This is a genomic window from Paenibacillus sp. JNUCC-31, assembly GCF_014844075.1.
Lineage (GTDB): Bacteria > Bacillota > Bacilli > Paenibacillales > Paenibacillaceae > Paenibacillus.
The window spans coordinates 749,728-865,070 of sequence record NZ_CP062165.1; the positions used below are offsets into that span (position 1 = coordinate 749,728).

At 46.2% G+C, this 115,343-nt stretch carries 106 protein-coding genes and 1 pseudogene (2 of these 107 only partly in view); 21 read left to right on the forward strand and 86 right to left on the reverse strand.

Going from position 1 to position 115,343, the window contains the following annotated elements; genetic code table 11:
• A protein-coding gene (locus JNUCC31_RS03175; protein WP_192268481.1) for an NUDIX domain-containing protein crosses the window boundary here: on the reverse strand, positions 1-569 show its 5' portion. 16 nt of this gene lie to the left of the window's left edge; 569 of the gene's 585 nt are visible here — the first part of the coding sequence; it begins with the start codon at positions 567-569; the stop codon falls past the left edge of the window.
• Positions 570-687: 118 nt separating this feature from the next.
• Here JNUCC31_RS03175 and JNUCC31_RS03180 point away from each other — a divergent pair, with 118 nt between their 5' ends.
• Positions 688-822 (forward strand): Z-ring formation inhibitor MciZ, encoded by a 135-nt coding sequence (locus JNUCC31_RS03180; RefSeq protein WP_192268483.1) that lies wholly within the window; start codon positions 688-690, stop codon positions 820-822.
• 134 nt (positions 823-956) lie between these two features.
• On the opposite strand, the gene JNUCC31_RS03185 is transcribed toward JNUCC31_RS03180, so the two are convergent.
• On the reverse strand, positions 957-2,090 hold the full coding sequence (locus tag JNUCC31_RS03185; RefSeq protein WP_192268485.1) for a M20/M25/M40 family metallo-hydrolase: 1,134 nt from the start codon (positions 2,088-2,090) through the stop codon (positions 957-959).
• An 82-nt stretch (positions 2,091-2,172) separates the two neighbouring features.
• Between JNUCC31_RS03185 and prli42 the strand changes: the two genes are divergently transcribed.
• Positions 2,173-2,274, forward strand: a complete 102-nt coding sequence (prli42, locus tag JNUCC31_RS03190; protein ID WP_090810668.1) for a stressosome-associated protein Prli42 — start codon at positions 2,173-2,175, stop codon at positions 2,272-2,274.
• A 27-nt stretch (positions 2,275-2,301) separates the two neighbouring features.
• Here the strand turns inward: prli42 and lipB are convergent, their stop codons facing one another.
• The 5 genes from lipB to lpdA all read right to left on the reverse strand — a co-directional run bounded on the left by lipB (position 2,302) and on the right by lpdA (position 8,260).
• Positions 2,302-3,009 carry a lipoyl(octanoyl) transferase LipB gene (gene lipB / locus JNUCC31_RS03195; protein ID WP_192268487.1) on the reverse strand — a complete coding sequence of 236 codons (708 nt, stop codon included), beginning with the start codon at positions 3,007-3,009 and terminating at the stop codon, positions 2,302-2,304.
• Positions 3,010-3,175: 166 nt separating this feature from the next.
• Entirely contained in the window at positions 3,176-4,630 is a 1,455-nt protein-coding gene (locus JNUCC31_RS03200) for a dihydrolipoamide acetyltransferase family protein (protein WP_192268489.1), read from the reverse strand.
• 48 nt (positions 4,631-4,678) lie between these two features.
• The gene (locus tag JNUCC31_RS03205) at positions 4,679-5,665 is read right to left on the reverse strand and encodes an alpha-ketoacid dehydrogenase subunit beta (protein ID WP_192268491.1); all 987 of its coding nucleotides are present in this window, start codon (positions 5,663-5,665) and stop codon (positions 4,679-4,681) included.
• Between the two features lie 2 nt (positions 5,666-5,667).
• Entirely contained in the window at positions 5,668-6,696 is a 1,029-nt protein-coding gene (locus tag JNUCC31_RS03210; protein ID WP_192268493.1) for a thiamine pyrophosphate-dependent dehydrogenase E1 component subunit alpha, read from the reverse strand.
• Positions 6,697-6,835: 139 nt separating this feature from the next.
• On the reverse strand, positions 6,836-8,260 hold the full coding sequence (lpdA, locus tag JNUCC31_RS03215; protein WP_192268495.1) for a dihydrolipoyl dehydrogenase: 1,425 nt from the start codon (positions 8,258-8,260) through the stop codon (positions 6,836-6,838).
• A gap of 242 nt (positions 8,261-8,502) precedes the next feature.
• Here lpdA and JNUCC31_RS03220 point away from each other — a divergent pair, with 242 nt between their 5' ends.
• On the forward strand, positions 8,503-8,820 hold the full coding sequence (locus JNUCC31_RS03220) for a DUF2627 domain-containing protein (RefSeq protein WP_192268497.1): 318 nt from the start codon (positions 8,503-8,505) through the stop codon (positions 8,818-8,820).
• Positions 8,821-9,009: 189 nt separating this feature from the next.
• Here JNUCC31_RS03220 and JNUCC31_RS03225 read toward each other — a convergent pair whose 3' ends face one another.
• Entirely contained in the window at positions 9,010-9,222 is a 213-nt protein-coding gene (locus JNUCC31_RS03225; protein ID WP_192268500.1) for a hypothetical protein, read from the reverse strand.
• A gap of 177 nt (positions 9,223-9,399) precedes the next feature.
• Here JNUCC31_RS03225 and JNUCC31_RS03230 point away from each other — a divergent pair, with 177 nt between their 5' ends.
• Positions 9,400-9,993, forward strand: a complete 594-nt coding sequence (locus tag JNUCC31_RS03230) for a thymidine kinase (protein WP_024630974.1) — start codon at positions 9,400-9,402, stop codon at positions 9,991-9,993.
• A 227-nt stretch (positions 9,994-10,220) separates the two neighbouring features.
• Here the strand turns inward: JNUCC31_RS03230 and JNUCC31_RS03235 are convergent, their stop codons facing one another.
• From JNUCC31_RS03235 to JNUCC31_RS03255, 5 genes are all read right to left on the reverse strand, one after another.
• The gene (locus JNUCC31_RS03235) at positions 10,221-10,697 is read right to left on the reverse strand and encodes a hypothetical protein (protein ID WP_017687614.1); all 477 of its coding nucleotides are present in this window, start codon (positions 10,695-10,697) and stop codon (positions 10,221-10,223) included.
• A gap of 542 nt (positions 10,698-11,239) precedes the next feature.
• On the reverse strand, positions 11,240-11,884 hold the full coding sequence (locus tag JNUCC31_RS03240) for a C40 family peptidase (RefSeq protein WP_192268502.1): 645 nt from the start codon (positions 11,882-11,884) through the stop codon (positions 11,240-11,242).
• 211 nt (positions 11,885-12,095) lie between these two features.
• Entirely contained in the window at positions 12,096-13,133 is a 1,038-nt protein-coding gene (locus tag JNUCC31_RS03245; RefSeq protein WP_192268504.1) for an NAD(P)/FAD-dependent oxidoreductase, read from the reverse strand.
• A 159-nt stretch (positions 13,134-13,292) separates the two neighbouring features.
• Complete coding sequence (locus tag JNUCC31_RS03250; protein ID WP_192268506.1) at positions 13,293-15,269, reverse strand: helix-turn-helix domain-containing protein; 1,977 nt, start codon at positions 15,267-15,269, stop codon at positions 13,293-13,295.
• 197 nt (positions 15,270-15,466) lie between these two features.
• Positions 15,467-17,425 (reverse strand): AraC family transcriptional regulator, encoded by a 1,959-nt coding sequence (locus JNUCC31_RS03255; protein WP_192268508.1) that lies wholly within the window; start codon positions 17,423-17,425, stop codon positions 15,467-15,469.
• A 194-nt stretch (positions 17,426-17,619) separates the two neighbouring features.
• Here JNUCC31_RS03255 and JNUCC31_RS03260 point away from each other — a divergent pair, with 194 nt between their 5' ends.
• Positions 17,620-18,429, forward strand: coding sequence for a hypothetical protein (locus JNUCC31_RS03260; RefSeq protein ID WP_192268511.1), 810 nt, complete (start codon positions 17,620-17,622; stop codon positions 18,427-18,429).
• A gap of 104 nt (positions 18,430-18,533) precedes the next feature.
• Here JNUCC31_RS03260 and JNUCC31_RS03265 read toward each other — a convergent pair whose 3' ends face one another.
• The 26 genes from JNUCC31_RS03265 to spoIIIAA all read right to left on the reverse strand — a co-directional run bounded on the left by JNUCC31_RS03265 (position 18,534) and on the right by spoIIIAA (position 41,837).
• Positions 18,534-19,346, reverse strand: a complete 813-nt coding sequence (locus JNUCC31_RS03265) for a GGDEF domain-containing protein (RefSeq protein WP_228469475.1) — start codon at positions 19,344-19,346, stop codon at positions 18,534-18,536.
• A 503-nt stretch (positions 19,347-19,849) separates the two neighbouring features.
• Positions 19,850-20,665, reverse strand: a complete 816-nt coding sequence (spo0A, locus tag JNUCC31_RS03270; RefSeq protein ID WP_192268513.1) for a sporulation transcription factor Spo0A — start codon at positions 20,663-20,665, stop codon at positions 19,850-19,852.
• A gap of 193 nt (positions 20,666-20,858) precedes the next feature.
• On the reverse strand, positions 20,859-22,190 hold the full coding sequence (gene spoIVB / locus JNUCC31_RS03275) for a SpoIVB peptidase (RefSeq protein ID WP_192268515.1): 1,332 nt from the start codon (positions 22,188-22,190) through the stop codon (positions 20,859-20,861).
• A gap of 120 nt (positions 22,191-22,310) precedes the next feature.
• Positions 22,311-24,029 (reverse strand): DNA repair protein RecN, encoded by a 1,719-nt coding sequence (gene recN, locus JNUCC31_RS03280; protein WP_192268517.1) that lies wholly within the window; start codon positions 24,027-24,029, stop codon positions 22,311-22,313.
• Positions 24,030-24,086: 57 nt separating this feature from the next.
• A complete protein-coding gene (gene ahrC / locus JNUCC31_RS03285; protein WP_062324373.1) occupies positions 24,087-24,536 on the reverse strand; it encodes a transcriptional regulator AhrC/ArgR in 450 nt (149 codons plus the stop codon).
• A 120-nt stretch (positions 24,537-24,656) separates the two neighbouring features.
• Positions 24,657-25,145 (reverse strand): hypothetical protein, encoded by a 489-nt coding sequence (locus JNUCC31_RS03290; protein ID WP_228469476.1) that lies wholly within the window; start codon positions 25,143-25,145, stop codon positions 24,657-24,659.
• Positions 25,146-25,226: 81 nt separating this feature from the next.
• Positions 25,227-26,072 carry a TlyA family RNA methyltransferase gene (locus JNUCC31_RS03295; protein ID WP_192268519.1) on the reverse strand — a complete coding sequence of 282 codons (846 nt, stop codon included), beginning with the start codon at positions 26,070-26,072 and terminating at the stop codon, positions 25,227-25,229.
• Positions 26,073-26,121: 49 nt separating this feature from the next.
• Positions 26,122-28,029 (reverse strand): 1-deoxy-D-xylulose-5-phosphate synthase, encoded by a 1,908-nt coding sequence (gene dxs, locus JNUCC31_RS03300; RefSeq protein WP_192268521.1) that lies wholly within the window; start codon positions 28,027-28,029, stop codon positions 26,122-26,124.
• 288 nt (positions 28,030-28,317) lie between these two features.
• Positions 28,318-29,223, reverse strand: coding sequence for a polyprenyl synthetase family protein (locus JNUCC31_RS03305; RefSeq protein WP_416234363.1), 906 nt, complete (start codon positions 29,221-29,223; stop codon positions 28,318-28,320).
• A complete protein-coding gene (gene xseB / locus JNUCC31_RS03310; protein WP_062324368.1) occupies positions 29,216-29,473 on the reverse strand; it encodes an exodeoxyribonuclease VII small subunit in 258 nt (85 codons plus the stop codon). Before xseB ends, JNUCC31_RS03305 begins: the two co-directional genes overlap by 8 nt.
• The gene (gene xseA / locus JNUCC31_RS03315) at positions 29,463-30,827 is read right to left on the reverse strand and encodes an exodeoxyribonuclease VII large subunit (protein ID WP_192268523.1); all 1,365 of its coding nucleotides are present in this window, start codon (positions 30,825-30,827) and stop codon (positions 29,463-29,465) included. Before xseA ends, xseB begins: the two co-directional genes overlap by 11 nt.
• A 10-nt stretch (positions 30,828-30,837) precedes the next feature.
• Positions 30,838-31,695 (reverse strand): bifunctional methylenetetrahydrofolate dehydrogenase/methenyltetrahydrofolate cyclohydrolase FolD, encoded by an 858-nt coding sequence (gene folD, locus JNUCC31_RS03320; RefSeq protein WP_192268525.1) that lies wholly within the window; start codon positions 31,693-31,695, stop codon positions 30,838-30,840.
• A 45-nt stretch (positions 31,696-31,740) separates the two neighbouring features.
• The gene (gene nusB / locus JNUCC31_RS03325; protein WP_192268527.1) at positions 31,741-32,193 is read right to left on the reverse strand and encodes a transcription antitermination factor NusB; all 453 of its coding nucleotides are present in this window, start codon (positions 32,191-32,193) and stop codon (positions 31,741-31,743) included.
• A gap of 197 nt (positions 32,194-32,390) precedes the next feature.
• Complete coding sequence (locus JNUCC31_RS03330) at positions 32,391-32,624, reverse strand: DUF2273 domain-containing protein (RefSeq protein ID WP_192268529.1); 234 nt, start codon at positions 32,622-32,624, stop codon at positions 32,391-32,393.
• Positions 32,625-32,638: 14 nt separating this feature from the next.
• Positions 32,639-33,178 carry an alkaline shock response membrane anchor protein AmaP gene (gene amaP / locus JNUCC31_RS03335; RefSeq protein ID WP_192268531.1) on the reverse strand — a complete coding sequence of 180 codons (540 nt, stop codon included), beginning with the start codon at positions 33,176-33,178 and terminating at the stop codon, positions 32,639-32,641.
• Between the two features lie 147 nt (positions 33,179-33,325).
• On the reverse strand, positions 33,326-33,736 hold the full coding sequence (locus JNUCC31_RS03340; protein WP_192268533.1) for an Asp23/Gls24 family envelope stress response protein: 411 nt from the start codon (positions 33,734-33,736) through the stop codon (positions 33,326-33,328).
• Between the two features lie 224 nt (positions 33,737-33,960).
• Complete coding sequence (accC, locus tag JNUCC31_RS03345) at positions 33,961-35,304, reverse strand: acetyl-CoA carboxylase biotin carboxylase subunit (RefSeq protein ID WP_099858204.1); 1,344 nt, start codon at positions 35,302-35,304, stop codon at positions 33,961-33,963.
• A 55-nt stretch (positions 35,305-35,359) separates the two neighbouring features.
• Positions 35,360-35,824: an acetyl-CoA carboxylase biotin carboxyl carrier protein gene (gene accB, locus JNUCC31_RS03350; RefSeq protein WP_063565765.1), complete on the reverse strand. Its 465-nt coding sequence runs from the start codon at positions 35,822-35,824 to the stop codon at positions 35,360-35,362.
• A 139-nt stretch (positions 35,825-35,963) separates the two neighbouring features.
• Complete coding sequence (locus JNUCC31_RS03355; protein WP_192268536.1) at positions 35,964-36,803, reverse strand: SpoIIIAH-like family protein; 840 nt, start codon at positions 36,801-36,803, stop codon at positions 35,964-35,966.
• A gap of 84 nt (positions 36,804-36,887) precedes the next feature.
• Entirely contained in the window at positions 36,888-37,526 is a 639-nt protein-coding gene (gene spoIIIAG, locus JNUCC31_RS03360; RefSeq protein WP_192268538.1) for a stage III sporulation protein AG, read from the reverse strand.
• Between the two features lie 15 nt (positions 37,527-37,541).
• Positions 37,542-38,420 (reverse strand): stage III sporulation protein AF, encoded by an 879-nt coding sequence (spoIIIAF, locus tag JNUCC31_RS03365; RefSeq protein WP_192268541.1) that lies wholly within the window; start codon positions 38,418-38,420, stop codon positions 37,542-37,544.
• A gap of 31 nt (positions 38,421-38,451) precedes the next feature.
• Positions 38,452-39,594 (reverse strand): stage III sporulation protein AE, encoded by a 1,143-nt coding sequence (gene spoIIIAE, locus JNUCC31_RS03370; RefSeq protein ID WP_416234421.1) that lies wholly within the window; start codon positions 39,592-39,594, stop codon positions 38,452-38,454.
• A gap of 72 nt (positions 39,595-39,666) precedes the next feature.
• Complete coding sequence (gene spoIIIAD / locus JNUCC31_RS03375) at positions 39,667-40,056, reverse strand: stage III sporulation protein AD (RefSeq protein WP_192268544.1); 390 nt, start codon at positions 40,054-40,056, stop codon at positions 39,667-39,669.
• 32 nt (positions 40,057-40,088) lie between these two features.
• Positions 40,089-40,292 (reverse strand): stage III sporulation protein AC, encoded by a 204-nt coding sequence (spoIIIAC, locus tag JNUCC31_RS03380; protein WP_017687585.1) that lies wholly within the window; start codon positions 40,290-40,292, stop codon positions 40,089-40,091.
• 29 nt (positions 40,293-40,321) lie between these two features.
• On the reverse strand, positions 40,322-40,840 hold the full coding sequence (gene spoIIIAB / locus JNUCC31_RS03385; RefSeq protein WP_192268545.1) for a stage III sporulation protein SpoIIIAB: 519 nt from the start codon (positions 40,838-40,840) through the stop codon (positions 40,322-40,324).
• A complete protein-coding gene (gene spoIIIAA, locus JNUCC31_RS03390) occupies positions 40,833-41,837 on the reverse strand; it encodes a stage III sporulation protein AA (RefSeq protein ID WP_192268546.1) in 1,005 nt (334 codons plus the stop codon). The genes spoIIIAB and spoIIIAA overlap by 8 nt, the downstream gene beginning before the upstream one ends.
• Positions 41,838-42,111: 274 nt before the next feature.
• Here spoIIIAA and JNUCC31_RS03395 point away from each other — a divergent pair, with 274 nt between their 5' ends.
• Positions 42,112-42,861: a 2-phosphosulfolactate phosphatase gene (locus tag JNUCC31_RS03395; RefSeq protein ID WP_192268547.1), complete on the forward strand. Its 750-nt coding sequence runs from the start codon at positions 42,112-42,114 to the stop codon at positions 42,859-42,861.
• Positions 42,862-42,943: 82 nt separating this feature from the next.
• On the opposite strand, the gene JNUCC31_RS03400 is transcribed toward JNUCC31_RS03395, so the two are convergent.
• From JNUCC31_RS03400 to JNUCC31_RS03420, 5 genes are all read right to left on the reverse strand, one after another.
• Complete coding sequence (locus JNUCC31_RS03400) at positions 42,944-44,197, reverse strand: aspartate kinase (protein WP_192268548.1); 1,254 nt, start codon at positions 44,195-44,197, stop codon at positions 42,944-42,946.
• Between the two features lie 191 nt (positions 44,198-44,388).
• Complete coding sequence (gene efp, locus JNUCC31_RS03405) at positions 44,389-44,946, reverse strand: elongation factor P (protein ID WP_024631007.1); 558 nt, start codon at positions 44,944-44,946, stop codon at positions 44,389-44,391.
• A 314-nt stretch (positions 44,947-45,260) separates the two neighbouring features.
• Complete coding sequence (locus JNUCC31_RS03410; protein ID WP_192268549.1) at positions 45,261-46,334, reverse strand: M24 family metallopeptidase; 1,074 nt, start codon at positions 46,332-46,334, stop codon at positions 45,261-45,263.
• A 39-nt stretch (positions 46,335-46,373) separates the two neighbouring features.
• The gene (aroQ, locus tag JNUCC31_RS03415; RefSeq protein ID WP_192268551.1) at positions 46,374-46,817 is read right to left on the reverse strand and encodes a type II 3-dehydroquinate dehydratase; all 444 of its coding nucleotides are present in this window, start codon (positions 46,815-46,817) and stop codon (positions 46,374-46,376) included.
• 76 nt (positions 46,818-46,893) lie between these two features.
• Entirely contained in the window at positions 46,894-47,472 is a 579-nt protein-coding gene (locus JNUCC31_RS03420; protein WP_192268553.1) for a YqhR family membrane protein, read from the reverse strand.
• A 215-nt stretch (positions 47,473-47,687) separates the two neighbouring features.
• Between JNUCC31_RS03420 and JNUCC31_RS03425 the strand changes: the two genes are divergently transcribed.
• A complete protein-coding gene (locus tag JNUCC31_RS03425) occupies positions 47,688-48,680 on the forward strand; it encodes a DUF1385 domain-containing protein (protein WP_192268555.1) in 993 nt (330 codons plus the stop codon).
• A gap of 5 nt (positions 48,681-48,685) precedes the next feature.
• Positions 48,686-49,018 (forward strand): hypothetical protein, encoded by a 333-nt coding sequence (locus JNUCC31_RS03430; protein WP_192268557.1) that lies wholly within the window; start codon positions 48,686-48,688, stop codon positions 49,016-49,018.
• Between the two features lie 74 nt (positions 49,019-49,092).
• Here the strand turns inward: JNUCC31_RS03430 and JNUCC31_RS03435 are convergent, their stop codons facing one another.
• The 3 genes from JNUCC31_RS03435 to mntR all read right to left on the reverse strand — a co-directional run bounded on the left by JNUCC31_RS03435 (position 49,093) and on the right by mntR (position 52,414).
• Entirely contained in the window at positions 49,093-50,094 is a 1,002-nt protein-coding gene (locus tag JNUCC31_RS03435; protein ID WP_192268559.1) for a patatin-like phospholipase family protein, read from the reverse strand.
• Positions 50,095-50,177: 83 nt separating this feature from the next.
• On the reverse strand, positions 50,178-51,776 hold the full coding sequence (locus JNUCC31_RS03440; RefSeq protein WP_192268560.1) for a family 10 glycosylhydrolase: 1,599 nt from the start codon (positions 51,774-51,776) through the stop codon (positions 50,178-50,180).
• Between the two features lie 209 nt (positions 51,777-51,985).
• A complete protein-coding gene (gene mntR, locus JNUCC31_RS03445) occupies positions 51,986-52,414 on the reverse strand; it encodes a transcriptional regulator MntR (protein ID WP_062324348.1) in 429 nt (142 codons plus the stop codon).
• A 205-nt stretch (positions 52,415-52,619) separates the two neighbouring features.
• Here mntR and splB point away from each other — a divergent pair, with 205 nt between their 5' ends.
• Positions 52,620-53,717, forward strand: coding sequence for a spore photoproduct lyase (gene splB, locus JNUCC31_RS03450; protein WP_192268562.1), 1,098 nt, complete (start codon positions 52,620-52,622; stop codon positions 53,715-53,717).
• A gap of 128 nt (positions 53,718-53,845) precedes the next feature.
• On the opposite strand, the gene JNUCC31_RS03455 is transcribed toward splB, so the two are convergent.
• From JNUCC31_RS03455 to adhE, 17 genes are all read right to left on the reverse strand, one after another.
• Positions 53,846-54,559: a cytochrome c biogenesis CcdA family protein gene (locus JNUCC31_RS03455; RefSeq protein WP_062324346.1), complete on the reverse strand. Its 714-nt coding sequence runs from the start codon at positions 54,557-54,559 to the stop codon at positions 53,846-53,848.
• Between the two features lie 46 nt (positions 54,560-54,605).
• Positions 54,606-55,409 carry a metal ABC transporter permease gene (locus tag JNUCC31_RS03460; RefSeq protein ID WP_192268564.1) on the reverse strand — a complete coding sequence of 268 codons (804 nt, stop codon included), beginning with the start codon at positions 55,407-55,409 and terminating at the stop codon, positions 54,606-54,608.
• Positions 55,410-55,459: 50 nt separating this feature from the next.
• Positions 55,460-56,236: a metal ABC transporter ATP-binding protein gene (locus JNUCC31_RS03465; RefSeq protein ID WP_228469477.1), complete on the reverse strand. Its 777-nt coding sequence runs from the start codon at positions 56,234-56,236 to the stop codon at positions 55,460-55,462.
• Positions 56,237-56,272: 36 nt separating this feature from the next.
• Positions 56,273-57,262: a metal ABC transporter solute-binding protein, Zn/Mn family gene (locus JNUCC31_RS03470; RefSeq protein ID WP_228469685.1), complete on the reverse strand. Its 990-nt coding sequence runs from the start codon at positions 57,260-57,262 to the stop codon at positions 56,273-56,275.
• 306 nt (positions 57,263-57,568) lie between these two features.
• Positions 57,569-59,599, reverse strand: coding sequence for a methionine--tRNA ligase (metG, locus tag JNUCC31_RS03475; RefSeq protein ID WP_192268570.1), 2,031 nt, complete (start codon positions 59,597-59,599; stop codon positions 57,569-57,571).
• Between the two features lie 608 nt (positions 59,600-60,207).
• A complete protein-coding gene (yidD, locus tag JNUCC31_RS03480) occupies positions 60,208-60,459 on the reverse strand; it encodes a membrane protein insertion efficiency factor YidD (protein WP_024631022.1) in 252 nt (83 codons plus the stop codon).
• Positions 60,460-60,461: 2 nt separating this feature from the next.
• On the reverse strand, positions 60,462-60,926 hold the full coding sequence (locus JNUCC31_RS03485; protein WP_192268572.1) for a Fur family transcriptional regulator: 465 nt from the start codon (positions 60,924-60,926) through the stop codon (positions 60,462-60,464).
• A gap of 386 nt (positions 60,927-61,312) precedes the next feature.
• Positions 61,313-63,586 carry a stalk domain-containing protein gene (locus JNUCC31_RS03490; protein ID WP_192268574.1) on the reverse strand — a complete coding sequence of 758 codons (2,274 nt, stop codon included), beginning with the start codon at positions 63,584-63,586 and terminating at the stop codon, positions 61,313-61,315.
• A gap of 280 nt (positions 63,587-63,866) precedes the next feature.
• Entirely contained in the window at positions 63,867-65,531 is a 1,665-nt protein-coding gene (gene nagZ / locus JNUCC31_RS03495; protein ID WP_192272705.1) for a beta-N-acetylhexosaminidase, read from the reverse strand.
• Positions 65,532-65,551: 20 nt separating this feature from the next.
• A complete protein-coding gene (locus tag JNUCC31_RS03500) occupies positions 65,552-67,189 on the reverse strand; it encodes a response regulator transcription factor (RefSeq protein ID WP_192268576.1) in 1,638 nt (545 codons plus the stop codon).
• Entirely contained in the window at positions 67,186-69,027 is a 1,842-nt protein-coding gene (locus JNUCC31_RS03505) for a cache domain-containing sensor histidine kinase (RefSeq protein ID WP_192268578.1), read from the reverse strand. Before JNUCC31_RS03505 ends, JNUCC31_RS03500 begins: the two co-directional genes overlap by 4 nt.
• Before the next feature lie 31 nt (positions 69,028-69,058).
• Positions 69,059-69,889: a carbohydrate ABC transporter permease gene (locus JNUCC31_RS03510; protein ID WP_192268580.1), complete on the reverse strand. Its 831-nt coding sequence runs from the start codon at positions 69,887-69,889 to the stop codon at positions 69,059-69,061.
• Positions 69,889-70,773, reverse strand: coding sequence for a carbohydrate ABC transporter permease (locus JNUCC31_RS03515; protein ID WP_192268582.1), 885 nt, complete (start codon positions 70,771-70,773; stop codon positions 69,889-69,891). The genes JNUCC31_RS03510 and JNUCC31_RS03515 overlap by 1 nt, the downstream gene beginning before the upstream one ends.
• Before the next feature lie 166 nt (positions 70,774-70,939).
• Positions 70,940-72,304, reverse strand: a complete 1,365-nt coding sequence (locus tag JNUCC31_RS03520; RefSeq protein WP_192268584.1) for an extracellular solute-binding protein — start codon at positions 72,302-72,304, stop codon at positions 70,940-70,942.
• 262 nt (positions 72,305-72,566) lie between these two features.
• The gene (pflA, locus tag JNUCC31_RS03525; RefSeq protein ID WP_192268586.1) at positions 72,567-73,316 is read right to left on the reverse strand and encodes a pyruvate formate-lyase-activating protein; all 750 of its coding nucleotides are present in this window, start codon (positions 73,314-73,316) and stop codon (positions 72,567-72,569) included.
• A gap of 91 nt (positions 73,317-73,407) precedes the next feature.
• Positions 73,408-75,666: a formate C-acetyltransferase gene (gene pflB / locus JNUCC31_RS03530; protein WP_192268588.1), complete on the reverse strand. Its 2,259-nt coding sequence runs from the start codon at positions 75,664-75,666 to the stop codon at positions 73,408-73,410.
• A gap of 487 nt (positions 75,667-76,153) precedes the next feature.
• Positions 76,154-78,766 carry a bifunctional acetaldehyde-CoA/alcohol dehydrogenase gene (gene adhE, locus JNUCC31_RS03535; protein WP_192268590.1) on the reverse strand — a complete coding sequence of 871 codons (2,613 nt, stop codon included), beginning with the start codon at positions 78,764-78,766 and terminating at the stop codon, positions 76,154-76,156.
• 427 nt (positions 78,767-79,193) lie between these two features.
• On the opposite strand from adhE, the gene JNUCC31_RS03540 reads away from it, so the two are divergent.
• Entirely contained in the window at positions 79,194-79,910 is a 717-nt protein-coding gene (locus JNUCC31_RS03540) for a Crp/Fnr family transcriptional regulator (RefSeq protein ID WP_062324333.1), read from the forward strand.
• A gap of 87 nt (positions 79,911-79,997) precedes the next feature.
• Here JNUCC31_RS03540 and JNUCC31_RS03545 read toward each other — a convergent pair whose 3' ends face one another.
• From JNUCC31_RS03545 to JNUCC31_RS03575, 7 genes are all read right to left on the reverse strand, one after another.
• Positions 79,998-80,711, reverse strand: a complete 714-nt coding sequence (locus JNUCC31_RS03545) for a hypothetical protein (protein WP_192268592.1) — start codon at positions 80,709-80,711, stop codon at positions 79,998-80,000.
• Positions 80,712-80,906: 195 nt separating this feature from the next.
• Positions 80,907-81,638, reverse strand: a complete 732-nt coding sequence (locus JNUCC31_RS03550; RefSeq protein ID WP_192268594.1) for a hypothetical protein — start codon at positions 81,636-81,638, stop codon at positions 80,907-80,909.
• A gap of 168 nt (positions 81,639-81,806) precedes the next feature.
• Positions 81,807-82,103, reverse strand: a complete 297-nt coding sequence (locus JNUCC31_RS03555; protein ID WP_148565210.1) for a winged helix-turn-helix transcriptional regulator — start codon at positions 82,101-82,103, stop codon at positions 81,807-81,809.
• Positions 82,104-82,423: 320 nt separating this feature from the next.
• Positions 82,424-83,152, reverse strand: a complete 729-nt coding sequence (locus JNUCC31_RS03560; RefSeq protein ID WP_192268596.1) for a ThuA domain-containing protein — start codon at positions 83,150-83,152, stop codon at positions 82,424-82,426.
• 24 nt (positions 83,153-83,176) lie between these two features.
• Positions 83,177-84,145 (reverse strand): sugar phosphate isomerase/epimerase family protein, encoded by a 969-nt coding sequence (locus JNUCC31_RS03565; RefSeq protein ID WP_192268598.1) that lies wholly within the window; start codon positions 84,143-84,145, stop codon positions 83,177-83,179.
• Between the two features lie 176 nt (positions 84,146-84,321).
• Positions 84,322-85,404: a Gfo/Idh/MocA family protein gene (locus JNUCC31_RS03570; protein ID WP_192268600.1), complete on the reverse strand. Its 1,083-nt coding sequence runs from the start codon at positions 85,402-85,404 to the stop codon at positions 84,322-84,324.
• Between the two features lie 165 nt (positions 85,405-85,569).
• Positions 85,570-86,682, reverse strand: coding sequence for a Gfo/Idh/MocA family protein (locus tag JNUCC31_RS03575; RefSeq protein WP_192268602.1), 1,113 nt, complete (start codon positions 86,680-86,682; stop codon positions 85,570-85,572).
• Between the two features lie 201 nt (positions 86,683-86,883).
• Between JNUCC31_RS03575 and JNUCC31_RS03580 the strand changes: the two genes are divergently transcribed.
• Entirely contained in the window at positions 86,884-87,702 is an 819-nt protein-coding gene (locus JNUCC31_RS03580; protein WP_192268604.1) for an AraC family transcriptional regulator, read from the forward strand.
• Positions 87,703-87,738: 36 nt separating this feature from the next.
• On the opposite strand, the gene JNUCC31_RS03585 is transcribed toward JNUCC31_RS03580, so the two are convergent.
• Complete coding sequence (locus tag JNUCC31_RS03585; protein ID WP_192268605.1) at positions 87,739-88,053, reverse strand: hypothetical protein; 315 nt, start codon at positions 88,051-88,053, stop codon at positions 87,739-87,741.
• Positions 88,054-88,090: 37 nt separating this feature from the next.
• A complete protein-coding gene (locus JNUCC31_RS03590) occupies positions 88,091-89,029 on the reverse strand; it encodes a Gfo/Idh/MocA family protein (RefSeq protein ID WP_192268607.1) in 939 nt (312 codons plus the stop codon).
• A 198-nt stretch (positions 89,030-89,227) separates the two neighbouring features.
• Here JNUCC31_RS03590 and JNUCC31_RS03595 point away from each other — a divergent pair, with 198 nt between their 5' ends.
• Together JNUCC31_RS03595 and msrA are read left to right on the forward strand one after the other, a co-directional pair.
• A complete protein-coding gene (locus JNUCC31_RS03595; protein ID WP_192268609.1) occupies positions 89,228-89,839 on the forward strand; it encodes a TVP38/TMEM64 family protein in 612 nt (203 codons plus the stop codon).
• A 204-nt stretch (positions 89,840-90,043) separates the two neighbouring features.
• Positions 90,044-91,006 carry a peptide-methionine (S)-S-oxide reductase MsrA gene (gene msrA / locus JNUCC31_RS03600; RefSeq protein ID WP_192268611.1) on the forward strand — a complete coding sequence of 321 codons (963 nt, stop codon included), beginning with the start codon at positions 90,044-90,046 and terminating at the stop codon, positions 91,004-91,006.
• A 267-nt stretch (positions 91,007-91,273) separates the two neighbouring features.
• Here msrA and JNUCC31_RS03605 read toward each other — a convergent pair whose 3' ends face one another.
• Positions 91,274-92,074, reverse strand: coding sequence for a lipid II flippase Amj family protein (locus JNUCC31_RS03605; RefSeq protein ID WP_192268613.1), 801 nt, complete (start codon positions 92,072-92,074; stop codon positions 91,274-91,276).
• A 225-nt stretch (positions 92,075-92,299) separates the two neighbouring features.
• Here JNUCC31_RS03605 and JNUCC31_RS03610 point away from each other — a divergent pair, with 225 nt between their 5' ends.
• The gene (locus tag JNUCC31_RS03610; protein ID WP_192268615.1) at positions 92,300-92,773 is read left to right on the forward strand and encodes a DUF2188 domain-containing protein; all 474 of its coding nucleotides are present in this window, start codon (positions 92,300-92,302) and stop codon (positions 92,771-92,773) included.
• Between the two features lie 201 nt (positions 92,774-92,974).
• Here JNUCC31_RS03610 and JNUCC31_RS03615 read toward each other — a convergent pair whose 3' ends face one another.
• Positions 92,975-93,697 carry a YitT family protein gene (locus JNUCC31_RS03615; protein ID WP_192268617.1) on the reverse strand — a complete coding sequence of 241 codons (723 nt, stop codon included), beginning with the start codon at positions 93,695-93,697 and terminating at the stop codon, positions 92,975-92,977.
• Positions 93,698-94,654: 957 nt separating this feature from the next.
• Here JNUCC31_RS03615 and JNUCC31_RS03620 point away from each other — a divergent pair.
• Both JNUCC31_RS03620 and JNUCC31_RS03625 read left to right on the forward strand, forming a co-directional pair.
• Complete coding sequence (locus JNUCC31_RS03620) at positions 94,655-95,692, forward strand: nucleotide-binding protein (RefSeq protein WP_192268619.1); 1,038 nt, start codon at positions 94,655-94,657, stop codon at positions 95,690-95,692.
• A complete protein-coding gene (locus JNUCC31_RS03625) occupies positions 95,689-95,922 on the forward strand; it encodes a hypothetical protein (protein WP_064636670.1) in 234 nt (77 codons plus the stop codon). The genes JNUCC31_RS03620 and JNUCC31_RS03625 overlap by 4 nt, the downstream gene beginning before the upstream one ends.
• 499 nt (positions 95,923-96,421) lie before the next feature.
• Here JNUCC31_RS03625 and JNUCC31_RS03630 read toward each other — a convergent pair whose 3' ends face one another.
• Positions 96,422-100,006, reverse strand: coding sequence for an S-layer homology domain-containing protein (locus tag JNUCC31_RS03630; RefSeq protein ID WP_192268621.1), 3,585 nt, complete (start codon positions 100,004-100,006; stop codon positions 96,422-96,424).
• 449 nt (positions 100,007-100,455) lie between these two features.
• Here JNUCC31_RS03630 and JNUCC31_RS03635 point away from each other — a divergent pair, with 449 nt between their 5' ends.
• Both JNUCC31_RS03635 and cysK read left to right on the forward strand, forming a co-directional pair.
• Entirely contained in the window at positions 100,456-100,842 is a 387-nt protein-coding gene (locus JNUCC31_RS03635) for a YhjD family protein (protein ID WP_192268623.1), read from the forward strand.
• A gap of 272 nt (positions 100,843-101,114) precedes the next feature.
• A complete protein-coding gene (gene cysK, locus JNUCC31_RS03640) occupies positions 101,115-102,071 on the forward strand; it encodes a cysteine synthase A (protein ID WP_192268625.1) in 957 nt (318 codons plus the stop codon).
• Between the two features lie 607 nt (positions 102,072-102,678).
• Here the strand turns inward: cysK and JNUCC31_RS03645 are convergent.
• Positions 102,679-104,643, reverse strand: coding sequence for an ATP-dependent DNA helicase (locus JNUCC31_RS03645; protein WP_228469482.1), 1,965 nt, complete (start codon positions 104,641-104,643; stop codon positions 102,679-102,681).
• 256 nt (positions 104,644-104,899) lie between these two features.
• On the opposite strand from JNUCC31_RS03645, the gene JNUCC31_RS03650 reads away from it, so the two are divergent.
• Together JNUCC31_RS03650 and JNUCC31_RS03655 are read left to right on the forward strand one after the other, a co-directional pair.
• Positions 104,900-106,492, forward strand: a complete 1,593-nt coding sequence (locus tag JNUCC31_RS03650; protein ID WP_192268627.1) for a catalase — start codon at positions 104,900-104,902, stop codon at positions 106,490-106,492.
• A gap of 553 nt (positions 106,493-107,045) precedes the next feature.
• Positions 107,046-108,407, forward strand: coding sequence for a right-handed parallel beta-helix repeat-containing protein (locus tag JNUCC31_RS03655; protein ID WP_192268629.1), 1,362 nt, complete (start codon positions 107,046-107,048; stop codon positions 108,405-108,407).
• Between the two features lie 134 nt (positions 108,408-108,541).
• Here JNUCC31_RS03655 and JNUCC31_RS03660 read toward each other — a convergent pair whose 3' ends face one another.
• The 9 genes and pseudogenes from JNUCC31_RS03660 to JNUCC31_RS03690 form a co-directional block, all read right to left on the reverse strand.
• Positions 108,542-108,823: a DUF6809 family protein gene (locus JNUCC31_RS03660; RefSeq protein ID WP_192268631.1), complete on the reverse strand. Its 282-nt coding sequence runs from the start codon at positions 108,821-108,823 to the stop codon at positions 108,542-108,544.
• 456 nt (positions 108,824-109,279) lie between these two features.
• Positions 109,280-109,918 carry an ATP-grasp domain-containing protein gene (locus JNUCC31_RS03665; protein WP_228469483.1) on the reverse strand — a complete coding sequence of 213 codons (639 nt, stop codon included), beginning with the start codon at positions 109,916-109,918 and terminating at the stop codon, positions 109,280-109,282.
• Positions 109,919-110,224: 306 nt separating this feature from the next.
• A complete protein-coding gene (locus JNUCC31_RS33080; protein WP_228469485.1) occupies positions 110,225-110,554 on the reverse strand; it encodes a hypothetical protein in 330 nt (109 codons plus the stop codon).
• 59 nt (positions 110,555-110,613) lie between these two features.
• Complete coding sequence (locus JNUCC31_RS03670; protein WP_192268634.1) at positions 110,614-111,873, reverse strand: P-loop NTPase fold protein; 1,260 nt, start codon at positions 111,871-111,873, stop codon at positions 110,614-110,616.
• A 378-nt stretch (positions 111,874-112,251) separates the two neighbouring features.
• Positions 112,252-112,437: pseudogene (locus JNUCC31_RS33085) on the reverse strand (terminase B); the annotation flags it as partial.
• Positions 112,412-112,618: a ParB N-terminal domain-containing protein gene (locus JNUCC31_RS03675; protein WP_228469486.1), complete on the reverse strand. Its 207-nt coding sequence runs from the start codon at positions 112,616-112,618 to the stop codon at positions 112,412-112,414. The gene JNUCC31_RS03675 and the pseudogene JNUCC31_RS33085, both read right to left, overlap by 26 nt.
• Positions 112,619-112,652: 34 nt before the next feature.
• A complete protein-coding gene (locus tag JNUCC31_RS03680; protein WP_192268636.1) occupies positions 112,653-113,456 on the reverse strand; it encodes a hypothetical protein in 804 nt (267 codons plus the stop codon).
• A gap of 271 nt (positions 113,457-113,727) precedes the next feature.
• Positions 113,728-114,027: a hypothetical protein gene (locus JNUCC31_RS03685; protein WP_192268638.1), complete on the reverse strand. Its 300-nt coding sequence runs from the start codon at positions 114,025-114,027 to the stop codon at positions 113,728-113,730.
• Between the two features lie 530 nt (positions 114,028-114,557).
• Complete coding sequence (locus tag JNUCC31_RS03690) at positions 114,558-114,857, reverse strand: hypothetical protein (protein ID WP_192268640.1); 300 nt, start codon at positions 114,855-114,857, stop codon at positions 114,558-114,560.
• Between the two features lie 344 nt (positions 114,858-115,201).
• Here JNUCC31_RS03690 and JNUCC31_RS03695 point away from each other — a divergent pair, with 344 nt between their 5' ends.
• Positions 115,202-115,343: the 5' end (the start) of a YukJ family protein gene (locus tag JNUCC31_RS03695; RefSeq protein WP_192268642.1), read on the forward strand. Its footprint extends 632 nt past the window's final position; 142 of the gene's 774 nt are visible here — the first part of the coding sequence; the start codon lies at positions 115,202-115,204; the stop codon falls past the right edge of the window.

Consider the following 115,343-nt stretch of genomic DNA (forward strand, 5'->3'; position numbering starts at 1 on the left):
GTTTTGTATAGGTCCCACGCATATACAGCCATCATCGTTTTGGCATCACTAATCCGGTTCTCATCCATCAGCTGGTATGCTTCTTCGATCGTAATTTCGGATACTTCCAGAAATTCATCTTCATCCAGAGCCATATCCCCGGCTTCCAGCTCCTCGGCGATGTACAAATGGATGATCTCATCCGCAAAACCTGGCGATGTGTAAAACGAACGCAGATGCTGCAGTGATTTGGCTACATAACCAGTCTCTTCGCGCAATTCACGTGCCGCTGCCACTTCAGGCTCTTCTCCTGGGTCCAGTTTACCTGCTGGAATCTCCACTTCGGTACGTCCCATAGCCTGACGATATTGATCAACAACCAGCATGCGATCTCCATTCAGGGCTAGGACCGCTACCGCTCCAGGATGACGGATAATCTCACGGGTAGCGGTCTGCCCATTGGGGAGCTTAACCGTGTCGACTTGAAGTGAAATAACTTTACCTTCAAAAATGGGCTGTGTGGATATCGTCTCTTCATCCAGTTTCGGATTAGCCGGGTGTATATGATTGGTTGAATTCGTTGGTTTCATGTATTCTTCAACTCCGCTTCCTAGAAATTGGTTCGTATACGTATAAACCTCAGTTTTTTGGCATATGGTGAGTCTATAGCGATTTTCAAACAAATATAGTGAATCAGGGGGACAACCAATGAACACTTATTTAACACCGCAATCCGTGCACGTGGTCGGACAAGCCAGACAAGTCCAGCTCATCCTCAAACAATGGATACGCGAGTGGGGTCCGGATGCCAAATTAAGCGACATGCTTGCTGGACGCAAATGATGCTGTTCATGGTGTAGTTATTCATACCCATGAAATATAATTTTTTTGCCAAAAAGTCCGAACACGGTGTGTACCGGATTCGGACTTTTCAGTTGTAGGCAGAGACCTTACACCTATTTTACGAAAAACACTCTTTACTTCTGGCTCGCAGCCGTTTCCTGAATAATCGCCACGACCACTTCGGACAGCTTCACAATATCTTCAGCGCGAATGCGTTCTTTTGTAGTATGAATATCTTCATAACCTACTGCCAGATTGACCGTAGGAATGTTGAAACCATTGAAGATGTTGGCATCACTGCCGCCACCGGATGCAAACGTGCTGGTCTCCAGCCCCAGGCTGCGAATGGCACGTTGTGCAAGCTGAACAACCTCATGCTCATCATGGAAGCCAAATGCAGGATACAGGATTTCACTTCTGAATTCAGCTGTTGCACCATATTTGCGGCATGTTGTTTCCAATGCTTCACGCATTTGTGCAATTTGCAATTCCACTTTTTCCTGCACAATGCTGCGAGCCTCCGCTTCAATCTGCACAAAATCGCAAACAACGTTCAGCGCTGATCCGCCCTGAAATTTGCCGATGTTCGCTGTAGTCTCTTCATCTATCCGTCCCAGCTTCATTGCCGCAATCGCTTTGGCAGCCACCTGAATGGCGCTGATGCCATCTTCCGGATTCACGCCCGCATGAGCGGATTTCCCATAGATCTTCATTTCAATTTCTGCTCTGGCCGGTGCTGCCACACAAATTGTACCCACAGCTCCGTTGGAATCCAGTGCATAACCGAACTCAGCTTCAATATCCTTCGGATTCATGGCACGTGCTCCGACCAGGCCTGATTCTTCACCTACAGTGATCACGAACTGAATTTTACCATGCGGCATGTTGTTCTCCTGGATGACCCGAATGGCTTCAAACAAAGCGGCAATCCCCGCCTTATCATCTGCACCCAGAATTGTCGTACCATCACTGCGAATCCAACCGTCTTCACCGAGCTGAGGTTTAATCCCCTGTCCCGGTGTTACAGTATCCATATGGCATGTAAAAAAAATCGGTGCGGCCGCTTCATTCCCCTCGGCTTCCCAGGTAATAACTAGATTCCCTGCACCATGTCCGGTTTTTTCCGTCGTATCATCCTCATATACGTTGAGGCCCAGCTGAGTAAATTGTTCTTTTAATACTTCTGATATATTCTGCTCATGGGTTGTCTCACTATCCATTTGCACCAGTTCCATAAACTGATCAATGACACGCTGCTGTTTTATCATAGGACTTTCCTACCTTTCGTCGATACGGTACAATACAATTACTATGGTCTGTTTATTCATTTGTTGAAAGGAGTTTCTCATCATGCAAAAAAAGAAATGGTTCCGCATCATTATCTATCTCATGCTGCTCGCCATGATTGGGTCCACCCTTTTCATCGCGCTCGAACCTTTATTGTTCGGATAGAACCCTGAAGCCTTTGGACTGTCTTAATCACAGACGGTGAAAGGCTTCTTTTTCTGTAATCCAGGTAATCTCATACGGGAAGATCCGGTTAAAGTATGGAACGATCTCCTGCGCAACCTGTTCCACAGTGTACGACTTGCCTGTGATATCCTCCAACGAAGTGACACCATACTGCTCAATACCACAAGGAATAATCCCCTGAAAACCTGCGTGCTGAATGCCGGAAGTGATATTAAAAGCAAATCCGTGACTCGTCACGAAACCGCGACGATGTTTACACCGATTGAACTTTACGCCGATAGCGGCAATTTTCAGATCACCGATCCATACTCCCGTGTAAGCCTCTTTGCGTCCCGCTTCAATCCCCTGATCAGCCAGGTAATCAATAATCATCTGTTCCAGCCTGCGTAAATAGCCATGCAGATCCAAAGCTTCATCCCGCCCGAGCACGAGTAACGGGTAACCTACCAGTTGGCCTGGGCCATGATAAGTAATATCCCCGCCGCGGTCAATTTGAAACAAGGAGATGCCTTGCTCCCGCAGTTCCTCCTGACTAAGAAGCAGGTGCTCCGGGTGATTCTGTGAACCGATCGTATACGTAGGCGGATGCTGGAGCAGCAGCATCTGTTCCGCTCCTTCTCCCTCGTCGAGTTGCTGCACAATCGCTTTCTGGCGGTTCCAAGCTTCTTCATAATCAAGCATCGGTATGTAGGCAACATCCAGCGGCTTGCTCATGATTCCTCCACCCTTCTGGTTCAATGTTCATTGTATTGTAAGAAAGCCTTTAATTGAAAAAAGCGGGAAAAGTGCACGGCCGGAGGCTCATACACTTTCCCGTCATCCATCTATTTAGCAAATTGCATCATTTAAACAGATTATCAAAATGTTGCAATCGCTCTACTTAATACACTTTGGTATCCATTGTGTAACCTTCGAGGTTTTCTTTTACACGTTGCAGGAAACGTCCGCAGATGACTCCATCCAGAATACGATGATCCAAGGAAAGACAAAGGTTCGCCATGGAACGGACAGCAATCATGTCATTGATGACCACAGGTTTCTTGACAATGGACTCAAATGTAAGAATCGCCGCCTGCGGGTAGTTAATAATAGGTTGCGACAGAATCGAACCAAATGATCCCGTATTGTTGACCGTGAATGTACCTCCCTGCATATGGTCCAGCTTCAAAGTACCTTCACGTGTTTTACGTGCCAGATCATCAATCTCGCGAGCCAGTCCAGCGATATTGCGCTGATCCGCATGTTTGATAACAGGTGTCAGCACAGAGTCTTCTGTACCCACCGCCATGGACAGGTTGATATCCCGTTTGACAATAATTTTGTCGACAGCCCAAACAGAGTTCATGATTGGATAGTCTTTAATTGCGTTGACGACACCCTTCATCATGAAGGACAGATACGTCAGGTTGATGCCTTCCTTACGCTTGAACTCATCCTTGAGTTTGTTGCGCAGCATCACCAGATTGGTCACGTCCACTTCAATCATCGTCCACGCGTGCGGGATTTCCGATACGCTTTGACGCATATTACGAGCAATCGCATTTCGAACTGGGGTAACGTCGATGAAATACTCCGATCTTCCCTGTCCGCCGCCCTCGACTTCGATTTGTGGGATTTTCGGACTTTCGGTCAGATGTATGCCGGAATGTCTTACAGGAACGCCTGCGTCGGCTGCAGGGACTGTCTCTCCCGCTGATACACTCAAGTCTCCACTCACCCGATTCAATCCGCTAAAAGGAGAACCTGAAGGCACTCCCGAAGAGGCATGCTGTCCAGCTGCAGCAGAAGACTGAACAGACGCTGCACCCGTGTTTCCACCCTGGGCAACGAAAGCCAGCACATCCTTACGAGTAATCCGCCCACCTGCTCCAGAACCCTGAATATTCTGCAAGTTCAGACCGTGTTCGGCTGCCAGTGATTGCACTGCAGGGGAATACCGGTTGCGCATTGGCTGATTGGGATCATGAACTCCCGTACTCGCTGCACCTGATGCAGGTGTGTAACTCGTACGCTGTTGTACATGGCCTTGAGCCTCATTCTGCTGCTGCGTGGTTGGTGTTACTTGCTCTGCCGCTTCCTCATCAGAAGCTGCCACCTGCATGCGGCAAATGGCTTCACCTACAGCAATGGTTGTGCCCTCTTCCACCAAAAGATCGCCCATAATTCCATCTACAGTGGATGGAATCTCAGCATTGACTTTATCGGTTATCACTTCACAGATCGGCTCGTACTGTTCCACACGGTCGCCCGGTTTTTTTAACCATTTGGCTATGGTAGCCGAGACCAGTGATTCCGCCAGCTGCGGCATGATGACCTCGATCCATTTCATACTCATTGGTTATATCACTCCAAACTTTGCTTTTAAACGATCTCAATAAACAAATTAATACTCAGCGAGGGTACGCATCGCTTCTTTGGCTTTATCCTTGCTCAACATATAAAATTTCTCCAATGTTGGGCTAATCGGCATTGCCGGTACATCCGGTCCGCAGAGACGCTGAATCGGCGCATCCAGATCGAACAGACATTCTTCGCTGATAATGGCCGCAACTTCGGCGCCTACACCACCGGTTTTGTTATCTTCATGCACGATCAGCACTTTGCCTGTCAGACGAGCAGAAGCAATAATTGCCTCGCGATCAAGCGGCTGCAACGTGCGCAGATCCAGAACATGGGCAGTGATGCCTTCTTCACGCTCCAGCTCCTCGGCAGCCTGCATGACAAAATGAAGTGGCTGACTATAACCGATAACCGTAATATCTGCCCCTTCACGAAGCACGTTGGCTTTACCGATTGGAACGATGTAATCATCCTCTGGCACATCTTCCTTGATCAGCTTGTAACATTTTTTGTTCTCAAAAAAGAGAACCGGGTCCGGGTCGCGAATGGCTGCTTTGAGTAACCCTTTGGCATCGTATGCCGAGTAAGGAGCTATAATTTTCAAACCTGGTGTTCCGAAAAAGATTGATTCCGGACATTGGGAATGATACAGTCCGCCAAATATACCGCCGCCAATCGGTGCACGAATCACAATCGGGCAGCTCCAGTCATTATTGGAACGATAGCGAATTTTGGCCGCTTCACTAATAATCTGATTCGTAGCAGGCAGCATGAAGTCCGAATATTGCATCTCGGCAATTGGTTTCATGCCATACATCGCAGCACCAATGGCTACGCCTGCAATAGCTGATTCAGACAAAGGTGTGTCCATGACACGCATTTCCCCGAACTGATCCTGTAACCCTTTGGTTGTGGTGAACACGCCGCCTTTGACTCCGACATCTTCACCAAGGATAAAGACATTTTCATCCCGTTCCATCTCTTCTTTCATTGCGAGACGGATTGCATCAATATATTCCATAACCGCCATGATTACCGTCCCCCTTCTTCGCTGTCCGCATACACGTGCGTCAGAGTGTCCTCAGGTTTCGGATATGGCGCGTTGTCTGCATATTCAGTTGCTTCTTTCATTTCCAGCGCAAGCTGGGAAGCCAGATCCGCATCCCGGGCTTCGTCCCAGATGCCGCAATCGATCAGATAGTTCTTCATGCGAAGGACGCCGTCCTTCTTCCAGTTCTCTTCAACCTCTTCCTTGGTCCGGTACGCCAGATCATTGTCGGAAGTGGAGTGAGGAGACAAACGATACATCATCGCTTCAATCAGCGTAGGTCCTTCACCAGCAATTGCACGGCGGCGAGCTTCTTTGACTGCACCGTATACTTCCAGCGCATCGTTTCCATCTACACGAAATCCGGGGAACCCGTACCCAAGTGCACGATCCGATATTTTACCACTAAGCTGCTTGTGGACTGGAACCGAGATGGCATACTGATTGTTCTCACACATAATGATCACAGGGAGTTTGTGAACACCTGCGAAATTGGCACCTTCGTGAAAATCACCCTGATTGCTTGAACCTTCACCAAAAGTTACAAAAGAAACGAATTCTTTCTTCTTCATTTTGGCAGCCAGTGCAAATCCTACAGCGTGCGGAACCTGTGTTGTAACCGGGCTGGACCCTGTCACAATCCGCAGCTTTTTGTGACCGAAGTGACCCGGCATTTGCCGTCCGCCACTATTCGGATCTTCTGCCTTCGCAAAAGCAGACAGCATCAGCTCGCGTGGAGTCATGCCGACCGCCAGGACAAAACCATAGTCCCGGTAATACGGTAAATAATAATCGTGATCCCGGTCCAGACCAAAAGCAGCACCTACTTGCGCCGCTTCTTGTCCTACACCAGATACGTGAAAGTTAATTTTGCCGGCCCGCTGTAACAGCAAGCAACGCTCGTCAAACTTGCGTGCGAGCAGCATGTATTTATACATATCCAATACTTCACCATCGCTAAGTCCCAGCTGTTCATGCCGATGGACCGCGTCTGCAGTACCTTGTGAACTCATATGAGGTACCTCCTTTTAATCAGAGCCTGTGCCCGTCTTACAACCCGATCTTATAACCTGGTACTAAGACTTGGCTTAACCTTATTATAATCCCTTTTGCCCAAAAAAGGAAAGGACCATTCTCATAAGCCTGTCCGGCCTACATTCCAATCGCTTTTCCGTCTACAGCCAACATGGCTTCACCCATGATTTCTGATAGGGAAGGGTGAGGATGGATCGTCTGTCCCACTTCCCAAGGTGTAGCATCCAGCGTCTGAGCCAGGGAGGCCTCAGCGATCAGTTCCGTCACATGGGTACCGATCATATGTACACCCAATATATCATTCGTCTTGGCATCGGCGATTACCTTCACGAATCCATCCCGGCTTCCATGAACCAACGATTTTCCAATGGCCTGGAACGGAAACTTGCCTGTTTTCACTTCATAACCGCGCTCTTTGGCTTCACGCTCCGTGAATCCGATACTCGCTGCTTCCGGACGTGTATAGACACAGCGAGGGATGCGATGCGATTCGACAGCATGTACCGTTTCACCCGCCAGATGATTCACAGCCAGAATGCCTTCATGACTCGCCGCATGTGCAAGCTGTAATCCGCCGATGACATCGCCAATGGCATAAATATGACCCTCACCCGTTTGCAAATATTGATTCACAGCGATAAAGCCGCGTTCGAGCTTGATATCCGTATTTTCGAGTCCGATATTTTCCACATTGGCCTGACGACCAACAGATACCAGCATTTTGTCCGCTTTCAGGGTTTCTTGCTTCTCGTCTCCCAGCTTGACGTCAATCTGAATGCCGCCTTTTTCCACACGATAGGTCTCTGTCAAAACACTGGCGCCTGTCAGGAAGCGAACTCCACGTTTGCCAAGCAATCTCTGCATCTCCTTCGCTACATCTTCATCCTCGGCTGGCAATACATGAGCGGCAGCTTCAACAACTGTAATATCGACGCCAAAATCATTCAGCATGGAGGCCCATTCGAGGCCAATTACGCCACCACCAACAATGATCAGGGATGCCGGAAGTTCGTCCATTCGCAGAGCCTCATCACTACTCATGATGTATCGGCCGTCTGGCTCAAGACCTGGTAATACCCGCGGGCGAGATCCGGTAGCAATAATGAGGTTGGTTGGCACAACCGTATCCATCTCGCCATCTTCGAACTCGACAGCTACTGCACCGCTCTGAGGGGAGAAAATGGAGGGGCCAATCACGCGCCCTTTGGCGTGTACCACCTGAATTTTATTTTTTTTCATTAAATACTGCACGCCCTGATGAAGCTGCTCCACAATCGCATCCTTGCGCGCCTGAACCTTCGGAAATACAAGTGTTGCTCCAGCTGTCTCAATCCCATACATTTCACTCTCTTGTATCTCTGCGTATACTTCCGCACTTCTCAGCAATGCCTTGCTTGGAATACAGCCGCGATGCAGACAGGTGCCTCCCAGCTTATCCTTCTCGATAATAACAACCTGTTTTCCTAACTGTGCAGCACGGATGGCAGCAACGTACCCTCCGGTTCCGCCTCCAAGAATGGCAACATCACATGTAATTGGCATCTCTTATGTTCTCCTCTATCCCTATAATTTCAATATATTGCAAATGATAATCCCGATGTTTCTCTTTTTGAAATAACCGTTCCTCTACACTCTATTGTACTCCCCTTGCACAGCCAACTCAAAGTTTGTCTCATAAAAACGCATGGACAGCTTCTGGAAACCAAGCTATGATGGAATCAGGCATGACTTGTAAGCGCAACCTTTATTTGACGTCGACTTCAGGCAGAAGGAGTTAATGGTAGATGAATACTAGACTTGTCTTTGCACGATTTGTGGCGATTGTTGTTCTGGTCATTCCCGGGTTAATGGCAATGAAGGGTTTTCTGATGATGAAAGATGCCCTTTTCCTGTATTATGCCGAGCATGGGAACGAGCAGATCTCACCAGGCTTTCAGTGGCTCTCCTTTGGCGGAGGCCTTGTCCTGTTTGCCGCAGGCATGAGTTTTTTGGGAGGCTGGATTCTGTTCCGTGATCGCAAGCGTAACTATGTAGGGCCGCGTTTTCGCTCCAAGAGCACTCCCTCAGCCGAAAAGGCAGACTCGCCCGGTACGACTTCCTGAGTCCGGGCTTTTTGTCGTTTATTCGGAACCTCGCCCGCTACCATCATCCGAACCTTATATCTGCCTTTATATACCGTGTACGATCAGGTACAATGCTTACTTGTTTCAACACGTATTTGCAAAAATTCAGATTTAGCTTTTATTCTCCCATAAATTAGAGACAGAAGATAACCCGGAGTAGTCTCCGGGTTATTCGTATAGTGCATCCCGCAGCTTGGTAGACATGCGTGACTCTTTAGAAGAAGACTTCAGAATCGTTCGACGCAAGCTCAGATTACCGGCTTGCAGCCGCTCAGCTTCAGCAAACAAATCTGCAATCAAGGCCTGTGCAGCCTCATCAAGAACGGCCTGTCCTTTCAAACGTTCATATCGCTCCTGCAATTCGGATAATGTCTCACTCATCGTTAACACCTCTTTTCAATCAGCTCCCGGTTAGTCAACTGCCGTAACCAACAGCATAACCATCCATATAGTAACACAAAGCTGCTTAGATTAGTTCTGGCTCTTACCAAAGATTTTGTGGTACTCTGTAATGGTCGCTTTTTTGTTGAATCCCGTATGTGAGAGGAGTAGCAGCACGTGCAAACAGGACGTATTACCGTAATTACAGGACCTATGTTTAGTGAAAAATCCGGTGAACTCATTCGCCGTTGTCAGAAATTAATTCAATTCGGCCGTAAAAAGGTCGTTGCCTACAAACCTGCTGAAGATGATCGGTTTGCCCAGGACGAAATCGTTAGCCGTATCGGCTACCGCCTGCCTGCCCATTCCATTCCACGGCAATTGACCCCGGAATCTGTAGAGATGATCCTGACTCAGACCAAGGATGCTGATGTTGTTGCATTTGATGAAGTACAATTTTTCAGCAGTGCCATTATGGAGCTGGTCTCCGAGCTTGCCTATTGTGGGAAACATGTTATTGTGGATGGACTGAATATGGATTACCGTGGCAAGGAATTCGGATATGTAGGCGGTTTACTCGCCATGGCAGATGACATTGAGAAACTCTCGGCATTCTGCGCCGTATGCGGAAGCCCGGATGCGGCATTCACCCAGCGCATCGTTAATGGTGAGCCGGTTACCCTCGGCCCGGTTGTTATGATTGGCGATTCAGAAGCTTACGAGCCGCGCTGTCGCTGCTGTTTCATTCCTCCTCACAAAGTTGAATGCTGAGATGGCTGCCCATATTCAATGTATAGGTTCTGATCGGCGGTATCTGCTGCTACAGATTTCCTGAGATTTTTTTATAAAAAAGCCCTTAAGGGGCTTTTTTGCTATATATTTAGTTTAACATCAACATACCTAAAATCCACTCTACCCTAACTAGGTTGGGGTTTTAATCTATCTGTACGTACAAAAAAGCACCGCTTTCCAGCGATGCTTCCATAGGTCACTTCCCGTTAATCACGGGAAACAAAATATTTGTTGGTCATGTAGTATGCGTCACCACGCGACGTTTCTACCATTCCTTTTTTGGCATCCAAAAATACAATTTCCTTGCACTTGGTGCAGTACCATTTGGTGCGCTTATATGGAGATTCCGTAACATACGCCGTGCCACATTTACAATCAATCTTCATTAATAACTCGGTTGATTTATAGGCGCTGGACAACCGTTCCAGGTTATCCTGCTGCTGTGTAGGCATAATGGTCTGCTGATAATCCGATAAATGATTCTGAACTTTGAAGTCTGCTACCAAACCTGCATTCAATCCAAAAAACTCCTTGCCGATCTCGGTCACGAAGCGCTTCTCATTTCTGTAGCAATCCAGCCACTCAATAATCTGCTTATTAGACAGTGGAACCGTACCCTTGATACCGCTGTTTAAGGTGTAGGTCATGATGTATAAAGTATCGTCTTGTCTACCTGAGTACATTAGAATCCTCCTTCGAATACATTTGCTAATGTACTACAAAAACGCTCATAAATCAAAGCAATGTTATTTCCTGAGCGTATCTCTTCCTTCATTAAATGGGCAGCATTCCTCGTTGCTCCGCCAATGTTTTACAAGAACTGCATACACCTGTAACATTTCCCTGGGAAGTCGCATAAAAAACGATGGACTTTACTTTTTTACTACAGAGTGAACAATAGTGCCTCCTTTCCTTCATCGGAGTGTAATCGGATAGGTTTATTACGTTTGAGTTTGATTTGAACCTGCGCACAAAGTTAAGCCATTTCATTTCTTTCTCTCTCTTCCTTGTTTGCCTTCTGAGGGGGAAATCGCTTATGCTCGGGCAAAAATTGATCCTGCATTGGTTATGTATACGATTCCAAGTTGTGCATGCTTATCTCATAATCTATTCGACGTTTGGAGCCTTTTTCCTGTTTTTAATCTCTACACATACAAAAAAAACCGACAGAACCTGCTCCAAACTCTTGTAAAAGAAAGGAGCATAATGCGTCGGTTAGCCTGCTTTATTTATAAAACGCCCCAAGAACTTCCAACTCGGGTGAACGCTCAATTCGAAACGGATAGATGTATCCCTGATTCAGCTTGGTAAACTTGCGACTCCACAGGTCAAGTCCAGATGTAAATTGATACGCCTGATATACAAATTTGGAACAATAGTTCCGTTCAATGCTGTGTAGATTCGTCTGCAAACGATACCACTTCACTTGCTTATAATGCTCCTGTACCCACTCTGCTGCCTTAACACCAGCCAGATTCAAGCGGGAACGAAATATAATGAATCGATCCCCTTCATAAAAGCGGGTGATATACCAATCCAAGGAATCGGCAAACACCGGTCCGTAAGGATGTACGTGATACACTTTGCCGTCCAGTCCAATGATTCCCATATGCCCCGCGTAATAAGTTGATTCCGAGCTCGGTGTATAAACAATATCTCCTGGCTCCAGCTTCATCTGGCCCAAAGCTGTAACGGGCAAGTCCTGGTACAGCCTCTTGGCTGCTGAACGCGCACGGCGCCCTTCCACCAACCATCGGTGCAGCTTTCCTGCCAGTGCAAGATAGATTGCGGATAACTTGATTCGTTTTTTCTCAGTACCTTTGAACCACTGTCGGGTAAATGTGGATATACGTTGTAAAGCTTTTCTCATATTCTGCACTCCACTCTGATCTGTTTGACGTTTCTCGATGCTTTTTCTCTTATTAAGGCTCATTATAGTCATTCGATGATGTATGTTCAATTTGGCTCCTGTTTTATATTGTGCATATATGCCTACTTCATACCATGTTTATGCAAAAAAAGAGGCTTCGGATTTACCCGAAACCTCTGCCAAAGTATGCAATCAATACATTTTTGTTATTCTACTCTTCCACAACACCAAGTGCCTTATTTTTTTCTTTGAAACGACTGTTATGAGAAGATACATAAGCAACTTTTTCCGCCTCAGGGTCCATATATAATTTCGCACTATTGACCGCCAGCGCTGCATCCGTAAATGTACCCGCAATAAGATACAATTTACTTCCATAATCGACAAAGTCTCCTGCGGCGAAAACGCCTGGGATATTCGTTTGCAGCTTCTCTGTTGTGCTGACATGCCATTCTCCAAGATCAAGTCCCCAATCCCGGATCGGTCCAAAATCACTCTTCATCCCGTGGTTAACGATAATTGCATCCACATCCAGCAGTTCACTTTCGCCCGTCTCAACATGGGATATCGTCACTTGTTCGATCATTTCGCCACTTTGACTATGCAACGTGTCCACGGCATATGGTGTACGAATATCGACCGAAGATTCTCTCATGCGCAGTACATTGCGCTCCAGTCCACCAAAGCGGTCACGACGATGAACCACCGTTACTTGCTCTGCCAGTGCCTCAAGTTCATTGGCCCAATCCACAGCGGAATCTCCTCCACCTGAGATTAATACTCGCTTGCCCCGGAATGGTTCCAACTCTTGTACTGTATAGTGGAGATTGGTGACCTCATAACGGTCAGCTCCTTCAAGCTCCAGCTTGGCCATTTTATATATACCATACCCGATCGCCAATATGACGGTACGTGTCCAGTGTTGTTCTCCTGTAGCCGATGTCAGCAGAATCGTGCCATCCGGTTGACGCTCGAAGCCTTCGATTTGCTGTTCAAACACAATCGTTGGTTCAAACGTTCTCGCCTGTTCTTCCAACTGTTTAATCAGGTTCTCACATAGAATCGGGGTGACACCGCCGACGTCCCAGATCATTTTCTCTGGATAAAAGAGCATGCGACCGCCCAATTTGTCCCGCGCCTCAATCAACTTGGTCTTCATATCACGCATCCCGCTGTAAAATGCAGAATACATCCCGGCGGGTCCGCCGCCGATAATTGTTACATCATATAATTCCAAATGCTGATCCATTTCTTTACCTCCATCAGTTCGATCCAAAGCACTTTAACTATTTGATATCGATTCTCATTATCACTATTTTTCTAGTCTAATGGGAAACTTATCAAATTACAATGGCTAAAATTCAAACAATTCTTATACAAAACTTCTATCAGATATATCCCGAACGAACTATTTCACTCTGGAAGCTGCTAATAAATGTTCGACAACGAAATCGATTTGTTTGCTGACTGAATAGATATCGGAATAATAGAAGAATTCAAAATCAATCTCGATTAGACGGCCTTCCTTTACAGCCGGTATGCTGCTCCATATTGGATCATCCGTAAGGTTATCAGCCCCTTCATACACCGAACGAAACACGTAGTCTCCGATATATTCAGGCAGTACTTCCATGGATAAGTTGGAGCCTCCCGCTTCCGAAACCACATCTATTTTTTTCTGCACTACTTCAGGTGCTTTCATGCCCAAGTACTCATATAGTGCCTGAGATCCCCGGCCATATTGCTTGCTCTCTACAACGACCATACTTTTCAAACCGCCCTCCACAATGGAAACCGTTTTGTTCAATATGCCTGCATCTGCTAGTGTTTTCTTGCTCTCTTCAACTTTGTTGTTGAGATTAGTGATTAACGTTTCGGCTTCCTGTTCTTTGCCAAAAATACTCGCTATACTCTGAAGTCTTTCTTCTGTTGTCATTTTCTCGTACGGAATATATACCGTAGGTGCGATATCCTTTAACAACGTATACGTCTCTTCTGAAGGCGCAATAATCAAATCCGGATCAAGGTTTATGACAGCTTCAGGATTCGGTTCAAACCAGGCACCCAATGAATTTACACCTTCAAGCTCACCCTTATATGCAGCCCCGGCAAATACTTCTGAGGTAGCGACTGGCTTAATTCCAAGTGCCACGACATCACCTTGGAGATACAACACAACAACCCGTTTGGGATTAGCTGGAACAACAACATCGCCCTTTACCGTTGAGACGGTTCGTGTTTCATTGTCTTTGTTCATCTGGCTTTCCGTGTCTGAAGACACAGTCGTACTACTGTTATTGGAACTGGCACCCGTTCCTTCGCCAGCTACTGGTGTTGTTGCCGAACCTGAAGAACAGGCCGCGAGGAGCATCGTTATGCTTAATAATGCAACCATGATCATGCTGGAACTTGTTTTTCTTCTTTTCATTGGTGTAGACCCTCCGTCTTTATATTGATAATGATTCTCATAATCAATATATCCTCGCTTCCATCTCCAGCCAATGGACGATTCGGAGATTTGCAATGGACGATCTTCTGCCAGGCTCTGATCTCTCACGCTTTGTTGATAGAGGGTCGGAGACAAGCCCACATGTTTTTTAAAGATGCGACTGAAATAATATACATCCGAATAACCCACTTCTGCTGCAATTTCGCGCAAGGTTGCATCCGATCGAGCAAGCAGATTTCGAGCCTCAGCCAGTCTGGTTTGAATGAGATAATCAATCGGACTGTATCCCGTCTTACGTTTGAATTGCATGGATAAATGACGAGAGCTGTAGTTGAATTGTTCGGCCAAAAAATCCAGAGTCACTTGTTCCCTATAATGATTCTGTATGTAACGGAGTGTTTGTTGCACTGGGTCTTGTACCACTGTACTGACCTCCTGCTCTGCTAATTGAAACATGAGTTCATGAATAAATTGGTAAAACAAACTCTTCACTTGAAGCAGTTCCAGACTTCCTGCCTGATCCCAGGCTTTCTCCAGCTCACCCAGAGGACGTAATAAAGCAAGGGGATCACTTGGTGTAAACCCATATTGTAAAGAGTACGGAGCTGCCAGGGGTGCCGGCCTCAACGTCTTACGATGAATTGGGAATGCAAGGAATGCCCTGTAGAACAGCAAAACATATTCAAATTTTTCGTTTTCGCTAACGCGGATATTTATCGACGATCCTTTAGCACCGTGAAGAATGTAAAATCGCTGAGCTTCATAAGCTTCTTCATCCATTTTCAGCTGAGCTGCACCACGTATGATGTATATATAACCGTTTGCAGGCAGCACATAGGTATCCAGGATCTCCCCTGCCTCCATGACGATCCTGCGTATATCCAGAATTTTGACAGCCGCACGATTCCAGCATTGCATCTGTTCATTTAATTGCATTGATTACTCTCCAATCCCAGTCTCACCGGTACAAAGACCTTGAACAGGTCATCATACTACAAACGCTATCCTCACTGATGCGTTACAGAGAGGGCATATTATCCTTCATTATAAATGATAATAATTTTCATTATCAACTGAAATTTGGACTTGGATTAGATTTCACCACATTTATATATTCGCTTCGATCGGTTCGATTACTTCTTATCTGATATCTTTGTAAACCACGCTGCGAGTTCCTCCGTCTGATCCAACGTTGCAATCGGGTCAAAGTACCATGAACGATCCGGACTCCAGATAAACACATGATCATTCTTGACGGCATCAAGTGAACTCCAGACTGGCTTGGTCTTCAATTCCTCTACAGTCAGGTTGTCTGCCGTAAGAATAATGTAGTCACCAGCAAAATCAGGAATGGATTCGGACGAGACTTCCACAAGCTGATCCTTCATTAATATCTCTTTTTTATCTGTGGGAGGATTCAAACCAAGTGCAGTATAAACAGCCTGTCCTCCGCGTCCAAAATTATCACCAAAGGCCAATGGTCCTTTATCATAAAACTGCATCACTGATACTTTTGCATCCGAATCGATTGCTTCACTGACACTCTTCTTGGCGTCCGCTATTCGTGCATCGTAATTGGTAGTCCACGCTTCAGCCTCTTTTTCTTTATTCAGTGCTTTACCGAAATAAGTGATTTCTTCATGAGTATTTTTCAATTCCCCATAAGGAACAACAAGTGTCGGGGCAATCTTGCTAAAAGAGTCGAACAAATCCGGATTACCTGTAATAATCAAATCCGGTTGAAGTTCCAATACCTTTTCGAGAGAGATGGTTTCGTATTCACCAATATTCTCTACACCTTCGAGTGACTCAATAAAATAAGGATTCTTCAGATTCATTTCCGGTGTACCTACGGGCTTTATTCCTAAAGCAATCAGGCTTCCCAAATATAAATCAACCACAATTCGCTTGGGTTCAGCCGGGACCGTAATATCTCCCTTAACCGTCGAGATGATCCGAGGCTCGGAATTGTTCGATTGGCTATCAGCCATTACTGTGCTGGTGGCACTCGAAGTCCCTTTGCTTCCGGCTGTTTCTCCCCCAGAATGACTAGTTGCCCCTGGCGAGCAAGCACTAAGCAGTAGAGTGAGACTTAATAAAATACTAAGCAGCATTCCCGTTCTTGTCTGTCTATTCATGTACAATAACCCTCCGTGTTTATATTGATAATGATTATCATCATCGTTATAAACATACCTTCCAGCTCTCCCACTGGAAATATCATTTCGCGCCAAGGTCGATGTCAGATCAGGCCATTTTAGGGGGCCGGATGTTTTCTTCTTGAACTGAAGCGGTGAAACGCCTGTATATTTTTTGAACATACGTCCCAGATAATATCCGTCCGGATAACCGATGCCTGCTGCAATCTCATCCAATGTAGCATCGGTATGTAGCAGCATCTCCTTGGCCTTGAACATACGAAACTGAATCAAATAGTCGATTGGACTATACCCAGTCGCCTCTTTGAACTTGCGGGAAAGACTTCTCGGACTGCTTCCGATCTTCTCTGCCAAAACATGCAACGTTAATGGCTCAGCATAAAAGGATTCCACAATTTCGATAACTTTGCTGACTTGATCCGTAACGGAATAACGAGTTGCAGCATGAGGAATTTGTGCTGATACTTTCTCTACAAAAGGATAAAAAAGGCTTTTTGCCTGAAAATGATGTATGGGGTTCTTTTGATTCCATAAAGTGTGCATCTGTTTCACTTGCTCATAAAGCACAACTGGTGACTTGGGGACAAACCCATAGGTTATCTGAAATGGATTCATGTGCTCCATCATGTTGCCCAAATCGGTTCTTCCACCCCTTGGCAAGCTTGCTTTATACATAAGGTAAAACAGGTTCAATCCGGATTGTCCAGCTTCAATATGCAGCACGCTCCCCTTTCCACCATGGAGAACATAAAAACGACTTACTTCATGCTTCTGTTCGTTTATGGTCACATAGGCTTTACCCTGGATGGTGAATACAAATGTACTCGCAGGAAATTTATAAGTTAGCTCCTCAGTTGGACCTAACTCCATATAACGTATATCCGCAATGCTCACCGCAGCATAGTTCCAGAGTATGTAATAATTATTCCACATTTCATTAACTCAACCCCGTCTAAACAGATTCACTAACAGTCCTTCACTCATTGATAACCATTATCAATTATGATCAGCATGTAAGCAACACACAAGTGAAAGTAAACTAATTAGCAAACATATCTTCATTTGCTTCTCGTAACATCCGATATATGTAAGTAAATCCACGATATAACGAAGAAGGGGAAAAGACCATGAATTCAATTTCACCTGCCTCCAAAAGCAGCTTCACCTCCGGGAGCCAAGTCTCCAGCGGAGATAAGGAAATTCAGGGACTTATGAAACAAAAAATCAGGCTTAATGAAGAACTGCAATCTGTCAAATCCAATGATCAGTTGGACTCCAAAATTAAGGCGGAACGAGTTAAATCTATAACGAGCTTCATCCAACAGGTCGATAATCAAATTTCTCAAATCAAAAGTGAGGAGATTCAAGAAAAAAATAATTTGAAACAGTCTGAGCAACCCAAACAACAACAGCCTCACCCCTCTAAGCTCACTGACGAAAATCAAGCTCCGGCAATGGATCATCTAATCAAACATAGCCAGACTTATGATCAGTTAGGCAAACTGGTTGGTTTGAGTGATCGCATGCACGGGTCTATTCAAACATTAGAAGGAGAAACCCGCTTCGACCGGATCGTTCTCGATAATGACACAGGAAACGACATGGGCAAGTCGATGATGCTGGAGAACGCAGAACAAACTGTTTTTCAAATGAAGCGCGAGATGGTCCAAGAGATTGATTCTCAAATCCGTAAGGTTGATCAGTCTATCGGGGAAAAACTAAAAGAAATCAACCAACCGATACCAACAGAAGCTACCTATTCTACCCCACCATCTCATACAGATGAAGATCAGGAAGTAAATAAAGAAAACAAGGCTGAAAACAAATCAAAGATTTCCAACGGTACGCAGAATGATAAAGATCCAGGAAAAATTCAAGAGACGCAATCAAATGCATCCCCTGCCCCTTCCTATACATCTCTCGATATTCGGATTTAATAGATTACATAATGGATAACTATTCTCCAATAAAAAACCGTTATTTACAGGTTTCTTCTACCTAATACATAACGGTTTTTTCCGTATGATGATCTTCCTGTCCTTTATGGTTTTTCGGCTTCCTCATTCCCACAAATAATGCTGCCATTTACCGATTTACATACTTTTTTAATCCGGGTTGCCTCACTCACAATTTGATCAATGTTTTCATATTGTTGTCTACGGTTCGTGACCACTGCGATCGACACCGATACAAGCGGTATGGGTCGGTGCAGTCCAGAACGCCCTTCGCCCAAAACATATTGATTATCCAAGTCATCCTGATTGTAGAACATTCGCTTGATCTTCTCAAAACCTGTTATCACTTCTTCACTGACGTCCCTAAAGTTATGATGATTTAATATCGCAATAAAATCATCTCCACCAATATGGCCAAGAAAAGCCTCTGGAAAAACAAAAAGCTTTCGGAGCAGGTTAGCAGTGGCTTGAATAAGCTGATCCCCCATTTTGAACCCATAGCTATCATTGTAGGATTTAAAGTAATCCAAATCTATGTATAGAACACTAAAATAATCTAGCTGTAGTAACTGATACAATCGTTCTTCTATAATTCGGTTTCCTGGAAGACCTGTCAAGGGATTCATGAAAATCGCCATCTCGGCTCTAACATCCGCAACAGCAAGCAGTAGACGCCGGATACTAACTGCTCCATACAAAACGCCTTCAGCTGTTATAAGCACTAGATCGTATAACTCTTCTTCAGATCGATTCATAGCCAGTACGCTTACATCCGTAATCTGTTCCGCGTATTCGACGACCAGTGCCCGGGCATTCATAACGAGTTCTACAGGGCGTCCCATATACAAATTATAGCCGTACTGTGTACCAATCTGCTGGAAGAAGCGAGCTCGCATCATTAATGACACACCCTGTTCGCCCTTAACTGCCACACCTTCCAGATTGGGATTTGACTTAAAAAGATTAAAGACGATATCACATTTTGTTTCGGGCGCTACTACAGGAATCGTATCGGCTATCTCACCTATTTGCGTAAAAATACCATTCGCCTCCTCTATACACATCTAAATCTTTAATTACCCTTGGGAACAGATAAGGGAGACGGTTTTAATACTGTGTCAGGCCTTCCAAGTGCGTAACCTCGACCGTATTCGATACCTTCACATTTCATCCTTTATCCTACAATGTAGATCTTGTTAGTGGTCACATCGTACCACTTTCTTGAGGAGAAAGCGTTAACTGCAAGTAAAAGTTTGTAAAAATCTCATTAATGGATGCATATTAATGCAAAAAAAACACCACGTTTTCATTGGTCTTGGAAGACTCAATAAAAACGTGGTGTTCGCTTATGTGTAAATAAGTTCAAATTAATGGTTTCGGATGACTACTATTCCTGATCCTTTCAGGACACCTTATGCTCAATTCTCAGCTTGTCAGCAACCATCGCGATGAATTCGCTATTGGTTGGTTTCGACTTGCTGATGTTGATCGTGTAGCCAAACAGGTGGCTGATGCTGTCGATGTTACCGCGTGTCCAAGCCACTTCAATCGCATGACGGATGGCGCGTTCGACGCGGGACGGCGTTGTTTTGAATTTTTCGGCAATAGCCGGATACAAAGTTTTGGTGATGGCACCCAAAATTTCGATATTGTTATACACCATTGTAATGGCCTCGCGCAAGTATTGATATCCTTTAATATGCGCAGGAACGCCGATTTCATGTATGATGGACGTGATGCTAGCATCCAAATTTTTGTGTTTACCCATCGGCACCACGTTGGACTTGTTCAAAAACATGGATGAACCGCCACCACCACCTGTGGAGATCGTGGTTTGCGTGCCAACCAATTGACGTACACGATTCGCGAGCACTTCCATGTCAAACGGTTTCAGGATGTAATAAGAAGCTCCGAGTTGCACGGCGCGCTGCGTGATATTCTCTTGTCCGAACGCCGTAAGCATAATGACTTTGGGCTGTGGAGACAAATTCAGGTTGCGCAGACGCTCCAACACACCCAGTCCATCCAGGTGAGGCATAATAATATCCAGAATCAACACATCCGGTACATCGCGAGTTTGCTCCAGCAACTGCAGCACTTCTTCACCATTGTAAGCAATTCCAGTTACTTCCATATCTTCCTGTTCAGATATATATTCGGCAAGCAAATTCGTAAATTCACGATTATCATCGGCCAGCAATACCTCAATTTTTTGCAAAACGGTATCCTCCTTTAATTTAAACATCGTTTCGTACATTTCCTTACAGGTTAAATTTTCGACACAGGAGAGGAAATTCCTTCTGTCGAAAATTATTTTTCTTTATTTTTTTTTCGCGTTGCTATATAATAAATATTTTATTTCATGATCTGATAATTTACGTTGCTGTTCGACAAAAAAACCTTAAGGCGGGTTATCCCGCTTTAAGGTTTTTGGCATTATCCTTTTTCATCATCACTCCGGCATCCTGTAACATCCACTCAATAAAACAGCCATAACCTGATTTCGGATCATTAACAAATACATGAGTAACGGCACCGATTAGTTTGCCATTTTGTACGATGGGACTGCCACTCATGCCTTGTACAATACCTCCGGTCTTATCCAGCAGCTTCGGATCCGTAATACGAAGAACCAAGCCTTTTGTTGCCGGTTCAGATTGATCGGCGACATGGACGATATCAATAGAGAAGCGTTCCACTTGTTGACCCTCAACGACAGTAAGAATTTCAGCAGGTCCTTCTTTTACCTCATGCGAGAACGCTACGGGAATCCCTTTAGAATACAGACTATGTTCAGGATTATCGGACATTTTACCAAAGATGCCAAAAGCCGTATTGCGTTCAATATTGCCTAATATTTTGCTTTCCTTTAAGAAATGTGCTCGCTTCTCACCTGGGTCACCGGATTCACTTTTGGAGATGGACGTGACATTAGACTGAACGATTTGACCACTACCCACAACGATGGAGGTCTGAGTATTCATATCTGTAATCACATGTCCCAGTGCGCCGTATACGCCCTGATCTGGAGCATAGAAGGTTAATGTCCCCACACCTGCAGCAGAGTCACGAATGTACAATCCAAGCCTCCAGGCTTGATCTTCTGCATCATAAGCTGGAGTCAACCGAGTTTTCACTGTTTCTTTACCACGTTTTAAGACTACATCGATTCCTTTTTTGCTCTTGCCAGCAAGCTCTACAACTTCTGCTACACCCGCAACCCCATTCAGACGTTTCCCATCCATGTGGGTAATCAGATCACCGAGCTTGATGCCTGCTGATTCTCCAGGAGATACGCGCTCGTCCTGTCCAGAACGCACCAGATGGTGTCCAACAACCAAAATACCTGCAGATTTAACTTTGACGCCAATGGTTTGACCCCCGGGAACCACACGCAAGTCCGGAATCACGTTTACATTCACCGTTTTTACCGGAATCTTGCCCCACAACTTCAACGTTAACTTGGCGTGTCCCGTTTGTTGGGGATGAAGATGCAAAGGTTGTTGCCTGGTTACGTGCACCGCATTCTCCTGACCATCGAAACCAACAATGTCGGGGCGGTCCACAACAGCACTTGAAGCGGCCGGTACAGCAAGACGAACATCAGCCTGTCTGCCTGCAAACACCTGTAATTCATCAGGCAATGAGGCATAACTTTGCACAGGCTGGATCGCCTGGCTGATCACACATAGAAAGAAGGCAAATAAAAGACCTAGCAATTTCTTCCTGAGGGGGGAATTCAATGGCTGTCACACTCCCTTTGCTTCTTTCGCTTGACGAAAGGTGGTCGCCAATTGCGTACCTATAAGATAACCTCGCCCCCAGGCTTTTATTACTGTCAATCATTACGCCAGCCGCTCGTTTCACCCTTTTTTGGCTTCCGCCAAATTCAACATTTCCTGAGCATGATGCAATGTTTTTTCTGTAATTTCCACTCCGCCCAGCATACGTGCCAATTCCTTCACTCTGCCTTCCTCTGACAGCGATTCCACTTGCGTCATCGTACGCCCGTCAACGACATGTTTTTCGATGAGATATTGATGGTCTGCCATACAAGCGACTTGTGGTAAGTGAGTAATGGAAAAAACTTGGCAGGTGGAGGACAGACGGAATAATTTTTCAGCAATCGACTGTGCGGCTCTTCCGCTTACACCCGTATCTACCTCGTCAAAGATTAACACGGGGATCCGGTCATGACGTGCGAAGATACTCTTCATCGCGAGCATCATCCGGGACAACTCACCCCCGGAGGCAATCTTGCCAAGCGGACGTAGAGGCTCCCCAGGATTCGGTGAAATCAGGAATTCCGCGTTATCTGCCCCCTGACGGGTCAGACGTATACGTCGACCATTCCATTCAATCCCTTTCTGATCTTCAAAGGGAGTAATCTGTACCCGCAACGTTGTTCTTTCCATCTGGAGATCCTTCAGTTCACTTTCCACCTGGGCTGCCAGATCCTCTGCACATTGCTTACGAACCCGGCTGAGCTCCTCGGCAGACTCCATGACCAGCTTGAGCAATTTGTCACGTTCATTACGCAACTTCTCCAGCCGTTCATCCTTGTTCTCCAGCTGGTCGGTTTCATGGCTGATTTGTTCATAATAATTCAGAATTAGTTCGACACTGTCCCCGTATTTCCGTCTGAGGCCAGAAATCAGATTCAGCCGCTGTTCCACTTCTTCCAATCTTGCTGGATTAAATTCAATCTTCTCTCGATAATCGCGCAACTGAAACGTGGCATCTTCCAGCTGGTAAAATGCAGACTGGAGCTGTTCCACAATAGGCTGTAACCCTTTGCTGTCATATCCCGAAATATCCTCAATTCGTGACAAAGCGATACTTACAGCCTCCAGCCCACGTTGACCACTAAGCAGATCATATGCACCAGCAACACTGTCCATCATTTTCTCACTATGGGATAGTTTGACCCGTTCTTCTCCAAGTGATTCATCCTCACCCTGGGTTAGAGATGCAGCTGCAATTTCTTCAAGTTGAAAGCGATACATGTCCAACAATTGATATGCACGCTGACTGGATTCCTGAAGTGCACGCAATTCTTTTTCAGCAGTAATGAACTTGCTATAGCGCTGCTGATATTCCGTTTTGACAGGGCCTATCACTGTCGCGCCGTATGTATCCAGGAGCCCGAGATGGCTCTCTGCACGCAGCAAGCTTTGATGTTCATGCTGTCCGTGAATATTGATTAGTTTTTCGCCTACTTCACGAAGCATAGTCAGATTGACCAGCTGTCCGTTAATTCGAGATGTACTTTTGCCTTGGATGTTCAGTTCTCGGCGAATCACCAGATGCTCCTCTGGTTCACAATGAATACCAAGCTTCTCCAATGTTTCCCATACCGGATGACTAGGCTCCATTTCGAATAGAGCCTCCATCTCGGCCTTCTCACATCCATAGCGGATGAGATCTGCGGAGCTTCGTCCGCCTGCAATCAAACCCAGTGCATCAATAATAATCGATTTACCTGCTCCTGTTTCACCTGATAAGACGTGAAATCCCTGGTGAAATACAACATCCACCTCTTCCACGACAGCCAGATTACGAATCGATAATGTTACTAACATCTGCAAAAACACCTCCGGATGGCTAACTCAGAAATTATGTTTTTGAACAATAATGATTTAGGAAATGTAACCCATAATTCGCTCGATTACAGTCACACTGTTATCTTCCGTCCGGCAAATGATGAGTATGGTGTCATCTCCACAGATCGTACCCATGACTTCAGTCCATTCAATATTATCGAGCAAAGCAGCAATGGAATTTGCCGTTCCAGGTAAACACTTCATTACGACCAGATTATTCGTATGATCAATGTGCAAGAAGTTGTCCACAAGGGCACGTTTTAATTTCTGAATCGGGTTATAGCGTTGATCTGTAGGCAGCGAATATTTGTATCTTCCATCATCCATGGGAATCTTGATTAAAAGGAGCTCCTTGATATCCCTGGATACCGTGGCCTGTGTCACTTGAAATCCTGACTGACGCAGTGCTTCAACCAGATCATCCTGGGTTTCAATTTCGTTTTGACTAATAATTTCACGTATCTTAATGTGCCGTTGTCCTTTCATACATGCCTCCAGTTCATTGTATTGCAATAAGCCGGCAGTCCGTTGTTATTCATGAGGCCTTTGCCAGCAATTTTTGTTGTCAATCATTTAGCCAATCTGGTTCTAGTTTTATATATGCCACTAATCCAGCCCATCTCCGTCATACACATCTTCCTGATAGTCCATAAGCCTGATTACTTTGATATCCGATTCCTCCATGTCTACATACAGCAATCCTTCACAGCCGGGGTATAACAATAAATAATACAGAAAGCGATCCCGCAGCGCTGGTCCAGTAAGTTCAAACGGTTGTCTGCGACGTGACGTCTTTACCAGGTACCTGAGATCATCCCGCTCTGCAATATAATCTATGAACAGTCTGCTGTAATAAACGGATTCATCTGCTTCAAAAGCTAAAGGAACTTTCATTTTGCCTCCGATGACTTCATATCCTTCCGCCTCAAGCAGATCGACTGCAGGTGAATCCTGAATTTCCGAATTCAATTGCATGCCGGACAAGCTTACCGGAATCGGTCGGTTAACCCAATTTCTTAAGCCAAAGAACAGCCACAAAATCAAGCAGACAGCAAATACACCAATAACGATTGTGTCATATTGCCCATCCATCATCGCTCACCTCGAAGACTTATTCGAGGTTCGACAACCAATTTCCTTTTAGCTTGTCACCTTTCCAGCGAAAAGAAACCCATCCTATGATGAGTTTCCTGTAAAAGTATGGGCGGCTTCTGTTGCAACTTGGTCTGCAAGTGCATCAAGTGAAGCCCCAACGTTCTCTAGTTGTGTTGGTCCTGGTGCTTCCAGACGCCAGTGGGCGAGAAATTCAATATTGCCTTCTCCTCCAGTAATTGGGGAGAACGTTAGACCTTGCAGTTTCAACCCAAGCTCATTGGCGAAACGAAGCATCGTCTGCAGGACGTCCTTGTGAACCCTTGAATCACGAACGACGCCCGACTTCCCGACCTTCTCACGACCTGCTTCAAATTGCGGTTTAATTAGTGCTACAATGTCTGCCGGCTGTTTTAGAAGTGCCTGCAGCGGTGGCAAGATAATTTTCAGTGAAATAAAGGAAACATCGATACTGGCAAAGTTAGGTACAGGTCCATTCAGATCTTCCGGAGTCACATATCGGAAATTCGTTCGTTCCATAACAGTAACCCGTTCATCATTACGAAGGGACCAATCCAGCTGATTATAGCCTACATCGATCGCATAAACATGAGCTGCTCCATGTTGTAGGGCACAATCGGTAAAACCGCCAGTTGACGAACCAATATCAAGCATCACAAGTCCATTCATCTTGAGGTCGAAGTGACGGATCGCTTTTTCCAGCTTTAATCCGCCTCTGCCAACATAGGGATGTACTGAACCTTTTACTTTGAGTTCAGCTTCCCGTGGAATCTTCATGCCCGCTTTTTCAATCCGCTCGTTGTTGGCATATACCAGTCCAGCCATGATCGCAGCCTTTGCCTTCTCGCGGCTTTCATAATATCCCTGCTCAACCAGCAGAACATCAATTCGTTCTTTCGGGAGTGACATGTCTTTCTCCTATCATGTAGTAATCCTACTATTCAATAATGTGTTTCAGTTATGAAGGGAACCGTGTTCTGGACATGCCGTATGAAGATTGGGCCGCCATACTGCGCAACTCTGAACTCACATTCTCGACGGTGAGTCCCACTTCTTCTCTTTGCTCCTCAATACTGCCATGTTCGATGAAACGATCCGGAATCCCCATCAGTTGCACATGAACATCGTGCAGCCCTTGTTCAGCGTAAAACTCCAATACAGCACTTCCCATGCTTCCCGCCTGTGATGCTTCTTCAAGCACAATAAGTTTCGTACCCCGAACAGCCAAATCACGCAGCATCTGTTCATCCAGCGGTTTCAGGAAACGGGCATTAATGACGCCAACCGTGATACCTTCCCTTTTAACCGTCTCTGCTGCTTCTTCTGCAAGTTGTACCATCGATCCCGAAGCGATAACAGCGTAGCCTTCAGATGGTCGAAGTTGTTCCCATCTGCCAATCGGAATGGGAATGAGTTCATCATCAAGAGGCACACCTACCACATTATTTCGTGGATAACGATAAGCAATGGGACCTTCATTATATTCAAGCGCTGTCTTCATCATATGGCGCAGTTCGTTTTCATCTTTTGGCATCATCAGCACGATATTCGGAATATGACGCATAAACGCCACATCGTATACCCCTTGATGCGTCTCGCCATCCGGGCCTACAAATCCTGCACGGTCGATAGCGAACATCACATTGGCGTTATGACGGCAGATATCATGAACAATCTGATCATACGCTCGTTGCATAAACGTCGAATAGACGGCAAATACCGGTTTCAAACCCTCCATAGCGAGCGCCGCACACATCGTTGCTGCATGTTGCTCTGCAATACCTACGTCAATCATCCGTTCTGGGAATTCTTTGCTAAACGGAATGAGGCCCGATCCTGTTGGCATGGCTGGAGTTACTGCCACGATTCGCTTATCCTGCTCGGCAAGTTCAACCAGCGTTTTACCAAACACTTCTGTATACATTGGTTTGCCCACAGCTTTGAGTACTTGGCCTGATTCAATCTTGTACGGAGAAATTCCGTGCCATTTGTGTGAATCGGCCTCAGCCGGCTGATACCCTTTGCCCTTGGTTGTAAGCACATGAACCATGACAGGGCCATCCACATTATCCGCCTGTTTGAACGTTTCAATCAACTTGGGAATGTCGTGACCGTCAATGGGTCCCAAATAAGTAAAACCCAGCTCTTCGAACAGAACTCCTGGAACCATCATATATTTGACACTATCTTTAATCCAGCTCGCCGATTTGGCCAGACGATCCCCAATGGCAGGGATTTTTTTGAGCATTCCTTCCACGTCATCTTTGGCTTTCAAATAGTGACGATCCGAACGAATTTTGCTCAGATATTTATGCATAGCTCCGACATTTGGAGCAATGGACATTTCATTATCATTGAGAATGACCATCAGTTTTTTCTGCTCATGACCAATGTGATTGAGTGCTTCAAAAGCCATTCCTCCTGTAAGCGCTCCATCCCCGATCATCGCGATAACCTGATTGTCTTCACCTTTGAGATCACGCGCAAGCGCCATACCCATTGCAGCAGACAATGATGTACTACTGTGACCCGCTTCCCATACATCATGTTCACTCTCGTTACGTTTGACAAATCCGCACAAGCCATTGTGCTGACGCAATGTATCAAAGCGATCCATACGCCCTGTCAGAACCTTATGCACATAAGCTTGGTGCCCTACATCGAAAATCATTTTGTCCACTGGACTGTTATAACAGTAATGCAGGGCTACCGTGAGCTCAACCACTCCTAAGTTGGGTGCGAGATGGCCCCCTGTAACGGACAGTTTCTCAATCAGAAACTGCCGGATCTCTGCCGACAAAAGAACGAGATCATCCTGAGACATCGACTTTAGATCACTGGGTTGTTTAATTTGTGGAAGCAGCACGAGAATCTCCCCGCTTTCCTAGATTGTTTGATTGTTGGTGTAATCTATATATACACAATTTATTAAATGACATTAAAACATTATAACATAAAAGAACAAGAATCATAATTTACGGCACTATACTCCAGATAACGAGCATTTTCGCCAGCAAGGTTCAATGATCTTCCTCTGTATGTATTCCACCGTTTTCTCGGAACTGACTTGCTCTGTGCAGGCAGAAAAAGCACATTAAATGCATTACACCTCTGCAGGCATTTTGAAACAAGGAGCGCGATCCGAAAGCGGATCTTAATGATCTCGACTCATTAAATAATCAGCAATCTCCATCAGTCTTGACGGATCAGGTAACTCAGCTCTACCAAGTGCATCTTTCGCAGATTGTGTAAGAGACTTCACCTCATCAAGTGAGGCTTCCATACCAATAAAGTAAGGATACGTCACCTTGTGCTGACTCACATCACTTTGCGTTTTTTTGCCCATTTTTTGCTCGTCACCCGTCAGGTCCAGAATATCATCCTGAATCTGGAAAGCCAGGCCCAGATCTCTACCGAATACGCGCAGCGCTTCCAATTGCCCTTCAGTCGCACCACCGATTCGAGCTCCAGCAAGAAGGGAAAACACAATTAAATCCCCGGTTTTGTGCAGATGAATGTACTGGAGCTGTGCCAAATCTGTCATCCCCTGCTCGCCTTCCATGTCAGCCACTTGCCCACCGACCATGCCTCTCGCTCCAGCCAGTTCGGACAAATCCTCCACAATGGATAACAAGGCGTCTGTCGAAACACCGCAGCGGCGACCTGCCTGCACAATGCTATAGAAAGCATGCGTCAACAGAGCATCCCCAGCCAGAATCGCCGTTGCTTCGCCGAATACTTTGTGATTCGTTAATTTTCCCCTGCGATAATCATCATTATCCATCGCTGGCAGGTCGTCGTGGATCAACGAATACGTATGAACCATCTCCACGGCGCAGGCTACCGGCAGTGCAGCTTTACGCTGTGCACCGAAGGCTTCCGCCGCAGCAACGACCAGGAGCGGACGGAGACGTTTGCCCCCGGCCATAAGAGAATACTGCATCGCGTCAACCAGTGACTGGGGGACATCCCAGTGAACAGGAAGAGTCTGCTGCAACTCTCCTGTCACCTCTGCCGTTATTTCCTGAAGATACGCTTCAAACGAAGGACGATTACTCATTGATTTCACCGCTCTCATCGACGGCAGTGCCGAACGGTTTCTTGCGAAGTTCCCCATCCTCTTCTACGATCATTTCGATCTTTCGTTCCACTTGTTCCAGCTTCAGCCCACAAAGTTGTGATAATTTCATCCCGCGCTGAAACAAATCGATGGCCTGTTCCAAAGGAACATCACCATGCTCAAGCTGACCTACGATGTCTTCCAATGCCGCCATTGCCTCTTCAAAATTCAATTCCGGTTCATTCGCCATCGGTATTGTCGTCCTCCTTCATTCCCCAAACCTGACAGTCCAGCTGTCCGTCTGTTAATTTAATCTTTATGGAATCTCCAGGCTGTACATCCTCTATGGATTTGATCAAGCGTTGTTCCTGCTCGTCATAGACAAGGCTGTATCCCCTTGACATGACCTTAAGCGGGCTAAGCGCATCCAGATGCCGTACGGATGATTTCCACTGCTGCTGCTTGCCTCTCGTGATGGATCGGATCGCAACCTCCAGCTGACGCCGGGCTGATGCATTTTCCCGCCTTGCTGCATTCACCTGATCACGAGGATTAAACCGCTGCAGGGCAGCACGCAAACGCTCCTGTTTCTCGGTCGTCCATCTCACACGTGTATCTACAGTTCGCAGAAGACGCTGTTTCAGCATATCCAATCGCTCCGTATGCTGCATTAAGGTCCTTCTGGGATGCACAAGGACAGGTGAGCGCTGCAATCTCGACAGCCGCTCGCGGTTATGAACAGCACGCTGACGTAAACTGTGTTGCAGCTGACGCTGGCGCTGAGCAATCTGATCAAGCAGTTCGGCACGGTTAGGCACTGCCAGCTCGGCAGCAGCCGTGGGCGTTGCCGCCCGCAGATCAGCAGCAAAATCGGCAATCGTAAAATCTGTTTCATGCCCGACGGCTGAAATGACCGGAATGGCCGAGGCAACAATCGCCCTTGCCACGATCTCCTCGTTGAAAGCCCACAATTCCTCCAGTGATCCCCCGCCTCTTCCGACAATCAACACATCGGCTTCACCCATACGATTCAGGTTGTTGATAGCTTTCACAATGGAAGGAGCCGCACCTTTACCCTGAACGAGTACAGGATATAGAATGACTCGGGCTGACGGATATCTGCGTTGCAATGTAATCATGATATCCCTTACCGCTGCTCCTGTAGGTGAAGTAACCACACCTATCGTCTGTGGGAAACGGGGAATCAGCCTTTTGCGCGATGCAGAGAATAGCCCCTCTTCATCCAGCTTTTTTTTCAGTTGTTCATATGCCAGATAAAGACTTCCAATACCATCCGGTTGCATGTGTGTGGCGTAGAATTGATATTGTCCGTCCCGCTCATACACCGAAACGTTACCACGAGCAATAACCCTTGCACCCTCCTTCGGTACAAAGGGCAATCGCTGATTATGGGACGCAAACATAATGGACTTAATCCGGCTGTCCTTGTCCTTTAATGTAAAATACATATGACCACTGGAGTGATGTGTAAAATTGGAGATCTCTCCGCGCAGCCAGACGTCCGACAGGACCTGATCCGATTCCAGCTTCATTCGGATGTAGCGGTTCAGGTCTTTGATGGAGAAGATCTTTTGATCTGCCACAGACGGTAACCTAGGCCAATCCGTGAGCGCGTTTGGCTGCGATCAGTGTATTTTGCATCAACATGGTAATGGTCATTGGACCAACGCCTCCAGGAACCGGTGTAATTGGGCCGGATACCGTCTTCACGCTCTCGAAATCCACGTCTCCTGCCAGTTTGCCGTTATCTAGACGGTTCATCCCCACATCGATGACAACTGCACCTGGTTTAACGAAATCAGCATCCACAAAGTTTGCACGGCCGATGGCAACGACAAGAATATCTGCCTGACGCGTGATTTCTTTCATGTTCGCTGTACGGGAATGACACATCGTTACTGTTGCGTTCTCACGTTGAAGCAGCAGCGATACCGGTTTGCCTACAATGTTGCTGCGTCCAATGACTACTGCATGTTTGCCCGACATTTCGAGACCCGTACGCTTGATCAGTTCAATTACACCCGCAGGCGTACATGGGAGCAGACTGTCGTCACCAATGACGAGGTTACCCACATTGACCGGATGGAACCCATCCACGTCTTTGTCCACGGCGATTGCATCGATAACTGCTTTTTCCTCGATATGCTTCGGTAATGGAAGCTGAACCAAAATACCATTAATGGTTTCCTGTTTGTTCAGCTTGTCCACCAGAGCGAGCAGATCCTCCTGCGACGTGTTTGCATCCAAACGATGCACCTCGGAATAAAAACCAAGATCATGACATGCTTTTTCTTTATTACGCACATAAACTTGGGATGCCGGATCTTCCCCGACGAGCACCACAGCAAGACCAGGTACTACCCCCTGTTCGCTAAGCTGTTTTACTTCGGTCGTCATGCTTGCGCGGAGCTCTTGGGATACTTCTTTGCCGTTAATAATAGATGCTGTCATTGTACTCTCTCCCTTATGTGAATAAAAATAAAATAACTTGCGTAATTAAGACAATTTTGCTTTGATGGCGTCAACTTCCTGAATCATGCGTCCAAGTACGCCATTGACGAATTTGCCGGATTCATCTGTACCAAAATATTTGGACAATTCAATCGCTTCATTGACGGATACCTTTGCCGGGATGTCATCACGGAACACCATCTCATAGGTTGAAAGGCGTAAAATCTGACGGTCTACGCGCGACAGACGGCTAATCTGCCAGCCTTTCAAATAATCCACGAGCAAGCCATCGATTGCTTCCTTATTATTCCATGTACCCTGTACGATTTCAGTCACGTAGGTACGCATTACATCTGCATCGTGAATAACCACTTCGGTTTCATTGTCTTCAGCGGCTTCATTGATCAGCATATTCACAGCCTCAGCTGCGCCCACTTCATTCATTTCCATCTGATACAGACTTTGTACTGCAATTTCCCTTGCCAAACGTCTTTTCATGTCCTGCCTCCTGCAGCGCCCCTTCTGGAGCGTCATCATGCTTATTTTAAAATAGTAAAATCTTTGATGGAATCAGAGATCTTATTATATTGTTATCCCTTTTCACAAAAAAACCTGCACTACGTTTCCTCCAAAAAACGGGCAACCTAAATTACAGTTCTATTTTCGGAAGAAACATATTGCAGGGTTCAGATGGCTCACTTGAACGGACGCCAGCGGTCACCAAGCCATTGTCCCCATTCCCTCCAGGGAATGAACGAGCCCAGCTTCGAGTCGCTTCGTCTGCCTAACGTATAACCGATGAACACCAAGAGTGCAAAGAACAACATATCCCAAAAACCGATCCATACATAAAGAAACCCAAAAAAGATGCCGCCGATAATTCCGGTAATCCGGCCTTTGTGACTATCCCAAATCTCTCTCCACAACATCAGTGAAACTCACCTCATTCCACTCGACTCTTGTAGTTAGGTGACTGGGTAACATTGGCAATATATACGGTAACAAAAGAAACCGGGATACCCGTAATCTCCTGTACATGATCATGTATTGCCTTCTGCAGATCGGATGTCAGCGCAGGAATTGGCGACTCCCCATCCACTACCGCGCGAATCATAATCTCCAGTCCCGATTCGACTACACGAATACGTGCTTTGACATCACGCACTCCCCGGAAACGGGAAGTCGCTTTGAGACAGAGATTCTCAATCGTCTCCATTGAAATCTGTACATCCCCGTACTCGGTACGTTGGTCCACAGATGGCAACGAAGCACGATCACGCCGAACCGAAATGTAGAAAAATCGCAAACTCAGAATAAACAAAATCGCTGCTGCAACAACTGCCGCAATAATGACGTTTTGTTCCTGCTGGTAATTCAATTCGTAAGGCAGCACACCACTGATAAGAAGTATAACTGCTGCCGATATTGCTCCAACGCTTATGCTGTATATAAACAACAGAAGCCGATCCAGTATTTTAGCCACGAACTGCACAGCCTCCCTTGCTCACTAACATTGCTTAACCTGCCCATACGCAAAAGGGTGATCCTCAAGTGCACGCTTCCACTGCCCCAAAGGCCTGTCCAAGACAGGATAAACCCCGGCAGTGATGCCGGGGGAATCTGTCTTCTTTTATTTAACGCGCTGACTGTTCAGATCGATTTCTTCCACTTTCTCGGCGCTCTTGAACTGAACGTCATGAATGTGCACATTAACTTCATTCACATTCAATCCTGTCATGTTCTCGATGGAGCGCTTCACGTTCTGTTGAATTTCGGTAGCCACCTGTGGCAGACGGTAACCATATTCAATAATAACGGAAACATCCACCGCTGCTTCACGTTGACCCACTTCAACCTTCACGCCTTTGGAAAGATTTTTGCGACCAAGCAATTCAGCAAATCCACCAGCGAATCCGCCGCTCATGCCTGCAACACCTTTCACTTCGACTGTAGCCAGTCCAGCGATCACTTCAATAACTTCAGGTGCGATCTGGATTTCACCGATATCCGTTCGTTCAAATTCTGTCGGCAATGTACTCATAACTGTTCAACACACCTTTCGCGAAATAAGTTTGCGGCCATCCGTCAGGGCGCTGGCATTCAGATCGATTGACCTTCAGATACCCTTCCGGTCCGGCTTTACCGGAACCCCTGCAACCTTCATCCGCATACGTGACGGCTTATCCTCTGCAGGAGACATGCGCTCTTATTATTACATACTATATCATTTGGGCTACATTATGACAAACAAGCCCAATATGCCTTTTAAATCTCATTTTCCTCAAGAAATTTGATATCAAAGTCACCCCGAACAAACGTTGGATGATCCAGCAATTTCTGATGAAAAGGAATCGTTGTGGAGATGCCTTCAATCGCAAACTCAGCCAATGCACGCTTCATCTTTGCGATGGCCTCTTCCCGGTTTGCTCCCCATACGATTAATTTAGCGATCATGGAGTCGTAATAAGGAGAGATCGTGTAACCTGGATAAGCTGCACTATCTACACGTACACCCGGTCCTCCTGGTGCAAGGTAGAAACCAATTTTGCCTGGTGACGGCATAAAGTTACGGTCAGGATCTTCTGCGTTGATACGGCACTCAATGGACCAGCCATTAATCACAACATCTTCCTGACGGAAAGAAAGTGGATTGCCTTCAGCTACCGAAATCATTTCACGGATCAAATCCACTCCTGTAACCATCTCTGTTACAGGGTGTTCAACCTGAATACGTGTATTCATTTCCATGAAATAGAATTCACCGTTAGGGCTGAGCAAGAACTCAAGTGTACCTGCTCCCGAGTAATCCACGGCAAGCGCCGCCCGTACTGCGGCTTCTCCCATCAATGTACGCACATCTTCAGAGATGATAGGACAAGGCGCTTCTTCCACTAGCTTTTGACGTCGACGCTGAACGGAACAATCACGCTCGCCCAGATGCACTGCATTTCCATGCTTGTCTGCAATGATCTGAATCTCCACGTGCTTCATGCCTGTCAGGAATTTCTCCAGATATACTCCGGCGTTGCCAAAAGCTTTCTGTGCTTCCTGCTGGGCAGCTGTTATTTGCTTGATCAGCGTTTCTTCATCTTCAGCAATACGAATCCCTTTACCTCCACCACCAGCGGTAGCTTTGATAATGACAGGATATCCAATATCTCTAGCAATCATAATGGCTTCATTCATATTTTCAACCAAACCGTCGGATCCCGGAATGACAGGTACACCTGCATCCTTCATCGTTTGTTTGGCAACAGCCTTGTCACCCATTTTGGTAATGGCTTCCGGAGATGGGCCGATGAACGTAATATTGCAGGAACCACAGATTTCTGCAAAATCAGCGTTCTCTGCCAGGAATCCGTAGCCTGGGTGGATCGCATCACATTCCGTCAGTGTAGCTACACTCATCAGGTTTGTGAAGTTTAGATAACTGTCTTTCGAAAGTGTAGGCCCGATACAATATGCTTCATCTGCAAGACGAACATGCAGGGAGTCTTTATCCGCTTCCGAATAGACTGCTACCGTCGAAATGCCGATTTCACGACAGGCACGAATAATACGTACCGCAATTTCGCCACGGTTCGCAATCAGTATTTTTTGAAATTTCATTTCGTTATTGTCCTCCTTCGAAGCTCATGCAGTTGCCGTAATGCGGCTGTAACCGTTATTCCGGTTTCACCAGGAACAGGGGTTGTCCATACTCAACCAGCTGTCCGTTCTCAACCAGCACTTCAACGATTTCTCCCTTGATGTCAGCATCAAGCTCGTTCATCAGCTTCATCGCCTCAATGATACATACCGTTGTTTTCTCAACAACTTTATCACCAGCGCTTACAAAAGGACCAGCTTCCGGCGAGGAAGCTCTGTAAAAAGTACCCACCATCGGAGATACAATTTTATGTAAATGACTTGTAGTATCGACTTGCGGAGCAGCCTCAGCTACAACTGCAGCCGGTTGCACCTGTGGTGCAGCAATCATTTGCGGTTGAATAGCAGCTGCCTGAACATACTCGGTTTTACCCGGTTTGCGAATCGACAACCGTGATCCTTCATTTTCAATTTCCAACTCTTGAACGGAACTTTCATCTACCAGTTTGATCAGCTCTTTGATCTCACTCAATTTAAACATTTCCATTATTCACTCCTTCGGCATCATGCCAGTCTCACTAGGACGGTCATATGGCTTTATGTATTATATCATAATCGTTAAAAATGGAAAGAGCCCGAGAACTGAACCAGCTCTCGGGGCTACTTTTCCATGAATCGGATTACTGTTCTGTTACGTATTGAACGCTGATTTTATTTTGCGTTACTGCCAATTCTTTCATGACCAGATCCACAATGGAAACCGCCTGTTTTACATCCAGTTTGTCACTGAGAACAACAACTTTATACTTGTCGGCATCCTCTTGAACGATGGCATTGGCAAACTGCTGTGAAAGAGTTTCTTCAATGCCATTGATTTTGGCTTCTTTTTCTTCCAGTGTGCGGAGCTGTTCTGTTGCTTTTGCATTTTCCTCTGGTGTTTTGCTCAGATCACCTGCAACGGTCATCAGTTCCTCATATTTGCGATTGTTGCTTTCTTCACGCTGCCATTGATAATTCTGGAACTGGCTGCTCGCAGAGGCTGCTGTATTTTGCTCCTCCATTTCCTTAAGGACTTCTTCATCGGTTTTCGTCACGCTGCCGTCAGTTCCGCCACTTGCCTCAGGACTGGTTGCTGCGCCTTTGTCAGAGCCCTTCTCACTGCCTTTTCCTGCTTCACCTTGTTTCTCTCCCGAATCTGCAGCAGGGGATTTCTCGGTTTCTCCGGCTTCTTTACCGTCTACAACCGCAGGATTATCAACCGATTCAGTTGCTGCCTGCTCTCCTTCAGTCCCTGTAACTTCACCGCCATTCACCACTTCATTCACAACCAGACCTTCTGTCGGATCAAGGATTCCAGTCGTTTCCTTCGCTTCTCCCTGCTTCATCCCATCCACCTGCGTGCTGTCAGCTACTGGCGTATTAACCGGACCCGAATCTTCAGTGAACAAGTAATAAGCGGACAAAATGACCATCAGACTCAGCATGGATACGAGCCATACCGTTTGACGTTTGTTATTCATTAGAACTTCCTCCTCGAATTAGCTTCATTCTTATGTGAATTAAATCTTGTACAAGAATTGAATACTGAGTTTCAATATTCCGAATTAATCCTGCTTGCGCGGAACAACCGAGATTCGGTAGGCCGCCACATTCAGTCCTTTTTCGACAGCATCTGTAATCAGGTCCTTCACAACCTTGTTCTCTGCGCCTCTGGCGACGACAAGCACTCCCCGGATTTGCGGTTTGAGCTTCTTGGTGACAATGGGGGTCTGATCCCCTGATATTTCATACGTAATAATTTCGCCATCACGGGTATATTGCGTCATATGCCGCTTTCCCCCGTTAGCATCTGTTTCTTCGGTCAGCTGCTGCGAATCCTTCACATTACGCTGCACAACAAGCTCCTCTGTAGAATCGACAGTAACCATGACATCAACGGTTCCCACGCCGACGATATTTTCCAGTACGCCCTTGATTTTGTCTTCAAACGCGATCTCTATCGCCTGAAAAGGATTCTGATCCGTTGCATCCGTCTGGATGGTTGCCATGGATGTAGTCGGATCAGGAGGTTCGCGACCGATATTTTCGGAATCAATCTTTTTGACATTGACGAAGGAATTAAACAGCATGATCCCTACTCCGATCAAGCCGAGGATAATAAGCCAGCGAAAGGTTTGACTTCGCCGTTGTCCACCTTCTCCGCCGCCAAGCCAGCTTTCCATCTTTTTGAGCCATTGCCTCATCGGACACCCTCCTTTTCACAGCGCCGAAGCGCTTTTCTTTTCCCTCACCTGTACTTTGCTCGCATCAACATCCCACTTCTCAGTCAATAGCGTAATAATTTGTACTGCTCGCTCTGATCGGGAGGACGTTTGTTCTTGCTGAGGGTTTGTCTCTGACTGATCACCCAAAACTGGTGTGGAGTGAGCTTCCTGTCGATTTGGAGAGCCTCCAGGATTTCCGTTGTCCACGCTGCTGTCATCATTGCCGCCATTATCCACCTTAATCTGTACATCAGGCACTTCAATCTGACCGATCTGGATTGGCTCTTGTGCTGTATTCGATTTAGCAGGTTCGGATTCGGAGTCAGCGCCGAATAATGGATCGGTACTTGCCGCTTCCTCCAATGAACCTGTGTTGGAGCCGGCTTTCCCGGCTGCTGTCTCTCCTGCCATCTCCACCAAAACATACTGGATTGCGGGCAATTCCACGGAGGATGCCAGATCCTTCTCCGGTTTGGTTGTATCCATGACAAGCTTCACCTCGACGGACTGTACTCGCTCCCCGGTTGTTTCTTCAATTTGCCCCTTCATCACATTAGCCAGTTCTCTGGCTGTCCATTGCAAGGATTGTTCCTGTTCGTTCGACTGCAGCTTCCTGCCCTGAGCCAGGATCTGTTCCAGTGTTGCACTTCCATCCGACGGTGAGTCCATGGCTGTCATCGCTCGCTTCAGCTCGGCAACGGGGTCACTTCGGAGGAGCTTTGTTATTGGGGATAAAAGGGTTAGCAGGATAAGAAGGCTCAGCACAAGCTTGACATAGCGTTCCATGGATCGGTTGGGCAATAGCATATCCACAAAGGTCGCCAACAGAACGATCATGATCAATTCCCGGAGCCAGCTGCTCAGCCACCCCATCCTTCCAGCCCCTTTCTCTCGAACAATCCCCTCATCGCATCATGACCGTCAGATTACCGGCAGTTAGCAGGATCGTGATGGCCAGAAAAAACATCAGTCCCACAGCTGCCAGTGCTGCAAATACGTAAAGCATGCTTTTGCCAATCGCCTGCAGGCAACCTACAATTGGCGTTTCACCCAAAGGCTGCATTATAGCGCCTGTAATGTTGTATATGAGGGCAAGGGTCAGGATTTTAAGCGCTGGAAAAGCGCATAGAAACAAGATAATGATGACACCGGTTAGACCGATTGCATTTTTGACCAGCAGTGAAGCCGTGATGACTGTATCAGTTGCATCCGCAAACGTTCTGCCCACGATGGGGACAAAGTTTCCCGCGATGTACTTCGCCGCTTTCAGACTAACTCCATCTGCTACGGAGCCTGATGCACCCTGCACTGAAATTACGCCTAGGAACATCGTTAGTAATATACCGAGTAGAGCCACACTAATGTTGCGTAACAAGTCTGCTAGCTGAGTCAGCTTGTACTTGTCAGACAAGGAACTGACGAGATGCAATACAGCCGAGAAAAACAACAGTGGGAACACCAGGATGTGAATCAACGTACCCACCAGATGAATCATGAAAATGATGAGCGGATGAGTGACTGATACGGTGATAACATTTCCCATTGATGCCAGCAGCGTAAAGAGCAGGGGCACCATGGCCATCATAAAGTTAATCATGCCGGCAATCGCATCCTTGGCGTATCCAATCGCCACACTGAAACTGTTTATGGCGATGATAATAATGACCATGTAACAGATGGAATAGGCAATTTTGCTAATATTGTTTTTCTCAAAAGCGGTCTGGAGCGTCTCCAGAATCATACTTAGCACGCTCAACATCACAATCGTGACCAGAAGTTTGCCGTTATATAAAATCTCATGCAGCATGAAGGTTCCGATGGCTATGAACACTGACTTCAGACTGAATCCTTCATTGCCTGGAATTAACATATCCATAAAGGAAGGCGTCTTTCCTTCCGGGAAAAATCCTCCGTATTGCTGCATAAGTTGATCCCAATATTTTTCCACCTGATCTTTGGGAAGCTGATCGGCCTGCTGCTGCATCCATTCATCAGAAGGGGAGCTGGCAGCGACCTGTCCCATGATCGCAAATAGAAAGCACAGCATCAGCACAAAGGCAAGGCGCCACTGCGGCTTGTTATGCATTATTTTCATATGAAGTCCGCACGCCTCCTCCTCCTACACCGGCATTAGCTTCATGACGGTTTCGATTATAATGCTGATGATCGGTATGGCAAGGACAAGAATCAGCACCTTGCCGGCGAGCTCAATCTTGGAAGCAATGCTCTCCTGCCCTGCGTCCCTGACAATCTGTGCACCAAATTCAGCAATGTAGGCTATGCCTATGATTTTCAGCACGGTTTTCAGATAAATGCTCTCCATGCCCGAATTTTCAGCAAGCCGTTTCAGTACGTCGATTACTGCGCCGATCTTGCCAATCAGCATCATAAAGATCACGATGCCGGTAGCAGCAGCAATCAAAAAAGCGAACATGGGCTTCTGTTCCTTGATAACTAGAATGAGAACCGTTGCGATGAGCGCCAGACCTACAACTTGGATTATTTCCACAGGTCACCACCATCCCGGCTTCATGACCGTTTTCATTGAAAAAGAAATATCGATTTGATCTCTTGCAGCAGGCTGTCCAACATACGAACCACCATGAACAATACAACGACAAATCCGATCACGGTCACCCAGTGAGCCATATCTTCCTTTCCCATTTGTTTCAGCACCGTATGAATCATTGCAATAATGATTCCGATGCCCGCAATTTGAAAGATTGCGTTCACTTCTAAATTCATGACCTTGGCACCTCACTATCCCGGCTATTTCAGAAGATCAGAATGACGATTAACGCTCCTACAAGCATCCCGAGACTGCGACTCATTCGTTCATATTTCACTTGATCGGCCTGAGCACGGGATTCCTCATGCATTAGTTGCTGAATGGCTAGCGAGATGTGTTTGGTCTGATCCTGACGATCGCTGGTGCCAAGGCTGAAACTTAATTGCAGCATGACCTCCCGCTCGTCTGCCTTCATGGCTGATTTTCCCCACGCCTCTTCAATGCCAGACTGAAGACTTTCACGAGCAGTGTGGCCATGAGGGGGTTCCATTTGCTTGGCTGCGTGGAGAAATAACGTCCGAACAGGCTCTTTCGTCTGGGCCCCCATTTTTCCCATGGCATCAGGCAAAGGGGTCAGCCCATAGTTGATTTCGGTCATCAGCCGCTGGAGAGCGGCAATTAACTCACGCAATTGTCTGGGCCGCAAGGCAAATTGCCTTGCCTTGTAGAATCCGGCGAGCGTGCTGGCCAGCAGAATGATGACGGCTCCGAGCATGTTAAGCAAATGCCTCACCTCCCACTTCCGTCTGCTGGAGGCCACGCATTTTGCCATCAGCCAGTCGAAAGGTCATGCCCCGGCTCGTCCGCTGCAGTAGTACGTAGCGTTGAAACATCTGCTCGACAATCAGGGTCCTGAGCGCAGGTCTGGAAGAAAGCTCGGCCAAATCACGACCGTGTGCCGTGGCGATGACGGATACACCTGCATGGAGTGCTTCCATTACCGCCTCAGCATCCTCTGGACGGCCGATCTCGTCCACAATCAGGACATCGGGAGACATGGAGCGCAACATCATCATCATGCCCTCAGCCTTCGGACAGCCGTCCATGACATCGGTACGGGGTCCCACATCGAATCCCGGTACTCCCTTGTAACTCCCGGCGATTTCCGACCGCTCATCTACGATGCCAACCTTAAGCCGCGGACGTATACCCTGAACAAGCTCGCTGACACCCATAAGTTTGGTTCCACTGCTGATCTGCCGCGCCAGATCCCGCAGCAATGTGGTCTTGCCTTGCTGGGGAGGCGAAAGAATTAAGGTGTGCAGTACCTGACCACTCTTCATGTCCAGCAGATAGGGCAGGATCCGATCAGCGATTCCATGTATCTCCCGCGCAACCCTGATATTGAATCCATTGATATCGCGCAAGTATTCCACCCGACCACCGCTGAGCACGGCCCGGCCAGCTAACCCAATTCGATGACCGCCGGGAATGGTGATGAACCCTTTGCGCAGCTCTTCTTCCAATGTATAAAGCGAATGATTGCTGATCAGATCCAGCAGCCTGTGAGTTACCTCTTTTAAGGGGATGTAGGCTTCATCAGGCTTCGCTGTCGGACTGCCCTGAGGGGTAAGGAAGTGATAGGTGTCTCCTGCATTGATTTCCAGTGGCCTTCCTTCACGGATACGTACTTCCTCCACTTTTTCCAATAAAGCGGGCGGCATTCTTCCCAGAATGGTTCGAATCGGTTCCGGAAAGATATCCTTCCAGTTCACCATCATGAATAGGCCCCTCCAACCTTGAATTCGGTTTTATCGCGTTTCTGGTGCTTGTTCATATTCAAGTTTATGTGTGTACATTGATTTTATGACGCTGAAATCTATCATTTTCTTCAGAATAGGGATGAGAGTTAAAAAATCATAGATCAGCTCCTTGTTCTCCGTCTAGGCACCCGTCTAGGTACAATTGCATATAGTGCTTGCAGACAGGTGTTATCCATTTGTGGATAAAGAAAGAGAACCACCTATCCCCAAATGCAGAAAGGAGTTGTGGGGAGTGCGAGTCGATGTGGTAGGCAATGTGAATGAAGTGCGAAAAATGGATATTGCGGGCCGATGTGTGGTGGTGATTGATGTGTTGCGAACGACCAGTACGATTGTGACGGCACTGGCTTACGATGCAGCAGATGTAATCGCTGTAGAGACTGTTCCTCAAGCGAAACAATTGAACGTGAAGGATGCTATTCGTGGCGGGGAGCGTTTTGATAAAAAAATTACAGGATTCGAGGTGGGCAATTCCCCCTATGAATATATGACTCCAAGTATCGCGGGTAAGACCATTATTCTGACTACAACAGATGGTACCCGTGCCCTGATCAAAGCATCCAAGGCCAGATATGTGTTCGCAGGCTCGTTTCTCAATGTTAAGGCTGTGGCGGCAGTTCTGTGCGAGCTTCGCAGGGATATCTTATTGTTATGTGCCGGAGACCAGGGGGAGTTCGCGCTGGAAGATGGTTTATGTGCAGGCAGCATTATCGAAGAGCTGTACCAACAATCCCCTTTTCCCATCATGTTGAATGACCTGGGCTTGGCGCTCCATCAGGCTGCAATTCATGCCGAGGATACATTGCCCGATTTGGTTAGAGTATCGGCTGGTGGGCGAAGGTTGGAGAAACTGGGCAGGATGCATGATGTAACCTACTGCACACAATTGGATTTGCTGGACTGCGTTCCCGAGATGGGGGAAGGGCACCGAATGCAACCTTTTAATGGATCACGTAAAGAGCGGGTATTTCGGTTGTTGTAATACAAATAACTCAAAAAGGTGTACCGCTTCCCCCCTGAAGGGATTCAGTACACCTTTGGTATGTCTGGCTATATTACTGCTTTTATCTGCGAACTTGCGGTCCACCAATCACAGCCTGCTCTGCCGTATCCAGGTCATACGCTGTGTGCAGCGCCTTGATTACATCATGAAGTTTCTCTCCATCGATAACACAAGATACCTTGATCTCGGAAGTGCTGACCATCTTGATGCTCACACCTTCACCCGAGATCACTTGGAACATCTTCGCAGCTACGCCTGGATGGCTAACCATACCTGCGCCAACGATCGATACTTTAACCAAGTTCTCTTCGGAAGTCACTTCACGGTAAGGCAGGCGGCTGTGAAGGGCTTCAATGACACGCAGTGCGTTCTCCCGGTCAGACAGCGCAACAGAAAACGAGAAGTCAGCCTTGCCGTCCATTACACCGCTCTGTACGATAATGTCGACATCCAGCTGTTCTGATGCAAGGGCACCAAATACTTCGGCGAGAACTCCCGGTACATCAGGCACACCCAAAATACTGATGCGAGCCACATTTTTGTCATAGGCAATGCCACTAACTACCACGCCTTGTTCCATTGTTGCTTCCTCCTTCACAACCGTTCCTTCATTATGGTTAAAGCTGGATCTTACAATCAAAGGCACACCGGAATGCTTCGCGTATTCAACTGCACGCGGATGCAATACCGCTGCTCCCAGGTTGGCCAGTTCCAGCATCTCGTCGTACGAAATTTCCTTCAGTTTGCGTGCCACCTTAACAATTCGCGGATCCGTGGAATAAATACCGTCCACATCCGTGTAGATCTCGCAAGCGTCCGCTTTGATGGCTGCTGCCAGGGCTACTGCCGTTGTATCGGAACCTCCACGGCCAAGTGTCGTAATCTCGCCGTCTTCCGTCATTCCCTGGAAACCTGCAACGATAACGATATTACCTTCAGCTAACGCCTGATTCACCCGCTGCGGATGAATATCGTTAATCCGAGCTTTGCCGTGTACCGGCTCCGTCCGGAATCCCGCTTGCCAGCCTGTAAATGAAATGGCTTTGCGTCCCAGCGCCTGAATCGCCATGGATAACAATGAAATCGAGATCTGTTCTCCCGTTGTCAACAGCATATCCATCTCACGTGCAGGCAGTTCACTGTTCAGCTGTTTCGCCTGATCAATCAGATCATCCGTGGTATCCCCCATGGCCGAAACCACGACTACACACTGATGTCCTTCATCCGCTTTTTCTACAACACGTCCGGCTACACGCTTCATGCGCTCTGTATCTCCGACCGAGCTGCCCCCAAATTTCATGACGTACAATGACAAAGCAAATCCACTCCCTACCTTGTGCAGTATGCATAATTGATGTCCATCGTCATTATTCTCTCCGAAAAATGACTTTAACCCAGTATATTACGAAAGCGTCTGATAGGCTAATCTTTTTTCGAAAAAACCCTCTGCCAAAGGAATGGCAGAGGGTTGAATTCATGCTTTATTTAACTTACATCAAGTGAACGTTACGCGCGAGAAGAGTATTTACCTTCACGCGTATCGATCAGCAGAACGTCGCCTTCGTTGATGAACAATGGCACTTGTACGTTGAGACCTGTTTCCACTTTTGCGTTTTTGGTAGCGCCTTGTGCCGTGTTACCTTTTACACTTGGCTCTGTTTCGATAACTTTCAACTCTACGCTTGTAGGCAAGTCGATTCCGAGGATTTCACCTTGGTAGCTAACGATTTTTACGTTCATGTTCTCTTTGAGGAAGTTCAATTCCCACTCCAGTTGGTCGCTTGTCAGTGTGAACTGATCATATGTTTCGTTGTCCATGAACGTGTGCTCTGTACCACTAGCATAGAGGTAAGAAACGCCACGGTTTTCGATGATGGCACGGCCAATGGTTTCACCTGCACGGAATGTTTTCTCAACGGTGTTACCATTGCGCAGGTTTTTCAGTTTGGAACGTACAAAGGCAGCACCTTTACCTGGTTTAACATGTTGGAAATCAAGTACGGTATAGATGTCGTTGTCTACTTGTACGGTCAAGCCTGTTTTAAAATCGTTTACTGAAATCACAAAAAATCCCTCCTGATATGGTTGAAAAGTAGGTGATATGAGACGATTGGTTAATTTATAGATGAGTTCATTTCTGAATTGACAACCATGTGCTACGTGACCGTTACGGGCTCGGATCGTTCCTCCGATCGCTGTTGTCTCCTCATTTTCCCGATTAGAATTTGATAAGGTTTAAAATGAGGAGACAAAGGCGAGCGCTCCGCTTCTTCAGAATCGATTCCGCTCCCTTCACTACTTTTGCAATGGTCCAGAACAATCAGCAATAACCTGTACCAATATATTAAAAATCGTCTTATATCACCAGTGGCTGTAAATTAGCCGATTACGGTGAACTTCTTGTCTGATTTCGTTAAAATGTGTATACCTGTCTCGGTTATCACAACGTCATCCTCAATACGCACGCCGCCAAGGCCGTCAATATAGATCCCCGGTTCAACGGTTACCACCATGCCCGGTTTCAATATATCGTCGCTCAGCTTGGACAAACGAGGAGCCTCATGAACTTCCATACCCAGGCCGTGGCCTGTGCTGTGTCCGAATTGCTCTCCATATCCGTGTCCTGCAATGATATCACGTGCCAATGCATCTGCTTCCCGTCCGGTCATGCCCGGTTTCAGGTTAGCAAGCGTATGTAACTGAGCTTCCAGTACGATGTCGTAAATTTTACGAAGTTCAGGTACAGGCGTGCCAGTTGCAATGGTACGTGTCAGATCTGAACAGTATCCATCCAAAAGTGCACCGAAGTCAAATGTAATTAACTCATTTTGTCCGATGACCTTGCTGCTTGCTACACCGTGAGGCATAGCAGAACGTTCACCCGATGCAACGATGGTGTCGAACGAAGAGGAGGTTGCTCCATGTTTACGCATGAAAAACTCCATCTCCAAATCCACTTCACGTTCAGTCATACCCGGTTTTGCGAATTGCAAAACATGACTAAACGTTGCGTCTGCCAAATCCGCAGCTCTTTGCATTACAGCGATCTCATCTTCATCCTTGAAAATGCGCAGTTGTTCCACAATCCCGGAAACAGCTTTCAATTCAATGGATTGAAGTGCTTCAGCATAAGCAGTATGCGTACCATAAGTGACATGATCCTGCTCAAAGCCAACCTGTTTGATATTCGCCGATGCAAGGAGATCACGTACGGATTCCAATGGTTTCGGTCCATGTTCCACAACGGTAAAGCCTTTGGCTTGCTGCGGTGCCTGTGTCATATAACGGAAATCGGTCAGCAAGAATGCTTCTTGTTCCGTAATCAGCACATATCCTGCTGAACCTGTAAAGCTCGTCATGTAACGACGGTTGATCGGATTTGTAATCAGCATAGCCGTGAGTTCATGTTCACGCATGGCCTCACGCAACTTATTTACTCGTTTGTTTTCCATCGGTAACCCTTCTTTCTCTCACATTCCCGGGTCCCCGGCTCAGGTTTGCTTGTCCAGATGACGCACAAGAGCCAGCAGCCCCAGTTCATAGCTTACTTCTCCAAATCCGGCAATTTGCCCGATTGTTTCTGCAGCAATTACTGAATGATGTCTGAATTCTTCGCGTGCATGAATGTTGGATAGATGTACTTCTACTGTAGGAACTTTCACGGCATTGATTGCATCACGCACGGCATAACTGTAATGAGTCAGCGCTCCGGCATTCAGCATGATTCCATCCGCATCGCCCATCGCAGCATGAATACGATCAATGATGTCCCCTTCATGATTGGATTGATAAAAAGCGATGGAGACGCCAAGATCCTCCGCCTGTCTGCGAATTTGTTCTTCAATATCCTTCAGACTAAGCGTTCCATAGATGCCGGGTTCACGTACGCCGAGCATGTTCAGGTTCGGGCCATTGATTACTACAATCCGTTTCATAGCTGCTCCATCCTCTCTGCAAATAACCATCTGCTATTTTAACACAGCCATTGCCGGATTGAGAAGCTTTTTTGCGCTATACTCCCGCTTTCTCCGGCTCACGTTTCCGTTCATCTGTGAACTCCATAGCTACGGTGTATCCAATAAACAGTCCCCACAGCAAAAAGAAACAAAATTCAGTAATGACTGAATCCCAGGTTAAACGGTTTAAGGGTTTCACCATATCCAGTTTGGGACCTACCAGCACAAAGACAATGAGCCACCAAAAAATCCCGTAACCCATGCCTGGAAGGGGACCTTTCCATTTTTTTAACGTGAACGTGTAGATCAGGGATGCCAGTACAGAAAATAAAATAAAAAACAGCCAGCCGGTTAAATGCCCTGCGGCAGTGTAGATGAATTTATGTTTAAAAAAGGGCTCAGCCAAAAAACCCAATGGCACAATCGTAAAATGGAGCAGATGGAACAACCAATGCAGACCTCCCCAGATAAAACCTGCGAAAAAACCGAGCTCCACTGCAAAGGGAAACGGCTTGGTGAAGTAATGGGCCTGGCCTTGACGCTGGGTAGGGCGGCTGCCCCGGTCCTTTTGATTCCGTTCATCAGAACGTTTATTTTCCATATGTGATGTGCGTTCATCCTTATGTTCTGTCATTGATATTCTCCTTCACGTTCAGTTCGCGTCATTGGGGTTATAACCGAATTTTTGTCCTAACTCTACCGGGTAGTATGTTCAAATCAGGGCAAACTTAACAACATCACCTCTGGATTGTCTCGTAAACTAGAAATTACCTTCAATATTCGATACAATAGGGTTATTAAACAGTCTTCGACACTGAAGGCCTAGAACAGAATAGGAAGGTGAATAATTTGCCTCAACAATCCAAGCCTGTCAGCTACGGGGGGCAAGCTGTCATTGAGGGCGTAATGTTCGGCGGTAAACATGTCAACGTTACTGCTGTTCGAAGAAAAGACGGCGAAATTACGTATCTGGAAGTCCCAAAGCAAGACAAGTCCTGGGTCATGAAATTGCGGCGGATTCCATTACTTCGCGGGATTGTCAGCATTATAGATTCGAGTGTCAAAGGCAGTAAACATCTCAATTATTCTGCTGACGCTTATGCTGATGATGAACTTGAACCCGAAGAAAAAGCGAAGCAAAAAGAAAAAGAAGGCTCAGGTTGGAGCCTTAGCATGATTATTGGCGTCACCGCTGTAGCTATTCTTTCTTTCCTCTTCGGTAAAGTTGTGCTTACGTTGTTGCCCGTTGTCATCGAGAATTTTCTGTTCAAAAATGCATTCGACAATCAGTTTTTGCATAATTTACTGGAAGGCGGAATTAAGCTCATTCTGTTGCTTGCCTATCTGTGGCTGATTTCTCAGACTCCAATGATCAAACGTCTGTTCCAATACCACGGAGCAGAGCATAAAGTCATAAGTGCTCACGAAGCCGGAGAAGAGCTCACCCCAGATAATGTGCAGAAGTACAGCCGTCTGCATTACCGTTGCGGAAGCAGTTTTATTATGCTGACTGTCATTATCGGGGTATTCTTGTACTCGCTCTTCACATACGATAACCTATGGGAACGTATGGGGCAGCGGCTGTTGTTGTTGCCAATCGTGCTCGGTATTTCGTTCGAATTGTTGAAGTTGACCAACTCCGTACGTGACGTCCCTGTCCTGCGTTATCTTGGATACCCGGGGCTGTGGCTGCAATTGCTGACAACCAAAGAACCAACGAATGAACAGGTGGAAGTATCCATTGCTTCGTTTAACCGTATGCGTGAATTGGATGCCAAGCTTGCAAACGTATCAGCCACTTCGGAAGTTCCTGTTGCAACATTTGATCCTGTGAAAGGGTGAATGATATGAAGAAGCAGGCCATCCTATTTTGGACGTTCATCGCACTGGCTGCTGTTGGAATCTTGACTAGTCTGTGGAATAAAGGTGTATCTCAATTGGTGATACCCCTAATCGTGTTCGGAGTTGTGTTCCTGCTATATAAATATCCGCCCCGCCGCTTTGCACGCAAGACATCATCACCGAAGATCAAGCCATCGGCTCGGACCATGGCTAAAGTTAATGCTCAGTCCGGCACCAGAAAGAGCAGCAGTTCTTCCAAAAAACGTAAAGATTATCCTTTCCAAGTCATTCAAGGGCAAAAGGGTAAAAGCGACGAAGACGTACCCAAGTATCACTAAAACACTGATTTCCGCTGAACACACAGAAAAGCAATTCTCCCAACAAGTGGAGAATTGCTTTTTCAGTTTCCTTTTTATACAGGTGTTAGAGGGGGCGTATCCGCTTGTCTCTTTCTTAGCTCTCGTCGCTGTTTATCCAGCTGTTCACCATAGATCTTGGTATTCCACCCACTGAAAAATTCTGTGCCTGCGGTAACCCCGGATTGATATAAGGCTGTACTGTCTTCCACAGAAAGATGAAATTCGGTAGGTTTAATGCCAAGGGTGGGAATTTTCACTGTACGGAAACGATTGATCTGTTCAATGTAGCGCTCGTCATGTGCAGAAAGCATCGTTTCAACCAATGCCTGAAGCATACTGAGGGGCCCTCTAATTCTCGATGGCTCACCTTCTGTTTTCCCGACCATTTTAAACCCGATAACAGGGATAATATCTCCTCCCCGTTCTGTTCGCTCCCCGTCAAACAGCCAAAGGGGAAAGTTACTCAGCAGTGCCCCATCGACGATGTAAACAAACTGGTCTGCAAAACGTAAACCTTTCGACAGGACTGGAGATCTGCGAATCGCTACCGGATCGAAGAAATAGGGGATACTGCAACTCATGCGTACCGCTTTGGCTACCTCCAGCTTCGCTGGGTCTATACCAAAACGTTTTATATCGTCAGGCAGCACCAAAATGTTACCATTGGAAATGTCTGATGCGATGATTAGCAACTTGCCTGGCGGCAGATCAGCAAACGTCCGAACTCCCTTTTTTTTCAGCATATCACGAATCCACGATTCCAGTGCTTCCCCAGAGTACAGTCCTTTCTTCAAAAAGAGTCTTGCTGCCGGGCCGATCCACCTTATATCAAATATGGGAGAACGCCGCAGCAACGAGGCAAACGGTGTATTCTCAATAATCCCCTTCATCTCTTCAGCTGGATATCCCGCTGCAAGCAGTGCCGCTACGATGGAGCCGGATGATGTGCCCGCCACACGATTAAATTCGATTCCGTGATCTTCAGCACTTTTTACGGCGCCAGCGAGCGAAATTCCTTTTACGCCGCCACCTTCAAATACCCCATTAACTAACACAATAAAACCCCCGTTCTCCAGGCAGTCCATGTACTACTGCCACTGTATGAGAACAGGGGTTGGTCTTATTACGTTAAAATGTTTTAAAGTCCATAATAGGCTTTTAGTTTGGCGATCAAGCCGAGCGGATTTTTCGTCAGGTATTGTGAACTGAAGAAAATATCTCCTTTCACTGTATCATATTTCTCATTGTATATCAGTTGATCAATAATTTCTTGTGACGTCTGCCAACCAATTTCGGGTGTGCCCAGCTTATAGGGCGAGTGACCAATATACAATTTCACATTTGTATTTGCCACCTCATTAGCCCACCAGTCAACCACCTTGTCATATCGTGCTGCACTGAGTGTCATACTCCAGTACACTTGTGGTGCAACATAGTCAATCCACCCCTGCTTGATCCATGTCCGTACATCCGCATTCATGCTATCATAAGCGGTTACCCCTGCTTTCGTATCGGAACCTGTCAGGTCAACAGATTTGTTACGCCATACTCCAAAGGGGCTAATTCCGTATTCAACGCCCGGTTTCACATGATGAATGCTTTCTCCGAGCTGCTTGACGAATTGATTGATATTATCACGGCGCCATTCTGCACGATCTTTCGTATTCAATGTGTTGTATGTTTTGAACGCAGCGTCATCATTGAATGTGACATTCGACGGATAGAAATAGTCGTCCAGATGTACACCATCAATCTCATACTGATTGACCACTTCCATGATAGTATCAATAATATGCTGTCTCGCTTCTGGAATACCCGGGTTAATATACAATTTGCCGGATGCGTTCACAATCCAGTCCGGGTGCAGCTTGGATACATGATTGGAGGCGAGCCCGGTTGTACTTGCCGAATTGGTTGCTCGGAATGGGTTGAACCATGCATGGAACTCAAGACCGCGTTTGTGAGCTTCCTCGATCATGAATGCAAGTGGATCGTACCCTGGGTCTTTCCCCTGTGTTCCTGTAAGAACGCTGTTCCACGGCACAAGACTTGATGGATAGATCGCATCCCCATTGGCTCGCACTTGAACAAATACGGCGTTAATTCCCATGTCCTTCAACGTATCAAGCTGCTGAATGTACTCCAGCTTTTGTTTCTCCACGTTTCCTTTGGCACCCGACGAAGGCCAGTCTCCGTTTATGGTTGAGATCCAGGCTCCTCGCATCTCATCCGTATTTGGTATATTTCCTGTGCCTCCAGGTTCTGCTGGTGTAACAGGAGTAGGATTCGGCTCATTTCCTGTTGTCAGATCAATAGTCTGCGCAGACTGGTTCCAGGTCACCTGAATTCCAAGATTCTCACTGACAAATCGAATCGGCACCATGACACGACCCTGCTTTAACTCGACTGAGGCATCAAGATCCACTACCGTACTATCCACCGTTGCCTGCTGGCGTCCACTCGTCATTGTAATGATTGAATCGGATTTCTTGATTGTAACGGTGCGCGTAGCTTGAGACCATAGCACAGACGCCCCCAGTCCCTCACTAATGACCCGAAGTGGCACCATGGTAACATTGACTTTCGGTAAAATGTAAGGTGATACATCCGATTCCAGACGTTGACCATCCAAATAAATGACAATTTCCTTTTGACTGGCTGCCTGCGCCGTCATACCTGCTGATTGTAGACCTAGAACAAAAATAAGCAGCAGCATTAATCCTTTACGAAGCTTCATCAGTGCAATCCTCCAAAATAATTATAAATTCGCGGCAAATTCTGCTAGTTTAATAGACGCTTCAACGGTTTGTTTAGTTGCGAATAATTGCCAAATTGGGGTTAAAAAAAGCAAAAAGATGCTTCTTCGCCCTTCTTCATGGCGAGAAACATCTTCTGATTTTGGATGGATATGCACTTCAATTTACAAAGTGAGGTCTGGCTTACACCCTAGGATTCGGTATTGCTCATGACATCCTGAATACTTTTCAGATCACGTAATCGACTTTCATCCTGGCGGAAGTATTCAACTAAAGACTCAATGCAGGTAATGGAATCCCAACTGAGATGGTGTTCAATTCCTTCAACATCCTGGTAGATATTTTCTTCCTGAACACCAATGGTCGTCAAAAATTGTTCAAGCAGATGATGGCGCTCCATCAAACGTTTGCCCATCTTTTTGCCTTTTGGCGTAAGCACCAGCCCGCGGTACTTCTCATAGATCAGGTACTCGTCTTTGTCCAGCTTTTGGATCATCTTCGTCACTGATGAAGGATGTACTTCCAAACCTTCAGCTATATCAGACACACGAGCATAGCCCTTTTCATCAATTAATTTGTATATACGCTCCAAATAATCTTCCATACTGGGCGTTGGCATCTGCTTCCCTCTCTTCTCTCTGACCGACAATATTCTTGCCTGGTCCCTATCTTATAATGATACATGTTATCAATACGCATTGGCAAGCCCTGCACAATTCATTCACTTGTTACTGTTCATTAAACACTTCTCAATACTTAACAGGCACTCCTTGTGCGAAAGTATTGGCAAGGCTGACTTATCTGCAAACGAGGCACACTAAGCAATGTTCCGTAATGAAAGGAGTGATTTTGTGAGTACAAGTGTAGCGCATCCACCCGTTCGCAAAGCAAAGGGAACTAAACCTTTTATTCCCGATTTGGTGTATTTTGAACCTGGAGCGCTTGAATATGAGAAAGGCAAACGGATTATGGAATGGGTTACATCCAGGAACATCCCATATCAAATGACAACATCCCATAATCGAATTACCAATCTCCCCGGTGAAACGGAACAGGAAAAGTACCGGATGGCCAAACGAACCCTTGTCGTCGGTGTGCGTAAAACACTTAAATTTGATCAATCCAAGCCATCAGCCGAATACGCTATTCCCATCTCCACAGGCTGTATGGGCCACTGTCATTATTGTTATCTTCAAACGACGCTCGGGGCCAAACCTTATGTCCGTGTCTATGTAAACACGCAAGAGATCATTCAGGCAGCCAAAGGATACATCGAGGAACGTGCACCTGAACTTACTCGTTTCGAGGCGGCGTGTACATCCGATCCGGTAGGACTGGAACATATTACGGGAAACCTCGGCGACCTGATTCGTTTTATGGCCGATGAGGAGCACGGGCGACTTCGCTTTGTAACCAAATATCATCATGTTGATCCTTTATTAAATATCAAGCATAACGGACACACTCGCATTCGTTTCAGCGTGAATTCCGATTATGTGATCAAAAATTTTGAGCCAGCTACCTCACGGTTTGAAGAGCGTATAGAAGCCGCAGGGAAAATAGCTCATGCCGGTTATCCGCTCGGATTTATTATTGCCCCAATCATGTGGTACGACGGATGGGAAGCAGGGTATAGTGAGCTTTTACAAAAGCTTGCCGATACACTCCCTGACGAAGCAACCAAAGATTTAACCTTTGAGATGATTCAGCATCGATTCACCAAAACAGCCAAAGCGACGATTGAGAAACGATATCCCAAAACGAAACTTGAGATGGATATCGAAAAGCGTAAAATGAAATGGGGACGTTGGGGCCAGTACAAGTATGTGTATAAGGATGACCAGCAGGATGCGCTGCGCGAGTATATTACTGAGCGCATTTTTGAGCATTTCCCACTGGCCAACATTGATTACTTCACTTAAACATAAAGTAATGAACCTATGGCGCGCCAAACAGGTTCTGATTAAAAAAGCAGGTTACATGAGCCAGAATTGTCTGGTGCATGCAGCCTGCTTTGTTCTTATTTTGATCATGGACGAAAATTCCCAGTCTAGATAATCATCCAGTCAGGTGTAATTTGCTGTAGCCAGATCGTAATTTTGGTCATCTGATCGGTAAATAACAGTACACCGAGGAACAGCATTAATGCGCCCCCGACCTTCATCATGATATTGGAGTATCGCAAAATCCAGCGTGTAGAGCCAATAAAAAAGGCCAGTATGAAAAAAGGTAATGCAAATCCGGCTGTATAGCCGGTAATCAATGCCAACCAGGTCGTCGGCTCGCTCGCAGCCATCGCGATAATGGCGGTCAGGATTGGTCCAATACAAGGCGACCAGCCTGCCGAAAAGCCAATGCCAAATATAAATGAGCCCAAGTAGCCCGCAGGTTTCCATTTCATATCCATCTTGCGTTCTTTCATCAGGAACTGCGGTTTGAACAAACCAAGCAAGAATAACCCCATTAACATAATCAGGATCGCAGATAATTGACGAATGAGATCACGGTTATCATTGAAAAATTGGCCAAACAATCCGGCTCCCAGCCCCAGCGAATAAAATACAGCCGAGAAGCCCAAAATAAACGCCAGCGTATGAGTCAACGTCTTGAAGCGAACTTCACGCTGATTGCGCTCATCCTTTAACCGTTGCACCGTCATCCCTGTAATGTAAGAGAGGTACGAAGGATACAGCGGAAGACAGCATGGCGATATAAACGAAGCTAATCCTGCTACAAAAGCCAGCCATACATTAACATCAGGCATGAAGCGGATATCTCCCTTCCTGGGGGCTCACTTGCTCATGTTAGACTTAGGCTCGGAACCCTTTTTTTCCAATCATCGTAAGAATCAGCATCATGATAAGCAATAGTACAATCGTCGCTCCTGGGGCAAGGTTCCAGATGCCCGCCACAACCAATCCAATGACCACAGCTATTTCACCAATGACCACGGACAATATGATCGCCGATTTGAAACTTCGTGCCATGAGCAGACTCACAGCTACCGGAATGGTCAGCAATGCCGATACCAACAATGCACCAACGATTTTGATGGCCGTACTAATGACCAGGGCGGTCATCACGGTAATCAGCATGTTGAGCAGTTTAACAGGCAATCCGGTAACCGCCGCGGCATCTTCCTCAAAGCTGAGCAAGAAAAACTCCTTATGTAGCAGAGCTACAACGATGACTACGATCAGTGTCACCACACCAACCAGCTTCAAATCCGTGGAGTCCAATGTATAAATACTGCCAAACAGGTAACTCATAACATCTGTATTATATCCTTTGCCCAGTGTGAAGAACAATGAAGCCAGCGCAACTCCACCAGACATGATGATGGCAATCGATAATTCGGCGTAACTTTTATATGCCTTACGCAGTTTCTCGATGGCAAATGAAGCAAGCACGGCGAAAACAAGCCCCACCGCAATCGGATACACTTCAATTAGGAATCCGAGGGCAACCCCGGCGATCGTCACATGAGACAGGGTATCCCCGATCATGGATAAACGTCGCAGCACCAGAAACAATCCGATCAGTGGTGCGGTGATGCCGATTAGCAATCCCCCCGCCAGCGCTCGCTGAAAAAAATCACTCATTAAAATTTCCAAAACACACACGACTCCTTCGGCCTTGCTCTAATCTGGTTGGGCACTCGCGTCTAACGTACCTGGGAGGTGGTATGCTGCAAATTAGTCTCGGCACAGTCCTCCACCTCATGGGAATGCCGGACATGGAAATGAATTTTCCCGTTCGTCACGGCTGCTTTGGAGCCCAGATAACTCTCCATCCGATCCATATCATGCGAAACCATCAGGAATGTCATCCGATGGTGTTCATGCATATGGGTAATCAGTTCGAAAAAGCTGGCCTGTGATTCGGCATCAATACCTACTGTGGGTTCGTCCAGAATCAGCAGATCAGGGTGATTAATAAGCGCACGTGCCAAAAATACGCGCTGCTGCTGTCCGCCGGACAGTTGTCCGATCCGTTTGTTCGCCAGATCTTCAATCCGCATCACTTGCAGGGCATCGGTGCACTGCTGCTGACATTTACGGGACATTCGGCGGAACATATTTTTGTTATTGTATAAGCCGGACATCACCACTTCCCTTACCGTCGCAGGGAACAATGGGTTAAATGCGTTCTTTTGCGGTACATAACCAATCCGTTCCCAGTCCTTGAATCGGCGAATCGACTGTCCGAACAGCTTGATATTTCCCTCGGCTGGAGGCAAGAGTCCAACCAACATCCGTAACAGTGTCGTTTTGCCTGCCCCGTTTGAACCGATAATCCCGACAAAATCCCTTTCCTGGACCATAAAATCAAGATTTTCGATTACTCGCTGGTCACCGTAGGAAAAGGATAGTTTCTCGATCTCTATGATTGGATCATGACACAATGGCATGATTTGCTGCATGGCAAAGCCGCCCTTCATTATATATAAGGATTGCAAGGAATCCTTCAGTCTATCTTATTTTAATGCGATCAGCAGATTTTGCAAATTTTTCTCCATTAGGGTGAAATAATCATCCCCGTTGGTAGCCTGTTCTTTGGTTAAACCTTCAACCGGATTAAGGACCATTGTCTCTACACCTGCTTCATTCGCGAGGGTTTTCGCCAGTTTGTCCGATACCAGCTCTTCGAAGAAAATATATTTAATCCCTTCATCTTTCACCAATTTGGACAATTTCACAATATCCTGGCCTGTGGGCTCTGCATCTGGAGAAAGTCCCATAATCGCATGCTGGGTCAACCCGTAATCACGTGCAATGTACCCAAAAGCTTGGTGTGATACCACAATTTCTTTGTTAGGAACCTTGGACAGTTCATCTGTAAAGTGCTGATCCAGCGTTTCCAGCTTGGTCCGCAGTTCTTGATAGCGTTGTTCATATCCTTCTTGATGTGCAGGATCTACTTCAACCAGACTGTTTTTGATATTCTCAGCCATTACCATTGCCGATTTTGGACTTACCCATGTATGGGGGTCCACATGATGATCTGCAATATCCTCTGCGTTAGCTTCATCAACATGTTCGTCACTATGTTCATCTACCTGTTCTTCGCCATGACCGTGTCCATCATCACCTTCAGCTGTCAAAAGGGTAACTCCATCACTTACTGCAACTGACTTTACCTTCGTATCGCTATTCAGTGACTTCAGGAAGTTGGGAACCCATCCCTCAAGACCTGCACCATTGTATAGGAACAACTGGGCTTTGGATGTATTGACAATATCTTGGCTCTTCGGCGTCCAGTCATGTGGTTCAACACCTGTTGGCAGTAAATTAATGACATTCGCATCTTCCCCGCCAATTGTCGCAGTAAACGCATAAACAGGATAGAAGCTCGTGATCACATTCACTTTACCTTCCACCAGCTTGGCACTCTCCGATCTATTTTGGCCGCATGCCGACAATATCAGCAAACTGAGAACAAGCAGACCGCTGAGCAACAGCTTCAGATGGCTTCTTCTACCTGTTGCTAGAGTCCGGTTTACCTTGTCTCTATTTCTTCCATTATAAAATTTCACTAGTATTCACTCCGCATCTCTTAATCGTAAACATTACTGAAAGAATTATAGGTAACCTGCACGAACTTGTCAAGCTGATCTGTCTTATTCATTCTTTCCTTGAGCACGGAGTTCATAACAGTATATGCCTGTTTTCATCGCAACAGAGCCGATTCCATCCAAAATAAAAAGTGACCCGATTATTCATCGAGCCACTTTTATTGTAGCAATACAAACCAAACCCTTGGTTACACGATCCTATTTCACTTGTGCGCCATTAGGCATGTTGTCTGGTACCGTTGCCAGTGTAAGCTGATCGCCGTGGGATGCCGCCAGGATCATGCCCTGGGACAGTTCACCGCGCAATTTCACCGGTTTGAGGTTGGTCACACAGATGACTTTGCGTCCAACCATATCTTCAGGTGAATAAAACTTCGCAATTCCCGATACCACCTGACGCTGCTCATAGCCCAGATCCAGCTGCAACTTGAGCAATTTATCGGCTTTCTTGACTGGTTCACAGGCAATAACTTGAGCGACACGCAGCTCCACTTTGGCGAAATCGTCAATGCCGATTTCTTCTTTCCCTTCTGGTGCAGTGACCGGTTGAACGGCTTCCGAAGAGTCTCCAGCATCAGCTTGAGTTGTCTCAGACTGCGCTTCTGCTTTTTTGCCTCCAGTCATCGCTTCTGCAATATAAGCAATCTCCTGTTCGGAGTCCAGGCGCGGGAAGATCGGATCACCTTTCTGCAAGGCGTTGCCTGCCGGAATAACGCCCCATTGCTTCGCTGAATCCCAGGCCGTCAGTTCACCTTCCTGAATACCGAGCTGTTCCCAGATTTTGCGCGGAGCACGTGTCAGGAACGGTTGCAACAGGATGGAAGCAATGCGCAGGCTTTCAATTAGATGTGACATCACGGACGCCAGTTCGTTCCGTTTTGCTTCATCACGAGCCAGAGCCCATGGCTGTGTCTCATCAATGTATTTGTTGCTGCGGCTGACAAACTGACTGATCGCTGTCAACGCTACAGAGAATTGCAGATTTTCCATGGCTTGTTCCACTTTCTCCACAGCAGCATGACCCGCTTCTTCAAGCGATGCATCAAACTCCGTCACACCGGAAGTAAACGCAGGAGCCTTGCCTTCGAAATATTTGTCCACCATCGCAACTGTACGGTTCAACAGGTTTCCAAGGTCATTCGCAAGGTCCGAGTTCACACGTTCCACAAAGCTTTCCGGAGTAAACGTACCATCTGAACCAAATGGAACTTCACGAAGCAGGTAATAACGAAGTGCATCCAGACCATAACGGTCAATCAAGGTTACCGGGTCAACGACATTGCCTTTGGATTTGGACATTTTGCCGTCTTTCATCAACAACCAACCGTGGGCAAATACTTTTTTCGGTAGCGGCAGGTCCAGTGCCATCAGCATGATTGGCCAGTAGATTGTATGGAAACGAACAATCTCCTTACCTACCAAATGTACGTCCGCAGGCCAGAACTTGTCATACAGGGATGCATCGGATGAACCGTAGCCCAGAGCTGTAATATAGTTGGACAACGCATCGATCCATACGTATACAACGTGTTTCGGATCGCCTTTAACTTTGACACCCCATTCGAATGTCGTCCGCGATACGGCCAAGTCTTCCAGACCCGGCTTAATAAAGTTGTTGATCATCTCGTTCTTGCGTGACTCCGGCTGAATAAAACCTGGATTCTCTTCATAATATTTCAGCAAACGATCGGCATACTTGCTCATCCGGAAGAAGTAGGATTCTTCTTTTACCAGTTCAACGGGATGTCCACTATCCGGGCTTTTGGCCGAGATAATCTCGCCTTTTTCATTCTTCTCCACATCCACCAGTTGGGTTTCCGTGTAATACGTCTCATCCGGGATACTATACCAGCCTTCGTACTCACCCTTGTAGATATCCCCTTGTTTCAGCAAACGGTCAAAGATATCCTGAACCACCGTTTTGTGCCGCTCCTCCGTAGTACGAATGAAATCATCATTGGAAATGTCCAGCTTGTTCCACAGTTCCTTGATGCCCACAACGATGTCGTCTACAAAAGCTTGCGGTGACTGCCCTTTCTCCTGTGCCTTGCGCTCAATCTTCTGGCCATGCTCATCGGTTCCAGTCAAATAACGAACCGCGTAGCCGCGCAAACGTTTGTAACGAACCATGGCATCACCCGCCACAGTTGTGTACGCGTGCCCAATATGCAGTTTGTCACTCGGATAATAGATTGGTGTTGTTAGATAAAAAGTTTTTTGATCAGCCATTAATGACTTCTCCTCCTTCGGATGTTCCTGCTTTTGAAATACTGTTTTGTCTAAAAAAGAACACAAAAAACTCCCGCCCCTGTATGGGACGAGAGTTGCTCTCACGTGTTACCACCCAAATTCCCCGTGCTTTTCACAAACCACAGGCTCTGCCGGTCCTTCGACCGCCCATTAACGCTGGATCACGCCTCAGCCTTACGACAACCGTCCTTATCAACGTCTGCACGCTCGAAAGAGGTTCCTCCGGGACCATATTCCATCCTCCTCCCAGACCGGTTCTCAGCTCATCCGGCTCTCTGCACTGGGGGTGTGTCTGTACTTATCCCTTCACTGGAAATCATATAGAAGTTGTTCAAAAAGTCCAATTTTGATTACGATTGATACCTAGGGCATCATCAGCATCGAATATGAAATTCAGCCGAAATGTCCGTTGCTCACGTAGTTTCCCTACGCTCGGCTACTCCATTTCTAGCTTCATCCCATCTTCTTGGTACTGAAAACCAAACTTTTTGAACAGCTATACATACCAAAAATATACTGAAATACTGCCTTCTTTGTCAAGTGGACAGCACTCTTAAATCAACTCTGCAAAAACGAGCGTTGGACCGTTAATCCGATACCATCACAGACTTTTCAGCCTTCGGTGGCACCAGATCCACCCCGCCTGGATGAAACGGATGGCATTTCGCAATGCGCTTTGCCGCAAGCAGCGATCCCTTGAACGCACCGTGCACCTCAATTGCTTCCATCGCGTAAGCCGAGCAAGTGGGATAGAATCGACACGTCGGCGGCTTCAATGGAGAGATATAGCTGCGATACACCCGAATGGGGGCCTGAACGAGTCTGCGGGATAATTTCATTGTCAGTGCTTCCCGTGAGTGTGCTGATGTCCAGACGACACTTTGGCAGGCACATGTTCGGCACAGTCCTTACAATACCCGAAAACTTCAAATTTATGATCGACGACTTGAAATTGCTCAGGTGCATCTGCAAGCTGCATCGGGCAAAAAATGATCGGATATGTCTTCTGGCATTTCAGACAAATCATATGGTGGTGATGGTGATCCTCGCTGCAATGTGCTCTGAACTTCACACCATCTTCAAAGATAACCTGCTCCAGTACACCCAATTCCTGCATGACACGCAAATTCCGGTACACCGTGTCAAAGCTCAGGCCGCTGTATGTCTTACCCATATATTCATAGACGTCCTTGGGTGTCAGATACCCCTGGGATTCGGCAAATAACCGGGCCAGTGTCTTCCGCTGATCCGTAATGCGGAGCCCCTGCGAGGACATAGTCGTAATAATCTGTTCTGTTGACAGCATGACCAAAAGCACCTCCTGTCATACGAGCATTCTGCATAAGTCCAAAGAGCGAATTCAATCCAGCCATCCTAGGTCGGAATGGTTCTATTCGTCTAGGAATTGTACCCCTTAGCGTGCGGAGCCAAATTATGCAAAATGCTGATACTTATGCTTAATTTATATACTACTAATAATGCCTTAAATGAAGTTCATAGTCAACGAAAGCGCCTGGATACCGCTAATAACAGGCTGAACTAAAAAAGAACTGCCCCCGGTCATTTGCATGACGTGGGAACAGCTCCATCTTTTGACGGTTCAGATGCTTCATCCTTCGGACGACTTTTGGGGTGACAGGATAATATTATATAACTTCACACCAAACCGTCCGTGCCTATGGAAAAGGTTGATTACTTCTCAGCCGGAAGCGGTGTAAACAGCAGGTTAACCGGCAGATTGCTTCCCGGTGCTGCGGAGAACAGAATGGTTACACTTTGACCATAAGAACCAGTACGATAGAGTACACTTTGTTCATTTGGTGCGCTCACAGATTTGCCGTTCGAAATCTGAACAAGTTCTCCATTAACGAGTGCTACACCCGAATATTTACCACCACGCGGGTTGAAGGAGATCAATGTGCGCGGAGCTACATTGTTCAGTGTAATTTTGTACAGTACACCGAAGTTACCCGCGTTGGAAGCATCTGTGTACGCCATTGGATCTGTTCCGACCAGATTCGGGTCACTTGCATTATCCCCAAGCGGCAAACGTGAAGGCTTCGAACCTACTTCCTGGTCATACGTAATGATACGTGTTGCATTCGGGTATGTTCCCCGGTTATGCACTCCGTCACGATCCAGAACAGGCAGTGTGGACCATACAGCCATCGGATCTTTATTTTCTTCAATCATGATAACGTTGTAATCCAGTCCATAGTCGCTGAATGCATCTGAGTACAAAGAGATGACTTGACCCTGTTTCATTGGAAGATCACTCAATTCGGTCAGAATTAGCTTGCTCTCTCCAGGCTGAATGTACACTTTCTTTTGTCCTGTACCACTCTGTATGGATTTGAACCAGCGATCAATGGACAGCTTCCCAGCCGCAGTTGCTATTGGTGACGGACCTGCGAAACCCATATTTTGCTGTTCGAACACTGCCGTATATGCGTTGTTATTTGTTGCAACAACATACATCTTCACACTTTTACCTGTATTGTTCACGTGGTGAATCATAAAACGGGTCTGTCCGATGGATGACTCTTTGTACACAATCCCTTCCGTATTAACGGTTTCTGGGCTGTTACTACGAATCAGCAAACTTGGCTCGTCGTAATACGTGTACGGAACTTTCTCCATGGCAGGAACATCATTGCCGTTGAATATAAACTTCTCACCTACCGGTGTAAACAACTGATTAAAGTCAGACATGGTGTACAGCGTTTCACCTGTAATGTTAACCGTCTTGGTATAGCTGTTGCTCGCACCATGTTTGTCCGTAACAGTCAGCGTTACGGTCTTAGGGCCCGGAACAAAGAATGCCAGAGCATTGTTTTCCCATACGGTTTTATCATTATCAATGGCATTTTCATCATCGGTGCTTTGATCAATATAGATGATCTTTTCACCCATCTTGTACTCTTCCTTGTCAGTTGTAAACATCGCTACCGGAGGAAGATTTGGCTTCTGAACCTGAATCGTTACAGCGTACGGATCACTCCACTGCCCACTCGAATCCTGGACAGCATACGTTACCGTATATGTACCTGGTTGGTCATATGAATCCTGACGGCCAGTCCAGCGTTCGTCTACAATTTCCAGTCCTTTGGGAGAGCTGGATTTGGTGCTGTATGTTACCGTATCTCCTGCAAAAATCTCTTTTTGTACCGTGAAGCTGGCTACCGGTTTGGTATTCAGATTCAGGACAATAGTCTTGGCAGACTGATTAACTTTATAAGTAATGTTGAGTGCCTGAGTAATCGAAGTCAGGGGCACCATGAACGTATTTTTTTGTTGATAGGCAGGGCCTTTCATCGTTCTGGATTCACCGTTAACGGTATAAATGGTACTGTTCGTTTTGAAGCGAAGCTCATCTTCGCCACTAATAATTATGGTTTCCTTGGTTGTATTGTCATATTTAACATTATAACCAACCCGGTCCACCAGTGCGCGGATCGCTACATAGGATACGCCATTTTTAACTGCCATTGGCTGTCCGGCAAGATATGTTTTACCGTCCTGCATCATTTTATTGCTGTTCATGTACAGTGTCAGATCTCCGCCTTTACTTCCGGCAACAGATTGACCGCTTGTAGATGGATGCTCAACCTCAACTGGAGTCGTAGGTACTGTTGTTTCTTCTTCCGCACCTTCTTCATCAGCAGGGTCTGTAACCGGCTCAACCGGAGTAACATCCGTACTTGTTGGTTCAGTTGTCACCGGATTTGCGCCTTCTTTTGTGCCTTCTACAGTTCCATTATCCGTTTGAGTTGTACCAGATCCGGACTTCACTTCTGATTCGGCAATCGTTTGTTCTTTCTTCACAACCTCTACGGATTTAACGGTGGCTGTATTTGCTGTTGTTGTATCACTTTGATCGGCTGCCAGTGCATTCGCGGGAATCGCTGCAAACGCTTGAAACACAGCTAAAGCGGTAAGTATAGATAATTTCTTCTTCAAATTCATTCTTTGTCTTTGGCTCCTTCTGCTCCCATTTTATAAATATCCCCCTCAAAAAGTCATACTATTAGACGCTTGTAACCGGGAAAAGTTGCTAAAATATTTAATTAAGAAATGTAAACTTTTAATAGACGGAAAATATTATGGAAATAGTTATCTATTACACTTTCGATTTGGAGTGAAAAATCTGTATTAAAACCTGCCGCAGATTCCAACAAAAAAAATCTCTCCATGACATGGTAGAATAGCACCACGTCACAGAGAGATTTAAGAGATTTCGAACGTGCTAACACAAACTGACGGGCAGACTTCCGGTTGACTGCAATTCACCTGTTAACACGAGGGACAATGTACGAACCACTGCAGGCGTGTTCTCGTATGTGCACACATAACATCCCGGTTTTGGAATCTCCAATAGATCATACGGATTACGCAGAGCAACCACAATCAGGGAATACTTCTCACTAAGTTTTTCAACCAAATGCTGTTGTCCTTTCGGAAGATGTCCAGCGGAAGTATACGTACATACGATGATTTGATCTCCCTCCGACACATCCTTCAATATCCGATCCGCTTCATCATAAGTTGGCTGGGTGGTTATTTTGTACTCCCGAACTCTGCCTCTCCGCTGCGATAGTGCCACGCCAAGCGAATCCGTATGTGACCATGGTTCATCGACTTCGGTCCGTTGCACGACTTCCGGCCAGATCACATACACGTCCTGTTCTGGGTTCAGCGGAAGCAACCCTTCATCATGAACCACTGTAATGCTATTGGAGGCGATCTCATTCAGTGTGGATTCGATGGAGGCCAGCGATCTTGGTGATTCATCCTTTTCTTGTGATGTAAAAAAAAGCTCACCCACATCAGTTCTATCTGGTACAGCACCTACTGCATCATCCGCTTCTAGGGAAACGAGATAGTTCCCCCACTGACCACAACGTGCTGCCTTCCATGCAATGATACGTTCCAGTGCCCGGTTAACGGTTGCTTCTGCAATACGCCCAGACTGAACAGCTTCAACAACTGCTTCCACGGCGGAGATCTGATCTTGCAGAGTATGACTGACCAGAACCAGATCAGCTCCTGCCTCCACAGCACGAATGGCAGCCTCGGCTACACCATAGGGCTTGGATATCGCATGCATTTCCAGACAGTCTGTAATAATAATACCGTCAAATCCCATTTCTTCGCGCAACAGGCCTGTCAGCACTTTACGTGACAATGTCGCCGGAATCGGCTCCGGTTCAATGGTTGGAAAGATTACGTGGGCTGTCATGATGGCATCCACTCCAGCCTCAATAGCCCGACGGAATGGCAGCAATTCAATCTGCTCCAGCCTGTCCCGATCATGAGGTACAGTCACCATGCCGAGATGAGAATCCACTGCTGTATCCCCATGTCCTGGAAAATGTTTGGCTGTTGCAGCAATGCCTTGGGATTGGTACCCTTTGATAGCTGCTGCCCCATGGACAGCTACACTTTCGGCATTCTCGCCATAGGAACGCACGCCGATGACCGGATTAAGAACATTGTTATTCACGTCCACGACAGGAGCGAGGTTCATGTCGATACCGATGCTTTTCAATTCCCGACCTAAAATTTGGGCACATTCAAGGGTATAGTCGGGCTTCCCTGCTGCTCCAAGCGCCATATTGCCAGGTACCTGGGTCACTCCCTCTTTGTCAATCCGGGCCACCATACCGCCCTCCTGATCCACAGAGATCATCAGGGGCAATTCTCCGGCATCCGCCGCAATCGCTTGCAAGTCGGCAGACAGACGGGTTAACTGGCCCACGCTTTCCACATTTCTCCGGAAATAAATGACGCCTCCCACATGATAATCACGGATCAACTTATTGATCTGTTCATCCGCGTGCTGTCCATGAAATCCACACATAAACATCTGACCTACCCGTTGTTCCAACGAAAGACGATCGATAGATTTCATACGCATGCTTCACTCCCCCATTAAGAACCTGCTCTTTGGTTTGACCTGAATTCCGATGGTTTCATATGAAAATGTTTATGGAATACTTTGGAGAAATATCGCCGCTCCTTGAATCCCGTTGCTTCTCCAATGGCTGTTATGCTCCACTCCGTTGTGCTTAACAATAAAGCTGCGCTCTCCATCCGTTTCTGGGTCATATATTCAACAAACGTAACACCCATATGATTTTTGAACAGCTGGCAAAAGTAACCCGGACTGATTCCCAGCCAATCGGCAACTTCATCAATACCCAAATCACATTCCAGTCTGGCGTTCATATACTCGCACGCTGACGTCATTAGCTCCGATACAGAAGGACGTGGCACGCTTTTCTTGTCATAACAAACATGAGCAAGCGCCTCAGCCAGTTCGATTAATTCTTTGATGGAGGTCGCTGAATGCAATGCGCTCCAGAAATGAATTTCGTCTTGTTCAGCCATCACATGTACTTCGCGCAATTCACGCAGCATATGTACAAGCAAGAAACGCAGACTATTTTCAGCGACACCATCCAGCGCACTCTTATGTTCACTCATCCGATGTTTGAGCGTGGTTAACAACTCAATCAAGCCCTGCTTATTTCCCTGCCTGATCCAGCGAGTGATGAAGTCCAGATCTTCTTTTGCAACCCACATCATTGCCCTTCCGGATGGTTCCTTCGATATCTCTAAGGAAGGTTCAGAAATTTCCTGCTTTAACTTCACACTGCACGGGTCCGAGTCACTCATGATCAGCAGTCTCTGACAGTGGCGGTACCGCTCAGCAATCTGGTCATCCAGCTTCACAGGCATAACATCCTGAATGACCCGTGTCTTCATGCCCGAATCGGGCTCAAATGTCGCATCCAACTCCAATGTGATCTGCCGAGCCAACGCATCCGCCCGCAGTCTCCATTCATCAGTTGCCTCCACCAACATGCACCATTCTCCCTTACGGGCCGAAATTAGCAAGGTACCATTACTGATTCTGTCAGTAAGCTCCCTAAGCCTGGAACGGATCATCCCATGCCAGCTTTGATGACGGGATACGGACCATCCAATGGAATGCTTGAAATAACCCGATACATCAATGAGCAGCAAGATATATCTTAAGGAAGATAACTGGGGTTGAGGGACAGACGTTGGGTAAGGAAACAACGCCGAATCCTCTTCTCTTCGCATCAGGTCAATGATATGTTTGTATCTGACCCAGGCTTCCATCTCCGATTTGCGGTGGGTTTCCGCCTCCAACTCGATCCGCTTCTTCTGAATCTGCCCGGCAAGCTCACGCAATTTATGTTCCAGATCCAGGTAATCGATTGGCTTGCATATGTATTCATGGACATTGTAACGAATAGCTGTACGGGCATACTCAAACTGCTGATATCCAGTCAGCAAAATAATTTCGCATGTTTCACCCTGTTCCCGCAACGTTTGAATTAACTCCAAACCATCCATGGATGGCATACGAATGTCACACAACATAATATCGGGATGATATTCTGCAACTTTATCGAGCGCTTCAGCACCGCTTCTGGCCGTGCCCACAACTTCAATGCCCATCTCTTCCCAAGGCAAAATAAAACTCAGGTTTTCCAAAATCGGCAGCTCATCGTCAACCAGCAACGCGGTTAGATTCATTCATCTTCCCCCTGCTCATATTGTGGAATAATACATTGAATGATCGTGCCATTCCCCGGAGATGAACAGATAAACACCCCATATCCGGTTCCATATTGAATCCGTATCCGATCTGCTACACTTCTTAATCCCAGCCCTCTGCGCTCTGCCATAGTAGATATCGGACGCATTCCCTCTGCCATGATGTATTCAGGCGGGTCTTCTGCCATGTATTCGAATCGTGCCAACATTTCCTGAGGGATTCCAATACCATTATCTTCAACTCGCAGCACCAGATTATGTTGTACCACAAACGCGCTGATTCGAAGTACACCCTGATAATCAATCCCCTCAAACCCGTGCTGGATACTATTCTCTACAAGAGGCTGGAGGGTAAGCTTGAGCATGGACGATGTGTACAGATGAGTTGGAATGTCTAGCTCATACCGAAACAGATCACTGAATCTGTAATGTTGAATCTCCAGATAACTCTGCAAGTGCCTAAGCTCCTCACCGAGCGATATTTCCTCCTGATCCTGAATACTGATGCGCAGCATATTACCAAGCCGTGTCACCATCTCACTTACTTTACGCCCTTCTCCCCTCAATGCTAGTCCGTTAATGGATTCCAGTGTATTGAACAGAAAATGAGGTTTGATCTGGGCTTGAAGCACTCGCAGTTCAGCCTTGGCCTTCTGTTGCTGCTCCGCACGCACACGCCGGAACAGACCGCCGATTCGATCCAGTAATTCATTGAAGCCTTGGGCAAGCAGCTGCATCTCGTCAAAACCTTTTCCTTCAACCCGGGCATTAAAGTCCCCATCATCCACCCGCCTCATGAATCGTACAAGCACAGCAATGTTGCCCGTAATTCGGTTCATGAAGAACACATTGAAGACCATTGCAGCAAGCAGACACAGCAGAATGATAATGATGGACCAGCCTGCAAATACATTCGTCTCTGCGGATAACGCTTCCCATGAAGTGACGCTGACCAGACTCCAGTTATAGTTTTTTAGATGATATTGTGAAATGATGCTTTCACTGCCGTCAAACACGGCTCTGTTGCTGCTAAACCCCGTCCCGTAACTTCCAGAACGCACACCCAGGTTCTCCATCTTCTCTCCGCTGTAGCGACCGGAAGGATCGTATACGATCAGACCTTCCTCATTAATCAGCAGGAACGAAGTATCCTGTGCAGGATCACTTATTTTCAAATGGCGGAAGATGCGATCCATCTCCCCTTTTTTGATCTGAACGACCAAAACTCCGATATTCTGAAAATAACTAAGTTCTTTGACCAACCGGATTTGGGTAAACACAGGCTCCACGCCGGTCAGTTCGGGGTATTCCAAAGGGGCCAGCCACTTGGGTACACCGTTGAGTTCCTGAATTTCTTTGAATAATGGATGCACCTTGAATTGTTGAAAAGGGAGAGCCTGAAAATTTTCTTTGGTAAAAATAGAGACAATCTGATTGTCCTCGGATGAACGCGAACGTAAATCATATAAAAAGGCATAACTGATGAATGGATAATTGTATAACAGGGAACGGAAATTACGCTGGCTGGCATTCAGGGACAATTGGTTACCGGTTCCAAGATCCTGTTTGGTTGGATCTTTGGCGTTTAATGCCATCTGGAAAACCGATGTGGCAATCCCGTTGTCCGTAACATTGTTGATCTGCTGAAAAACATTCTCGATATTGTAGCTAATCGCCTGGAGTGCATATTCAGACTGCTGATTGTATTTTTTCTCAATCGTATGTGATGTGACCAAAAACATGCCGATTCCAAGCGCGCACATCGGTACAATGATGAGCAACAGAAATGCCATGGCCAGCTTCATCCGCAAGTTCATTTCTCGTTCTCCCTATAAAGCAAATCGTTAATTATCCTTTGACACTGCCCGCCGTTACACCTTCAATAATTTTCTCCTGAAGCACAGCGTAAATCACAATAACCGGTACAACACTGTATACAATTCCTGCTGACATTTGCGCATAATTCATCTGATACTGATCACGAAACTGGACCATGCCGACAGGCAGGGTACGCAGTTTATCGGTGGATAAGAAATAGTTGGCGAGTAAAAATTCGTTCCAGTTGCCGAGGAAATTCACGATAAACACCGTTACTATGGCCGGAACTGTAAGGGGTATCACTATTCTAGCAAAGATACCCGGAGCCCTCAACCCATCCATTACTGCGGCTTCCTCAATTTCTCCAGGAAGTGATCGCATAAAGGCTGCCAGAATAATAATCGTGAACGGAATCGCATTCGCAACATAAGGAATAATCAGCGCCAGATGTGTATCCAAGATGCCCAGCTTGCGTACCAGCAAATATATGGGCAGCATAAGTGCATTGTTTGGAATCAGCATGCCCGCGAGAATGAGACTGTATAGAACCATACTCCATTTGCGGTGTCTCATCCGGGTGATGGCAAAAGCAAACATCGCTCCCAGCACAATGGTTCCGGCAGAGGACAAGACTGATATGTACATACTGTTCCAGAAATACGTTCCGATCTTGGCGTTCACCCAGGCCTCCACGTAATTGTTAAACACCCAGGTTGAAGGCAGACCGAACGGATTCAGTGCAATCTCGTTGTTATCCTGTTTGAATGATGAGAAGATTACGAATAAAAAGGGAAACAGAATTGCAATCAAATAAAGCATTAACAACACATGAGGTATACTGCCTTTTATGCTTTTTGCCATCAATATTCCACCCTTTCGTTGCGTCTCGCCACCAGCAACTGATACACCGCGGTGAGCACAAGCGTCAGAGCAAAGATCAGAACCGCAATCGTGTTTCCATAACCGTATTTAAAATTGGTAATCGCATATTTGATCATATACGTGGCAAGCACTTCGGTAGATCCTGCGGGCCCGCCTTTGGTCATAACCAGCACAATATCCGCTGCTTTCATCGCTCCTGCAATGGACAACATGACCACAACGGAAATGATCGGTTTGATTAATGGCAACGTAATTTTAAACGCTCGCTGTACCGCAGTGGCTCCATCAATAGCCGCCGCTTCATCCAGATCCTTGGGAATAGCCAGAATGGCCGCCAAAACCATGACAATATAGAATCCCGTCCACTGCCAAGCGTTAGTTACGAGAATGGATATCATTGCGAACCGGTTATCGGACAACCAATAGACCGGGGAAATACCGACGACTTCAAGCAGCTGATTCAACAGGCCAATGTTGGGCTCGTAGATGAATCCCCACAGAATACCGATGACTGCTGTTGACATAATGGACGGTAAAAAGACAGCCGTCTTGTACAATCCCTTCAGTTTCTTAACGTTCGCAATAAGCAGTGAAAAAAGCACAATAATAGGTACCTGAATCAACACGGAAAATGCGATAAAGAAACCATTATTGCGAGTGGAAATCCAAAACCGTTCGTCTGTCAGTGCCTTTGCGTAATTCGAAAGCCCCACAAAACGCGGCTCTGCGGATACCCCGTTCCAACTGGTCAGACTATAATAAAGTGAACTGCCGATAGGATACAGGAAAAACATAATAAACAGGATCAAGGCCGGCAACACAAACAACGTATAGATCAGAGGGCTGCGGAGTGAAGTATTCATGATCTACCTCCTTCAGTGACTTCAACTTCTTAAGCTCATATATAGAGCAGATCCTCAGCAGTGCAATTCTTTCATTAAACCAAGAGCCGTACCCCGGAAATAATTCAAACCGGGGTAAGCCAGCATTGGTGATCAAGAGATATTCGTTTTTTGTAAGATAGATCCATTATTCGACTGAAGCATTAGCCTCTTCCTGAACTTTTTGCAGTTCTTCCGCCATCTTCTCAGGAGTGGTCTGTCCACCAACCAGCTTCTGAATTTGCAGATTGCTGATCTCGGTGGTTACATCCGCCTGTACGAGGGCATCAAATGCCGGGAACGAAGTCTGGGATGCATTGAGCACAGCTACGATTTCTTTCATCAAATCGTCGGTGATGCTGTCTGTCAGCACTTTTTCATCCAGCTTCATCGCTGGTAACACACCATCTTCTACGAGCCCGCGCACTTGCATATCTTCGTTGTAGAAGTTCTTAATAAACGCTTTAACTGCCGCAAGTTTCTGCGGGTCATCCGCAACTGCTGCGGAGAAACCGTATCCATTATTTACGTCACGCATCAAAGCTGTTTGATCTCCAGCACCGTTCTCTACCGGAGGCATATTGAAGAAACCAACCTTGCCAATTAGCGATTCTCCGCTTTGCCCTTCCTTGAAAACAGAAGATTTCCAAGTTCCGTCATACATCAGAATGGCTTCACCGCTCGTGAATTGAGTGGTGTACTCCGCATATTCGAAGCCAAGTTCACCTTTTTTGAAATAGCCTTTATCCACCCATTCTTTATGCTTCGCAAACCCTGCAACAACGCCCGGGTCAGTCCACTTGGCTTCGCCTGTCGCAAATTTCGCCGTAATATCAGGTCCAGCGTAACGGGACCACAGATGGTTCGTTAACATAAGCGGAACCCAGCCAGCCTTGGAAGCTGAAGCGAGTGGTACTTTGCCATCAGCCTTGATCTCGGCCAGCATGTTGTCGAGCTCAGCCATCGTTGTAGGCGCTTTCCAACCTTTTTGTGTAAAATACTCTTTATTGTAGAAGAAACCTTCACCGGAGCCCCCAATTGGAAGTCCATACACTTTGCCTTCATAGGTGAATGGTTCAAGTGATGAGAATTGGTCCTGAATACCCAACTCTTGCAGAATGGGCGTGAGATCCAGCAACATGCCTTCCTTGGCATACACTTTGGAGTCCGGGCTACCGAACAATTCGAAGATATCCGGTGGATTGCCTGCAGCCATCTCCCCGCGAAGCTTCTCCTTGCGGTTCACATCAGATTCGACTCCGTCCAGCGTAAAGGTCAGATTGGGTACCTCGCTCTCTACTTTGCCCACGACGTCCTGCAGAATGGCCAGCCTTTTTTGTTTGTCGGCGCCCACCTGGGTGTGACGGAGAAGCATCTCAACCGGCTCCTTGCTCGTCTCCGCAGGCGCTTTGCCGCCTCCTTGCTGCGGTTCACTACTTGAGCTCGAACATCCCGCCAAAGTCCATGAAGTGATAAGTAATAATGAAAGCAGTAATGTCATTCCTTTTTTCATCTGGTTGACCCTCCTCAAGATATTGAGCATTTGGCTTTACACTCTGATTATAAAAAGCCGGAGCTTACATCGTAAGGATGACAATTCATCAATGGAGGGATAAAATCCTTCACTGGACAAAATATCTTGCATTTACAATAGATAACAATAGCAAAAACAGCCCCTGCGAAACATGTTCGCAAGGACTGCTTGGTTGGAATATAAGTTGAACTTAGAATATTTACACTTGCCGCTCCGATGACAGAACTGTATAGATAGTAACTTAATTAGAGCAAGTGACGCTTGCTGTTTCGGAGCGACCTTGTTCAATCAAACGATATGCCCGTTCTACTTCCTCATCACTCGGAGAAGGAACACCTTCGAGCGGATAAGCTTTCCCCAGCGCCTGCCATTTGTAGATACCCATCTGATGATAAGGCAAGATTTCGAACTTCTCGACTCCATTGAGCGTTCCGATAAACCGCCCCAGATTGAGCAAATCCTCTTCCTCATTGTGAATCCCTGGCACATACACGTGTCGAATCCACATTTTTCGTCCATTGTCCGATAACCACTGTGCGGTGCGCAACGTTCTCTCGTTGGATTTGCCTGTCAGTTTGATATGTTTCTCATCATTGATGTGCTTCAGATCGAGTAAAACCAGGTCCGTGTTATCTAATAAATCATGAATGCGATCCGGTTCATTGAACCCGTTGCTGTCCAGCGTGGTGTGCAAACCCCAGCGCCGTTTCGCTTCCTTGAAGACCTCGGCTACAAAATGAGCCTGCAATGTAGGCTCCCCACCAGATACGGTGAGTCCGCCACCAGAGCTGCGATAGTATGACAAGTATGGCTCAATCTCGGCCAGTACCTCCTCCACGCTCATTTCCTTACCACCGTCCAATGCCCAAGTATCTGGGTTGTGACAATATTGGCATTTGAGCAGACATCCCTGCATAAAAAGCACGAAGCGGATGCCTGGGCCGTCAACCGTCCCGAAAGTTTCGAGTGAATGAATATGTCCGTTAACCATGATGCCTCTTCCTTTCTGTATCCGCATCCGCTGTGCGTTTAATATGTGGTTCAGTCTGTCTTTCCGGGCGGCTTTCTCATTTCAATTTCATTTACATGGAACCATGGAACGTCCGGTTGATGACATCGAGCTGCTGCTCACGTGTCAGCTTGATGAAGTTAACCGCGTAACCGGATACCCGTACTGTTAGTTGCGGATAGTTTTCCGGGTGATCCATCGCATCAATCAGCTGCTGACGATCAAATACGTTTACGTTCAGATGGTGTGCACCTTGACCAAAGTATCCATCCAGCATCGCAGTCAAATTGGATTTACGTGTATTCTCCTCTTTACCTAGTGCTTTTGGCACGATGGAGAAGGTATTGGAAATACCATCAAGACTGTGTTCATATGGCAATTTGGCTACAGAACCCAGAGATGCCAGCGCACCTTTTTTGTCACGACCATGCATTGGGTTCGCTCCTGGTGCAAATGGTTCGCCTGCTTTACGTCCATCCGGTGTTGTACCTGTTTTCTTGCCGTACACAACATTGGATGTGATGGTCAGTACAGATTGCGTTGGAATCGCATTACGATATGCTTTGTGTTTGCGAATCATGCCCATGAAGCTTTCCACGAGTTCAACCGCGATGCTGTCGACACTGTCTTCATTGTTACCGTAACAAGGGAAGTCGCCTTCAATTTCAAAATCAATCGCGATGCCTTGTTCGTTGCGGATTGGTTTGACTTTAGCATACTTGATTGCACTCAGAGAGTCTGCTGCAACCGAGAGACCGGCAATACCACAAGCCATCGTACGTACGATATCGCGGTCATGCAGTGCCATTTCAATACGCTCATAGCTGTATTTGTCATGCATGTAGTGAATGACGTTGAGCGAGTTCATATACAGTTTGGCAAGCCACTCCATCATCGGTTTGAAACGTTTCATGACCTCATTGTAATCCAGTACTTCGCTTGTAATTGCCGGATATTCAGGACCCACTTGAGCCCCCGATTTCTCGTCACGACCACCGTTGATTGCATACAGCAATGCTTTGGCGAGATTGGCACGTGCACCGAAGAACTGCATTTGTTTTCCGATCTTCATGGCGGATACGCAGCAGGCAATACCATAATCGTCTCCATAGATTGGACGCATCAGATCGTCATTTTCATACTGGATCGAGCTCGTTTCAATGGATACTTTCGTACAGTATTGTTTGAACGCTTCCGGAAGCTTGGTGGACCAGAGCACAGTCAAGTTTGGTTCTGGTGCAGGACCAAGATTGTTCAGGGTGTGCAGGAAACGGAAGCTGTTTTTCGTAACACGGGTTTCACCGTTAACGGACATACCACCAATGGATTCGGTTACCCATGTTGGGTCTCCACTGAACAACTCGTTATAATCCGGCGTACGCAGGAACTTGACGATCCGCAGTTTCATGACAAAATGGTCAACCAACTCCTGAGCCTGTTCCTCCGTGAGCAAGCCTTCTTGCAAATCACGTTCGATGTAAATATCCAGGAAAGAAGAGACACGTCCGAGCGACATCGCCGCACCGTTTTGCTCTTTGATCGCAGCCAGGTAACCGAAGTAGAGCCATTGGAACGCTTCTTTTGCGGTTGTGGCTGGCAAGGAAATGTCGAAACCGTGCATTTCGCCCAATTGTTTCAATTCTTGCAATGCACGAATCTGTTCGGACAGTTCTTCACGCAGACGAATGACATCTTCATCTATCACATCAACTTCGAGTGCATTCAGTTCGCCTTTTTTATTCCGAATCAGGAAGTCTACGCCATAGAGAGCTACCCGACGATAGTCACCGATGATCCGGCCACGGCCATACGCATCTGGCAGACCTGTAATGATTCCCGCTTTACGAGCTGCACGCATCTCGGAAGTATAAGCATCGAACACACCCTGGTTATGTGTTTTACGAATATTTGTAAATATATCAATGACGCCTTGAGGCAATTCAAAGCCGTATGCTTCACATGCATCAATCATCATGCGGATTCCGCCTGTTGGTTGAATGGAACGTTTGAATGGGGCATCCGTTTGAACGCCGACAATCTGCTCTTTGGTTTGATCCAGATATCCTGGTTGGTGTGAAACGATTGTAGCTGGTGTGTTCACATCAACGTCAAGGACGCCGCCGTTATCACGTTCTTTTTTGGTCAGATCAGATACAATATCCCATAATTCTTTTGTATTCTGGGTTGCCCCTGTAAGGAATGCTTCGTCACCGTAATAAGGTGACAGGTTGTGAGTCAGAAAATCATTCACATCGACGGATTTGGTCCATGTTCCTTTGGTAAAGTTTCTCCAGCCTGTTTGTTGTTTGACATCTTTTTCAATCACCGACATCGTAATCCCTCCACTAATTTGGATTTCTGGACACATAACATGTTGCTTCATTCGTATCATTGTGTGCCCAGAGCCGCGATTAATGTGATTAATTTCACATATAAGCCGGAACACGTTCTCTCTACTTGGGAACCGGAACCGCGGAATGAATGTTTTTCTTACACTTTCAGTATACGTCGTCGTTCTTTCACACTCTGTGATTTTTATCACAAAGTCAGTGAACTAACTCACTCCACCTGCGCTGTGTCCCATTGAAATTGAAGCTTTACACAGGATCACTGCGTGGCAGAACAACCTTCCAATCGCTGTTATCCCCAGATTTTTTTGATTCCCTTTCAAAAAGGGAAAATCCGGTGATAAAGGTGAACGCTTCGCTTTTTCAGGTTATTTCTGCCCTCTTCGTTATCGTGTGGAAGGACGGCAATCGGGGCTCCCCATCTTGGGGAACCCTGATTCTCTTGCCGTAAGGCAGGCTTAGTCTTATTCGTTATTCAAACTTTCCGTAGAAAGCATTGCGGTATACATCTGCCAGTTCAGTCACCAGCGGCATTTTTGGATTGGCTGTTGTACATTGATCTTCGAAGGCACGGTCTGCCAGATAATCCACATGTGCTTCAAAGTCTTTGGCATCAAATCCGATTTCCTGGAACGACTCTTCAATACCTAATGTTTTGTTCAGTTTGCGAATGGCATTGATGAGGCTGGTAACCCCTTCTTCTGTCGTACGTGCAGGCAATCCGAGAATGCGGGCAATTTCTGCATAACGCTCATCTGCCACAAAGTGCGAATATTTCGGGAACGATGCAAATTTGGTCGGTTTTTTCGCATTATAGCGAATGACGTGTGGCATCAGGATCGCATTGGTACGTCCATGTGCTGTATGGTACTGACCGCCCCATTTGTGTGCCAAACTGTGGTTAATGCCCAGGAATGCATTGGCAAAAGCCATACCGGCAATCGTCGAAGCATTATGCATTTTCTCACGTGCCAGTTTGTCACCTTGTAACGCCGATTGCTCCAGGTATTGGAACACCAGTTGGATGGCTTTAATCGCCAGACCATCTGTGTAGTCATTTGCCATGACGGATACATATGCTTCAATGGCGTGAGTCAGTACGTCCATACCTGTGTCCGCGACAGCGGTTTTCGGCAGAGAGTATACAAATTCCGGGTCCACGATCGCCACGTCTGGTGTCAACTCGTAGTCTGCCAGTGGATATTTCGTATTGCCTTGATTTTTATCTGTAATAACTGCGAACGATGTTACTTCCGAACCTGTGCCCGAAGTTGTCGGGATCGCTACGAATTTCGCTTTTACACCGAGACGCGGATATTTGTAGATCCGTTTGCGAATATCCATGAATTTTTGCTTCAAGTCGTTAAAGTCTGTGTCCGGATATTCGTAGAACAACCACATCGCTTTGGCGGCATCCATCGGTGATCCCCCGCCGAGTGCGATAATGCAGTCTGGTTGGAAGCGGCGCATCATTTCCGTACCACGGTCTACTGTTGTTGTCGATGGATCGGGTTCTACGTCAGAGAACACTTCAATAGCTACCGGCATTTGACGTTGACGCAGATAGTGCTCTACTTTTTCTACATAACCGAGTTTGACCATCATGGCATCCGTAATAATGGCTACACGAGTGATGTCCGGCATTTTGGCAAGATACTGTGTTGCACCTTTTTCGAAGTAGACTTTGTTCGGCACTTTGAACCACTGCATATTCACGGTACGGCGAGCCACCCTTTTCACGTTGATTAAATTCACAGCCGTTACGTTCGAAGAAGTCGAGTTACGTCCATACGATCCGCAGCCCAGTGTCAGTGACGGCATGTTGGTATTGTAGATGTCACCGATGGCGCCGTGTGTGGAAGGAGAATTCACGATAATCCGTCCGGTTTGCAGACGATCTGCGAATTTGTTAATCACTTCTTCGTTCGTCGAATGAATAACCGAGGAGTGACCCATGCCGCCAAAAGCAACCACTTCTGCTGCACGCTCAATTCCATCAGCCGCCGTTTTCACTTTGTAACAAGCCAGTACCGGACTTAGTTTCTCAGCGGACAATGGGAACTTCGTACCTACCCCTTCAATCTCGGCTACGAGAATTTTGGTGCCTGCTGGAACTTCAATACCACACATTTGTGCGATAGTGACTGCGGATTGACCAACAATGGCAGGGTTAACCGCACATTTTTCAGCGTTAATCGCTCCTGCGGTCAGTTTTGCTGCCTCATCCTTGTTAACGAAGTAACAGCCATTCGCAATCATTTTCTTTTTCACCTGATCGAAGATCGGCTCTTCGATAATGACTGCTTGCTCGGAAGCACAGATCATGCCGTTATCGAACGATTTGGACAAAATCAGATCCGTTACTGCTTGGTTGATATCTGCACTTTTCTCAATAAAGCAAGGTACGTTCCCTGGCCCTACGCCCAGTGCCGGTTTACCACAGCTGTATGCAGCTCTCACCATGCCTGATCCGCCTGTCGCCAGAATGAGCGCCACGTCGTTATGATTCATCAAGGCGTTTGTACGATCCATAGAAGGATCATCGATCCACTGAATGCAATCCGCTGGAGCGCCATGCTTCACTGCTGCATCACGCAGGATTTTGGCAGCTTCGCGGCTGCAGTTCTGTGCAGATGGGTGGAAACCGAAGATGATCGGATTTCGTGTTTTGATGGAGATCAATGCTTTGAACATCGTGGTGGATGTCGGATTGGTTACCGGGGTAATCCCCATGATGATGCCGACAGGCTCCGCAATTTTCTGGAAGCTTTCGTATTCGTTATCTTCAATAACCCCTACTGTTTTGTCATATTTGATGCTATGATACACATATTCTGTTGCAAATATATTTTTGGTGATTTTATCCTCATACACACCCCGGCCTGTTTCTTCCACGGCCATTTTGGCGAGCATCATATGTTTGTCTAGACCTGCCAGCGCCATCGCTTGCACGATCCGGTCAATCTGTTTCTGATCCATGGACATGAAAGCAGCGTGTGCTTTATTCGCTTTGTCAATTAACGTTTGAATATACTGACCTGCTGTCGGTTCTTTTACTGGGGCGACTTCGTTCTTTACAGCCATCTCCCTCATCCTCCTAAAGGTTCGTATTGGTTTGTCTCTCTTCTTTACATTCACATCGTACCATGGAGAAAGGGTTAATTATGTGATTTTTTTCACAAAGTATAACAAATTTAATTTAAGTTTTGTGGTGTCCCTCACTTCGCCATTTACACTTCCTATTTAAATTATAGGGCTGTCCAATTCATCTTTCCCTTCTCAAAGTGAATTTAATCACAATGTTTGAAATTTCGCCATTTTTGCCCCTTATCCACGCCCCTCAAACGGCAAGATTAGGTATATACTGAACTTAAAAATTGAACCACCGCAATTTGTACCGTCCTCCGGCCGAGTTAGACCCTGATCAGGACGGCAACGGTTTGCGGCGAACCACGGAGGCCAGTCCAAGCTGCAGAAGGCCGTCCGATGGACACAAAGGGGAGATAGACTTATGAGAGAACAACTGAGTGTACTGGAAAAACGCGGCAATACCAACTGTTTCTCGGAAGCGAATTTCAACCATCTGCTCGTAACGATGAAGGACAGAACCTATCCGGAAGGAACCCATCTGTATTGGGAGGGAGATGTCTCTGACAAACTTTATTATATGAAACGGGGCCGTGCCCAGATCACCAAATCCACGGATGAAGGCAAGGAACTGATCATGTATATGTATCAATCCGGTGATATGATTGGTCAGGCCGACCCGTTCTTCGGGTCCAAACACAGCTTTTCAGCGGAAGTGCTGGAGGATAGTGAGATCGGAGTACTGGAGCACAAAGACCTGGAAATGCTAATCTGCCAGCATTGTGACTTTGCCATCGATTTCATGAAATGGATGGGCATCCATCACCGGTTAACCCAAACCAAATTCCGTGATCTGATGTTATACGGTAAACCGGGCGCACTTTGCTCCACGCTAATTCGATTGTCCAATTCCTACGGCGAACCCCATGGAGAGCATGTCATGATTCATAAAAAAATAACACACACGGATCTGTCCAATATGATTGGAGCGACCCGTGAAAGTGTCAACCGTATGTTAAGCGATTTGCGCAAAAAAGATGCGATAGAATATGACAACGGCATGATTGTCATCAAAGATCTGAGCATGCTGCAAGGCATCTGCCACTGCGAATTATGCCCTAACGAAATTTGCCGCATCTGACATCTGACGCTTTCCCCGGCTTATAAACATTTGATATGCAAATGAAAAAAGCCCATCTTCAATAACGAAGATTGGGCTTTGTTATACTTAAGATACAGTAGTCAATTCAAGCTTTACTGCATCACGTGGATTCAACTTCATATCCAAACCGTTTTCCATTAATTCCTTGTCATTCACCATGATCATCCAGCGTTGGTTCATTCGGGGACTCACATTTTCGACTGACACAACAAATTTGTTGTTTTCCGACATTCTCACAATTCCACTGGACTTCAATACGTCACGCACAGTACATTCCTGAACATACACCCCGGCATATTGACGATTGAGATTCGGCATAATATTGCCGCCGCTCACCTTGAGCAGTGTTGTTTGGTAAACAACATCATCGCCTCCACTGTCAGCGGCTTTTACATATATGATTACTTCATCTTTGGCATGAAGCTCCATGTCCCATTTTTCCGGGTCAATATCTTTGCCATTCAGTTTAACAGCCCAGCTAAGTGAGGAGTCCAGAGAAACTTCCCCCACGGATTGGATCCGCTTGCCATCTGCTGTAAAATCGACAAGTCCACTGTTCAATAGTGCTTTCTTGAGCGTCAGACCTTCACTAAAATCTCTCTTAATGGACTTCGTTGCATCAGGCAGAAAAGTGCTGCCATCCACAGCCACTGTTATGGTATTCGGTGATTCGGTCTCTTTGACGATTGGCTGTTCGGAAGGCTGTGTCTCACTACACCCGGCTAATATAACCAGAATAATCAGACATATACCTATGTAACCGGGGATTCTCTTCTTCATGTAGGTAACACCACCCTGCGTAAAATCATTCACCCTGTTGTCCATAACCTCTATTATGACACAAAATTCAGGCAAAAAAAGTGTCAATGCCGTTACTTTTCTTCCAGCGGGGTCCACAACTGGCTCGCACAAACAAAAGGAGCCTGCAAGCAGGCTCCTTTAAGTCTATCGTATATAGAGTCTGTTGTTACAATGTTACTGAACGTAAGCCTGCATGTAGGTACGTCCTCCGTCTCCATCCTTTAGATAGGGATTAAGCCCGAAAAACTGTTCCTCTGACACATATACACCTGTTAACAAGCGGCCCTCAAGCAATGCTCCATCCACCTGTACGCAGAATGAAGGTGCATCTACATACTCCTGATACAGTGGAATCTGACCGGATTGATGGTGTACCTTGGATACCTTTCCTTGCTCGTGCAGCGGACGTTCAGAGAAATAGGTAGGTACGATGTAACGGGCAATTACGTCCAGCTCTTGAACCGTGTAGAAGGTGTCATCACCAAGCCACGGCGCGAGCATGCGAATTTTCTCATACTGTGACCATACAATGGCCTGAATCAGCATTTCTGTCTGAACAAAACGGCCTTCGCCTACATTCAGAAACAGACGCTCTTCATGAAAGACGGCCTCACCCTGAATGCCAATGGAATCGGGTTGTCTCATTTCACAACCGATACATTTCCAGCCTCTTGCTGTCTGAATCCACTTTTGCAGTACTGCCGGAGTCGGTCCCTGACCATTGCGATTCGACGAATGGGTCTTTTCTTCTGCAAGATCACCCTTAACTGAAAGGGAATATGCAGTTCGTTTAAATAGCTCCGCAGCTTTTTTGTAGATTAGATGTACCTGGATGGATGCGCTCTCAAGTTCTGCAATATCTTGCTTGCCGTAGCGTACTTCACGGGATAAGCTTTCTTCTCTCATGACAAGTGGCCTCCTCGCTCCGGCCGCCTGCGGCCATTTTATTTACAATTATACTACAACTCATGACAACATGTGCAGGACCCTTATGACAAAAACTCCTGATTTCCATCGGAAATCAAGAGCCTATGTCCCATCCATTTCTAACTATTGAGCCAGGGTATCTATGAATTAATCAACCCACTGCTCTGCCCAGTCTTGAATCTGGTTCATGACTGGCTGTAGCGCCTTGCCCTTCTCAGTCAGCTCATATTCGATACGAACTGGCGTCTCGGGATACACATGGCGGATCAGAATTCCTTCACTTTCCAGATCCTTCATCCGTTCCGACAGCATCTTGTCACTCATCGATGGAATCAGATTGGAGATATCCTTGAATCGCTTCGAACCACTCATCAACGTTTGAATAATCAGACCGTTCCAGCGCTTGCCCAGAAAAGAAAACGCCGTCTCAAAACGCGGACACATCCGCAGATCTTGGCCTTCCACATTAATCACCTCTTTAGAGATCACTCAACTTACGTTTAGTTAGTATATTTCATAATAACATATTTAGGTCACAAAGAAAACGTCTGCCGTAAAAAAGTTAAAATTTTATAGGCGTCAACTAACTTCAATGATACAACCAAGTATACATCACACAGGACCCAGGAACCATGGGAAATATCGTATAACTCCCCTGTTACTATATATCTTACCCAAAAAGAACCCAACTGCCACAGTCACACTCGACTTGGAGTTAGGTTCTTGGTTACCATTTTTTGTCCATTCAAGAAGTCATTTGCAGCTTAGACCAGCACGCCACCAAATGGTCTTACAGGTTCGCTTCTGCCGAATTCCGGCTTGTAGCTGCGGGCTGGATAAGCCCACTTCACTGCATTGCTGATTACTTTTAATATGTCCGGATTGTAATATGTCGGATACGTCTCATGACCTGGACGGAAATAAAAGATTTTGCCTTCCCCACGACGGAATGTGCATCCGCTGCGGAATACCTCTCCACCTTGGAAGTTGCTGACAAACACCAGCTCATCCGGTACTGGAATGTCGAAGAATTCCCCGTACATTTCTTCTTTTTCCAGTATGATCTTACCCTCGATTCCTTCTGCAATCGGATGGGACGGATTTACACACCAGACAATTTCCTGCTCATCGGCTACACGCCATTTCAGATCACAGCTGGTGCCCATCAGTGCCTTGAACGGTTTGGAGAAGTGACCGGAATGAAGCACGATCAATCCCATGCCATTCAGAACGCGCTGTGCAACCTTTTGTGAGATCTCGTCGCTTACCCGATCATGTGCCATATGTCCCCACCATATGAGCACATCCGTGGAATTCAGCACCTCATCACTTAATCCATGCTCAGGCTGATCCAGTGTTGCAGTACGGATGGCAAAACCTTCGCCTCCCAGTCCGTCTGCCAACGCACGGTGCAGACCGTCCGGGTAAACTTCTCTTACTTCATCATGAATCTTCTCATGGACAAATTCATTCCAAATGGTGACGTTAATCATATTCAATTTCCCCCTAGTGTAACTCTAAACCCACCACATATCTCCCAGTGGTTCCTCAATCAATACTTGTTGGAGATTTTGCACTGCTTTAGAGAATCCTTCTTCTACCGACATCAGACCGTCTTCATGCTCAATACTTACGACATAATCATATCCAACCAGACGCAGGGCGCTAATGATATCAGCCCAAGTTTTGTTATCGTGACCATAACCGACCGAGCGGAATTGCCAAGCACGATCAAGCATGTTTGTATAATCCTGCATATCCGTTACACCGTGTTTGTTCACGTTAATTGGATCAATGGTTGTATCCTTGGCATGGAAGTGATGGATAGCCCCTTCACGACCCAGAATGTGGATCGCTTGAACCGGATCGATACCTTGCCACCACATGTGGCTTGGGTCCAGGTTGGCGCCAATCACTTCGCCTGCTGCTTCACGCAATCTCAGCAAGGTAGCCGGTGTATGCACCGAGAATCCGCCGTGCAGCTCCAGTCCTACTTTCACATTGTGATCTGCAGCGAACTTGCCCCACTCTGTCCAATAAGGGATGACTTTGTTCTCCCACTGCCACTTCAGAATTTCCTGAAAGTCATTCGGCCATGGTGCAACAGGCCAGTTCGGATATTTGGCATCCTCATGGTCTCCCGGACAACCGGAGAATGTGTTTACGACAGGTACTTCCAGTTTCTCAGCCAATTCTACCGTTTTAACGAAATCATCGTGGAATCCCTTTGCAATATCCTTTTGTGGATGAAGCGGGTTACCGTGACAGCTCAATGCGCTGATGGTCAGGCCACGGGATTCTACTGCATTTTTGAAGTTTTTCAATGCTGTCGGGTTGCTCAGAAGCTCATCCGGTTTACAATGTGCATTCCCTGGATGTCCTCCAGTTCCGATTTCTACGGCTTTTAAGCCTTTGGATGCTACATAGTCAAGTGCATCCTCCAATTTACGTCCTCCGAATAATACCAAAAATACGCCGAGTTTCAAGTGCGATTCCTCCCTAGATTAGATATCATATAATTGCTGTTTTTATGAACAATGAACTGCATAAAAATACCGTTCAGGATCACATGATTGTATCATTATTGTGGAAAATCAAGAGCTTTTCTATCCTGAAATTAAACACAGGAATACTGGTTATTTCACTGGAAATGACATCCTGTCTATTCAAAATATACTGCTTTGCCTGTCTGTGCAGACTCATAGATGGCTTCTAGGATTTGAGTAACAACAATGGCTTGCTCAGGTTTTACAACCGGCTCCTTGTCTTCCACAATCGCTTCCAGCCACATTCTGGCTTCACGATCCGCTTCATTTTCAGCACTGCCGGAATAAAAAGCTACCCCTCCTGCGTTCAAATCCACCTTCGTCTCATACAGACGGCTGCGTTTCTCGCCATTGATCCGCAGACCATCCTGCATATCCGCTCCGCCTTCTGTACCGCATAGCAGCGTTTTGGCTTCGCCAAATTCAGCCACATTCAATGCCCAGCTGGATTCAATAATGATCGTGGCTCCATTTTCCATCGTTACAAATCCGAATGCAGAATCCTCCACCTTAAATTGTTCAGGGTCCCACGGACCAAAAGCGTTGGCTGCATTTTCACGTTGGCCCAGCTTGTGGAATGTTGATCCCATAACACTCTTCGGTTTATAGTTATCCATCAGCCAGAGGGTAAGGTCAAGTGCATGTGTACCGATATCAATCAACGGCCCACCGCCCTGCTTTTCCTCGTCAAGAAATACACCCCAGGTTGGTACTGCGCGGCGGCGAAGTGCAATCGCCTTGCCGAAATAGATATCACCAAGCTCGCCTTCTTCACACATTTGTTTCAGGTATTGGCTGTCATTGCGGAAGCGATTCTGATAGGCAATGGACAGCTTTTTGCCTGTACGTTGTGCTGCCTCCAGCATAGCCTGTGCTTGTGCAGAAGTTTTCGCCATCGGCTTTTCACACATCACATGTTTGCCTGCCTCAAGGGAAGCAACCGTGATAACGGAATGGGAGTCGTTAGGTGTACATACATGTACCACATCAATGCTTTCATCCTTCAACATCTCAAGATAATCCGTATATACTTTGGCCCCCTCAGCCCCAAATTCGGCTGCGGCCTCTTCTGCGCGCTCTTTGACAATGTCACAGAATGCAATCATTCGGCCTTGTGACTGTTTGGACAGGCTAGGCATATGTTTTCCTTTGGCGATCCCGCCACAACCCACAATGGCGATATTAAGTACTTTAGACATGAATAAGTCCTCCATCAGTTGCACATTCTCCAATCCAGTTCCTACTGCTCTCGGTGCCTTGTAGTGGCGGACTCTGGCTCATCCTGTTCCACAACCAACCACTCGTCACCTGTCTGGTTTGAGGCTGCTGGGAAATGCACCCAGATCCACCTCTCCCGAAATCAATTAGTGTGATTGTACAGCCTCTGACTGAATTCCATCTGTGTTGGTTGCTGCTACGGCTTCATACGTGCTCTCTAACTGGATGTGTTTTCCCTCGAGGGAGGAGCGCTGGAACGCATGCATCGCTTCAAGCACATGATAAGCAAGCTTGCCACTAGCCTTGTGTTCACGACCAGCACGAATGGATTCGACCATCTCCGTAACGCCGATTCCACGCTCGTTCTGTCTGCTTTCAAAAGCAGGCTTCACGGTTTCCCATGTATCCTGACCAAATCTGCGCAGCTTCACTTCCCCATTGAAATAGTTAGGGTCCGGTACACTCAGTGTGCCTTCCGTACCATAAATTTCAATTCTTGGCAGATCCGAAGCGCCCCGGATGTCAAAGCTAGTAATCATCGTTGCAATGGCACCTTCCTCGAAGTCAATGGTTCCTGCCAAATGTGTAGGCGTTTGCACTTGTAAAGGTGTACCTTCCTTCGGTCCAGAACCAATGACGCGATCCGGGATCTGTACACCTGCGGAGGAACTGATTCTGCGAATCGGTCCAAGAAGCGTGATCAGAGCTGTCAGATAGTAAGGCCCCATATCGAACATGGGTCCGCCTCCAGCGACATAAAAGAACTCCGGATTTGGATGCCAGGCCTCTGGCCCTCCACCCATGAAGAATGAAGTAGCCGCGATCGGCTTGCCGATCAGCCCTTCTTCAATCGCCTTGCGGGCAGTCTGAATGCCTGATCCAAGGAAGGTATCCGGTGCTGAGCCAATGTACAATCCTTTTTCCTCCGCCAGCTCAACAACCTTGCGCCCATCCTCGAGAGAAATCGCCAACGGCTTCTCGGCATACACATGTTTGCCGGCTTCAAGTACAGCCAGATCTGTCATGGCGTGACTGCCAGGAACCGTAAGGTTCAGCACAAGTTCAATTTCTTTATTTTGCAGCAACTCATCTACATTGTAAACGTTTGCGATATTAAATTCATCTGCCCGTTCCTGTGCCCGTTCACGGATCAAATCCGCAACAGCCACAATTTCAATGAGAGGATTATCTTTTAAATTTTCCAAATAAATGGCGCTGATGTTACCGCAACCAATAATTCCTGCTTTCATTTTCTCCACAGTGATGTTCATCTCCTTATGAATGGTGAGAACCTGTATTTGCATAATGGTAATCGATGGTTTGCGGTTAAAAGGCTGTGCTGGATGTTATGCGCTTGAATTTAATACTATGGTATTCCGTTTCGGCTTCGATTAAAATGAATAATATGATTAAAACATGAACTATCTGGTCATAATTTTCAAATTGCAAGGAGTATGCCAATGCCGACTGATCCTTCCTGCCAGGTTCTTACAGCAGGCTTTTCATTTCACCGCAAACCCTATATTGGCTTGCATCCTGAGGGAGTAAAGAATTACCTATTGAGGCTCCAGACGGATGGACGTTGCCGAGCCCGTGTAGACGGTGTCATGTCGCTCGTGGATGCGGGTGATCTGCTTCTGTTTAGTCCCGATGAGCCGTATGAACTAAGAGTAGACAAAGAACAAAATCCCATGGGTGAAAGACTTGTGGAGAGTGGTGATTACCATATTTTCTTCAACGGGGACTGGGTCGATGAGTGGTGGAACCATCACAAGAGGCCGAACCGGATCAAGGTGCAGCTGACCGAAAGTCTGCTCACCCTGTTTCGACAGCTCGTACTGGAGCAGCGCCGTATTTCCAATCCTTACCCGGAGATCGCCAGTTATTATATGCGCATTCTCTGTCTTGAAGTGGATCGTTTGCTCTCGGAGCATCCGACGATTACGAATACCAACTATGTGGCGTATGAGATTAAAAGTTATATTGAGGAGAACGCTTCTTCTCTATTCAAGCTTGAAGATATAGCTACACATATTGGAATCAGCGTTTCACGCGGAGTACATCTTTTCAAAGAAGCGTTTGGCAAAAGTATCATGCAATATACCCTTGATGTACGGTTGAACATGGCCAGGGAACGGATCATTTTCAGTCCGATGACACTTGAACATGTAGCCGAATCTTCCGGCTTTAACAACTATACGTATTTTCACCGGGTATTCCGCTCCCGGTTTGGCATGTCACCCAAGGAATTCAGGGTCATTCACCGGGAACAGATGTAATTCGCTTCATTCATACGTATTATACGTAACCGAAACTTATTTGCGCGCGGCAATCGCCTCGGATACCACCATGGCGAGATCTTCATTGCCGAACATCGACAAGACACCCAGTACTGTATCATCCGGAATGTCACCGGCTTCCTCCTTGGATACTACCAGCTTCAGCACCTGCTGCAAACGCTCGTTGCTCAGTTGATCCGGGTAGGCTTGCCGGTACATCTCTTCCGGGTCCAGTCCGTGATTGACACACCACTGGACGAATACCAGAATCATCATTTCCTCTTCCTGTTTATAGGTCTCAATCACAGCTTCCTCGATCTGTTTACTGCGTTCCTTTTCATATTCATCCATCGTATTATTCCTCCAAAATGTGTATTCTACACCCAAACTATTTGCGAATCAGTTGTTCAGCAAGCTCATGACTGTCCATCACATGACTTGCACTGATCAGACAGTCGTCAGGTGCCTCCAAACAGGTCAGAAAATCATCAACAGCTCCGGTAAACCCTCTGCGCGTCCATACGGAATCCCAGCTGCCAAACGTTTCGCTCCGTAAAAGCCCTTCCTTTTCCACATAACTGGCTGTTTCCATGTTCAGAACTTCTACCGATCTTCCGCCGCCGTGCAGTTCTACCTTCTCCAGATCAGCCCCCGCCTGGCGTACCATATCAAAACGGCCATAAGCTGTTTTGCTTAGTTTGGCTGTTCCCGCCGCATGCAGCATTTGGCCCAGATCATTTTTGCGTATCCACTGATGTAGCAGTTCTACATTATGATCCGAATACCACAGCATCAGGTCAAGCATATGGATCAGGTCATCATAAATGGTTTCCGCAGCAGGACGCTCCTGAATGCCGGTTCTGTGTTTTGTTACAGTCAAGGATTCGAAGCCTTGTCCAGCCTGCATCCATTCTTTTGCTTTTTGGTACATCGGTGCAAATCTTCGGTTAAAACCTACAGCCAGCAATAAACCCTGCGCCTCGGCAAACGCCGTCATCTCTTCCGATTCGCGTAATGTATACGATAGAGGTTTGTCCACGTATACAGCCAGTCCCTGTTCCAAACATTGCATGACAATGTCAAAGTGAGCTTCCGTTGCAGTATGTACGAACACTGCGTCCAGATCCCATGACAACAGTTCTTTCAGGTCTGTTGTTCCATGACTTAATCTATACGTATGCTGAATCTCCTTTACTGGCTCTGGGGATCGGTTCATGATACCCGCAATTTCCACACCAGAATGAGCACTTAACAACGGCAAATATACTTTACGTGCAATATCCCCGAGTCCAATGATACCGGCACGGGTGCGCTTTTTCGTTTCCATGATGTCATTCCACCTTCAGATGAATTCAATATTTCCACGTCCTATAGTGTAACCCTTCAGGCAGCAACTTGCCAGTGATTGCAGGTGGGGTGGAACGAATTGTTCATCCTTGGGTGGATCGTGGTAAACTTTAGAGGAATAGCAAAACAGATTGGAAGAAGTCAGACCCTTTCTAATCTGAAAGGAGCGTTTGGAAATTTGCGAAAATGGTTATGGCTCCTCTTATATGTTTTACTTGCCGGAGTCACGTTTATTTACAGATATGAACTGCTGGCCTGGACGGAGCTGCACCAGTCCATCCCGCTTTTACTCGCCATGGCGACATTGTTTGCTCTTGTACCCGTAATTCCGTACAAGATCGTCATTATTGCCTTTGGCTATAGTTATGGTACCTCAACAGCAGCCTGGATCTGCTGGCTTGGGACCACACTTGCAGCGCTGCTGGTATACACGGGAGCAAGAACGATATTCAGAACTCAGGCCAGATCCTATCTCGAAAACATCCGAGGTCTGAATCGATTCACGACCTGGATGGAAGCTCATCCCTTTATGGGTGTCATGACGATGCGTCTGTTGCCGATTGTCCCCCAAATGGCAGTCAACATCTATGCGGGCATAACCTACACGCCATTCTGGGTCTTCATGGTGGCTACCGCGATTGGCAAATTGCCAGGAATTTTTGTTTTTGCCTATGCAGGGGCACAAGCAGAAACATCGATATGGCTAAGCCTGCTGATCCTTGCCGGATATCTGTTGCTCATGGCAGTTATATTGCTCTTGTTTCGTTTGCGTACGCGTAAAAAAATCTGAATCGGAGGTTCAGAGGCCATTCTGTTCCATCTCATACGATCCGGGTTGGTTGGCTTGCCAATTCAGGATATAATAGAAGTGTAAGCCAAATTCTTGTGTTAACCAGTTTCAATAATATCGGTAGATTGCTGGAGCGAGTGATCGAATTGGAGCGACAGCTCGAACACGAGCGCTGGATCTTCATCAGAAATGGAGTGAATATAAATGGAACAACATTCAATTGAAAAAGCAACTTTTGCAGGAGGATGCTTCTGGTGTATGGTATCCCCTTTTGAGGAATTGCCCGGCATTCATAAGATTGTATCGGGTTATACTGGCGGACACACCGAGAACCCAACCTATGAGGAAGTCTGCTCGGAGACGACAGGACATGTAGAGGCGGTTCAAATTACGTTTGACCCGGCCATCTTCCCTTATGAGAAGCTCGTTGAGCTGTTCTGGCAACAGATCGATCCAACCGATACGGGTGGCCAATTCCATGACCGCGGATCATCTTACCAGACGGCCATCTTCTACCACAGTGAAGAACAACGCCAAATTGCGGAAGCTTCCAAGGCTGCTTTGGAGCAAAGCGGACGTTTTGACAAACCGATCTTCACACCGATTTTGCCAGCGAAACCGTTCTACGAGGCAGAGGAACATCATCAAAATTACCATCGCAAGAACCCTGCCCACTACAAACGGTATAGCAAAGGTTCTGGTCGTCAAGACTTTATCGAGCGTAACTGGTCAGGCAAGGTGGATAAAAGCGATCTAAAAGAGCGCCTTACACCGCTGCAATACGAAGTGACACAAAATAGTGCAACTGAACCGGCGTTTCATAATGAATTTTGGGATCACCATGGTGATGGAATCTATGTGGATATCGTGTCTGGTGAGCCGCTGTTCAGTTCCACGGACAAATACGATTCCGGCTGCGGCTGGCCAAGCTTCACCCGTCCATTGCGTGACTACAACGTCAAGGAAAAAACCGATCTCAGCCACTTCATGATTCGTACTGAAGTGAGAAGCCGGGAAGGCGATTCCCATCTGGGTCACTTGTTCAATGACGGTCCTGTCGAAGCTGGAGGCATGCGTTATTGCATCAACTCCGCGGCCCTTCGTTTTGTACCCAAAGAAGATCTGCAAAAAGAAGGCTATGGCGAGTACACTGTTCTGTTTAACTAAATGATAGATTCAGCAAAGTAACGGAATGCAATCAAGCTGCTAGCGATTCGACCGCACCTTTAACTTCTTTACGATTCGCTAAACGGCCGACCTGCCGGAATTGGAGCTAACAGCTTGTGCTCGGTTCGTTAGAGAATAATAACACCAAAAAGGGATTTCCCGTCATGTTGATGACGTATGGGAAGTCCCTTTTTGGTCATGCTTTTTTTATCAAAGGATTGGAAGAGGGTTTACATCCTTACCTCCTCACATCAGCTTACATTAAGCTTAGATTGAACTTACAATCCAACCAATCCAGTATGCGAATGGAATAAGCAGCAGCTGCGCCAAAAGAGTCCCGAATAGACGGGATACGAGCATGCAGCCATAAATCTGATTCATTCGATCCAAACGGATCTCACCGCGTAATGATTTGTCACTGAGGAGAGAAATCCGTGGATCAATCAGGATCGTCAGCAAAATGGTAGCAATGCCGTTAATCAGCCCAGTCGATTGGGAGGCAGCAACAGCCTGCCCTGGATAAAGATACGCAGCGTAAAGACTGGACAGAACTCCAGTCGTATAGATTGCTGTCACCGCTACATTCAGCATCATTAACCGTCTTGGCATTCCGTGCTGTACTAACCGTTTGGCCATCTTCCAGGATGGCGGAGTGATGTAATACGCTGCATTTCTAATCTTGCTCCGCTTCAGCATACTGCGAACCATCACCGGAATGGAACCGGCTGCTTCAAAATGCACGACCATTCTTGATGCAAGCTTCACCATGGTTGGGAAACATAATATGGCTAGAGCCGTCCCTACAGTAGCCGCCCCCATAAGCCAGTGCAGCTGCACGGCAAAATGGGGATTCCCTCCATTCGTCGCGGTATCCACCAGATTGCCCACCATCGGTCCTTGTGCCATATTGGAAGTACGGGATACCAGCAGCAAAATTCCAGATAGAGATAGAGCCAGCGCTATTCTTCGAGTACGCAATCCCCCAAGGCGCAGCGCATAGGACAGGCTGTCAGCAGCATGAATAAGCATCGTAAATAACATGGGAATGGCAAGACTCAAACTAAACATATGTAGATCTCCTTATCTTCCACTAATCGTTTTTATTGTACTTTTTGGATATGGGAGCATTATACTCCTCGCCCATATAAAAGTATAGAAATGGTGGAAAAATCTCTACCGAAAAATGTGTGAATGCTACGACTTATGCATCTTGACCTATCCAAAATAAACGTTTATCCCTCCCTCTACAGGGTAATATAAAACTAACTTACTACTATACAGGAGGGAATTACTATGCCGTGGAACAAACAGGATTATCCGGTTTCCATGAAAAATCTGGAGCCTCGTGTCAGACATAAAGCCATTGATATTGCCAACGCACTCCTGGATGACGGATATGAGGAAGGACGCGCCATTGCGATTGCTACGGCAAAAGCGGAAGAATGGGATGAGAATCATCCCACCTCGAAGAATTCGAAGCAGGGTACGAAACATTCTTCTTCAGACAGTGGATCAGAGCATGGAAAATCCTCATCTGAGCACCGTCATTCCGAGCCGGTCTCTTCTTCCAAAAGCCATGATAATATTCATGTTGTCCCTACGGACTCCGGCTGGGCCATCAAGGAAGAAGGGCAATCCAAACCTCTCTCCACGTTCCGAACCAAAGCTGAGGCCGTAGATGCTGCCAAGGAAAAGAGTGAAAAGCAGAACATCCGGGCGATCATCCATAATGAAGATGGTCAAATTGCCTCTTCCATCAAACCTTGAGTGAATTTGTGATATGGATTGTTTGGTTGGGAACTTACCATGTTTGTCGGTCGCCTGCTGATATGTCAAAAGCCCTTTTGCTGCTAATGGGATCTCATCCCATCAAGCATGCAAAAGGGCTTTTTGGAGAACCAAAAACCACCTTACCCGAGAATGGTCCATTCAGGGATAAGGTGGTTCGCTGATTTAATAATTTAGTGATTAATGTGATACCCCTCTAGCCACCGAAGCTCGTTGGGACGCACCGCTGACTACTTTGGCTGCAGTGGATACGGGCAGCTTCACAGCTGAGGTCGTAACCGTGCGGCGAGCCGGGAAACTGACCATGTACGTAATCACTTTGCTGGCAATCCATACGGCCAGAATGGTATATAAAGTTTCTTTTACCGGTAGAAAGAAAAGCGACAATCCGAGTACAAACGCATCGCTGACAAAGAAAACCGTTCCCAGCTTCCAGCCCTTCCAACGGCTAATGAGCACCGCCAGAATGTCATCTCCGCCTGTCGCTCCTCCGAAACGAAGCACCATGCCAGCTCCCACGCCAGTTATAAGACCGGACAGGACGGCCGGAATCCACAGATTGCCGTGAAACGGAATGACCAGGGTGGAGTACCGCTCAAACCCGTCATAAAACAATGAGAATGCGGCCACACCCAGCAGCGCCTGAATCATGAACTTCCAGCCTTTGATGAACCAGGCCAGAATCATGACTGGAATATCCAGCAGCAGCATGCCGATGGCAGGTGATAAGCCTGTCGCGTATTTTCCAAGCAGGGCCAGACCGACAAATCCGCCCTCCGATAAATGATTCTGAAAATTAATGTGATAGTAGGCAAATGCCAAAATAAATGTTCCGAGCAGCATAATGGCGAATTTGATCGCCTCTGTCTTAACTTGTTGTAAGGTTAACGATGTTCTCTTCATTCAGGTTCCCTCGCAGTTTGTAAAGGTTGGTTTGCACCGACCGTACACTGCAAAAGGCAAGCCTGGAAGAAATCATCGTATTTGTCCTTCGAATATTATTCATTCCAATCCCCTCTTTCGCAGAGTCAGCCGTTTATTTCTTTACGGTGGTTTACTCTACAAGGGGCGCTAAGTGTAAGAGAGATCGTAACGTTTCCAGATCGTCCTTGGGGAGATTATCCTTCGGGAACTCATGGTATCCTGATCCTTTCTGTCTGTTGGTGGTTAGCTATGCTTGGTTAAACAAATTGAAATATTACACTATGCACAAAGTCGAACGTCTGATATCACACTTAACCCACTTCGATCGCAGTACCCTCTTTCGATCGCTGTTATCCACGAATTTTTCTGATCCCATATTTCAAATGGGAAAATTCGTTGATAGCTTATGCTTTCGAAGCAGCTTTCTTTCAGAAAGCTTTCAGGCGAACGCTTCGCTTCTACAGACGGGTTCTGCACTCTTCGTTCCTGTGTGAATGTAAGTTCAACATGATTCAAAACGTGTAATCGTTCATTCTGATTAAACACCAAAGCTAACTTGCTTGTTCTTCTATTATATAACACCGATGTGATTGGGTCGAAACAGCAGACCCTTCAAATATGCGCAAAAAGCACACTCTGGCCTGCCTGAGCCGCCAAACAGCCACACCAGGACAAGCTTCTCTAACTAATGGTGCAACCTGCTCCTTCATTCTATGACTGAAGCTTCCAAATATAACTGTCCAGTCACCCAACTGTGACAATTTGGGTCCATTTTTTATTTTTCCGCGAATTTTATAGGAAACATCTCCCTCTTGCACATACACTATAGCAAACGTAATCGGTTTTTGGGTCCAGCTAAACGTTTCCAGACTTACTCTGCTGTTTATGGTATAATATAACAATTGATTCCCACTACCGTTTAAGCGAGGCGGATTGATGAAAACGTTAAAGCCAAGAGTCTTTATTGGCTGCTCGCTGGAAGCGAAGCCGATTGCAGCCGCAGTACACGAAAACTTGCGTTTCTCGGCCGAAGTTACCCCTTGGTACTCCGGAGTTTTTAATCCAAGCAGTTATACGATGGACGATCTGGAAACAGAAGTGCGTACGACTGATTTTGCCATTTTTATTTTTCATCCGGATGATATATCGAAAATTCGCGGGAAGTACTATGCCTCTGTCCGTGATAATACAATGCTGGAAATGGGTTTGTTTATGGGGCGGTTAGGAAGAAAACGCATTTTTTTCATTCTCCCTGAGGATATTACGGACATCAAAGACGCATCCAAGATCGAAGGTTTGCGCATGCCCACAGACCTGTTAGGCTTAAATCCACTGGTTTATGAAATTCGTTCAGACGGGAAATGGGCACCAGCCGTATCGGTGGCTTGTTCCAAAATCGCAGACAGCATCGAAGAACAGGGGCGCTGGAGCGATCCTGAAGTAGAGCAGATCATTGAGAAGCATAAACGAACTGAAGGAGAAGCGCGGTTGCAGCTGCTCAAGTTGCTGCGGTTCTTTAGGGAATTGCTGCGCACCCGCAAAGCAGATGCCAAGATGCTCGAGCGAATGAGTGACGCCCTTCGTACTGCCTTTGTCTCTCATCCCCCATTTGCCGTACGCGGGACCGCCATATACCGTACAGATGACAGTGGTCATATTGAACAATTATGTGGTAATGTGGGGGAACCGGGGAGAAAATATAACTTGTCCGCCAACGACGATAAGCAGCCTGATGATCCGAAGCGAATATTGGTTATTGATTCTTACCGGGAGAACAAAATCAAGATCAATCTCTACGACGACTACCTTGAGAAAGAATATCTGCTATGCTATCCTGTAGCCAAGAGGTATGTAATTACAGTCCACATTATTGGGCATATTGATGCAGATGAGGCGATATTTCAGCAGATGGATTTGGAGAATCGTCATCTGTTCAACGCCATCAACGATTTGTTAGGAGGCGAACCGGAATGAAACCGGAAACGAAAAAAATAAGCAAGCGCTGGGGCAGCGAGAAAAAGGTACGCCTCAGTTCTGCGCCCGAATCATCACGACCGGTTCCGGAACCCAAGGAAGAAGATCGTTTCCACAAACCGGCCGTACCCTTGACCACGATTGGCCCTTCCCTGAAGGGTAAGGAAAGACCATACAAAGTGATTCTTGAAAAAGAGGCTCTATACGAGAAGCCTCAGTATCTGGCATAACCGCATTATACTCATATACAACTCTGCCGTCTGGTTCGGCAGATGATTTGCCCCCGCCGCCCAAGGCAGGGGCTTTTTTGTTGCTGTTTTTCAAAAAAGAGCTGCCATTCCCATAACCACTTCCGTAATAGCTTGCAATCCATAAGACCGTTTCTTCATGCCCTTAGGTTTCCTGCAAAAGCCAAAAATTATACCTTATTTTGGAGAAGGCCTGTCCTTATTTGAACACCTTACACTTCAGCATAGACAGGATATGGTCCCCTTCCAATATTCCCCGGTTGTAATGTGTACCGACATCCTCATATAGATCATAATACAGGAACATATGTTCTGTAAATAACAAATTATATTTTTTAGATGAGTTTCTAAGAGATAGTTTAGTCGTCTGCATGTCATCTAATCCAACACCCTATGCAAAGCAAACAGGCAACGCAGATCTCGCGTTGCCTGTTCCAATAACAATATCAAATACAGTTCAGAAAAATGTATTGTTATGAATCTATATTAGACCGGACCGCTGAAGCAATCTACGGATGATCACGGCTGTCTCTGCACGGGTAATCAGCTGGTTGGGAGCAATGGTCCCATTTCCGCGTCCAGACACCAGTTCAGAGTGAATGCTGGCCGCTACTGCTTCCTTCGCCCAGCTTGCTACTTGCCCAGCATCTGCATAGTCAGACCATTGCTGAACGTCCACGGCAGGTAAAGTCTTGTCCATTCCAGTCACTGTCATAGCTCTTGTAATGAGTGCCATGGCTTCCTGACGAGTAATCTGTGTCTGTGGACGGAATGTCCCATCTTCATATCCATCGATCAGACCGTAGCTGGATGCCATGTTCACTGCATCCGCGTACCATTCGCTTCCATTCACGTCTTTGAAAGAGTTCACCTGCTCTCCAGGCTTCAATCCCAATCCACGTACCAGGATGGCAGCAAATTCTGCACGTGTAACTTCACGGTTCGGGTCAAAAGTGGTGTCTGTGATGCCTTGGATGACCATACGTGAACCCATATCATTCACTTCGATCTCGGCCCAGTGTCTGGCAACATCGGTGAAGGTATGCGGATGCCAGATGACGGCATATACACTGTTGGTCAAGCTGTTAATCTGGGCGTGGTATACCCCATTGACCTGTGTAATTTTCGTTGGTACATGGCGTACAGAGCCATCAGCATCCACTACAACACCTGTGGTGATCTGGTTTGGATCAACGTTAGCCGGTAATGCAATCGTACGTGATACATAGCTATTGAACTTATCCACGCTCACGAATTTGCCATCGAAAGTGGCTGTTACTTTGAAATCAATCGGTGATCCCAAAAGAGCATATCCATTTTGCTGAGCTGCTGACTGTGCTGTCTGTATGACGGCCTCTGTCGGCTGTGAGATTTCGATTCGCATTTTGATCTTCTCCAGGGAGTCACCTGAATTCACACCCAATTGCTGGGCAAGTTGATCCACATTAACCTGTTGTGCAGGCAGCGTGTAAGAAGCAACATCGGTTTGAAGCACCAGTATTGCTTGTTTGTCAGCCATGAGTTTGACTGTCTGACCCGTCAGCTCACCAACGATCAGATCTCCTTGGCTATTGCCTTTTACAGGAATCGTAACGATCGCGTTGTTTCCCTCAGTTGCGAGTTTTTGTGCAATAAGTCGTGCGTCCACTGCAAGGGTTACAACTTTTCGTCCGTTCACTTCACTAGTGGTTAAGCTGCCTGCGTTCTCGGCTTTACCGTTCACAAGCACCTGAGCCCCTGTGGATGGCGGAGTTACGACGTTGTTGGTCCCTGGTGTACCTGCATTGCTTCCCGCAGAACCGGAACTGTTCGAACCACCAGATCCCCCACTGGAACTCCCATTTTCACCCGTTCCTCCTGAATGATCACTGTTGCGTTTAATGTTCAGCGTATATGTTTTCTTGCTTATTCCGTCCAATGCAGTCACTTCAATAGTGATTGTATTCACTCCGCTGACCAATGGCACAACTGCGCTTTTCCCAACAATTCCGTTAATTTTAACTCCCACGCCCGTTTGTCCCGGTTCAATGCTAATCTCAGTCGAACTAACGGAACTGCTGACCGTCGCTTCGTACATCTCTACATCCGGACTGAACGCTGGAGACAATGTAATATGAGGCAGAGTGATTTCACTTAGTTTGGCGTTACTGCTGTCGATGCGGTTGATGTTAAGTGTGTAGTTATTTCTGCTACCATCCTCCGCTTGAACGTTAATATTTACAGGGTTCGAACCATATACCAAATCCGTAACAGTATAGGTGTAAATACCATCCGTCAACGTTTCATCTGTGGCACCTGTTACAATTACGTCTTGTCCTTCATTTGCTTTACTCAGAGAAAAGCCCATACTCGTTACATCGGATTCGACATCTACGTGATAATCAAGCTCATCCGCAGAGAAATCAGGTGTGAGCTGCCCTGAACTTACCGTCAGACTGGAGAGTGTTGCTGTAGATGACTTCCATTTGGCATAAAGCGTTATATCTTTCGTCAAATTTGTAGTAAAATCAAAAGCCTGCTGCAACTGGCTATCCTGATACCAGCCAAAGAACGTGTATCCCGATTTTTCTGGCGCGTCAGGAATGATTGCCGAGCTATTGTAATTCACCTTTTGACTAATAACCTCGGTTCCACCGTTCGATTCAAAACCAATATGGACATAAAGCGGTTGCCACTGTGCGTATAGCGTAACGTCACCATCATCCATGGAGAATATGTCCGCTGCACTGTAACCTATTCCACTACCGTCTGCGGCTGTATTCCATCCAGTAAACTGATAATCTTCCCTCTCCAGCGCTCCTGCGTTATCCAGCACTGTCACCATTGCATCTTTTTCGTATTTCTGATTATCTACCGGGACACTGCCTGTGGTCGCACCGTTGGCATTGTACACCACCGTATGTCCCGTAGAAAGCGTCATGACTGTCATCTTATTACTCTTGGTATTATCTATATAAGCAACATAAGGCATTCCATTCGGACCAAAAGCAAGCGAAGTTTCGTTTATTTGGCCTGCAGAGAACGGCTTCCCTCCGACCATAGTCCACTGATTTCCATCCAGCTTCATCATGACACCCTGCGGCTCCATACTAAAATTAACTATATTTCTAAAAGCGGTGTAAGGTACACCTTGCGGATCAAAAGCCAAAGACAGATTATACGATGCTCCTGAAGAGAACCCCGCGTTTCCAACCACTTCCCACTGGCTGCCATTGAACTTCATTACGGTTGCTTTGTAACTTGTTGATCCATCTTGAAAAGCAAGATAGGGCGAACCATCCGGGCCAAAAGCTAACGAAGGATCTGATGCTTGTCCCGGTGTAAATCCTCCTGCACCCACATTTTTCCACTGATTGCCTGCAAACTTCATTACAGTCAATTTATTATTCGTTGAATCTTTAAATGCAAAATAGGGAATTCCATTAGTATCAATAATCAGTTTGGACATCTCCAGTGCAATACCTGTCGTAAAACCGGCAGTGCCAACGGTCTCCCACTGATCTCCACTCCATCTTTTAACCGTCACTTTAGAATCTGCAGCATGATCCCGGTAACCAATGTAGAGCGTATCATCAGGACTAAATGCAAGCGTAACGTACACCGCAGCGCCAGCCGTAAAACCATCGCTGCCCACAACCTCCCATTGATTTCCGTTAAATTTCATAACCGTAGCTTTGTTGTCATTGTCCATATCCTGGTAAGCGACGTATGGAACGTTCTGAGAGTCAAATGCGAGTGACGTAGTCCAAACCTCACCAGCAGAAAAGCCGAGCGGTCCGACAGATTTCCATCCGCCAGAGATGTATTTCATAACCGTTGCTTTATTGTTATTGCCTACATCCCTAAATACAGTATACGGTGTACCTTCCCGATCAAAAACTAACGTAATATTTTCTACCTGTCCTGTTGTGAAGCCGGCTCCACCTACGTCTGTCCATGTCCCATTTGCGGCATAGGCGCGATCCACGCCCAACGTCTGAAATCCGGGAACACCTCCGAAAATGAGCAGACACACCAATAGCATCGCAATCACTTTTCTAACCTTTAGTACCTTCCTATTCATCATCTTCATCCTCTCCCTTGCTATATAACATCCGCTTGTTACTCCCCAACCCGTACTCTATCTACATCCACATCCTACGAAATTTACTAAAAAAGCTAGTTACTTTGCTAGTAGACAAATTAGCTACTTATATTCTTCTGGTATGTATCTCTGATTTTTTTATCTCCTTTCTGTGCAATAACAAAATATATAGACACTATAACGATTCATTCTGAACCGATTCTGAACATCAGGCTAAAATGGACTGTTTCTGCTAAGCAAACATGCTCCTAATGTATCTGTAACCGACAGAAGGTAAGCATTTCGGGCATTCAAACCTGGAATTATACATAGGACTGTAAAAAATTTCAGGTTGAAACCTGTATGAGTCAAGCTTATGCTGACTATAATACAGAACAGGAACATTCGTTCTTAATTCGATCGATTTATATTCAAGCTAAGGAAGTGAACGTATGTCATCCTCCCCTTCCGCCCCATCCCCTGCGGATGAGGACCATCGTTTGATTAAAAGCATGGTTGTACGCACCCTCCTGCTGGATGTGCTTGAACGGGATATTCGAACACTGGATACGTTGCAGCTCAAAATGCCGGAGGTCTACATCCTGTCTCTAACCCGTATTCAGAATCATGTACTCAAGGAAATGCTGGAACTTCGCAAACAGATGAGAATCCGTGGTGTCAAGGTTCTGGAGGAGAAACGGCAAGTCGAAGGAATTGAAACCCAGTATATGTGCAGAGGATATTTGCAGCGGTTCTATATGCTGTGGACGTTTGCGCGGAATGAAGTCAAAAAAGAGCTTAGCCGGCATCTGGATATGGATTTGACCCGGCCGTTATAGCTGATTCATCTGCTTAATGTACCCGTTATCGTTTGAATTCACATTTCTTAGTCCACTTACTCCTCAGACTCCCCACCCTTCTGCCTAATCAAAACAGGTTGACCCGGGAAGGCTGCGTTCATTAAGATGGAATAGACTTGTCTGGACATTTCGTTCAGACCTGCAATGAAAATCAATGCCTTTAACCAAACAAGCCTGCCAGACATTAATGGCGGACAGACTTGTCCAGCGGGATTGCTTTCAACGTCTTATCAATCAAGGAGTTGTACTTCATGGATTTGGATTTGAACTCGACTAAACAAACAGCCAGGCTTACAGGCGTTGCCGCAGATGTCACCGAACTGATCGGCCAAACACCTGCCGTTCGACTGAACAGACTTACAGGCAACGATTCCGCTGACGTATATGTTAAACTGGAATATTTCAACCCAAGCGGCAGCGTCAAGGACCGTGCCGCCTACAACCTGATCGTTCAGGCTGAACGGGCAGGACTGCTGCTTCCCGGCGCAACCATTATCGAGCCGACCAGCGGCAATACAGGGATTGGTCTTGCGATGAATGCCGCTGCCAAAGGATATGAGGCCATTCTGATCATGCCGGACAACATGTCCAAGGAGCGCATCAACATTCTGAAAGCCTATGGCGCAAATGTGGTGCTCACCCCCGCTGCGGAACGGATGCCTGGTGCGATCAGCAAAGCAAAGGAGCTTCAGGCCGACATTCCGGGAAGTTTCATTCCCCAGCAATTCGAGAATCAGGCGAACCCGGATATTCACCGGATCACCACCGCTCCTGAAATTATGCAGCAGATGGAAGGCAAGCTGGACGCCTTCATTGCTACGGCGGGAACAGGCGGCACCATTACGGGAACCGGGGAAGAACTGCGTAAGCAGTTACCCGGTATTCGCATCTATGCGGTGGAGCCCAAAGGTTCTCCGGTGCTGTCCGGTGGCGAGCCCGGACCGCACAAGCTCGTCGGTACAAGTCCGGGGTTCATTCCGGACATTCTGAATACCGACGTGTGGGATGCCATCATCCAGGTGTCCGATGAGGACGCACTGGATACGATGCGGCAGCTTGCTGCCCGGGAAGGGCTGCTGCTCGGCCCTTCCTCTGGGGCTTCGGTGTGGGCCTCCCTTCGCATCGCGAAGGAACTGGGGCCGGGGCACCGGGTGCTCTGCATTGCGCCGGATACCGGGGAACGGTATTTGAGCATGGGTATTTTTTAACATAGCTAAATTTGTACACACAAAAAAAGAGGCTATCTCCTGCTCCATAAGTCATAAGGATGACAGAGAACACCCCGTTTTTAGCGTTCATTGATTCTAAAGAACCGAGCACACGCTATCCGCTCCAATTTGCGCAGGTCTTACGTGTAACGAATCACAGCGACGTTATTTCTCCAAATTCGGTCGATTTTTAGGTTCAAAAGCCATTTTCGGCGGAGTAACGTTACTGAGGTTCGTTAAAATTGGCATTTCTTGATTATTATCCTAATAGGGTGCGGTAGGTTCGTTAGCGCTTGGAGCGACGTGGAGTGAGGGGAAATCCCTCTCAAGACAGCCCCTTGATCCTTAGCGGAACGTAAGGTAGAGAACAACATCGATTCTGAAGAAGCACAGCGTTCGCCTGTATACTCGATTCCTCTCCCTTTAGAAAAAAGAGAAGTATATTTGAAGATAACTACCAAAATAAGCTCTTGCTCACATACGGATGGTGTATCCGCAGAGAACAAGAGCTTTTTTCTGATGGGAGCCATTTCGGCCCGGTTAGAACGTATAATCCAATGTACATATAGGATTTAGTACGATTTTGTATGATTTAGAATTCAGCTAGTTAGTGTGTCAGGGTTGTCCATTCCACACCTTCGGGAAGCAGGGCCGCAATGCGGTCTTTGGCTTCCTTTTTGGTATACAGCGATTCATCGAGAATGACCGCGGAACCGGAATCCGTGCTTGTCCGAATCAGACGTCCAAGACCTTGCTTCACACGCAGGAGCATATACGGAAGATCGATCTCCTCGTAAGGCGCCGCTGATGCACTGCGTTTCGCATTAAAGACAGGGTCCGGTGGCGGATATGGAAGTGACCAGATCACGACGTTGGATAGGGACGGTCCTGGAACATCCAGCCCTTCCCACAGATTGACGGAACACAGCACACTCTCCTCATCCTGCTGGAAGGCGGCAATCAGGTCACTGATCTCACGATCTCCCTCATACATAAAACGCAATCCTTGTGCTTCCGGCACATGAACGATATCCTGCTTGAACGCACGCAATTCCTCCATGGTACGGAACAGGATCAGCGCACGTCCTCCACTCTCCTGAAGCAAAGACACGGCGTCGCGCATGCGATTTTCATTTTCGGAGTGACCTGGTAGAGCCTCGTTCGTAATCTTCATCTGCATTTTGTCCGCGTAGTCATATGGAGAAGCAACGGAGAACGATACAAAATCTTCAATTCCCAAGCTGTCTGCCACATAACGGAAGGAACTGTCCACGGATAATGTTGCGGATGAGAAGACAATCGGAATACCGGTATTGAACACGCGCTCGTTCAGCATTTCCTTCACGGTACGCGGCATGATCGATAAGGTTGTTTCGTCTTCGCTCTCTTCCGCCCAGCAGATGTAACCATCTTCCTTGCGGAACAATGCAAGTGCAGACTGAATCATATCCAAATGTTCTTCCACCACACGCATCTGATAACCATCCAGCGAGAACAATCCGCTCTCAAATACCAGTTCCTCACCGATCGCATCCAGCACACTCGTCAGACGTTCAATCTCACGCAGCAGTGGCGGCTCTACCCGAACTTCCTTCCGTTCCGATCCCGGAATCGCCACCGTATACGTATCCAGCAACGCAAACAGTCGTTCACTGCTCTCAATCGCTTCATCCACACGCTCCGCGAGGGATTCACGAATCTCTCCTTCTAACAGTCGAGTGACGAGTTCCTCAAAGATGCGGTGTTTCAGCTTGTAGCTCAGTGCGTTCAGGGCTGCTTCTTCCAGCAAATGTCCTTCATCAAATACAACCGAGCTGTGATCAGGCAGGAGTGGCAATTGTCCCTCGCGTTTGCGCGCTTCATAGGTCCACACATGCTCCATGTAATAATCATGGGAACAGATGATGATGTCTTTGGAACGACGGTAATGGTCACGCGACAGCGTCAGGCCGCAGCGTTGTCTTTTTGGACAAACAAAACAATCCTGGAACGGGTCCCAGTTGATTTTGTTCCACTGACGATCATTCAGATGTGGATACTGTTTGCGGTCACCATACGGATGGAAAGCCTGAAGTGTACCCGGCGTATTCACAAAATCCGGAAGACTCTCATGCACTTCTTCAATCACAGGCGCATCTTCATCCGCAAATCGCATCGCACTTAATTTGTTCAGACAGACGTATTGGTCCGGGGACTTGCCCAGACGTGCGTCCACTTCCAAATCCAGATGAGCAGCCAGCTTCGCAATATCTCCGCCGGGCTTCACCAGTTGTTCAATCAAGGACTCATCGGCACAGGCGATCACCGCCGGTTTGCCTGTATAACGTGCATAACAGACCGCGTAGAGCAGATAGACTAACGTCTTGCCTGTTCCGACACCGGCCTCCGCCATAATGGTCTTTTTATCTCCATAGGCCCGTTCGAGCTGGTACGCCATAAAAATCTGTTCATCCCGTACCTCGAAGCCGGACTCTGGCAAAATATCGTAAAAAACATCGGCTACCCATTCCCCAAGACGGGATACAAAAGGTTCAGCCGGATCATATGCAAAAGGATAACGTTGTGTAGACAATCCTAGGTCAGCCTCCATTCTTAGACAAAGCGGTCCGATTTCATTTTTCCGTTCCAAAAAGGCCGCTGGGCAAAAGTTAATTATCTCACGCGGTGAGGCGGGTGACAAGCTTTTTTTGCGAGGAAATTCGAGGGGCGATAGGATAGGTTTTTCAAAAGGTAGCTTAGATGTTCGTTGGTTGCCACCATGTATAGAACCTGCCCACAGGGAAAATATATACAGGAATCCACTTTAAGGAAAGGCGGTGCTCCACTCCATGAATCATCAGTCTTCACAACCAGAGCATTCCTCAGACAAATCAGCTGAGACATTAACGGATCGACAAGGGCATCCCATTACGGACAATCAGAATGTACGAACCGTTGGCAGTCGGGGACCGACTACGCTGGAGAACTATCATTTTCTCGAAAAGATTACTCACTTCGACCGTGAACGTATTCCTGAACGTGTGGTCCATGCCCGCGGCGCTGGCGCTCATGGCGTATTTGAAGCGTATGGAACAGCCGGGGATGAACCGATATCGAAGTACACACGTGCACGTCTGTTTCAGGAGAAAGGCAAACAAACGCCTGTGTTCGTTCGCTTCTCCACCGTTATACATGGTGGACATTCACCGGAGACCCTACGGGACCCGCGCGGGTTTGCTGTAAAATTCTATACCGAAGACGGCAACTGGGATCTAGTGGGTAACAATCTGAAAATCTTTTTCATTCGCGACCCGCTCAAATTCCCGGACATGGTACATGCCTTTAAGCCCGACCCTCTGACCAATGCACAGGATATGGAACGGTTTTTCGATTTTGTCTCGCTAAGTCCTGAAGCTACCCATATGGTGACATTCCTCTTCTCTCCATGGGGCATTCCAGCGAATTATCGGCAGATGCAAGGGTCGGGTGTTAATACATACAAATGGATCAATCAGGAAGGCACGGGCGTACTCATCAAATACCACTGGGAACCGCTCAATCAAGGGATACGCAACCTGCTGCAAAAAGACGCGAGCGAGATCCAGGGACAGAATTTCAATCATGCGACATTGGATCTGTATCACGCCATTGAGCAAGGAGACTATCCCGAATGGGAGCTGTGCGTTCAAGTGATGGAAGACGGCGAGCATCCGGAGTTGGATTTCGACCCGCTGGACCCAACCAAGCTATGGCCCCAGGATCAGTTTCCTTTTTTACCTGTGGGCAAAATGACTTTGAATCGTAATCCCGAAGATTATTTCAATGAAGTGGAGCAAGCGGCGTTCGGGACAGGTGTCCTTGTGGACGGGCTGGATTTCTCAGATGACAAACTGCTGCAAGGGCGCACTTTCTCCTATTCAGATACCCAGCGTCACCGGGTGGGTGCAAATTACCTGCAATTGCCTGTAAATGCACCGAAGAACCGCGTTGCGACGAATCAAAGCGGCGGGCAGATGCAGTATCAAGTGGATCGTGCACCGGGTCAGAATCCGCATGTGAATTACGAGCCTTCGTCGCTCGGGGGCTTAAAGGAAGCTACCCCTCGTGGCAAGGAACATGAACCATTGGTGGAAGGCCGACTTGTGCGCAAGAAGATTGAGCGAACCAATGACTTTGGACAAGCGGGGGATACGTATCGGGCGTTCGAAGATTGGGAGCGAGATGAGCTGATCAGCAACATGGTCGGTGCTTTGGCGCAATGCAAACCGGATATCGGGGAGCGTATGATCTCTTATTTCACCCAAGCCGATGCAGATTACGGTCGGCGCGTCTCTGAAGGGTTGGCCTCTGTACCAACCGATGATAGTGCCACAGTCCAACCGAAACATGAACCAAGTGTCGAGCAAGCAGAGAAACGCAGTCGTGAGACGGACGGATATTAAAATAGCTGGACAGCGTTTAGACTGATAAGTCTGACAGTGTTAGTACATTCGAGTATTTTGAGTAAGCAGATTACGTACTGAATTAAAGATAGCCCTGATCGTCAGGTTGCCATTTGCAGCTGCCATCAGGGCTTTTTCATGACTAGCTTGAGTGTAATCTCCACTTCAGGATGCATACTGCTATTTATTTTAAATTAAATGAAGTTCATATGAGTGGATCGAAGGTAAGACTTGTGCTCGGGGAATGGAAAAGCTTACTTCTCTACGTTCATTTCAGATGATTCTTCGTTAAATGAGAGCTATCACCCAATGGAAAGATTACATAATTCACGTGATATTACAAGCCTTGGAAGGTTGCAGGCCTGACCTGCCTGCATGTACCTCCATCTGATCAGATGATTATTGATGATAACGCTTACAACATTTACCATAAAGCTGTGTCCTAGAGATTACACCTAACCAGCCGGCATGACCTATCTCATAGGTAACGGTCTGGTACACGGCTACCACATGCTCTTCATTCTATTCCCAATTAACCAAGGAGGTTTGCGTAATGAAATTATTCCCATCTACATCCACTCATGCATCTGTACGATCCGAACGTTCTCTGAAATCGAAAATGGCCCAGATCTGTCTGAGCGCCGCGTTCCCTCTATTATTGATTGGTGGTGGATCGGCTGGTGCTGAAGAGCTGATCGAGAGCAGCTTGCAATATCCCTCTGAATCGGTGGAGACTTCGAATATCGCACTTGCTGCGGGTGATCTGTATGTGTCTCCTGGCGGTTCAGCCAGCAATCCGGGAACACTCAACAGCCCTACGTCACTCGCTAACGCATTAACCCAGATCGCCCCAGGCAAAACCATCTATCTACGCGGCGGTACCTATAACTTCTCCCAGACCATTACCATTGAACGTGGCAATAGCGGAACATCAAGCCAACGCAAAAACCTTGTGGCCTATGGATCGGAAAAACCGGTCTTTGATTTCTCGGCCCAAGCCTTCGCTTCCACCAACCGCGGGCTGCAAATGTTCGGAGACTACTGGTTCGTCAAAGGGCTTGAGGTGAAGGGTGCGGGCGACAACGGCATCTTCATCGGAGGTAGTTACAACCGTCTGGAGCAGATTGAAGCTCATCACAACCGGGATACGGGTATTCAAATGGGACGTTATACTTCCACAGCCGCCAAGAGTGAATGGCCTGCATATAATGAAGTGATTCGTTCCTACTCCCACAACAACTATGACCCGGATGACGGCGAGGATGCAGACGGTTTTGCGGCCAAACTGACCGTAGGCCCGGGCAATGTCTTCGACGGTTGTATTGCGGCCTATAACGTAGACGATGGCTGGGATCTGTATAGCAAAACGGACACAGGCGCCATCGGCGCGGTTACGATCCGTAACAGCATCGCCTACGCGAACGGTGCAACAGCAGACGGTACTTCTACCTCCAACAGTGATGGCAACGGCTTCAAGCTCGGCGGCGAGAAGATTGCAGTGAATCATATTGTTGAGAACAGCATTGCCTTTAATAACAAAAAGCATGGCTTTACCTACAACAGCAATCCCGGTTCGATCCAGATGAAAAACAACACCTCCTGGAACAACGGACAAAGCAACTTTGCCTTTGATGTAGGCACCCACATCTTCACCAACAACCTGTCCTTCCAAGGCGGCGCCAGTGACAAAACAAGCGGAACCGACGTCAGCAGCACCAACGTCTGGTGGAAAAACAAAAAAAGCGAGAACGCCAAAGGCCTGCTCGCCAGCGCAGCCGACTTTGTCTCCCTCGTGCCTTCGGTAACACGTAGCACGGACGGAACACCTGTCTTGAGTAATTTCCTGAAGCTTGCGAACGGTAGTGATTTGGTTGGATCGGGTACGCCATCGGGTACAAATATTGGTGCGAGATAGGTGGTAGGTAATAAGATAAAAGAATAATTAAAAAGCAAAATCCCCTCCCCCATGCCAGCCTGATCGGTGGTAATGGAGAAGGGGAATTTTTTGGATTTGAGTTCGTTGTGTGCTGGTTTCTAGTTGATAGATACTCACGGTTTGGCTAAAACCTCAATCATCAGTCTGCCGCCTGTGCGAAAACCTTGCTCAAACGCCGCTTCCACATACATCGACGTGGATTGTCCGATCAAGTCGATCAGTTGCTCCAAAGCATCGTATTCTGTATCTGTGAGATTTGTTTTGTAGTTTTGCATCATGTCCGATATTTGATGATTGATTTCCTGATACTCGGCCTGCTCAGGATGAATCGACTCGTCCAACCGCAAATTCCCGTGAAACAAATCTTCGATCAGGTTTGACATGTTATCCTTCATGGTAAGGTCACCTCAGGAAGATTGTAACTCAAGGGATGAGGTGAGATGGGGATTTAGCGGGAAATCCACTAGTTTTTTATTGAGTCGAAATTATAGTTAAACTCATACCTCAAACACCAAAGGAAGCTTATCTTGCTGTAGTCAACGCTCACAAATGGCTCACATTCTGTCATATGGAGGCAAAAGAAAAAGCACCACGAGGGGTGCTTTAGTTGACATATTTATGATCATTTCGCTACTATCATTTGAATGATATGCATTTATCCCAAAGGATTAAGACTAAGGGCTTTTATCAAAGATTCCTTCATGTTTTGAATAAACTCGGCGCGAGTTTCAGAAGAAATTTCCAACAGAGACAGATAAGGATTCAAGTCCTCCAGTTCAACTAATAGCAGTTCTCCTGATAGTGTGCGACATGCATCCACACGTTGAATACCACAGTCAATGTTATTCCAATCAATACTTTTGTGCAAAAGATAAATCTTGTTCAGTAGGTGTATATTCTTTCAATTCCCAACGTTTATCCTTATCCGGTGCATACAATGCGTACTGATAGTCCTTGTCAATGAAGTAAAAGGATACCTCGTATTCAAAAGGGATAAACGGTTGCACCAGAATACTCTGCTGCTCATTATCAATTTCATTAGTTAGTTCTTCTTTAGAAATTTTCTTCATGCCAATGGAATCAGCGCCATCTTTTGGTTTGACAATGAAGTATTCTACCTCGGGTAGAAATTTAACATTTTCAACGGAATCTATCGTGGGTATAACCGGGAAATTCACATTTGTTAATTCCAACAAATACTCTTTTCCATTCATATCTGCTTTGCCATTAAATGAATTGTAAGTTTTTAGTTGCTTGTCTACTATTCTCTTACGAAAAGCTTGATACTTTTCTTTAAAATTGGCAACAGGACCTGCATTTCGAAAGATAATTAAATCGACAACATCCTCGAAGCTCTCGATATCCTCCGGATGGCAAATAATCAAGTCGAACTCTTCTCTAAGTTTGGAAGTGAGATACAGGTCTTCTTCATAATAGTTTCTGCCTTTAGCTGGATAGTAAAGGTCTGTTACAAATAACAACTTCTTCAAAAAGGAACACCTAACTTTCGTATTCTTTTTATTAACCCATTCTTAACATATTATACGATGTTAATCTCCTATTCAAAGAAAATAAGAAAAAGTGAGATGCGGAACGCCCCAGTCATATACTGCTTCAGCAACTGTGCATTTCATTCTCGCCTGAATTCCAACTCTCACAGTAACACAAAAAGATCATATGGGCTTCAAATCAGACTCATAAAGCAATCAATATTATTTCTCGCAAACGGTACCGTTGTCATTAACGATTTTTCTTGAAAAGAATATCCAATCGATATTTCAACATTTTATCTTCTCTCACAACTTCCAAAGAATAAAAGTATGTTTGAAAATCATTATAATAATTTTCTTTTCTCCAATATTGCTCGATTTCTTTAATAAGCTTTTTGATTTGATGGCACCAAGTCCATTGTTCATCGCTAATCTTGCCAGTGGGCACAGGAAAAAATAATGATTACTTTCTATACTTTCTAAAATGTTACTCTTAATTGACTCATTTGTTGAAATAGAGTAAATAGAATTTAGTAGTTGACCTATATAAAAGTGGTTACTATACTCATTTCGGTCAAAAAGAACTTTAATATGGGAAACAAGTTTTTTAAAATATTCATATTCTAACTTCTTCAAAATCTTATCAATTACTTTTCTTGCTTTTTCACTTTCAGTAGGAGAAAACCACGAATCCCCTATACTCTCTTTTGTAATATCAACTTCTCTCTGGAAGAAATTAGATCTAAAACTTCTTCGTCGTTAATCCCAAAATCTACAGACAATATTTCGCACCATGAGTATGCAGAAGTTAGATTTGTGATAATCTCACCAATTTTCTCATCTCCTTGCAGATTTTTACTGTACTTTCTAGTATGATTTATCATCGCCTCAATTTGTGACTCCGATGAAAAAAAATTATGAGGTTCTTCTTTATAATTGTTAATATTTGAGATTAAACTGGTAAACACCTCTTCGGAATATGTGCCTGTCTCAAACCATTTTTTTATATGAGGAAAGATACTTTTGCACATATCATTATCAAGTGAATTCTTTAATATGAAATTACATAAGTATTCTATGACTCCACTACCTTCAGTAGTATAAAATATATTGATTAATTCACTGTTAGGTGCATCATGGTCTAATAACACCATCTCTCCATTATGTTCAATTTTGAAAACTACTGAGGCAAAACACATCCTGTAAAGATCATCTCTCGTAAACTTCTCACTAAATAAATCATCTCCAAGTGTTTGAGTTACTTCTCTAATAAAATGATTTGTTTTTTCAAAAGTCCTCAAATTTTTAAATTTTAAATCCGCAGCAAGATTACCAATTACTCTCCATACTTCATCTCGCAAAATCTCTCTTGGTGCTTCGTCAGCATACTCTTCAATAGTATAAATTCTATCGATTGCTTTTTCTCTAAAGTTCGTGTAATCAGCTTTCTCTTCATCATCTTTTATGTGATTAGTAGCAGCAACTAAAACTACCTTAATCTTATCTATTTTAGAAAGACTATCTACCACACCAAACACTTCCTTAATGTTTAAATCATTATGCTTCCTTTCTAAGTCATCGAAAACAATTATAAATGTGTCTTTCTGGCTTAACTCTTTATTTAATGTGCTTAACATATTTTGTAGCACTGGTATTGATAGAGAAACACCAAAATAAGATACGTCTAGCGAATTCATTTTTTGCCTTAATATACTAAAGTACTTTTTCATTTTCCCACTTGGTAGTTGGTCTAATATTTGGAAATATATCTCTTGAAGCATAGTATTAACATCTTTTTTTCCAAATAATGATACATAACAGGTATTTGAGTAGTTACCTATGAAATTAGATATGTACTTTGTCTTTCCAATCCCCCATACTCCATCAATTAAAATTTTCTGATAACTTGATTCCTGAAATTGTCCGAGAACTTTTAATATCTCATTTGCTTTCATAAATTATCCTCCAATCATTTGCACGAGTACTAAAATAATAGCACATGTAAATAATTATAAAAGCTCCAATCAGATGCCTGAAGGTATTCTAATTAGAGCTTTTTGTTATACTCTCTTCTAGAAAAATGACAGTCCTATTGTGTGGCGGAATACATATTTTTCTCTTTAAAGAGAGTGACGTTGGTTAGCTCGCTTCGAATCTTCGTCCTAAAATCTTAGTGCCCGCTTGCTGGCTTAGAGTCGGTACTGCTCATACACCCAAAGTTGCTTTCAAATTAGAATCGTGACATTCACCCTCTTGTTCGCATTTAGATCAGATCAGTTTGATCCATAAGACGAGTGCTTCTTACCCCCTTGAATTAATTTTGAAGTTTCATGTTATCTTTTTATTGACACACTACCGATTGACGGAAGCATTATAGATTGAGATGCTCCCAGCAAGTATTCACCGAAAGTAAGAACGTAGGCATCAGCTCTGTCCGGAGACTTTAAACCGCGTTTCTTCATGTCCTTCTTACTTTCAAGAAGTATTTTCCCTTTACTGGTCATTGACCATTTTCTTGTATCGCTGATGACCGCCGACCATATGCCCAGTACGTTCGTTCCAGACAATCGGCTCAACATAACCCAATTCCTCTATACTACAACGAAGCTTCTCATATTCAACGTCCCCAGGTTGAAGGTTAACACGGGGGGTGTAGGCTGCTGCATTAATCTGATCAATCGGCACGATTCTGATGTTCATTCAGATACCTCCAATTTAAAAAGCCATCCTCGTATTAGGATGGCTTCGTTGTAATATCTATTAGTTTTTGATGCCTTGGATAAAAACCATGAACCTTAAGCATCATTAATCTGTGCTGATTTTGTTCTATTGCCATATAAATCAGCCTAACTTCATCATCTGTCGTATTCATGTTCACAAGATTATCCAAAAGATCTTTTTGTTCATTTTGAAGCTTATATACTGCAATAAAATTTAATATAAAAAAGAATGTATTAAGGTAGCTTTGTAAGAAAAGGGAATCCTCTGTAGGCTTCTCTGCTCCAGCATATTGATCATGTGCTAGCATTCTAGAAATTCCTTTATATCCAGTATAATACTCTCCGTTTAAATAGTACTGTATTTCCTCTGCTCGTCTATTTTTAGTTTGAATAAGGTCGTTTACTATTCCCATTGCTGTTTGAAGATTTAACAAGTTCTTCTGATCCTCTAATTGGTCAGCAGATCTAGCTGTTTCTTCTCTCTGCATCCTTACCTCTTCAGTCTGCATTTCAATAGCTTTCCTTTGAAGTCCTAGCTCTTCTGTTTGCATTTGTATGGCTTCTCTCTGAAGCGAGAGTTCCTCTGTCTGCATATCAATTGACTTACTTTGTGTCTGTAATTCTTGTCTTTGCACTGCAATTGTGTAAATGAGTCCTGTAAAGGCAAGACCTGAGAACAACGCATTTACTGCTCCAAACATGTCTCCAAACGTTCCGCCCCCATCTGGTTTTCCAAACCACAGTGAAATAAAGAGCCCCGAGAGAGCCCACAAGACTAAAACTCCTGCCGAGATCCACAAAATGTGTTTCTTTTTCATCCTTCCACCCCTATTTGTTCTGATACAACATCTTCCAGTATCAGACAATAAGTGAGGTTGGTCAAGAATGATATTTGTGTTGAGTTGGTTTCAACGTTGGAGTGACCATCGTATGCATGCGTAGGCTCACTTAGACGCTGTTCTCCACTCTTAAATGGACTGACCACTGCAAACGGACGTTCTTATATAATCAAGCTTAGGACGGCTTACATTCTGTCATATGAGAGCAAGAAAAAAGCACCGCATTGGGTGCCTTTTATGCCTTATCCAACTAAGCTAGTGGAACTACAGTAGGACTTCCTGCTATAGATATGTTGGACTGGTTTATATTAACTGACACTGCTCCAGGTGATGATAGTGGTTCATCAAACCTAATTTTAATTTGTACACCTTTCATCTCATTGTGTACAGTTTCGAAAATGTACATATCTTTTACGGGTGGCCAATGTGGGTTATCTCTCATTGAAACTGTTGGGGCTTCTTCAGATCCTGTTTCAACAAAAAATAGGAGTTGACTTCCACCCTCCATTATTCCTTTTTCATCCAAGACTGCAACAAGGCTGTCACTCATTATTCATTCCTCCTGTACATGATTTCATTTCTAGAACGAACAATAGTATTCCATTAGTGACTACGATTATTCCGCTGGCAATCCAAATTACTACAAAATTGTATAATCCCATCTTCCCCATACACAACCTTTGCACTTCTCTGGCTGCTTTCTGGGGCGGATGCGTAACTTCTTCCGTCTTCTGCTAATCACTTCAATTCCTCCAATGAAAAAAAGCCGATCCAGTGAAGGAACGACTTCGGCTGTTATATGTACGATATTGGCTAATGAAATTAATTTTTCTGTCTATAAAATGACGCTTTTGGCGATTCGTGTGACGTTTTTAAAAGAATGGCGTCCGTACCGTCCGCAGCAAAAACGTTGCACTCTTTGCTTTAAATGCATACGTACTAAGTTACAAGAGAGTAAGAACAAGACCATTGTACTGAAGCTAACAAAAGCGGGTCAAGGAACAGATAACGGGTGAGTCCCGATGAACTGGAACAAACCCGTCATTTACTGCCGAATCCTCGCTATTTCACTTAACAATATTAAACTGATCGTTGTATGACACGAAACTCTGTTCTAGCAGTAGCTTCTTTGACATTAAAATCAGTGTTATTCAATTTTATATGCAAAAAATATCCTGTTTCATTAAGGTATAAACTTTGGAAATTAAAGTTACTGTTTGTAATTGTTAAATTCCTAACCCGGTCAATCTCGGATTCATAAGGATTAACTGTATTCACCTCAATCCCCCAGTCAGCATCAAAATCCCCGTCAATGTCAACTACATGAGCGTGTTTTTGTTTCGATGGAATAAATATTTCCAAAAAATCTGAAACAGCCAAATTAATTACCTCCTTTTTAATTTGACTTTATTATTATACTTCTAAAGGTCCATAATTATTATTAATAAACCTTTTGTAATGTAAAAGCGAGAAGAGGAACGCGCCAGTCATATGCCACATTGTGAAGCTGTACGTTTCATTCGCACCTTTTTCTATGCTTCTAATGTATCAAGGAAAAATGGTCATGTGGGGTTCAACATTGTCTCAAGATAGGGTTAGATTAGGGTCAGAAAACGTTTATCTTTTTTTCCGCACAAGATGAGATCAGATAAAATTCCCAGAATTACAGACATCAGATTGGATAAGATAATCAAGCTTTAATAAAAAAGGAGGAATGATTAATTATGGGTAAAGGTTTGGATAATGGTTATGGTGTATTGAAATGTAAATTAGCAGATGTAGAAAAAGTATATGTCCCAAGCAAAGGGACCAACCACGTTGAAGTATTAGTAATTGGTGATTCACATGAAAAGTTTAGGTTAGCTA

Coding starts and splice junctions, on each gene's coding strand:
- JNUCC31_RS03615 (WP_192268617.1), bottom strand. CDS start 93,697: ATGAAGAGAACATCGTTAACCTTACAACAAGTTAAGACAGAGGCGATC.
- pflB (WP_192268588.1), bottom strand. CDS start 75,666: ATGTCGGTGATTGAAAAAGATGTCAAACAACAAACAGGCTGGAGAAAC.
- JNUCC31_RS03305 (WP_416234363.1), bottom strand. CDS start 29,223: ATGAGTAATCGTCCTTCGTTTGAAGCGTATCTTCAGGAAATAACGGCA.
- cysK (WP_192268625.1), top strand. CDS start 101,115: ATGGATTTGGATTTGAACTCGACTAAACAAACAGCCAGGCTTACAGGC.
- JNUCC31_RS03295 (WP_192268519.1), bottom strand. CDS start 26,072: ATGTCACTCCCGAAAGAACGAATTGATGTTCTGCTGGTTGAGCAGGGA.
- JNUCC31_RS03245 (WP_192268504.1), bottom strand. CDS start 13,133: ATGGATCAGCATTTGGAATTATATGATGTAACAATTATCGGCGGCGGA.
- xseB (WP_062324368.1), bottom strand. CDS start 29,473: ATGGCGAATGAACCGGAATTGAATTTTGAAGAGGCAATGGCGGCATTG.
- recN (WP_192268517.1), bottom strand. CDS start 24,029: ATGTTAGTAACATTATCGATTCGTAATCTGGCTGTCGTGGAAGAGGTG.
- spoIIIAA (WP_192268546.1), bottom strand. CDS start 41,837: ATGATGGTGAACTGGAAGGATATCTTTCCGGAACCGATTCGAACCATT.
- JNUCC31_RS03515 (WP_192268582.1), bottom strand. CDS start 70,773: ATGAATACTTCACTCCGCAGCCCTCTGATCTATACGTTGTTTGTGTTG.
- JNUCC31_RS03200 (WP_192268489.1), bottom strand. CDS start 4,630: ATGAGTATGAAATGGATCGAGGTCATCATGCCGCAGCTGGCGGAATCA.
- JNUCC31_RS03485 (WP_192268572.1), bottom strand. CDS start 60,926: ATGCTGTCAACAGAACAGATTATTACGACTATGTCCTCGCAGGGGCTC.
- JNUCC31_RS03420 (WP_192268553.1), bottom strand. CDS start 47,472: ATGACAGAACATAAGGATGAACGCACATCACATATGGAAAATAAACGT.
- JNUCC31_RS03410 (WP_192268549.1), bottom strand. CDS start 46,334: ATGGAAAACAAACGAGTAAATAAGTTGCGTGAGGCCATGCGTGAACAT.
- JNUCC31_RS03620 (WP_192268619.1), top strand. CDS start 94,655: ATGAAAACGTTAAAGCCAAGAGTCTTTATTGGCTGCTCGCTGGAAGCG.
- spoIIIAG (WP_192268538.1), bottom strand. CDS start 37,526: ATGAGGCAATGGCTCAAAAAGATGGAAAGCTGGCTTGGCGGCGGAGAA.
- JNUCC31_RS03630 (WP_192268621.1), bottom strand. CDS start 100,006: ATGATGAATAGGAAGGTACTAAAGGTTAGAAAAGTGATTGCGATGCTA.
- JNUCC31_RS03220 (WP_192268497.1), top strand. CDS start 8,503: ATGAATACTAGACTTGTCTTTGCACGATTTGTGGCGATTGTTGTTCTG.
- JNUCC31_RS03210 (WP_192268493.1), bottom strand. CDS start 6,696: ATGAGTTCACAAGGTACTGCAGACGCGGTCCATCGGCATGAACAGCTG.
- JNUCC31_RS03655 (WP_192268629.1), top strand. CDS start 107,046: ATGAAATTATTCCCATCTACATCCACTCATGCATCTGTACGATCCGAA.
- spoIIIAF (WP_192268541.1), bottom strand. CDS start 38,420: ATGGGGTGGCTGAGCAGCTGGCTCCGGGAATTGATCATGATCGTTCTG.
- JNUCC31_RS03670 (WP_192268634.1), bottom strand. CDS start 111,873: ATGAAAGCAAATGAGATATTAAAAGTTCTCGGACAATTTCAGGAATCA.
- accB (WP_063565765.1), bottom strand. CDS start 35,824: ATGTTTAAATTGAGTGAGATCAAAGAGCTGATCAAACTGGTAGATGAA.
- prli42 (WP_090810668.1), top strand. CDS start 2,173: ATGCAAAAAAAGAAATGGTTCCGCATCATTATCTATCTCATGCTGCTC.
- JNUCC31_RS03580 (WP_192268604.1), top strand. CDS start 86,884: ATGCCGACTGATCCTTCCTGCCAGGTTCTTACAGCAGGCTTTTCATTT.
- adhE (WP_192268590.1), bottom strand. CDS start 78,766: ATGGCTGTAAAGAACGAAGTCGCCCCAGTAAAAGAACCGACAGCAGGT.
- lpdA (WP_192268495.1), bottom strand. CDS start 8,260: ATGCCAATTACATGTGATGTTGCCATTCTTGGAGGCGGAACCGGAGGG.
- nagZ (WP_192272705.1), bottom strand. CDS start 65,531: ATGAAATCTATCGATCGTCTTTCGTTGGAACAACGGGTAGGTCAGATG.
- nusB (WP_192268527.1), bottom strand. CDS start 32,193: ATGAAAAGACGTTTGGCAAGGGAAATTGCAGTACAAAGTCTGTATCAG.
- lipB (WP_192268487.1), bottom strand. CDS start 3,009: ATGAGCAAGCCGCTGGATGTTGCCTACATACCGATGCTTGATTATGAA.
- JNUCC31_RS03680 (WP_192268636.1), bottom strand. CDS start 113,456: ATGAAAAAGAAACACATTTTGTGGATCTCGGCAGGAGTTTTAGTCTTG.
- JNUCC31_RS03440 (WP_192268560.1), bottom strand. CDS start 51,776: ATGAAGCTTCGTAAAGGATTAATGCTGCTGCTTATTTTTGTTCTAGGT.
- JNUCC31_RS03605 (WP_192268613.1), bottom strand. CDS start 92,074: ATGTTTAGTTTGAGTCTTGCCATTCCCATGTTATTTACGATGCTTATT.
- JNUCC31_RS03500 (WP_192268576.1), bottom strand. CDS start 67,189: ATGAATCTAACCGCGTTGCTGGTTGACGATGAGCTGCCGATTTTGGAA.
- JNUCC31_RS03340 (WP_192268533.1), bottom strand. CDS start 33,736: ATGAGTACATTGCCGACAGAATTTGAACGAACGGATATCGGTGAAATC.
- JNUCC31_RS03235 (WP_017687614.1), bottom strand. CDS start 10,697: ATGTACTCAGGTAGACAAGACGATACTTTATACATCATGACCTACACC.
- JNUCC31_RS03205 (WP_192268491.1), bottom strand. CDS start 5,665: ATGGCGGTTATGGAATATATTGATGCAATCCGTCTCGCAATGAAAGAA.
- JNUCC31_RS03660 (WP_192268631.1), bottom strand. CDS start 108,823: ATGAAGGATAACATGTCAAACCTGATCGAAGATTTGTTTCACGGGAAT.
- JNUCC31_RS03570 (WP_192268600.1), bottom strand. CDS start 85,404: ATGTCTAAAGTACTTAATATCGCCATTGTGGGTTGTGGCGGGATCGCC.
- splB (WP_192268562.1), top strand. CDS start 52,620: ATGTTCCGTAATGAAAGGAGTGATTTTGTGAGTACAAGTGTAGCGCAT.
- JNUCC31_RS03185 (WP_192268485.1), bottom strand. CDS start 2,090: ATGATAAAACAGCAGCGTGTCATTGATCAGTTTATGGAACTGGTGCAA.
- JNUCC31_RS03510 (WP_192268580.1), bottom strand. CDS start 69,889: ATGGCAAAAAGCATAAAAGGCAGTATACCTCATGTGTTGTTAATGCTT.
- JNUCC31_RS03330 (WP_192268529.1), bottom strand. CDS start 32,624: ATGTTGTGGAGAGAGATTTGGGATAGTCACAAAGGCCGGATTACCGGA.
- JNUCC31_RS03675 (WP_228469486.1), bottom strand. CDS start 112,618: ATGAACATCAGAATCGTGCCGATTGATCAGATTAATGCAGCAGCCTAC.
- JNUCC31_RS03585 (WP_192268605.1), bottom strand. CDS start 88,053: ATGGATGAATATGAAAAGGAACGCAGTAAACAGATCGAGGAAGCTGTG.
- JNUCC31_RS03520 (WP_192268584.1), bottom strand. CDS start 72,304: ATGAAAAAAGGAATGACATTACTGCTTTCATTATTACTTATCACTTCA.
- JNUCC31_RS03685 (WP_192268638.1), bottom strand. CDS start 114,027: ATGAGTGACAGCCTTGTTGCAGTCTTGGATGAAAAAGGAATAATGGAG.
- JNUCC31_RS03555 (WP_148565210.1), bottom strand. CDS start 82,103: ATGTGTCCGCGTTTTGAGACGGCGTTTTCTTTTCTGGGCAAGCGCTGG.
- JNUCC31_RS03180 (WP_192268483.1), top strand. CDS start 688: ATGAACACTTATTTAACACCGCAATCCGTGCACGTGGTCGGACAAGCC.
- JNUCC31_RS03505 (WP_192268578.1), bottom strand. CDS start 69,027: ATGAACTTGCGGATGAAGCTGGCCATGGCATTTCTGTTGCTCATCATT.
- JNUCC31_RS03250 (WP_192268506.1), bottom strand. CDS start 15,269: ATGCAATTAAATGAACAGATGCAATGCTGGAATCGTGCGGCTGTCAAA.
- JNUCC31_RS03260 (WP_192268511.1), top strand. CDS start 17,620: ATGAATTCAATTTCACCTGCCTCCAAAAGCAGCTTCACCTCCGGGAGC.
- folD (WP_192268525.1), bottom strand. CDS start 31,695: ATGACAGCATCTATTATTAACGGCAAAGAAGTATCCCAAGAGCTCCGC.
- JNUCC31_RS03610 (WP_192268615.1), top strand. CDS start 92,300: ATGCCGTGGAACAAACAGGATTATCCGGTTTCCATGAAAAATCTGGAG.
- JNUCC31_RS03625 (WP_064636670.1), top strand. CDS start 95,689: ATGAAACCGGAAACGAAAAAAATAAGCAAGCGCTGGGGCAGCGAGAAA.
- spoIIIAC (WP_017687585.1), bottom strand. CDS start 40,292: ATGAATTTAGAAGTGAACGCAATCTTTCAAATTGCGGGCATCGGAATC.
- JNUCC31_RS03560 (WP_192268596.1), bottom strand. CDS start 83,152: ATGATTAACGTCACCATTTGGAATGAATTTGTCCATGAGAAGATTCAT.
- metG (WP_192268570.1), bottom strand. CDS start 59,599: ATGGCTGATCAAAAAACTTTTTATCTAACAACACCAATCTATTATCCG.
- JNUCC31_RS03240 (WP_192268502.1), bottom strand. CDS start 11,884: ATGAGAAAAGCTTTACAACGTATATCCACATTTACCCGACAGTGGTTC.
- JNUCC31_RS03635 (WP_192268623.1), top strand. CDS start 100,456: ATGTCATCCTCCCCTTCCGCCCCATCCCCTGCGGATGAGGACCATCGT.
- mntR (WP_062324348.1), bottom strand. CDS start 52,414: ATGCCAACGCCCAGTATGGAAGATTATTTGGAGCGTATATACAAATTA.
- JNUCC31_RS03430 (WP_192268557.1), top strand. CDS start 48,686: ATGAAGAAGCAGGCCATCCTATTTTGGACGTTCATCGCACTGGCTGCT.
- JNUCC31_RS03255 (WP_192268508.1), bottom strand. CDS start 17,425: ATGTGGAATAATTATTACATACTCTGGAACTATGCTGCGGTGAGCATT.
- JNUCC31_RS03590 (WP_192268607.1), bottom strand. CDS start 89,029: ATGGAAACGAAAAAGCGCACCCGTGCCGGTATCATTGGACTCGGGGAT.
- JNUCC31_RS03225 (WP_192268500.1), bottom strand. CDS start 9,222: ATGAGTGAGACATTATCCGAATTGCAGGAGCGATATGAACGTTTGAAA.
- JNUCC31_RS03490 (WP_192268574.1), bottom strand. CDS start 63,586: ATGAATTTGAAGAAGAAATTATCTATACTTACCGCTTTAGCTGTGTTT.
- yidD (WP_024631022.1), bottom strand. CDS start 60,459: ATGAAATTATCCCGCAGACTCGTTCAGGCCCCCATTCGGGTGTATCGC.
- pflA (WP_192268586.1), bottom strand. CDS start 73,316: ATGGTTAACGGACATATTCATTCACTCGAAACTTTCGGGACGGTTGAC.
- JNUCC31_RS03465 (WP_228469477.1), bottom strand. CDS start 56,236: ATGAAGGGCGGCTTTGCCATGCAGCAAATCATGCCATTGTGTCATGAT.
- JNUCC31_RS03540 (WP_062324333.1), top strand. CDS start 79,194: ATGAGAGAACAACTGAGTGTACTGGAAAAACGCGGCAATACCAACTGT.
- msrA (WP_192268611.1), top strand. CDS start 90,044: ATGGAACAACATTCAATTGAAAAAGCAACTTTTGCAGGAGGATGCTTC.
- accC (WP_099858204.1), bottom strand. CDS start 35,304: ATGAAATTTCAAAAAATACTGATTGCGAACCGTGGCGAAATTGCGGTA.
- spoIIIAE (WP_416234421.1), bottom strand. CDS start 39,594: ATGCTGTGCTTTCTATTTGCGATCATGGGACAGGTCGCTGCCAGCTCC.
- JNUCC31_RS03290 (WP_228469476.1), bottom strand. CDS start 25,145: ATGATGGATGGGCAATATGACACAATCGTTATTGGTGTATTTGCTGTC.
- JNUCC31_RS03550 (WP_192268594.1), bottom strand. CDS start 81,638: ATGAGAGAAGAAAGCTTATCCCGTGAAGTACGCTACGGCAAGCAAGAT.
- JNUCC31_RS03650 (WP_192268627.1), top strand. CDS start 104,900: ATGAATCATCAGTCTTCACAACCAGAGCATTCCTCAGACAAATCAGCT.
- JNUCC31_RS03265 (WP_228469475.1), bottom strand. CDS start 19,346: ATGATGCGAGCTCGCTTCTTCCAGCAGATTGGTACACAGTACGGCTAT.
- aroQ (WP_192268551.1), bottom strand. CDS start 46,817: ATGAAACGGATTGTAGTAATCAATGGCCCGAACCTGAACATGCTCGGC.
- ahrC (WP_062324373.1), bottom strand. CDS start 24,536: ATGAAAGGACAACGGCACATTAAGATACGTGAAATTATTAGTCAAAAC.
- JNUCC31_RS03545 (WP_192268592.1), bottom strand. CDS start 80,711: ATGAAGAAGAGAATCCCCGGTTACATAGGTATATGTCTGATTATTCTG.
- JNUCC31_RS03355 (WP_192268536.1), bottom strand. CDS start 36,803: ATGAATAACAAACGTCAAACGGTATGGCTCGTATCCATGCTGAGTCTG.
- JNUCC31_RS03455 (WP_062324346.1), bottom strand. CDS start 54,559: ATGCCTGATGTTAATGTATGGCTGGCTTTTGTAGCAGGATTAGCTTCG.